This window comes from Xanthobacter dioxanivorans (genome assembly GCF_016807805.1).
Lineage (GTDB): Bacteria > Pseudomonadota > Alphaproteobacteria > Rhizobiales > Xanthobacteraceae > Xanthobacter > Xanthobacter dioxanivorans.
This window is the reverse complement of the sequence record NZ_CP063362.1, coordinates 5,164,452-5,274,778: the sequence shown is the minus strand read 5'-3', so window position 1 is coordinate 5,274,778 and position 110,327 is coordinate 5,164,452. Positions and strand designations below refer to the sequence as shown.

115 protein-coding genes and 2 pseudogenes (2 of these 117 cut by a window edge) are annotated in these 110,327 nt (G+C 66.7%); 87 read left to right on the top strand and 30 right to left on the bottom strand.

Translation table 11 applies throughout. The features are described 5' to 3' along the window. The 11 genes from EZH22_RS24575 to EZH22_RS24530 form a co-directional block, all read left to right on the top strand. On the top strand, positions 1 to 227 hold the 3' portion of the coding sequence (locus EZH22_RS24575; protein ID WP_203192996.1) for a DUF2312 domain-containing protein. It extends 58 nt beyond the left edge of the window; only the last 227 of its 285 coding nucleotides appear in the window; its start codon lies off the left edge, out of view; it ends in the stop codon at positions 225 to 227. A gap of 11 nt (positions 228 to 238) precedes the next feature. Further along, on the top strand, positions 239 to 622 hold the full coding sequence (locus tag EZH22_RS24570) for a RusA family crossover junction endodeoxyribonuclease (protein WP_203192995.1): 384 nt from the start codon (positions 239 to 241) through the stop codon (positions 620 to 622). Between the two features lie 34 nt (positions 623 to 656). Beyond that, the gene (locus EZH22_RS24565; RefSeq protein WP_203192994.1) at positions 657 to 1,190 is read left to right on the top strand and encodes a GcrA family cell cycle regulator; all 534 of its coding nucleotides are present in this window, start codon (positions 657 to 659) and stop codon (positions 1,188 to 1,190) included. Further along, positions 1,187 to 1,549 (top strand): helix-turn-helix domain-containing protein, encoded by a 363-nt coding sequence (locus tag EZH22_RS24560; protein ID WP_203192993.1) that lies wholly within the window; start codon positions 1,187 to 1,189, stop codon positions 1,547 to 1,549. The genes EZH22_RS24565 and EZH22_RS24560 overlap by 4 nt, the downstream gene beginning before the upstream one ends. Further along, positions 1,527 to 1,718 carry a hypothetical protein gene (locus tag EZH22_RS24555; protein WP_210352041.1) on the top strand — a complete coding sequence of 64 codons (192 nt, stop codon included), beginning with the start codon at positions 1,527 to 1,529 and terminating at the stop codon, positions 1,716 to 1,718. The genes EZH22_RS24560 and EZH22_RS24555 overlap by 23 nt, the downstream gene beginning before the upstream one ends. Beyond that, on the top strand, positions 1,715 to 2,017 hold the full coding sequence (locus EZH22_RS24550) for a hypothetical protein (RefSeq protein WP_203192991.1): 303 nt from the start codon (positions 1,715 to 1,717) through the stop codon (positions 2,015 to 2,017). The genes EZH22_RS24555 and EZH22_RS24550 overlap by 4 nt, the downstream gene beginning before the upstream one ends. Then, positions 1,954 to 2,538 carry a hypothetical protein gene (locus tag EZH22_RS32995; protein WP_408647645.1) on the top strand — a complete coding sequence of 195 codons (585 nt, stop codon included), beginning with the start codon at positions 1,954 to 1,956 and terminating at the stop codon, positions 2,536 to 2,538. Before EZH22_RS24550 ends, EZH22_RS32995 begins: the two co-directional genes overlap by 64 nt. A 2-nt stretch (positions 2,539 to 2,540) precedes the next feature. After that, a complete protein-coding gene (locus EZH22_RS24545) occupies positions 2,541 to 3,371 on the top strand; it encodes a YdaU family protein (RefSeq protein ID WP_203192990.1) in 831 nt (276 codons plus the stop codon). Beyond that, entirely contained in the window at positions 3,368 to 3,943 is a 576-nt protein-coding gene (locus EZH22_RS24540; protein WP_203192989.1) for a hypothetical protein, read from the top strand. The genes EZH22_RS24545 and EZH22_RS24540 overlap by 4 nt, the downstream gene beginning before the upstream one ends. 29 nt (positions 3,944 to 3,972) lie before the next feature. Beyond that, positions 3,973 to 4,293, top strand: a complete 321-nt coding sequence (locus EZH22_RS24535) for a hypothetical protein (RefSeq protein ID WP_203192988.1) — start codon at positions 3,973 to 3,975, stop codon at positions 4,291 to 4,293. 63 nt (positions 4,294 to 4,356) lie between these two features. Next, positions 4,357 to 4,938 (top strand): hypothetical protein, encoded by a 582-nt coding sequence (locus EZH22_RS24530; RefSeq protein ID WP_203192987.1) that lies wholly within the window; start codon positions 4,357 to 4,359, stop codon positions 4,936 to 4,938. A 344-nt stretch (positions 4,939 to 5,282) separates the two neighbouring features. Here EZH22_RS24530 and EZH22_RS24525 read toward each other — a convergent pair whose 3' ends face one another. Beyond that, the gene (locus EZH22_RS24525) at positions 5,283 to 5,516 is read right to left on the bottom strand and encodes a helix-turn-helix domain-containing protein (RefSeq protein WP_203192986.1); all 234 of its coding nucleotides are present in this window, start codon (positions 5,514 to 5,516) and stop codon (positions 5,283 to 5,285) included. 385 nt (positions 5,517 to 5,901) lie between these two features. On the opposite strand from EZH22_RS24525, the gene EZH22_RS24520 reads away from it, so the two are divergent. The 32 genes from EZH22_RS24520 to EZH22_RS24365 all read left to right on the top strand — a co-directional run bounded on the left by EZH22_RS24520 (position 5,902) and on the right by EZH22_RS24365 (position 36,202). Then, complete coding sequence (locus EZH22_RS24520) at positions 5,902 to 6,168, top strand: hypothetical protein (protein WP_203192985.1); 267 nt, start codon at positions 5,902 to 5,904, stop codon at positions 6,166 to 6,168. Next, the gene (locus EZH22_RS24515) at positions 6,158 to 6,772 is read left to right on the top strand and encodes a hypothetical protein (protein WP_203192984.1); all 615 of its coding nucleotides are present in this window, start codon (positions 6,158 to 6,160) and stop codon (positions 6,770 to 6,772) included. Before EZH22_RS24520 ends, EZH22_RS24515 begins: the two co-directional genes overlap by 11 nt. Beyond that, a complete protein-coding gene (locus EZH22_RS24510; protein ID WP_203192983.1) occupies positions 6,769 to 8,271 on the top strand; it encodes a hypothetical protein in 1,503 nt (500 codons plus the stop codon). Before EZH22_RS24515 ends, EZH22_RS24510 begins: the two co-directional genes overlap by 4 nt. An 82-nt stretch (positions 8,272 to 8,353) precedes the next feature. After that, positions 8,354 to 8,782 carry a hypothetical protein gene (locus EZH22_RS24505; protein ID WP_203192982.1) on the top strand — a complete coding sequence of 143 codons (429 nt, stop codon included), beginning with the start codon at positions 8,354 to 8,356 and terminating at the stop codon, positions 8,780 to 8,782. Then, the gene (locus EZH22_RS24500) at positions 8,775 to 11,021 is read left to right on the top strand and encodes a portal protein (RefSeq protein ID WP_203192981.1); all 2,247 of its coding nucleotides are present in this window, start codon (positions 8,775 to 8,777) and stop codon (positions 11,019 to 11,021) included. Before EZH22_RS24505 ends, EZH22_RS24500 begins: the two co-directional genes overlap by 8 nt. Before the next feature lie 2 nt (positions 11,022 to 11,023). Further along, positions 11,024 to 11,926 (top strand): hypothetical protein, encoded by a 903-nt coding sequence (locus EZH22_RS24495; RefSeq protein ID WP_203192980.1) that lies wholly within the window; start codon positions 11,024 to 11,026, stop codon positions 11,924 to 11,926. A gap of 3 nt (positions 11,927 to 11,929) precedes the next feature. Continuing rightward, the gene (locus EZH22_RS24490; protein WP_203192979.1) at positions 11,930 to 12,148 is read left to right on the top strand and encodes a carbon storage regulator; all 219 of its coding nucleotides are present in this window, start codon (positions 11,930 to 11,932) and stop codon (positions 12,146 to 12,148) included. Between the two features lie 76 nt (positions 12,149 to 12,224). Then, positions 12,225 to 13,328: a N4-gp56 family major capsid protein gene (locus EZH22_RS24485; RefSeq protein WP_203192978.1), complete on the top strand. Its 1,104-nt coding sequence runs from the start codon at positions 12,225 to 12,227 to the stop codon at positions 13,326 to 13,328. Positions 13,329 to 13,342: 14 nt separating this feature from the next. Further along, positions 13,343 to 13,801, top strand: a complete 459-nt coding sequence (locus tag EZH22_RS24480) for a hypothetical protein (protein WP_203192977.1) — start codon at positions 13,343 to 13,345, stop codon at positions 13,799 to 13,801. A gap of 64 nt (positions 13,802 to 13,865) precedes the next feature. Beyond that, the gene (locus EZH22_RS24475) at positions 13,866 to 14,240 is read left to right on the top strand and encodes a hypothetical protein (protein ID WP_203192976.1); all 375 of its coding nucleotides are present in this window, start codon (positions 13,866 to 13,868) and stop codon (positions 14,238 to 14,240) included. 1 nt (position 14,241) lies between these two features. After that, on the top strand, positions 14,242 to 14,940 hold the full coding sequence (locus EZH22_RS24470) for a phage adaptor protein (protein WP_203192975.1): 699 nt from the start codon (positions 14,242 to 14,244) through the stop codon (positions 14,938 to 14,940). Between the two features lie 26 nt (positions 14,941 to 14,966). Beyond that, positions 14,967 to 15,554: a hypothetical protein gene (locus EZH22_RS24465; protein WP_203192974.1), complete on the top strand. Its 588-nt coding sequence runs from the start codon at positions 14,967 to 14,969 to the stop codon at positions 15,552 to 15,554. Then, positions 15,554 to 17,929 (top strand): hypothetical protein, encoded by a 2,376-nt coding sequence (locus tag EZH22_RS24460; RefSeq protein WP_203192973.1) that lies wholly within the window; start codon positions 15,554 to 15,556, stop codon positions 17,927 to 17,929. The genes EZH22_RS24465 and EZH22_RS24460 overlap by 1 nt, the downstream gene beginning before the upstream one ends. Positions 17,930 to 17,983: 54 nt before the next feature. After that, complete coding sequence (locus EZH22_RS24455) at positions 17,984 to 18,235, top strand: hypothetical protein (protein ID WP_203192972.1); 252 nt, start codon at positions 17,984 to 17,986, stop codon at positions 18,233 to 18,235. Next, positions 18,232 to 18,510 carry a phage fiber-tail adaptor protein gene (locus EZH22_RS24450; RefSeq protein ID WP_203192971.1) on the top strand — a complete coding sequence of 93 codons (279 nt, stop codon included), beginning with the start codon at positions 18,232 to 18,234 and terminating at the stop codon, positions 18,508 to 18,510. The genes EZH22_RS24455 and EZH22_RS24450 overlap by 4 nt, the downstream gene beginning before the upstream one ends. Position 18,511: 1 nt before the next feature. Continuing rightward, positions 18,512 to 19,510: a phage tail protein gene (locus tag EZH22_RS24445; protein ID WP_203192970.1), complete on the top strand. Its 999-nt coding sequence runs from the start codon at positions 18,512 to 18,514 to the stop codon at positions 19,508 to 19,510. Further along, a complete protein-coding gene (locus tag EZH22_RS24440) occupies positions 19,510 to 21,267 on the top strand; it encodes a hypothetical protein (protein WP_203192969.1) in 1,758 nt (585 codons plus the stop codon). The genes EZH22_RS24445 and EZH22_RS24440 overlap by 1 nt, the downstream gene beginning before the upstream one ends. Positions 21,268 to 21,547: 280 nt before the next feature. Continuing rightward, positions 21,548 to 22,462, top strand: a complete 915-nt coding sequence (locus EZH22_RS24435) for a hypothetical protein (RefSeq protein ID WP_203192968.1) — start codon at positions 21,548 to 21,550, stop codon at positions 22,460 to 22,462. Then, a complete protein-coding gene (locus EZH22_RS24430) occupies positions 22,462 to 23,025 on the top strand; it encodes a hypothetical protein (RefSeq protein WP_203192967.1) in 564 nt (187 codons plus the stop codon). Before EZH22_RS24435 ends, EZH22_RS24430 begins: the two co-directional genes overlap by 1 nt. Continuing rightward, complete coding sequence (locus tag EZH22_RS24425; protein ID WP_203192966.1) at positions 23,022 to 23,723, top strand: hypothetical protein; 702 nt, start codon at positions 23,022 to 23,024, stop codon at positions 23,721 to 23,723. The genes EZH22_RS24430 and EZH22_RS24425 overlap by 4 nt, the downstream gene beginning before the upstream one ends. Further along, positions 23,720 to 24,133: a GNAT family N-acetyltransferase gene (locus EZH22_RS24420; RefSeq protein WP_203192965.1), complete on the top strand. Its 414-nt coding sequence runs from the start codon at positions 23,720 to 23,722 to the stop codon at positions 24,131 to 24,133. The genes EZH22_RS24425 and EZH22_RS24420 overlap by 4 nt, the downstream gene beginning before the upstream one ends. Before the next feature lie 3 nt (positions 24,134 to 24,136). Beyond that, positions 24,137 to 25,273 carry a tail fiber domain-containing protein gene (locus tag EZH22_RS24415; RefSeq protein ID WP_203192964.1) on the top strand — a complete coding sequence of 379 codons (1,137 nt, stop codon included), beginning with the start codon at positions 24,137 to 24,139 and terminating at the stop codon, positions 25,271 to 25,273. A gap of 118 nt (positions 25,274 to 25,391) precedes the next feature. After that, the gene (locus tag EZH22_RS24410; protein ID WP_203192963.1) at positions 25,392 to 26,720 is read left to right on the top strand and encodes a hypothetical protein; all 1,329 of its coding nucleotides are present in this window, start codon (positions 25,392 to 25,394) and stop codon (positions 26,718 to 26,720) included. A gap of 86 nt (positions 26,721 to 26,806) precedes the next feature. Next, positions 26,807 to 30,655 (top strand): hypothetical protein, encoded by a 3,849-nt coding sequence (locus EZH22_RS24405; protein ID WP_203192962.1) that lies wholly within the window; start codon positions 26,807 to 26,809, stop codon positions 30,653 to 30,655. 340 nt (positions 30,656 to 30,995) lie between these two features. After that, complete coding sequence (locus tag EZH22_RS24400; protein ID WP_203192961.1) at positions 30,996 to 31,286, top strand: hypothetical protein; 291 nt, start codon at positions 30,996 to 30,998, stop codon at positions 31,284 to 31,286. Further along, positions 31,283 to 33,691, top strand: coding sequence for a sialate O-acetylesterase (locus EZH22_RS24395; RefSeq protein WP_203192960.1), 2,409 nt, complete (start codon positions 31,283 to 31,285; stop codon positions 33,689 to 33,691). The genes EZH22_RS24400 and EZH22_RS24395 overlap by 4 nt, the downstream gene beginning before the upstream one ends. Before the next feature lie 109 nt (positions 33,692 to 33,800). Beyond that, a complete protein-coding gene (locus tag EZH22_RS24390) occupies positions 33,801 to 34,721 on the top strand; it encodes a glycoside hydrolase family 108 protein (RefSeq protein ID WP_203192959.1) in 921 nt (306 codons plus the stop codon). Beyond that, positions 34,718 to 35,020: a hypothetical protein gene (locus EZH22_RS24385; protein ID WP_203192958.1), complete on the top strand. Its 303-nt coding sequence runs from the start codon at positions 34,718 to 34,720 to the stop codon at positions 35,018 to 35,020. The genes EZH22_RS24390 and EZH22_RS24385 overlap by 4 nt, the downstream gene beginning before the upstream one ends. 3 nt (positions 35,021 to 35,023) lie before the next feature. Next, positions 35,024 to 35,434: a hypothetical protein gene (locus EZH22_RS24380; protein WP_203192957.1), complete on the top strand. Its 411-nt coding sequence runs from the start codon at positions 35,024 to 35,026 to the stop codon at positions 35,432 to 35,434. Between the two features lie 34 nt (positions 35,435 to 35,468). Continuing rightward, positions 35,469 to 35,642, top strand: coding sequence for a hypothetical protein (locus tag EZH22_RS24375; protein WP_203192956.1), 174 nt, complete (start codon positions 35,469 to 35,471; stop codon positions 35,640 to 35,642). 3 nt (positions 35,643 to 35,645) lie between these two features. After that, on the top strand, positions 35,646 to 35,972 hold the full coding sequence (locus tag EZH22_RS24370) for a hypothetical protein (protein ID WP_203192955.1): 327 nt from the start codon (positions 35,646 to 35,648) through the stop codon (positions 35,970 to 35,972). Beyond that, positions 35,969 to 36,202 carry a hypothetical protein gene (locus tag EZH22_RS24365; protein ID WP_203192954.1) on the top strand — a complete coding sequence of 78 codons (234 nt, stop codon included), beginning with the start codon at positions 35,969 to 35,971 and terminating at the stop codon, positions 36,200 to 36,202. The genes EZH22_RS24370 and EZH22_RS24365 overlap by 4 nt, the downstream gene beginning before the upstream one ends. Before the next feature lie 655 nt (positions 36,203 to 36,857). On the opposite strand, the gene EZH22_RS24360 is transcribed toward EZH22_RS24365, so the two are convergent. The 3 genes from EZH22_RS24360 to EZH22_RS24350 all read right to left on the bottom strand — a co-directional run bounded on the left by EZH22_RS24360 (position 36,858) and on the right by EZH22_RS24350 (position 38,034). Then, positions 36,858 to 37,199, bottom strand: a complete 342-nt coding sequence (locus EZH22_RS24360) for a hypothetical protein (RefSeq protein WP_203192953.1) — start codon at positions 37,197 to 37,199, stop codon at positions 36,858 to 36,860. A gap of 314 nt (positions 37,200 to 37,513) precedes the next feature. Beyond that, positions 37,514 to 37,732 (bottom strand): hypothetical protein, encoded by a 219-nt coding sequence (locus EZH22_RS24355; RefSeq protein WP_203192952.1) that lies wholly within the window; start codon positions 37,730 to 37,732, stop codon positions 37,514 to 37,516. Continuing rightward, complete coding sequence (locus EZH22_RS24350) at positions 37,729 to 38,034, bottom strand: hypothetical protein (protein WP_203192951.1); 306 nt, start codon at positions 38,032 to 38,034, stop codon at positions 37,729 to 37,731. The genes EZH22_RS24355 and EZH22_RS24350 overlap by 4 nt, the downstream gene beginning before the upstream one ends. Before the next feature lie 225 nt (positions 38,035 to 38,259). On the opposite strand from EZH22_RS24350, the pseudogene EZH22_RS32990 reads away from it, so the two are divergent. Both EZH22_RS32990 and EZH22_RS32985 read left to right on the top strand, forming a co-directional pair. Next, a pseudogene (locus tag EZH22_RS32990) lies at positions 38,260 to 38,559 on the top strand (Arm DNA-binding domain-containing protein); the annotation flags it as partial. After that, complete coding sequence (locus EZH22_RS32985) at positions 38,469 to 39,194, top strand: tyrosine-type recombinase/integrase (RefSeq protein WP_408647746.1); 726 nt, start codon at positions 38,469 to 38,471, stop codon at positions 39,192 to 39,194. The pseudogene EZH22_RS32990 and the gene EZH22_RS32985, both read left to right, overlap by 91 nt. Before the next feature lie 217 nt (positions 39,195 to 39,411). On the opposite strand, the gene EZH22_RS24340 is transcribed toward EZH22_RS32985, so the two are convergent. The 3 genes from EZH22_RS24340 to EZH22_RS24330 are packed head-to-tail and all read right to left on the bottom strand — an operon-like array spanning position 39,412 to position 42,175. Then, a complete protein-coding gene (locus EZH22_RS24340) occupies positions 39,412 to 40,062 on the bottom strand; it encodes a response regulator (protein WP_203192950.1) in 651 nt (216 codons plus the stop codon). Further along, positions 40,059 to 41,513 (bottom strand): ATP-binding protein, encoded by a 1,455-nt coding sequence (locus tag EZH22_RS24335; RefSeq protein ID WP_203192949.1) that lies wholly within the window; start codon positions 41,511 to 41,513, stop codon positions 40,059 to 40,061. Before EZH22_RS24335 ends, EZH22_RS24340 begins: the two co-directional genes overlap by 4 nt. Continuing rightward, positions 41,510 to 42,175 (bottom strand): hypothetical protein, encoded by a 666-nt coding sequence (locus EZH22_RS24330; RefSeq protein ID WP_203192948.1) that lies wholly within the window; start codon positions 42,173 to 42,175, stop codon positions 41,510 to 41,512. The genes EZH22_RS24335 and EZH22_RS24330 overlap by 4 nt, the downstream gene beginning before the upstream one ends. Before the next feature lie 538 nt (positions 42,176 to 42,713). Here EZH22_RS24330 and EZH22_RS24325 point away from each other — a divergent pair. The 13 genes from EZH22_RS24325 to EZH22_RS24265 all read left to right on the top strand — a co-directional run bounded on the left by EZH22_RS24325 (position 42,714) and on the right by EZH22_RS24265 (position 53,813). Next, positions 42,714 to 44,600, top strand: a complete 1,887-nt coding sequence (locus tag EZH22_RS24325) for a methanol/ethanol family PQQ-dependent dehydrogenase (RefSeq protein ID WP_203192947.1) — start codon at positions 42,714 to 42,716, stop codon at positions 44,598 to 44,600. Positions 44,601 to 44,732: 132 nt separating this feature from the next. Further along, positions 44,733 to 45,611 carry a methanol oxidation system protein MoxJ gene (moxJ, locus tag EZH22_RS24320; RefSeq protein ID WP_203192946.1) on the top strand — a complete coding sequence of 293 codons (879 nt, stop codon included), beginning with the start codon at positions 44,733 to 44,735 and terminating at the stop codon, positions 45,609 to 45,611. A gap of 75 nt (positions 45,612 to 45,686) precedes the next feature. After that, entirely contained in the window at positions 45,687 to 46,262 is a 576-nt protein-coding gene (gene moxG / locus EZH22_RS24315) for a cytochrome c(L), periplasmic (protein ID WP_203196745.1), read from the top strand. Between the two features lie 17 nt (positions 46,263 to 46,279). Continuing rightward, the gene (locus tag EZH22_RS24310; RefSeq protein WP_203192945.1) at positions 46,280 to 46,597 is read left to right on the top strand and encodes a methanol dehydrogenase [cytochrome c] subunit; all 318 of its coding nucleotides are present in this window, start codon (positions 46,280 to 46,282) and stop codon (positions 46,595 to 46,597) included. A gap of 190 nt (positions 46,598 to 46,787) precedes the next feature. Next, a complete protein-coding gene (locus tag EZH22_RS24305) occupies positions 46,788 to 47,819 on the top strand; it encodes an AAA family ATPase (RefSeq protein ID WP_203196743.1) in 1,032 nt (343 codons plus the stop codon). Then, positions 47,816 to 48,727, top strand: a complete 912-nt coding sequence (locus EZH22_RS24300; RefSeq protein WP_231711129.1) for a DUF58 domain-containing protein — start codon at positions 47,816 to 47,818, stop codon at positions 48,725 to 48,727. The genes EZH22_RS24305 and EZH22_RS24300 overlap by 4 nt, the downstream gene beginning before the upstream one ends. After that, positions 48,696 to 49,682: a nonribosomal peptide synthetase MxaA gene (locus EZH22_RS24295; protein WP_210352030.1), complete on the top strand. Its 987-nt coding sequence runs from the start codon at positions 48,696 to 48,698 to the stop codon at positions 49,680 to 49,682. The genes EZH22_RS24300 and EZH22_RS24295 overlap by 32 nt, the downstream gene beginning before the upstream one ends. Beyond that, complete coding sequence (locus EZH22_RS24290) at positions 49,679 to 50,734, top strand: vWA domain-containing protein (protein WP_203192943.1); 1,056 nt, start codon at positions 49,679 to 49,681, stop codon at positions 50,732 to 50,734. Before EZH22_RS24295 ends, EZH22_RS24290 begins: the two co-directional genes overlap by 4 nt. Then, positions 50,731 to 51,021, top strand: coding sequence for a hypothetical protein (locus EZH22_RS24285; protein WP_203192942.1), 291 nt, complete (start codon positions 50,731 to 50,733; stop codon positions 51,019 to 51,021). The genes EZH22_RS24290 and EZH22_RS24285 overlap by 4 nt, the downstream gene beginning before the upstream one ends. Continuing rightward, entirely contained in the window at positions 50,997 to 51,311 is a 315-nt protein-coding gene (locus tag EZH22_RS24280) for a hypothetical protein (RefSeq protein WP_203192941.1), read from the top strand. The genes EZH22_RS24285 and EZH22_RS24280 overlap by 25 nt, the downstream gene beginning before the upstream one ends. Continuing rightward, the gene (locus tag EZH22_RS24275; RefSeq protein ID WP_203196739.1) at positions 51,311 to 52,297 is read left to right on the top strand and encodes a vWA domain-containing protein; all 987 of its coding nucleotides are present in this window, start codon (positions 51,311 to 51,313) and stop codon (positions 52,295 to 52,297) included. The genes EZH22_RS24280 and EZH22_RS24275 overlap by 1 nt, the downstream gene beginning before the upstream one ends. Beyond that, positions 52,297 to 52,854, top strand: a complete 558-nt coding sequence (locus tag EZH22_RS24270; protein ID WP_203192940.1) for an SRPBCC family protein — start codon at positions 52,297 to 52,299, stop codon at positions 52,852 to 52,854. The genes EZH22_RS24275 and EZH22_RS24270 overlap by 1 nt, the downstream gene beginning before the upstream one ends. Beyond that, positions 52,851 to 53,813: a YVTN family beta-propeller repeat protein gene (locus EZH22_RS24265; protein ID WP_203192939.1), complete on the top strand. Its 963-nt coding sequence runs from the start codon at positions 52,851 to 52,853 to the stop codon at positions 53,811 to 53,813. The genes EZH22_RS24270 and EZH22_RS24265 overlap by 4 nt, the downstream gene beginning before the upstream one ends. A 626-nt stretch (positions 53,814 to 54,439) precedes the next feature. On the opposite strand, the gene EZH22_RS24260 is transcribed toward EZH22_RS24265, so the two are convergent. After that, on the bottom strand, positions 54,440 to 55,150 hold the full coding sequence (locus EZH22_RS24260; RefSeq protein WP_203192938.1) for a L,D-transpeptidase: 711 nt from the start codon (positions 55,148 to 55,150) through the stop codon (positions 54,440 to 54,442). Between the two features lie 555 nt (positions 55,151 to 55,705). On the opposite strand from EZH22_RS24260, the gene EZH22_RS24255 reads away from it, so the two are divergent. After that, complete coding sequence (locus EZH22_RS24255; RefSeq protein WP_203192937.1) at positions 55,706 to 56,752, top strand: AbrB family transcriptional regulator; 1,047 nt, start codon at positions 55,706 to 55,708, stop codon at positions 56,750 to 56,752. Positions 56,753 to 56,775: 23 nt separating this feature from the next. Here EZH22_RS24255 and EZH22_RS24250 read toward each other — a convergent pair whose 3' ends face one another. The 8 genes from EZH22_RS24250 to EZH22_RS24215 form a co-directional block, all read right to left on the bottom strand. Beyond that, positions 56,776 to 57,585: an ABC transporter ATP-binding protein gene (locus EZH22_RS24250; protein ID WP_203192936.1), complete on the bottom strand. Its 810-nt coding sequence runs from the start codon at positions 57,583 to 57,585 to the stop codon at positions 56,776 to 56,778. A gap of 8 nt (positions 57,586 to 57,593) precedes the next feature. Beyond that, complete coding sequence (locus EZH22_RS24245) at positions 57,594 to 58,484, bottom strand: ABC transporter permease (RefSeq protein ID WP_203192935.1); 891 nt, start codon at positions 58,482 to 58,484, stop codon at positions 57,594 to 57,596. A gap of 103 nt (positions 58,485 to 58,587) precedes the next feature. Then, a complete protein-coding gene (locus EZH22_RS24240; protein WP_203192934.1) occupies positions 58,588 to 59,604 on the bottom strand; it encodes an ABC transporter substrate-binding protein in 1,017 nt (338 codons plus the stop codon). A 317-nt stretch (positions 59,605 to 59,921) separates the two neighbouring features. Then, positions 59,922 to 61,622 carry a rhodanese-like domain-containing protein gene (locus EZH22_RS24235; RefSeq protein ID WP_203192933.1) on the bottom strand — a complete coding sequence of 567 codons (1,701 nt, stop codon included), beginning with the start codon at positions 61,620 to 61,622 and terminating at the stop codon, positions 59,922 to 59,924. An 11-nt stretch (positions 61,623 to 61,633) separates the two neighbouring features. Further along, entirely contained in the window at positions 61,634 to 61,789 is a 156-nt protein-coding gene (locus EZH22_RS24230) for a hypothetical protein (RefSeq protein WP_203192932.1), read from the bottom strand. Next, the gene (locus EZH22_RS24225) at positions 61,783 to 63,351 is read right to left on the bottom strand and encodes a hydantoinase B/oxoprolinase family protein (protein WP_203192931.1); all 1,569 of its coding nucleotides are present in this window, start codon (positions 63,349 to 63,351) and stop codon (positions 61,783 to 61,785) included. Before EZH22_RS24225 ends, EZH22_RS24230 begins: the two co-directional genes overlap by 7 nt. 2 nt (positions 63,352 to 63,353) lie before the next feature. Then, entirely contained in the window at positions 63,354 to 65,435 is a 2,082-nt protein-coding gene (locus EZH22_RS24220) for a hydantoinase/oxoprolinase family protein (RefSeq protein WP_203192930.1), read from the bottom strand. A gap of 43 nt (positions 65,436 to 65,478) precedes the next feature. Next, positions 65,479 to 66,912 carry an aldehyde dehydrogenase gene (locus EZH22_RS24215; RefSeq protein ID WP_203196738.1) on the bottom strand — a complete coding sequence of 478 codons (1,434 nt, stop codon included), beginning with the start codon at positions 66,910 to 66,912 and terminating at the stop codon, positions 65,479 to 65,481. 222 nt (positions 66,913 to 67,134) lie between these two features. Between EZH22_RS24215 and EZH22_RS24210 the strand changes: the two genes are divergently transcribed. Together EZH22_RS24210 and EZH22_RS24205 are read left to right on the top strand one after the other, a co-directional pair. Next, complete coding sequence (locus EZH22_RS24210) at positions 67,135 to 68,127, top strand: LysR family transcriptional regulator (protein WP_203192929.1); 993 nt, start codon at positions 67,135 to 67,137, stop codon at positions 68,125 to 68,127. A gap of 276 nt (positions 68,128 to 68,403) precedes the next feature. Beyond that, positions 68,404 to 69,735 (top strand): aspartate aminotransferase family protein, encoded by a 1,332-nt coding sequence (locus tag EZH22_RS24205; RefSeq protein WP_203192928.1) that lies wholly within the window; start codon positions 68,404 to 68,406, stop codon positions 69,733 to 69,735. A 130-nt stretch (positions 69,736 to 69,865) separates the two neighbouring features. On the opposite strand, the gene EZH22_RS24200 is transcribed toward EZH22_RS24205, so the two are convergent. Together EZH22_RS24200 and EZH22_RS24195 are read right to left on the bottom strand one after the other, a co-directional pair. Next, positions 69,866 to 70,744 carry an aldo/keto reductase family protein gene (locus EZH22_RS24200; RefSeq protein ID WP_203192927.1) on the bottom strand — a complete coding sequence of 293 codons (879 nt, stop codon included), beginning with the start codon at positions 70,742 to 70,744 and terminating at the stop codon, positions 69,866 to 69,868. Between the two features lie 117 nt (positions 70,745 to 70,861). Next, positions 70,862 to 72,007, bottom strand: coding sequence for an FIST signal transduction protein (locus EZH22_RS24195; RefSeq protein WP_203192926.1), 1,146 nt, complete (start codon positions 72,005 to 72,007; stop codon positions 70,862 to 70,864). Positions 72,008 to 72,251: 244 nt separating this feature from the next. On the opposite strand from EZH22_RS24195, the gene EZH22_RS24190 reads away from it, so the two are divergent. The 4 genes from EZH22_RS24190 (at position 72,252) to EZH22_RS24175 (ending at position 77,266) form a co-directional block, all read left to right on the top strand. Then, complete coding sequence (locus tag EZH22_RS24190; RefSeq protein ID WP_203196841.1) at positions 72,252 to 72,455, top strand: hypothetical protein; 204 nt, start codon at positions 72,252 to 72,254, stop codon at positions 72,453 to 72,455. A 174-nt stretch (positions 72,456 to 72,629) separates the two neighbouring features. Next, on the top strand, positions 72,630 to 73,244 hold the full coding sequence (locus EZH22_RS24185; RefSeq protein WP_231711128.1) for a cupin domain-containing protein: 615 nt from the start codon (positions 72,630 to 72,632) through the stop codon (positions 73,242 to 73,244). 382 nt (positions 73,245 to 73,626) lie between these two features. Then, positions 73,627 to 74,403 (top strand): helix-turn-helix transcriptional regulator, encoded by a 777-nt coding sequence (locus tag EZH22_RS24180; protein ID WP_203192925.1) that lies wholly within the window; start codon positions 73,627 to 73,629, stop codon positions 74,401 to 74,403. 805 nt (positions 74,404 to 75,208) lie between these two features. Next, on the top strand, positions 75,209 to 77,266 hold the full coding sequence (locus EZH22_RS24175) for a hypothetical protein (protein ID WP_203192924.1): 2,058 nt from the start codon (positions 75,209 to 75,211) through the stop codon (positions 77,264 to 77,266). Positions 77,267 to 77,582: 316 nt separating this feature from the next. Here EZH22_RS24175 and EZH22_RS24170 read toward each other — a convergent pair whose 3' ends face one another. The 4 genes from EZH22_RS24170 to gspD all read right to left on the bottom strand — a co-directional run bounded on the left by EZH22_RS24170 (position 77,583) and on the right by gspD (position 81,089). Then, the gene (locus EZH22_RS24170; RefSeq protein ID WP_203192923.1) at positions 77,583 to 78,173 is read right to left on the bottom strand and encodes a tetratricopeptide repeat protein; all 591 of its coding nucleotides are present in this window, start codon (positions 78,171 to 78,173) and stop codon (positions 77,583 to 77,585) included. 72 nt (positions 78,174 to 78,245) lie between these two features. Further along, positions 78,246 to 78,554: a prepilin peptidase gene (locus EZH22_RS24165; protein ID WP_203192922.1), complete on the bottom strand. Its 309-nt coding sequence runs from the start codon at positions 78,552 to 78,554 to the stop codon at positions 78,246 to 78,248. Then, a complete protein-coding gene (locus EZH22_RS24160) occupies positions 78,473 to 78,859 on the bottom strand; it encodes a hypothetical protein (RefSeq protein ID WP_203192921.1) in 387 nt (128 codons plus the stop codon). The genes EZH22_RS24165 and EZH22_RS24160 overlap by 82 nt, the downstream gene beginning before the upstream one ends. Positions 78,860 to 78,866: 7 nt before the next feature. Beyond that, positions 78,867 to 81,089 (bottom strand): type II secretion system secretin GspD, encoded by a 2,223-nt coding sequence (gspD, locus tag EZH22_RS24155; protein ID WP_231711127.1) that lies wholly within the window; start codon positions 81,087 to 81,089, stop codon positions 78,867 to 78,869. Positions 81,090 to 81,601: 512 nt separating this feature from the next. Here gspD and EZH22_RS24150 point away from each other — a divergent pair. From EZH22_RS24150 to EZH22_RS24105, 10 genes are all read left to right on the top strand, one after another. Beyond that, positions 81,602 to 83,314, top strand: coding sequence for a GspE/PulE family protein (locus tag EZH22_RS24150; protein WP_203192919.1), 1,713 nt, complete (start codon positions 81,602 to 81,604; stop codon positions 83,312 to 83,314). A 5-nt stretch (positions 83,315 to 83,319) separates the two neighbouring features. Continuing rightward, on the top strand, positions 83,320 to 84,531 hold the full coding sequence (locus EZH22_RS24145) for a type II secretion system F family protein (RefSeq protein WP_203192918.1): 1,212 nt from the start codon (positions 83,320 to 83,322) through the stop codon (positions 84,529 to 84,531). Positions 84,532 to 84,711: 180 nt separating this feature from the next. Beyond that, positions 84,712 to 85,170 (top strand): type II secretion system major pseudopilin GspG, encoded by a 459-nt coding sequence (gspG, locus tag EZH22_RS24140; RefSeq protein ID WP_203192917.1) that lies wholly within the window; start codon positions 84,712 to 84,714, stop codon positions 85,168 to 85,170. A gap of 14 nt (positions 85,171 to 85,184) precedes the next feature. Further along, positions 85,185 to 85,661, top strand: coding sequence for a GspH/FimT family pseudopilin (locus EZH22_RS24135; RefSeq protein ID WP_203192916.1), 477 nt, complete (start codon positions 85,185 to 85,187; stop codon positions 85,659 to 85,661). Continuing rightward, positions 85,639 to 86,079 (top strand): prepilin-type N-terminal cleavage/methylation domain-containing protein, encoded by a 441-nt coding sequence (locus EZH22_RS24130; RefSeq protein WP_203192915.1) that lies wholly within the window; start codon positions 85,639 to 85,641, stop codon positions 86,077 to 86,079. The genes EZH22_RS24135 and EZH22_RS24130 overlap by 23 nt, the downstream gene beginning before the upstream one ends. Then, a complete protein-coding gene (locus EZH22_RS24125; RefSeq protein WP_203192914.1) occupies positions 86,076 to 86,810 on the top strand; it encodes a prepilin-type N-terminal cleavage/methylation domain-containing protein in 735 nt (244 codons plus the stop codon). The genes EZH22_RS24130 and EZH22_RS24125 overlap by 4 nt, the downstream gene beginning before the upstream one ends. After that, a complete protein-coding gene (locus tag EZH22_RS24120; protein WP_203192913.1) occupies positions 86,807 to 87,697 on the top strand; it encodes a type II secretion system minor pseudopilin in 891 nt (296 codons plus the stop codon). Before EZH22_RS24125 ends, EZH22_RS24120 begins: the two co-directional genes overlap by 4 nt. Further along, positions 87,694 to 88,743 carry a PilN domain-containing protein gene (locus EZH22_RS24115; protein ID WP_203192912.1) on the top strand — a complete coding sequence of 350 codons (1,050 nt, stop codon included), beginning with the start codon at positions 87,694 to 87,696 and terminating at the stop codon, positions 88,741 to 88,743. The genes EZH22_RS24120 and EZH22_RS24115 overlap by 4 nt, the downstream gene beginning before the upstream one ends. After that, positions 88,740 to 89,342, top strand: coding sequence for a type II secretion system protein GspM (gene gspM / locus EZH22_RS24110; RefSeq protein ID WP_203192911.1), 603 nt, complete (start codon positions 88,740 to 88,742; stop codon positions 89,340 to 89,342). Before EZH22_RS24115 ends, gspM begins: the two co-directional genes overlap by 4 nt. Next, positions 89,339 to 89,899 (top strand): general secretion pathway protein GspN, encoded by a 561-nt coding sequence (locus EZH22_RS24105; protein ID WP_203192910.1) that lies wholly within the window; start codon positions 89,339 to 89,341, stop codon positions 89,897 to 89,899. Before gspM ends, EZH22_RS24105 begins: the two co-directional genes overlap by 4 nt. 216 nt (positions 89,900 to 90,115) lie before the next feature. Here the strand turns inward: EZH22_RS24105 and EZH22_RS24100 are convergent, their stop codons facing one another. After that, positions 90,116 to 90,325 (bottom strand): cold-shock protein, encoded by a 210-nt coding sequence (locus EZH22_RS24100; protein WP_203192909.1) that lies wholly within the window; start codon positions 90,323 to 90,325, stop codon positions 90,116 to 90,118. A gap of 582 nt (positions 90,326 to 90,907) precedes the next feature. Here EZH22_RS24100 and EZH22_RS24095 point away from each other — a divergent pair. Then, entirely contained in the window at positions 90,908 to 91,279 is a 372-nt protein-coding gene (locus EZH22_RS24095) for a YbhB/YbcL family Raf kinase inhibitor-like protein (protein ID WP_203192908.1), read from the top strand. A gap of 62 nt (positions 91,280 to 91,341) precedes the next feature. Here the strand turns inward: EZH22_RS24095 and rpsU are convergent, their stop codons facing one another. The 3 genes from rpsU to EZH22_RS24080 form a co-directional block, all read right to left on the bottom strand. Beyond that, positions 91,342 to 91,593 carry a 30S ribosomal protein S21 gene (gene rpsU / locus EZH22_RS24090; protein ID WP_203196736.1) on the bottom strand — a complete coding sequence of 84 codons (252 nt, stop codon included), beginning with the start codon at positions 91,591 to 91,593 and terminating at the stop codon, positions 91,342 to 91,344. 181 nt (positions 91,594 to 91,774) lie between these two features. Beyond that, positions 91,775 to 93,109 (bottom strand): O-linked N-acetylglucosamine transferase, SPINDLY family protein, encoded by a 1,335-nt coding sequence (locus tag EZH22_RS24085; protein WP_203196735.1) that lies wholly within the window; start codon positions 93,107 to 93,109, stop codon positions 91,775 to 91,777. A gap of 190 nt (positions 93,110 to 93,299) precedes the next feature. Continuing rightward, positions 93,300 to 94,055: an N-formylglutamate amidohydrolase gene (locus EZH22_RS24080; RefSeq protein WP_203196734.1), complete on the bottom strand. Its 756-nt coding sequence runs from the start codon at positions 94,053 to 94,055 to the stop codon at positions 93,300 to 93,302. Positions 94,056 to 94,231: 176 nt separating this feature from the next. Here EZH22_RS24080 and EZH22_RS24075 point away from each other — a divergent pair, with 176 nt between their 5' ends. Continuing rightward, complete coding sequence (locus EZH22_RS24075) at positions 94,232 to 95,038, top strand: transglutaminase-like domain-containing protein (RefSeq protein ID WP_203192907.1); 807 nt, start codon at positions 94,232 to 94,234, stop codon at positions 95,036 to 95,038. Positions 95,039 to 95,189: 151 nt separating this feature from the next. On the opposite strand, the gene EZH22_RS24070 is transcribed toward EZH22_RS24075, so the two are convergent. Then, complete coding sequence (locus EZH22_RS24070) at positions 95,190 to 96,296, bottom strand: DUF2778 domain-containing protein (protein WP_231711125.1); 1,107 nt, start codon at positions 96,294 to 96,296, stop codon at positions 95,190 to 95,192. Positions 96,297 to 96,840: 544 nt separating this feature from the next. After that, the gene (locus EZH22_RS24065; RefSeq protein ID WP_203192906.1) at positions 96,841 to 98,340 is read right to left on the bottom strand and encodes a CoA-acylating methylmalonate-semialdehyde dehydrogenase; all 1,500 of its coding nucleotides are present in this window, start codon (positions 98,338 to 98,340) and stop codon (positions 96,841 to 96,843) included. Positions 98,341 to 98,448: 108 nt separating this feature from the next. On the opposite strand from EZH22_RS24065, the gene EZH22_RS24060 reads away from it, so the two are divergent. Continuing rightward, complete coding sequence (locus EZH22_RS24060; RefSeq protein ID WP_203192905.1) at positions 98,449 to 99,330, top strand: LysR family transcriptional regulator; 882 nt, start codon at positions 98,449 to 98,451, stop codon at positions 99,328 to 99,330. Positions 99,331 to 99,370: 40 nt separating this feature from the next. On the opposite strand, the gene EZH22_RS24055 is transcribed toward EZH22_RS24060, so the two are convergent. Then, a complete protein-coding gene (locus EZH22_RS24055) occupies positions 99,371 to 100,015 on the bottom strand; it encodes a TetR/AcrR family transcriptional regulator (protein ID WP_203192904.1) in 645 nt (214 codons plus the stop codon). A gap of 353 nt (positions 100,016 to 100,368) precedes the next feature. Between EZH22_RS24055 and EZH22_RS24050 the strand changes: the two genes are divergently transcribed. The 9 genes and pseudogenes from EZH22_RS24050 to EZH22_RS24010 all read left to right on the top strand — a co-directional run bounded on the left by EZH22_RS24050 (position 100,369) and on the right by EZH22_RS24010 (position 109,495). Next, positions 100,369 to 101,226 (top strand): FAD binding domain-containing protein, encoded by an 858-nt coding sequence (locus EZH22_RS24050; RefSeq protein ID WP_203192903.1) that lies wholly within the window; start codon positions 100,369 to 100,371, stop codon positions 101,224 to 101,226. Then, positions 101,227 to 101,724 (top strand): (2Fe-2S)-binding protein, encoded by a 498-nt coding sequence (locus tag EZH22_RS24045; protein ID WP_408647644.1) that lies wholly within the window; start codon positions 101,227 to 101,229, stop codon positions 101,722 to 101,724. Further along, a complete protein-coding gene (locus tag EZH22_RS24040) occupies positions 101,721 to 104,120 on the top strand; it encodes a xanthine dehydrogenase family protein molybdopterin-binding subunit (RefSeq protein WP_203192902.1) in 2,400 nt (799 codons plus the stop codon). The genes EZH22_RS24045 and EZH22_RS24040 overlap by 4 nt, the downstream gene beginning before the upstream one ends. Positions 104,121 to 104,162: 42 nt before the next feature. Beyond that, entirely contained in the window at positions 104,163 to 105,407 is a 1,245-nt protein-coding gene (locus EZH22_RS24035; protein WP_203192901.1) for an ABC transporter substrate-binding protein, read from the top strand. Positions 105,408 to 105,577: 170 nt separating this feature from the next. Further along, positions 105,578 to 106,453: a branched-chain amino acid ABC transporter permease gene (locus EZH22_RS24030; RefSeq protein ID WP_203192900.1), complete on the top strand. Its 876-nt coding sequence runs from the start codon at positions 105,578 to 105,580 to the stop codon at positions 106,451 to 106,453. A 46-nt stretch (positions 106,454 to 106,499) separates the two neighbouring features. Next, on the top strand, positions 106,500 to 107,510 hold the full coding sequence (locus EZH22_RS24025) for a branched-chain amino acid ABC transporter permease (protein WP_203192899.1): 1,011 nt from the start codon (positions 106,500 to 106,502) through the stop codon (positions 107,508 to 107,510). Then, a pseudogene (locus tag EZH22_RS24020) lies at positions 107,507 to 108,258 on the top strand (ABC transporter ATP-binding protein). The gene EZH22_RS24025 and the pseudogene EZH22_RS24020 overlap by 4 nt, the downstream one beginning before the upstream one ends. Then, a complete protein-coding gene (locus tag EZH22_RS24015; RefSeq protein WP_203192898.1) occupies positions 108,251 to 108,952 on the top strand; it encodes an ABC transporter ATP-binding protein in 702 nt (233 codons plus the stop codon). The pseudogene EZH22_RS24020 and the gene EZH22_RS24015 overlap by 8 nt, the downstream one beginning before the upstream one ends. 66 nt (positions 108,953 to 109,018) lie before the next feature. Next, a complete protein-coding gene (locus EZH22_RS24010; protein WP_203192897.1) occupies positions 109,019 to 109,495 on the top strand; it encodes a CoxG family protein in 477 nt (158 codons plus the stop codon). A gap of 335 nt (positions 109,496 to 109,830) precedes the next feature. On the opposite strand, the gene EZH22_RS24005 is transcribed toward EZH22_RS24010, so the two are convergent. Continuing rightward, positions 109,831 to 110,327, bottom strand: partial view of an acyl-CoA synthetase gene (locus EZH22_RS24005; RefSeq protein ID WP_203192896.1) — the final stretch only. It continues 1,111 nt past the right edge of the window; the window shows 497 of its 1,608 coding nt (coding positions 1,112-1,608); the start codon falls outside the window, past its right edge; it ends in the stop codon at positions 109,831 to 109,833.

Below are 110,327 nucleotides of genomic sequence, written 5' to 3'. Positions count from 1 at the left end.
ACCGCATCCTCCGGCTCAAGGAAGAGCAGGACGCGATCGGCGACGACGTCAAGGACGTGTACGCCGAGGCAAAGTCGCAGGGCCTCGACAAGACCGCACTGGGCAAGGTGGTCGCGAAGATCCGCGCCAACCAGAAAAACCCCGACAAGTACGCCGAGACGGAAGCCTTGGTGGAACTCTACATGAATGCGGTTGAGGCGGAAGCCCTCACGCATGCGCGTGCGTGAGGAGTGTCCCGATGATCGTCCTTCACCTTCCCATCCCGCCCTCGGTCAATGAGCTGTACCGCATCCGTGACGGCGCCCCTCGCAAGTCGGACCGGGTGAAGACCTGGACCCGCGCCGCGCATGGGCATTTCCTTGAGCAGGGAGGCCACAGGGCGGGCAAGATCGTCGGCCGCTTCCACCTGACCGTCATCCTCGACGAAAAGCGCCGTGGCACGTCCGACGCGGACAACAGGCTGAAGGTTCTTCTGGACTACCTGCAGAAGGGCGCGCGGGTCATCTCGAATGATCGGTTCGCGGACAGCATCACGGTTCGTTGGGGCCATGCGCCTGTCGGCTGCACGGTGATGATTGAACCGGTGTTTGCGGAAGCGCAGGCCCCGCGCGCCGCAGAGTGACCCTCACCACCGTAACGATCACACCGAGGACCGCATGATGGCCGCCACTATCGCAGCCCCCCAGTGGCCGGAAGAAGAGAAGGCCTTCGCGCTCGATCTGGACGCTCATGGCTTCTCGGCATCGAAGATAGCCGAAGAGCTGAACCGCGAGTTCGGCACAATGCGCACCCGCAATTCCGTCATTGGAATCATTCACAGGTCCGGTGTTCGGGAGAAGCGCGGGAAGAGAACTAAGGTGCGCTCGACGGCTGGGCCGCCGAGGACGGAAACATCCAAGCGGCACCGCAAGGAGCGCATGGAAAACATCGCCCTTGATCAGGAATGCCTTGCTGCCGAAGTGCCCGAAACCCATCCGCCTTCGCCTGAAGGTGGCGTGTCTATTATGGATCTTGAGCGTTGGCACTGCCGCCGGGTGGTGCACGAGAGGCCTGCGATGTTCTGCGGGAAGCCTGCGGCCTTCAACACCTCATGGTGCACCGAGTGCGCGCCGCAGATCTTCACCAAGGACGGCTTCGAGCGGCTCTTAGCCAATAAGAAGGCGCCCATCCACCTGAGGGCTGCGGCATGACAAATGCGCACGACTGGATTCGAGTGGCAACGCCAATCCGTGGTCAAAGGCCAGACCTTATTCAGATCATCATTTTGCGCGTATGCGCGCATTTCATGGTGTCCAGGTTGGATGTGATCTCGCCGCGCTGCGCAGCTCATGTGGTGCGGGCAAGACATGTCGCCATGTACCTGTCCAAAGAGCTTACCTCAAAAACCATGGCTGGCATCGGACTGCGGTTTGATCACCGCGATCATACGACCGTTCTCCACGCGGTGCGCAAGATCTCCGCCCAGATCCAGACCGATCCTGTCCTCGCCGCTGAAGTCGAAGCCATCCGCCGGCAGATCGAAGGGGGTGACCATGCCCCGTCCGAGTGAGGTGGAGAAAGCTGCGCGCGACATGGAAGCGGCATGGAAGGTTGTTGAGAACGGCGAGCGCCTTCCACCGGCCAAGCGAGCGCTTCTCCGCGAGGGTGTGAAGAAGGGCATCTCGTTTCTGAAGGAATGGGCGGAGACCGCACGCCAGCGGCAGGGGGCGGCAAAATGAGCGCAGACATCATCAGCTTGCACGAGCACCGCGCGTCGCGTGACGACGCAAGGGGGATCCTCATAGCAGAGGCCCGTCGTCGGTATGCCGAGGCGAAGCAGGCGGCCGAGGCGAGCCTAGACATGCGGGATGGCATCCATGCCGCCCGATGCTTCGTCGCGCTAGCTGACGCGCTCCATGCGGCCGAGCGTGACGTGACAGACATCGATGCGCTGTTCCCCGCCATGGTCTCAGCATGGGAGATGGCGGCGGAAGCGTTGGCGAGGTGCCGGACGAGGGGGCGGGAGAGCGAAAAGTGAATAAGAATACGGTCACTACAATGATGGTTGTCAGGGCAATCGAGCGCGCAGCTAAGGGCGCCGCAGAAATACTAGAAGAAACTATCGCCCCGAGCCTAATGAGCGCAAAGGATAATGTCGAGAGCCCAATTGAAATTCTACTGCTGTGCGCCTTAGAGGCCGTATCTATCGTCCGCTGGAGGTCGGCAGGTATGACTTGGCGGAATTTTGACATGCTCAAGTCGTGTGCGATTGATCGCGATGAAATCTTTATCATACCGCAGTTCCCAATCGTAATCGATAGGATGAACTGCCGAGTTGACCTAATGATCGCTCAGGGGCCGGAAGCGCGCCCGATGGTGGCCGTAGAGTGTGATGGGCACGATTATCATGAGAGAACGAAAGAGCAAGCGCGCAGAGACCGGGCGCGAGATCGGGCTATCCAAATGATGGGCATTGCATCACTGCGATTTACGGGGTCTGAAATAAATGAGGACCCTTGTGGGTGCGCCCTTCAAGTCCTCGACTATTTGGACCGATAATTATGTCTGGGCGGCCTTGGTATAAACGCTATGGCGCTGACTTCGTGCACGGCTGCCTTGGGCTGACTCTTGAAGAGAAGGGCGCCTATAGCCTGTGCCTGGACTTGATCTATGACCGCGGCGGTCCGATCCCCGATGATGCACGCTGGCTCGCCGGGGTATGCGGTGTGTCGGTACGGAAGTGGTCCGCACTTCGTGGCCGACTGATCGATGCGGGTAAGCTTGTAGAGACTGGCGGACGCCTGTCCAATACGCGCGCCGAAAAAGAGATCGAAACTGCCGCGAAAACATCTCAAAAACTCGCAGAAAGCGGCGCGAAAGGTGGCTTTAATCGTGCTGTAAATGCAGCCTCATCAATAAATAACAATGATTTAGATGAAGCCAGCCTTAAGCATACGCGCATAAACCAGAAGCCAGATGCCAGAGAAGATATATCCGATACTGACGTATCGGTGTCGCCGCCTGCTTCGCTGGAAATTTCTGAAGCGTTCCAATTTTACAATGTTGTGGCGGATAAAGTTGGGTGGCCGAAGGCAGATAGGCTGACGGCCACCCGAAAATCAGGGTTGAAGGCCCGGTTGGCAGATTGCGGTGGAAGCGCCGGCTGGCGCGCCGCCCTGGAGCGGGCTGGGGCATCGTCGTTCCTGTCGGGAGATAACGATCGAGGGTGGAAGCCCAATATCGATTTTTTTCTCCAAGCCAAGAGCTTCACCAAGCTCTTGGAGGGTGCATACGACCGCACAGTGCAGCCCCGCGCCTCGCCGTCATGGGCTCCCGTGGACACCAAGGCGGCCCTTGAACGAGCGATGGCTAAGGCAGGCATTCAGACATGAGCGCAGAAGCTGCATTCGTCAATTTTATCAGGCCGATGATGGTCGCGTTCAAGGACCCTCCGTCTGGTGATCCAGAAGCGTTTTTCCAGGCTTTGAGCGAGGATCTGGCCAGCTTCAGCCAGTACCAGCTTGAGGCCGGGGCGCGGCATATCCGACGCGAGCGCACTACGCGGACATTCCCGACCGTGGCGGAGTGCATCGCGGCGTGCGCCCGGTGGCCGGCAGTGGAGCCGGTTCGCACGGAAGTCCCTGCGGCGGTGGGATCGGCAGATGTCGACGATGTCGCTTCGTGGCACCGGAAGCGGCAGGCGTTCGCGATGATGCGGCAGAGCTATGACCTGTCGCGCCAGGCGTCGAAAGAGGGCTGGCTGGGGCAGCTTTTCGACTACGCGATGGAGCGCGGGATGCTCCCGCCGCCCGAAGCTTCCGGGCGCCTGTGCGCGCAAGCCGAAGGCGTGAGGTCGCAGCTTGCCGCGGTCCAAGGCGGGTTAGGCCTGAGCCTGATCGAGGCCTACCGCACCCGGTACAAGTCGATACAAGACGGTGTTTTCAGCGATGAACGGGCCGCCTGACCACTCCAGAGACGACAAGGGGCTGAGACATGAGCGAGACCGAAGAGGTGTTGGCGGTTTTTGAGGAGATGCGCGACCACATATGCGAAGTCGGGGGCCATGGATGGGGGATTATGTCCGGCGTGGCGGCTCGGCTTCGGGCATCAGAAGCGCGCGCCGCCGATCTCCGCAAGGATCTTCAAGCCGCGCAAACCGAGAAGGCCGGCCTTGAGGCATCCCGCATCCGCTGGAAAGCCGAAGCAGAGGCGGCAAAGGCCGAGGCCGAACGCTGGAAGGCAGCGGCGATGGGCAAGATCACGCCCGAATGGCGGGCGATCCACGAGGCAGGCGCCAAGCCCATCGAAGGCTAACAGGCCGGCAGATCGATTACGGGCGTCACTAGCGGCAATTCTGGACATAGGGGCTACATCGTCATGTCGAAGAACCGTAAGCGCCGTGGGCGGCCCTCCAACGCTAAAGTGCAGCGCTACGCCTGCGGCAAGATCCGGCCGGAATCACGGACCATGCGAGGAGAAACTGAGATGGCGATCCGGTCCACGGTTCTAGCCGCGCGTCAGCGGCTGTATGCGGTCCCCATGGCCGACGCCGGGTCCGCTGAAGCCGGCTACGAATTGGGGCGCCTCTGGCTGTCCGGAAAGATCAGTGCGCGTCAACTGGAGGCCGGGAAAGAGTATCACTGCCTCGTGGCCGACTACCAGAGGGCCATCGATATGCCATCGCCCTATCCGCAGGGCATGGACCTCGGCGCGGCCAGGGGCCTATCCCTTAAGGGCGAGCCAGACGAATCCCGCATCAAGCGGACGGTGAATCAGTACATGCGCTCCCTGACCGCAATGGCGGATGCCGGCAAGCCTGCAACTGTCGCCGTCCGGGAGGTGTGCGTCTACGATCGAGGCGTGTTTGATGTGGAAAACTTGGCGCATGGGCTCGATATTCTCGCAGATTTCTTCGGCATCCCGCTTGAGGCTGTTGACGGGCTGCGGCGACACAGGTAATTTCCGAAATTGAAGCTGAGCGAACTGCGCCGGCAGAAATGCCCATCATCTCAGCACACACGACCTCAACGCCGCCCGGGGCATGAGAGCCGGGACAATTTCGCGGGTTGGAGCGGCGACGCTCGCCGGCAAGAGCCGGTAGGCCGGGGCATACCTGGCGCCCGTGAACTAGATGCGGACCGACCGACAGGCCTCCGGGCACGAAGGCGGCGAGCATGGCGCTAAAGGCAAGCATCTGGCCCGCGCCGGCTGAGAGGCTGGCATCTCCCTTTGCGGGGGTGGTCTCGGCGACCTAAGGCCCTTCCAAGGCTCCAAGGCGGGTTCGATCCCCGCTCTCCGCTCCATCACGAGGGTGATTGGCCCTTGGGCTCTTCGATCCGCCATGGCCCGAACTTGTGATAGATCGCGGCGCAGGCAAGCGCAATGTGCCGGGGGATCTCCACCGGGCGCCCATCTTCCCGGCGAGACCCGCGCTCATAGTTTTCGATCGTGGCCTTGGAAACGCCAAGGGCTTCAGCGGCCTGCGCCTGTGTCAGCCCCACGACCTTGCGCCACGTCTTGAAGACCTCGTTGTCCATGGTATCCTCCGTTCAGGAGGTGAGACGCTTCCTGTTCCGGTGGGGACCGGGATTTCTCCCGATCCCCTTTTCGTCAGTTGATCTTCAGTGTCAGGCGCCAACCGAACAACCTGAAGGTCAACCTCAACCGGACTTTCACGCGTCTCACCTCCTTTCGCTTCACCGGGTCACCGCGACCCGGTAAGAATGTTGTATCGTACTCAGTACGAATACACAAGCTGAAAACTCGATCTTTAAGCCAGTTTTGTACGAATTTGCCCGCCCGGCGTCCGCTGCGGCGGGCTTTCTCGTTGAGGCCCGCTCCATGCTCCTTCTCCTGATCGGCTTCATCGCGATCTGGTTCGGCTTCGGCTGGGCTACGGGCTATGCGCGCAGGGATTGAACGATGGCTGAGATCCACGTCATGCCCGGCGTCGAGCGCCGCGACCTTATCGGCCCGGAAATTCCCGCGCGCCAGACGCTAGAAGAAGCGATCACCGCTGGGCTGCATGATGTGATCATTGTCGGCAAATGGCCGGACGGATCACAGTATGTCGCAGTGAGCATGGCCGACGCGGACCGGGCCGCCGGAATTATGCTCCGCGCTGCGAATTGGCTCACATCGGTCAGGATCGACAATGACGCGGTGATCGATACGGAAGATGGGGCGTGAAGTGACCGGGAAGCCGAAGCCAAAGACGGATTGGGAGCGCATCGAAGCAGAATACCGCACCGGCAAGCTCTCCGTCTCGGAAATCGGCCGTCAGTACAGCGTGAGCCATACCGCGATTAACAAGCGGGCGAAAAGGGAAGGGTGGGTTCGCGACCTTTCCGAGAAGGTCCAGAAGCTGGTTTCAGCCCGTCTGGTTTCAGAAGGGGTTTCAGCCGCCACGGTTTCTGAAACCGTAGAGAAGGCGGCCGAGCGCGATATCCAGATTGTTCGCCAGCATCGGGCGGATATCCGCGACCAGCGCGTCCTTGTCGGCGACCTCGTGGCCGAGCTGCGGGAATCGACCTCGTTTCGAGAAGAGATCGAAGCGGAGATTGAGGAGGAGACGGCAGACGACCGAAGCCCCCGGCGGCGTGAACAGATGCTTCGGGCCGTGGCGCTGGCGTCTCGGGTCGGCGTGGCGAAGGACCTGGCTGCGGCGACGAAGACGCTGGTGGAGTTGGAGCGGCAGGCGTTCAACATCGGCAGGGGTGAGTCGTCCGAGACGACACTGACGGACCTTCTCCGGCAAATCTCCGGCACAGCATTCCGCCCGACCGAAGAATGACCGACGCCGAGCTGGTGGAGGCGCTGAAGTCCCCGGACTGGCGCCTGCGCAACCTGTACTGGATCACGGACAAGGGCGGGACGAAGGTCAAGTTCACCCCATGGGCGGAGCAGGAGAAGTTCCTCGCCAACCTGTGGTTCCGCAACATCATCCTGAAGGCGCGGCAGCGAGGGTTCTCGACGCTGATCCAGCTAATGATGCTGGACACGTGCCTGTTCAACGAAAACATCAACGCTGCCGTGATCGCGCAGGATCAGGAAGCGGCGACGGTGATCTTTCGCAAGATCAAGTTCGCCTATGACAACCTGCCCACGGCCGTGCGCGAGATGCTTCCCCTGGCGCGGGACAGCGCATCGGAGCTGATGCTGGGCAACAACTCGTCGCTGCGCGTGGCGACCTCGGTTCGATCCGCGACGCTTCAGTTTCTCCACGTCTCCGAGTTCGGAAAGATCTGCGCCAAGTACCCAGAGAAGGCGAGGGAGGTGCTCACCGGTTCGCTCCCGGCCGTGGACCAGAGTGGGATCGTCTGCATCGAAAGCACGGCTGAGGGGCGCGAGGGCTCATTCTACGACATGGTGACGGCATCGCGCACCTTGGCCGATGCGCGGAAGGCTCTGTCGAAGCTGGACTATAGGTTCCATTTCGCCCCGTGGTGGGATGCGAAGGAATACGAGATCGACCCGGAAGGTGTGGGGCTCACGCTGAAGGACACGCTCTATTTCGAGCGGATGGAAGGCCGGGCGCTCGCCGAGATCGGGCCGCGCAAGCGCGCATGGTACGTGAAGACGCGGGACACGCTCTTTGCGGGCGATGCGCAGATGATGCGCCAGGAGTTCCCTTCGGATGCGGACGAGCCTTTCGAGGCGTCCACAGAGGGCGTTTACCTTGCCGAGCAATTGGCGGCGGCCCGGCGTGAAGGACGGATCACACGGGTTCCCTACGATCCTCGGGCGCCGGTCAACACGTTTTGGGATTTGGGCGGCGGGCGTGACGAAATGGTGGTCTGGTTCCACCAGAGGATCGGCCTACGGGACCAGTGGATCAACTACCTTGAGGCGGCCGGCGAGCCCTTCGTTTGGTTCGTTAATAAGATGCAGGCCATGGGCTACGTCTGGGGCAAGCACTTCCTGCCGCATGATGGGAATACACGACATCCGGGCGCGGAGGCGCTGAAGACACCAGCCGACATGCTTGAGGGCCTTGGTCTTCGGGATATCGAAATCGTTCCGCGCATTTCGGACGTGGTAATCGGAGTGCAGCAGCTCCGGGACGCCTTCCCGTCCTACTGGTTTGACGAAGAGAACTGCGCCGAAGGGCTCAAGCATTTGGGCCTCTACCGCAAGGAATGGAATGAGCGTCTTGGCGTGTGGTCCGATCGGCCGCGCCACGACGCCCACAGCCATCCGGCGGACGCGATACGCCAGCATGCACAGGGCTATCGGGCGCCATCGTCTCGGAACCCGCAGAAGCGCCGCGCCTCGAACTGGCGCACAGCCTGACAACTTCTGATTGGTGATTTTCCGGGGGTTTAACCCGGCCTAACGCGACCACGCACGCTGTGGTTGCGAAAGAGGGCATTTGATGAACGATCACGTCCTCGACCTCACGCGCACCGCCTGGAAGCAGGCGCACGGCGATCTGGAGGCCATCGGCACATGGCTCCTGCATCGGGACGGCCCGCTGCCGTGCCTTGTGCTGAAGCCGCGCAATGCCCAGCGGCATGACCAGTTCATCCCGTGCGTGGTGCTCCAGAAAAACGCATGGGTGTGGTCGGAGGCGATCGGCGACGGAGCCGAGGCGGCGCGGACGGCCTGCGAATTCGCCGGGGCGCTCGGCCTCGACACGCACAATTCGACCAACATCATCCGGGTAGCCTCGATCATCCGCGACCACATCGGCGACCTCCTGTCTATCCCGCCCATGCCGATGGAGCGTGAGGTGGTGGGCGAAGCGACGGTGACGGACGAGCGCGGGCGCGTGACTGAGGGGGAGATCATGGCCCGTGTTTGAGGTTTCCGCCAAGCGCACCGAAAGCCCGGTCCCCAAGATCGAACCGGCCAAGGCCGCGCCGAAGCCGAACGATCTGGACAGCGAGGAGCTTTCCCGCCTGCATGGCGCGCTGCTGGACTATTATGCCCGCGAGCTGGATCGGCAGAACGAGAACCGCCTTGAGCAGGCTGTGGATGAGGACTTCTACGATTCCATCCAGTGGCGGGCCGAAGACGCAAAGGTGCTGAAGGAGAGGGGGCAGGCCCCTATCGTCTACAACGTGATAGCGTCCACGGTCGATTGGGTGCTCGGCACGGAAAAGCGCGGCCGCTCGGACTTCAAGGTGCTGCCGCGCCGGAAGGAAGACGGCAAGCCGGCAGAGAAGAAGACCGCCCTTCTCAAATACCTGTCGGATGTAAACCGCACCCCGTTCCACCGGTCCCGGTCGTTCGAGGATTCCGTCAAGGTCGGCATTGGCTGGCTTGAGGATGGTATTCAGGACGCCGATGATGAGGAACCCATCTCGTCGCGCTATGAGAGCTGGCGCAACATGCTGTGGGACACCGCGGCGACCGAACTCGACCTGTCGGACGCACGTTACCTGTTCCGGTCCAAGTGGGTTGATTTGGATATTTCTGAAGCGCTGTTTCCGAAGCGCTACGAGGTTCTGCGCCGGTCCCTGTCGGACAGCGATTCCACCTATTTCATCGGCCAATATGGCGACGAGGCCATGGACTCGGCGGAGTATGCCAACGAGACGAGCGGAGGCCTTCGTCCGGCCTCCTATGCCCAGAACCATCGCCAGCGGGTGCGCATCATCGAAGGCTGGGTACGCCGGCCGGTGATGGCCTCGCGGCTGAAGGGCGGCCAGTTCTCCGGCGACCTGTTCGACCCGTCCTCTCCGGGTCACGTTGAGCAGGTGAATTCAGGGCAGGCCCAGCTCGTGGAAAAGGTCACGATGCTGATGCACGTGGCGCTGTTCACCAGCGCCGGCCTGCTTTGGTTTTCCCCGACGCCGTACCGGCACAACCGCTTTCCTTTCACCCCGATCTGGGCCTATCGCCGCGGCCGGGACGGGATGCCCTACGGCATGATCCGCCGGCTCCGCGACATCCAGGAGGACATCAACAAGCGCGCCTCCAAGGCCCTCGCCATCCTGTCCTCGAACAAGGTCATCATGGACGAAGGCGCCGTTGATGACCTGGATGAGTTCGAGGAAGAGGTAGCCAAGCCTAACGCGATCATCGTCAAGAAGGCCGACAAGGAACTGAAGATCGACGTGGACCGCGACCTGTCGCAGTGGCACCTCGAACTGATGTCCCGCTCCATCCAGATGATCCAGCAGCAGAGCGGGGTCACGGACGAACTTCTCGGCCGCACCACGAATGCGCAATCCGGGATCGCGGTGCAGCGCCGGCAGGAACAGGGGTCGCTCACGACCACCAAGCTCTTCGACAACCTCCGCCTCGCGTCTCAGGTGCAGGGCGAGAAGCAGCTTTCCCTTGTTGAGCAGTTCATGAGCGAGGAAAAGCAGTTCCGCATTACCAATATGCGTGGCGGCCCGGAATTTGTCACCGTGAACGACGGCCTGCCGGAGAACGACATTGTTCGCACCAAGGCGGACTATGTGATTTCGGATGCGGACTGGCGCGCTACCATGCGGCAGGCGGCGGCGGACCAGCTTATGGAGATGCTGACCAAGCTCCCGCCGGAAGTCGCCATGACCATGCTCGATCTTGTTGTCGAGAACATGGACTTGCCGAACCGCGACGAAATCGTGAAGCGCATCCGTTCCATTACGGGCCAGCGCGATCCCGACGCAGACGAGCCGACGCAGGAAGAGATGGTGCAGGCGGAACAGGCGCAGAAAGCGCAAGCCGTGCAGGAACAGGCGCTTCAGCTTCAGCTTCGGGGACAGGCCGCGCAGATCGCCAAGACGGAAGCCGACACGGCCAAGATCGGGGCGCAGATCGCGGACTTGCAGTCGAAACTGGCCGGCACGAACGTCGCAACGCAGAGGGCGGCCATCGACACCGCGCAGACGGCGGCCGTCGCTCCCATGCTTGCGCCCGTGGCTGATCAGATCCTGAACGAAGCCGGGTTCGTCTCGGCTCCGGAACAGCAGCAGCGGGCACTTGAGCAATCCGCGATGCAGGAAGCCATGGCGCGCCAGCAGGTAGCGCAGCAGGAGCAACAGGCGGCCCAACAGCCGCAGGAACCCCCGGCGCAGATGGCGCCTCAACCTCAGCCAGGAGCCTAAGAATGGCCGGCAAGTACACCAACGACGAACTGGAATTGCTGACCGAGGAAGAGCGCGCCGGCCTCATTGAGGAACAGGGCGCGCCGGAAGAGGTCAAGACCGAGGCAGAGGCCGGCAAGGAGACGGCTGTTGAGGCCGCTACCGAACCATCCCCGGAAGCCGCCCCTGCGGAGCCGGAGAAGGTGGAAGAGGCGCCCGCCGCCGAAGCCGCCCCTGACGAGCCGAAGACCGAAGCCCAGCCCAAGACAGCCGTCCCGAATTGGACCGTCCCGGCCGATACCGACGCGAAGCTCCAGGCTCTGGACGCCAAGGAAACGGAAGTCGAGACGAAATTCCAGGCCGGCGAGGTCACGAACGCGGAATACCGCGAACAGGTCCGCGCCATCGACAAGGAGCGTCGCGCCATCGAAGGTGCGAAGCTGAAGGCCGAAATCGCCGCCGAGACCAAGGCGGCGGTGTGGGCACAGCAGACCGTATCCGGCTTCCTTGACGCCCATCCAATCTATGGGCAGAACGAAACCCTGTTTGGGGCGCTGGATATCGAGGTGCGCAAGCTCCAGGCGAGCGCGTCGGACCCGTTCTCCCCGTCCATCCTCACCAAGGCGCACGCGAAGGTGCAGGCGGCATTCTCTGCCATCGGCGGCCCCAAGGATGCTCCGGCTGCGGAAAAGCCCAAGGCCGACGCGAAGCCCGCGCCCAAGGTGACCGAAAAGCAGATCGAGGTGAAGCCTCGCGACCCGGTGCCGCCCTCGCTCGCCAAGGTGCCCGCTGCTGAGGTGGAATCCACGGACGGCGGCAAGTTCGCCTATCTGGATCGGCTCCAGGCCAGCGACTATGAGGCATTCGAGGTCGCTCTGTCCAAGCTTTCGCCGGCTGATCACAACGCCTATCTGGCGAGCGCCTGACGCATGCTCACGCTCAACGTCCGCATCGGGGAGACGGTTCGCATCGGCGACGCCGCCACCGTGACCGTTGAGCAAAAGTCGGGACAAAGCGTCCGATTGATCTTCGATGCGGACAAGAGCGTCCCGATCACAATCGTTGACCCCACGAAGAAAGCAGTATCGTGGGGCCTCACAGGAGTTCGTCAAGAACAACAGACCGAAAGCGCCTTGAAAAGCACTTAAAGCTGAAGTATATTACGCCCACGAGACGCGCAAGATGTGCCGATCGTGATCCCTAACACGGTCACGGAGACACATCATGCAGACCGTTATCCCCTTCGGCGATCCGAAGGCAGTCAAGCGTTGGTCCGGCTCTCTCTTCCTCGACGTGGTGAAGAAGAGCTATTTCGACCGAAAGTTCGTGTCCACTTCCGACAACGCCGTGATACAGCGCCTGACGGATCTGGACTCTTCGTCTGGCGACACGATCAACTTCGATCTGTCCGTCCAGCTCCGCAACAAGCCGACCTACGGTGACAACCGTGTGGACGGCAAGGCGGAGAATCTGAAGTTCTTCTCCGACGAGGTGAAGATCGACCAGATGCGCCACCAGGTGTCCGCCGGTGGCCGTATGTCCCGCAAGCGCACCGAGCACGACCTTCGCATGGTCGCCAAGGACCGCCTGTCGGACTATTGGTCGAAGTTCATCGATGAGATGCACTTCATCTACCTCTCCGGCGCTCGCGGCATCAACGCGGACTTCACCGAGGAGACCACCTGGGCCGGTCACGCCTCCAACTCGATCCAGGCGCCGGACACGGGCCACATCATCTACGGCGGCGACGCCACGGCGAAGAACAACGTCGATTCCTCGGACGTGATGTCCGTGACCGTCGTGGAGAAGTCCGAGACCAAGGCGCGAATGATGCGCTCCACCGACCCCACCACCGTGAACATGCTTCCGGTGACCGTGGAGGGCGAGGCTCGCTACGTGCTGCTGATGTCTCCCTTCCAGGAGCATTCGCTGCGCACCTCCACCACCTCGGGCCAGTGGCTCGATATCCAGAAGGCCGCCGCCGCGGCCGAGGGGAAGAACAACCCCATCTTCAAGGGCGGCCTCGGCATGATCAAGAACGTGATCCTACACTCGCACGAGAGTGTGATCCGTTTCTCCGACTACGGCTCCGGCACCAACCTGCCCGCGGCCCGCGCGCTCTTCCTCGGCCGTCAGGCCGGAGTGGTCGCGTATGGCTCTCCGGCCTCCGGTGGCATGCGCTTCACCTGGGTGGAGGAAGACGCGGATGCCGGCAACGAGCACCTCGTCACCGCCGGCTGCATCGTCGGCGTGAAGAAGACCCGCTTCAACAGCAAGGACTTCGGCGTCATGGCCGTGGACACCTACGCTGTCGATCCCAACGCCTGATAGGGGAGACTCCCATGGCCGTTTTCAACTCCAAGTACGCCACGCGCGAGTATCCCGTCCCCTATCCGGACGGCTCCGCTGAAGTGATCGCGGTGCGGTTCGCCTACACGGTGCCCGCAACTATCGCGCTGAACGACATCATCGAGATTGCCGTGCTTCCGGCCTATTGCCGGGTCGTGGACATGATCCTCGATGCCGACGATCTGGATACCGGCGGCTCTCCGGCCATCGTTCTCGACGTGGGCATCATGTCGGGCGCAGTGGGCGACGGCGGGACGCGCACCATCGGGGCGGAGTTCTTCTCCGGAGCCACCACGGCACAGGCGGGCGGCGTTGTCCGCCCGACCCTGAAGACCGCCTTCCGCGTCGCTCCCACCAGCGATCACCGCTCCATCGGGGTGAAGATCGCGACTGCTGCGGCGACTGCCGCGGCCGGTGAAATTGGCCTCACCGTCCTCTACGCCACGGCCTGAGGCTGACGGCAGAGCAACCCCAAGGGGCGGTCTTCGGGCCGCCCTTTTTCTATGGAGACGGCCAATGCTCATTGAATGCATCGCCAAGGTGAGCGGGACGGTCGAGACCGCCATCTCCAACGACGTGTACGTGTTCCGCCTCGATGCCCATGGGCGCCTTGTGTGCGACGTGGACCGGGAAGAGCACCAAGCGGCGTTCCTCTCCCTGACCGGCGTTTATCGCGCGGCGGAAGCGGTGAGTGCGTCTGCCCCGGAGGCCGCTGCTGTAGAGCTGGAAGCCTCGACTGCCCCGGAAGAGCCCGGCCCCCCGGCTGAAGCGCCCGCCGACACCCTCGCCGGCAAGACGTGGGACGAACTCGCGGCCCTCTACGAAGCTAAGTTCGACCGCAAGCCCCATTCCAAGACCAGCCTCGCGACGCTGATTGAGCGGCTGACCTGACATGCTCGCCTCCGACATCCTGTCCCGCGCCGCGACCGTCCTTCAGGACGAAGAGCATGTGCGCTGGCCACTCCCCGAACTGGTGGACTGGTTGAACGACGGGATGAAGGCGATTGTCCTTGCCCAGCCCTCGGCGCATGCCGTGAGCTATGCCCTTTCCTTGGCTGAGGGGACGCTACAGGCGCTTTCCAATGCCAGCCACCTCCGGCTGCTGCGGATCACCCGCAATCTGGCCTCTACGGGCTCCCCGCGCGTTGGGGGTCGGGTTGTTCGCGTGGTGCAGCGGGACTTGCTCGATATGCAGTCCCCCAACTGGCACGACCCGAGCAACACGCCTTACAAGAAAGAGGTTCGGCAGTACGTCTTTGATGAACAGAACCCGCGCGAATTCTACGTGTGGCCGGGCAATGACGGAACCGGCATCGTCGAAGCCGTTCTATCCACGCTGCCGGCCGCGATTTCCGCCACGGGTGACGTGGACGCCATCGGCTCCTATGCGACCGCGATCGATCTTCCCGAGCCGTGGGGCGTCGTGCTCCTCGATTTCATCCTGTACCGCGCCTACTCGAAGGACGCGCTTGAAGGCGGGGCTGGCCGGGCCGGGCTGCACTATCAGCAGTTTGCCGGGGCTGTGGGGATCAAGGTCCAGGGCGATTCCGACGCCAGCCCGAACGCTCGCCAGAGGGTCACGCGCACATGAAGGACATTGATGCCCTCCTTCCGAGGGTGCTGCGCTATGCCCCGGCCTGTCCGGAAGTGCTGGCGCTCTCCCATCTGCGGGACGCTGGAAAGACGTTCTGCCAGCGCACCAAGCTCTGGCGCATGGCGGACGCCTTCACTATTCCCGACACGGGCGAAGACATCCTGTGCGCGCCGCAGGGCTCGTACATCCTTGAAATCGTCGCGGCCCGGCTGGACGGGAACAAGCTGGAGCCGGTGACGGCCTCCTATCTTGACGCTCATCAATTCGGCTGGCGCGACGACACCGAATCCTCCGGCGCGCGATGGATCACGCAGACCGAGCCGGACAGCGTGCGCGTTGTTCCCGCGCAAGGTGGCGCCCTGAAGTTCGATCTGGTGCTGGCGCCCTCCGATGACGCAGACCAGTTCCCTGATTTCATGGTGGACCAGTATGCGCAGGCCATCGCGAACGGGGCAATCGGTGAAATCCTGAGCACCCCGTCTGATTTCGCCAATCCGCAGCTCGGCGGCGCCTTCGTGCAGCGGTTCGACGCTGATCTGGATCGGCTTTCTGTTTCGGCCCGCAAGGGGCAGCAGAACGCGCCTCTGCGCACGCGAGCGAGCTTCTTCTGATGGCCGTCGAGAACATCAAGAACGCCGTCGCGCGGACGCTCTCCTATGTGATCGGACACGATTCATCCGGTAAGGGTGGGCGCATGACGCTCGCCAATCTCAAGGCGGCGATGGGGATCACGGCGGCGGATGTAGGGGCCGCCCCGGCAACGCGCACGATTGCGACCGGGACAGGACTTTCAGGGGGCGGCGACCTTTCCAGTGACCGGACCTTGGCCCTGGCGAATACGGCGGTTACGACGGGAGCCTACGGCAGCAGCGCCGCCATCCCGACTTTCACGGTCGATGCACAAGGACGCCTGACTGCGGCCGGCACGAAGCCTGTCATCACGCTTGAGATCACTCGCGCGCAGATCGCGACGACGACGATCCCGCTCAATTGCTTCGCCGTGTCCGGGCACACCACCGTTGGCGACCTCGGCGCTGGCGCGGTCTACGTGCGCGGAACCAGCTCGGGGCCGATGGCCGTGCAGGACGCGGCGGGGACGTGGTGGGAGCTGTTCACGAAACACGGCATCCGCGCCGGTTGGTGCGGCGTGAAGGCTGACGGCACCACAGACGACACCGCCGCCTTTCGGCTCGCGTGGGACATCGCGTGCGCTTCCGGCAATCCACTCTTGCAGCTGGAAGCCGGCACAATGCGGATCGCGACTGCGACGCAGACGTTTAGCGTAGTGTCAGGGATGCAAGTGGTAGGTTTAGGGACCGGTTCTTCTATCGTTAAATGGATAGAGGGTGATCTACCAATACTTTTCGGCCGCTCTTATGATATTCCTGGGCGCGTGTCTAATGTTATATTCAGGGATTTTTCGGTAATAGGATCGCACGGTGACGATGGTGACTATACCACATCGTCAACGTATCCGTTTTTGTCAGTAAGGGTAGACGGTGTTCTATACGATAATATTCGTGTAGAGAAATCCCGCGTTATGGGCATAGTATCAAGGTTGTCAACAAATACTGTGGCAAGAGGATGCGTAGTCAGGTATTGCGCAAGAGATGGGATAAATTTTGCAGACTGTGATGATTACGATATCTCTCACAATTTGGTAGAGTTCGTTGATGACGACGCCATTGCGGCCCACAATGACACGAGCAATCGCATCGACCGGCGGGGCGTGATCGCTGGCAACCGGGTGCGCTTTTCGCAGGGCATCAAGGCGCTCGGGATGGTCTCCGGTGTCGTGGCTGACAATGTGGCGGAGTTCTGCATGGGACAGGGCATCCGCGTGACCACTGAAACCAGCGGGGCAGAAGGCAGGAACGCGGCAAACGGTCTTCAGATCGGCCCGAACCTCATCAAAAACTGTATCGACCGCACGATTGTGGACGGGCTCAATTCCGGAGCGCCCTACATCAGCCTCTCGGGCGTTTCGGCACAGGCCGGTGGTCTATCGGCTATTCCCGGGGAGAATGTGACCGGAACCGCATCCGTTATCAGCCCATACCCTTATTTTCAGGGGAATGACGGCGGGGTCACTACCGACCCGGTGCCTGGAAGCTACGCCATTCAGGTGGCGGGCAACGTCTGCGTGCGGGACATCCCGAGTGGCGGGCTCTTGTCGGATCTTGGCTACGGCACGTTTTACACTCGTAACGGTCCTGTCGACCCGACGTTGACGGAAGCCTCACTGCGCCAGCCAGGTGTCTCTATCGACGGAAAGGTGAGGGCATTTTCTGCGCTCGGGAACGTGTTCAACGGAATTGGCTATTCGTTCTTCTTCGGAGAAACGGCGCAGGTTAAGGGCGATATTAAGAACAATACGACTTTCGACGTTTACGGCGGCCTCGTGTTCTCTGGATCTAATACGCTTCACCAGAACATCATCTCTCAGGGGAACACCTGGGACATGGACAGTCTTGTCAGCCACTCCGGGCGCGGTGCAAACGGGGCGTGGACCTCGGCCGGCGCCGGGATCACGGCCATCCTCATGCAGGGTGCCTATGGGGTGAAATCGCGCGGTGACACTTTCCGCAATTGCTCCCGCATTTCGGATGAGGCGCTGGCGGCGGCGGCCGGCACCAGCACGAAGCTGTTCGTCGAGCACGCGTTATTGGAGTGCCAGCCCGTCGCAACGAGTTTCTCGACCTCGAACAAGGGCATAGGCGAATGCCCACGTGCCGGCCCGGCGTTCTGGTATTCGATCGTGGACAGCGACCCCGGCTCTGCCGCCTACGGCAACACGCTGAACAACTGCGGGCGCCAAGCCGCATCGATCCCGACCAGCGGCACCTACATCTACGGCATGTTCGTCCAGAACACGGGGTTCTTGCTTTCCGGCGGCAAGGTGACGCTCGGCTGGGCGCGCCTGACAAATGGCAGCGGCCACGTCAGCGGGACCGATTGGGCGACCGTCACTCCGGACGCGAGCTGAGAGATGAACAGCCCGACCCCCCTCTACTGCACCACGAGCTGAGGACCGGGCCTGATGAAAACTGCCCTTATCGGATCCGAGGCGGATGCTGGGGATGTTGCCGTGTGGTCGTGGACCGATGAGCGCGGCGGCGTGGCCCTGATTGAGTGGGATGTAGACGGCACGTTCGAGCCCGCCCCGAAGACGCGGATGATCGCCAAGCCTATTCAATCTCGTGGCGTTGAAAAGCTAAAGGCTTTGCGCGCCGTGCGCGTCCCGCCGGGGCAGAGAGAAGTCGTCGTCCCGAAAGAGGGCAGGAAGCCATGAGCGGAACAATCCTCTTCAAGACGCCAGACGAGCGGCTTGATTTCGACGTGGACTTTACGCGCTGGCTCCCGTCTGGGGATGCCTTGGCCTCATCTGTGAACACGATTTCGGGCGGGACCGCGACCATCGACACGGCAGAGGTGTCCAACACGATCGTGAAGCTGTGGATCGAGGGCGGCGACGCTGACGAGACGAATGACGTGAAGGTGGTTGCGACCACCGCCGAGGGGCGCGTCTGCGAAGCCTGCTTCCGCCTCCGGATCAAGGAGTGCTGACATGGCCCTGAAGCTTACGAACAACGCCACAGGGCTGCTTGCGGCGAACATCAATTCGTCGGTCACGTCCATTTCTCTTGCCGGGAGCGCCGGGAGCAAGTTCCCCACCCTCGGCGCCTCCGACTGGTCCCCTGTCGTCGTAGTGGACGGCTCCGGCAATCTCGAAATCATGCGCTGCACCGCGCGTTCTGGAGATGTTCTCACGGTCACGCGGGGGCAGGAGGGCACCACGGCCCGTTCGTTCTCTTCCGGGGCGCGGGTGGATGTGCGGCTGACCTCGGCGGCTCTGGCGGAATTCGCACTGGCCTCCGACATGACGACGGCGCTCAATCTGAAGGCCGATCTCGCCAGTCCTGAATTCACCGGCACCCCGCGCGCCCCGAAGGCGGCGGATGGTGACGATAGCGACCAGATCGCGACCACGGAATGGGTGCAGGACTTCGTTCCGATCCCGATCGGGACGGTTCTTGAGTTCCACGGGGCGACGCTTCCGGCGCGGTTCCTGTGGGCAAACGGTTCCGCCGTGTCTCGCGTCACCTACGCCCTCCTTTTTGCCGCCATGGGCTCCCCCAGCGCATCGGGCGATGGCTCTACCACATTCAACACTCCGGACCGACGCGGGCGGGTGGGCGTCGGTAAGGATAACATGGGCGGGGTCACTGCGGCCGGCCGGGTTACGACGGCAGGAAGCGGCATCGACGGCGCGACCCTTGGGGCCTCTGGCGGCGCGCAGAACGTCACCATGACCGCGGCGCAGATGCCAGCCCATGACCACAACGTCGCCGCGACGCAGGCGGCGCATAAGCACACGGTCCCGATCAGCCGCACCATCTCAGTCCAGACCGGGGGCTCCGCCCTCGCGACTGGAGCGGGTCCGATCGACACTAGCGAAGAAACTCCAGCCATCACGGTCACGGAAGACAGCATTGGCGGCGGGCAGGCGCATAACAACATGCCGCCGTCGATCGTCTGCAACTTCATCGTCTACGTGGGGGTGTGATGTCGGCGCTCAAGATCACCGCGTTTTCAGGTGAACAGCCCCGCATCATTCCACGGCTTCTGCCGGATACTGCGGCGCAATCCGCCTTCAACACGCGCTTGGACGATGGTGGCCTTTCGCCCTATTATGAGCCGTCATCGGTTTTGTCGCTCTCCTCGCCCCCTGTCGCCTCATACCTGACCATTTACAAGTTCGGCGATACGTGGCTCGGGTTTGAAGATCACGTCCACCTCGCGGAAGGCCCGGTTGCGCAGAACCGCCTCTATTACACAGGCGACGGCGTGCCCAAGATGCGCGTAGGTTCCACGGTCTATCCCTTGGCTCTTGCCGCGCCCTCCGGCGCACTCACGGGCACCCCCAGCGGGTCCGGGACGGGCAACGTTTACACCCGGATCTATGTCTATACCTGGGTGACGGGCTTCGGTGAGGAATCGGAGCCCAGCCCAGCCTCTGCGGAGGTGGATTGGCAGGCGGGGCAGACCGTGACCCTGACCGGGTTCGCGTCAACCCCCTCGGGCCGGAACATCACGCACCAGCGGATCTATCGCAGCCAAACGGGGAGCGCCGGGACCGACCTCTACTTCATTGCGGAACGCTCGGCCTCCACATCCTCCTATGTGGACAGCATCGCGGTTGATGCTTTCGAGGAGGTGCTGCCATCGCGCTACTGGACGCCTCCGGTGGATACCCTGTCCGGCCTAACTGCAATGCCCAACGGCATGATGGCGGCGTTCTCCGGGAAAGACCTGTATTTCAGCGAGCCGTGGCGGCCCCATGCGTGGCCGGAAACCTACGTCCTGACCACGGACACTGAGATTGTGGCTCTTGGTGCCATTGGCACATCTCTTGCGGTTCTGACTAAAGGGCACCCCTATTTCGTCACCGGCACCACGCCGGAGAGCATGACCATGGAGAAGATCGAGGCGAACTATCCGTGCATCAACGCACGGGGCGTGATCGACCTAGGCTATTCCATCGTCTTTCCCTCCCACGAGGGGCTCGTCTCGGTGAAATCGAGTGGGGCCATCGGGCTCATTTCGGGCAACCTGTTCAGCCCTGACGAATGGCGCAAGCTCAACCCGGGGACCATGTGCGCCGGACAGCTCGCAGGGCGATGGATCGCCTCCTACAACTCGGTGGACGACAACAGCCAGGCCATCACCGGGTCCATTCTGGTGGACACGTCGGGGGCTGCATCCTTCCTCATCCGCTCGGATGTCTATGCCTCCGCATGGTACTACGACGTTGAAGAGGGGGCGCTGTATTTTGTTGAGCCGGAAGCGGAAACCATCTTCCGGTTTGACCCTCCGGGTGGCGTTCGGGCCAAGCAGTATTGGCGCTCGAAACAGTTCATCCTTGGGGCGCCGCAGAACTTCGCAGCTATCCTCGTGGATGCGTCTGGTGGGCTCTCTGCGGAAGAAGCAACGGCCCTTGACGCGGAAATCGCGGCCATCGCAGCGGCGAATGAGGTATTGATCGCGGCCGGCTCCATCTCTGGAGATTTGGCGTCCGACATGGTGGGGGTTGTCCCGTTGGCCGGGGACATTCTCACCCCTATTCCGAGCGCCGGGGCGAGCACGATTGCCGTTGGCGTCTATGCTGATGGGGTGAAGGTCGCGACCATCTCGGAGGCGAATAAGGTGAAGCGCCTTCCTGCGGGGTTCAAGGCGCGCCAGTGGGAAATCGACGCCTTCGGGGACGTGGATATTTCCCAGATCGCCATGGCGACGACGGTTGACGAGCTGAAGGCGCTGTGAGGTCGATATGGCTGATCCTGCGACCACGCCCGGCGGCGTTCCTCTTGTCCCTGTGAGCCGGATCGGCGGCGAGGTCGTGTACGTCCGCTCCGATAAGGTGGACTCCGCGCCCGTGCTCGCGACCTTCAATGAAAGGGGAGCGCGCCAACCGCGGGATGTGAAGGTAGGCGATATTTCGGGGGCTCCTGAGGGGTCAGGCTTTTGGGAAACTGGCCTCGGGAACTATCTTCGTAACTCATATGATGCGTTCTCCAGAGGGGCAAAATCGGCGCGAGAGACCTTGGACGCATTCACTCCGGGTCCGGGCGCCGTGGCTTCCATGCTTCCGGGCGCCGGCATCGTCCAGGGCAACGAGGATTTCCAGCGGGGGCGGGCGGCGCTCGGGGAAGGGCGGTATGGACAGGCGGCGGCGGACTACGGCATCGGCATGGTCAACGCCGGGACGGACATGGTCCCGATGTTCGCGGCCCTGCCTCCATTGGTGGTGAAAAGCGCGAACATGCCGCCCATCGTGCGCTCCAGTGAACGGGGGATGGTCCGAAGCGAGGCTCCTTGGAAAAAGGGCGAGGACTTCCGCCTGACGGGGGTCAGCACCAACAAGGTTCCGCCGGACGAAAACCCCTACAACGCGCAAAGCATGGACCCGGTGATCGGGGTCCCGGTGCAGGCGCACCACAATGTGGACGACGTGCTGGCGGGCCTTGCTGAGGTATATGACAGCGGCCGCGGCCTGCCGCCGAATGTCGAGAACGGGGATTACGGCTCCTTCGCGAAGTGGCTGGACGACCCGGCCGTGCGCGCCCTGGTGGAAAAGCGCATCGGCGAGGCGCGAGGCGCGGACCTGATTCCGCAGGACGCCGACAGCGACCTGTGGGTCGCGCTCCATGCGCAGCGCAATCCGCGCTCTGGTTGGGCAAGGTGGCTGGGGCCGGACGCGCCGCCGGAACGTCGCGCTGAAATCGAACAGCGAGCGCGGGAGATGGATGCAGCCGAGCGGGCGCGGAGCGAAGAGCTGGGCAAACGAGGCGCGGCTTTCGATGCTTACATGGCGGCTGGCAACATGCCGCCGTCTCCGCATGGTGCTGCGGCATGGAAGGCGGCCAATCCAGGGCGCGCGCCGACCTATTTCCAGTATGACGACGCGACCGGCAATTGGTCGGTCAGCGATACGCCATATCCGAAGGGCAATCGGTGATGGCGAACAACAACGTCCTTCAGGAGCAGCTTGAAATCCTCGCCGGCACGCGCCGGCAGGGCAACCAGGGCAAAGCCGCCGTCCGATATGAGGACTTCAACAAGCAGATCGGCACGAAGACCAACCAGACCGATTTCGAGACCTATCAGGCGACGGTCACGCAGTCCCTTGCCGATCAGACGACGGCCCTCACGGATGCGGAGGCCGCGCTACAGGCCGATATCGATGCGCTGACCGATGCGAAGTCCAACATCATCCGGACCATCAACACCTACACCGGAACCTCACAGACGCTTGCCCTTGGTGACGCGGGCAATGTAGTGCACATGACCAACGCCAGCGCGAAGACGCTCACGGTGCCCCCCAATGTGGACGTGGCATTCGACGTGGGGACGCAGGTTGACGTTCGGTGCTCCGGTGGCGGGAAGCTCACCTTCGCTCCGGGCTCCGGGGTGACGATCGAGAGCTACAACAGCAAGTATGGTCTGGAATCGCTCCGGTTCGCGACGCTGCTCAAGGTGGCGACGAATACGTGGGCTCTGGACGGGGCCTTGGTGACGTGAGCCGGTTCGGCTTCTGGCACGGGGGCGGCAACCGCCCGCAGATCGAGTTCATCGGTTACCTGCTCCAGAACAATTCGGGGGGCAGCTATTCGTCAAAGACGTGGACAGGCGCGAGCTTTGGCGACCCGGCGAGTGACCGGGAAATCATCTTCGCCATCAGCCATAACTCTCCGGGGAGCCAGACCATCACGTCGGTGACGATTGGCGGGGTCGCGGCAACCCTTGGTTCTGCGGCGGGCGGGGCGGCCATCGGAAAGTCAATCGGCTCCGCATGGGCTCATGTCCCGACCGGGGCAACGGGAGACGTGACGATCACGTTCAGCGGAAACATTTCCACGGTTCTGATCGGCGTATTCCGCGTAACCGGACGCCCCGTCATTGGTGCGAGCCACGTTGATTTTGACTCTACTTATGCCGGAAGTGGGGCTTCTTCTGCTACAATAACCGACATTGATCTTCCTGACGCAGGCTTTGGTGTGGGGTGCCTCGCGATCTATCAGGACTCGGCTTCGGCGCCATCTTTGTCAGGGGCTCCATTCATTGATGACGCGGTGGTGAATGTGCAATCGAGCGGGGCCGATATCTACCACGCCATCACGCATTGCCCCGTTCAGGAGGGGGCGGCGCCAGATGAAACCCTGACGTGGTCATGGGGCTCTAACGAAGCGATGGTGGCCGGCGTGTGGGTGTTCGCGTGACCGTTTATTCTGACCCGGAGCGCTATCTGGCGTGGGCGGCGGGCCGGATCGGGATTGCAGCGTTCCGCTCGGATGCGCGGGCGATCGGGCTTGAACGGAATGGGGTTCTAGTCGCGGTCGCGGCCTATGACACGTTCTCCCCCGGCTCGTGCGCGATGCACATTGCCTCCGATGGTTCGGGGCGCTGGCTCACCCAGGATTTCCTGTTCCGCATGTTCGCCTATCCCTTCCTTCAGTGCGGGTTCCGCCGGGTGACGGGGTTGATCTCGGCGAGCAACGCGGCCTCATTGAGGTTCGCGCGGCATATCGGGTTTCAGGACGAAGGGGTGCTTCGGGAAGAAGCGCTGGACGGGGATGTGATCGTGCTCGGGATGCTCCGGCGCGAATGCAAATGGATATCGGAGGGCTGAGGCATGGGCAAGGACAGCGGCGATGCGCCGATGCCGGATCCGAACATCAAGAAGGCTGCGAATGCGCAGGCGGCGACGGGCAATGCGTGGCTGAACTTCGCCAACGACGCCTATGCGACGGCACAGGACCGGCAGACGGGCATCGATGCTACAGCCGGCGCTGTTTCGGGCGCGGCGCTTGGGGCACAGGATACGGCCCTCACCAATGCGGCGACGGATCGGGCGCGGTACGAAAACACGTTCGTCCCGCTGCAAGACCAGATCATCAACGACGCGAAGAACTACGACACGCCGGAAGCACAGGCAGCGGCAGCGGCGGCGGCCGGGGCGGACACGCAGAGCGCCATTGCAGGCCAGCGGGCGGCCACGGAGCGGCAACAGGCGTCCATGGGCGTCAATCCCAACTCGGGGCGCTTCCAGGGGACGCAGCGGGCCTCTGATCTCAATTCCGCCCTCGCCGTGGCCGGAGCGAAGAACGACGCGCGAGAGACGACGCGGAACACGGGGCAGGCACTTCGGATGAACGCCGTAGGGCTTGGGGCGGCACTTCCGGGGCAGGCCATGGCTGGAACTCAGCTCGGGCTCGGGGCCGGGCAGGCCGCGACGGGCGCGCTCACGCAGGCGAACCAACAGTTCCTTACGTCCACGGCGATCCCGATGCAGGGGTATTCCGGAGCGATGCAGGGCTATGCTGGTCAGGCGGCGACGCTGGGCAACCTCTACAACGCGCAACTCAGCGCCTATAATGCGCAAAACTCTGCCAATGCGGCGAATACAGCCGGCCTGTACAGCGCCCTCGGCACAGGGCTGGGTGCGGCGGCGTCGTTTTTCTCCTCGGAAGAAGTGAAGACCGACAAAGAGGAGATTCCGGAAGGCGCGGCCCTTGCTGCGGTGGACAGCCTCCCCGTGGAGCGCTGGCGCTATATGCCGGGCATCGAAGATGGTGGCGAGCATGTCGGCCCATATGCAGAGGATATGCAGCGCGTGACCGGCCTTGGCGATGGAAAATCCATCAAGGTTCAGGATGCCCTCGGCCTTACCATGAGGGCGGTTCAGGATGTGAGCCGCAAGGTTGACCGGATCGCACAACAGGTCGGCCTTGGTGCGTATCCCGGGAATCGTGAAGTGGAGGCCGCGTGATGGCGAACTATGGGCTCGGCCTTGGGGCTTTCACGCAGGGGTTCGCGGGGGGCTCGGCCTCGGTCAGAGGTGGCAGGATACTCAGCGACGCAACGACCAGCAAAAAGCTATCGAAGGCGTGAACACGGAAGTCAAGTCCGCCTTTGATGCGGATGTGGCGGCCGGCAAGACCACGCCGGACAAGTATACCGACTACTGGACGCAGAACGCCCTTCCTAAGCTGACGCAGACCTATATCCAGAACGGAAATGTGGAACAGGCCGCGGCGCTCCAGAAGTGGGGCGAAAGCGACGCCGCGCGCCGTGGCACCGCCGCGTTCGGCCGGGTTCTCACGGCTGGCTCTTTCGAGGATGCTGGAAAGGCGTTCACCGAGCTTGCGACCACGAAGGGCTATCTTCCCGCCGGCTATGTTCTTGCTGGGTCGGAAGCCGTGCCCGGTGCAAATGGGCAACAGGGCTACAAGTTCACATGGCGCGCCCCGGACGGCAAGAGCTATTCCCAGCAGTTCGGCAGCATCGACGAATTGAAGACCGCTGCGGCTGGGGCGCTCAACCCGGAAGCCATGGCGAAGATGCACCTTGAGCGAGCCAATTGGGCGGCGGAAGATCAGCGTCGGCTTGGCCTCTATCGAAGCCAGAAGGAAATCGACGCACAGCCCGGCCTACAGCCGGCGTCTCCGGGCTTTCGCAAGACAGCCACGGGAGAAGAGCCGATCCCCGGTGGGCCGGCCTCCCCTGGCTACCGGGGATCGGTGGCGCAGGCTGAGACGGAGGCGAAGAAGGGTCCGCAACTCAACCCCTATGCCAATGGTTCCTACACCGAAGGGCAGGGCAAGGCCGCGACTTTCGCCGACCGCATGGCGCAGTCCCACGACATCATCAACCAAAACGAGAACATCAACAGCGGGTGGGCCGGCGCGGCCGGGGCGGCTGTATCTAGCGCCCTAGGCGGGCGCGCCCCAGCAGTGGCGAACGCCGTGTCATCTGAGGCCCGCCAGAAGGTGGAGCAGGCGCAGCGGAACTTCATCAACTCGGTGCTCCGCCGCGAATCTGGCGCCGTCATCAGCGATAGCGAGTTCGCGAACGCCAGACAGCAATATTTCCCGCAGCCGGGCGATACCCCGGAGGTGATCGCGCAGAAGCGCCAGAACCGGGAGTCCTCAATCCAAGGGCTCTTCCGCGAGGCTGGCCCTTCCTACAAGCCGCCCAAGGGCTGGGAAGACCCGACCAAGGCTCCGCAGCCGACTGCCGCGGGGCAGGGTGCCCAGCCGGGGGCGGCGACGCCTACGAGTTCCGCGCCTACGCCTACACAGGGTGCACCGAAGGCCGCGCAGGCCGCACCCAATGATGCGCTGGCGCAGGCCAAGGCGGCGATTGCCCGTGGCGCGCCCCGCGATGCGGTGATGAAGCGCTTGCAGCAAATGGGCGTGGATACGGCGGGGATCTGACGCATGGGCCTGTTCGATGACCTGATCCCATCGGGGGGCATTGTCCCCCGCGCTACCACCTATTCCCCCAGCGCGGCGGGGACCAGATGGAAGGCGGCTATGAGGCGTCGCGCCCCGGCCCGGATGGTCAGGCCATGGTGCGCACCCTTGAGGATTTCCGGACTGGTGCCAGCCCCTACGTGACCGTGGCCGGGAACCCGTCCCTCTACGGGCGCCAATACACCATGCCTGAGGTCTCCTATCAGGTCGGAGGCCAGCGCTACACGCTGAAGGATGTTCCCGTCGTGGTGCATGACACCGGGGGCGCATTCAAGACAGCCCCTGAAGGCCGGTTCGACGTTCCGGTGGGGCGCGACCTTGGCGCGCGGGACACCAACCAGGGCCTTTCTGGGGTTCAGTTCATCCCGCGAGACAGCGCCCCCATGGCTTTTACCGGAGAGCCGGCGCGCCCGGCCGGGGTGCAGGCTATCGAGGGTGCCATTCGTCCGGTGCCCGGTGCCGATCCGATCCCGCCGCGTCCACAGGCAACCCCGAAAGAGGCCCCGATGCCCGCGACTGGCCTGTTCGATGATTTGATCCCGGCGCAGCAGCCCGCGCCTGACCAGACGCTTTCGGCCGCTGGCGGCGCCATGTTCGACGATCTGATCCCGAAGCCCACCTCTACTCAGCAGGAAGCGGCTCCAAAGGGCGGTCTGTTCAACAACGCTACGGCGGGCGTGAACAGCGCCATCGCGACCACGTTGGGCGCCCCGGTGGACGCTGCGTCTTGGCTGGTGAATAAGGGCCTATCCGGCGTCGAGGCCGTGACCGGGGCTGAACTGCCCCGCGTCCACGACCCCATCGGCGGCAGTGGCTCCATCACGCGTGCCATGACGGCCGTGGGCGTGAACGATCCCGCACAGGTGCAGGCCAATACGACCGGCGAGAAGGTGGCGCGCGCGGCCGGTGAAGGCGCCGGGTACATGATCGCCCCGGAGGCCATGCTGGGGGCACTGAACAAAGCCGGCGTCGTGGGCGATACCGCAATGAGGGTGCTCGGCTCGATCTTCGGGGAATCGAAGACCGCCGCCAATATCGCGTCGAATGCCGGCGTTGGTGCCGCGGCCGGCGCGGGCGGGTATGTCGGTGGTGATATCGCCACTGAGGCAGGCGGGGAGAAGTATCGCCCTCTTGGTGAACTCGCGGGAAATCTCGTCGGCGGTGTCGCCGGAGCCGGTATGGCTGCGGCACCTCGTGGCGTTCAGCAGGCGGTGAAGGCGGCGGACAACTACGCTCTTGTCACGCCGGGCGCTCAGGAGCGTGCGGCCGGTGCCCAGCTTCGCGAGCGTGCAACAGATCCGAATGCGGCTATCCAGGCAATCGACAATGCGCCCCGCGAGCTGGTGCCCGGCTCCCAGCCGACGACGTTCCAGTTGACGGGAGACATGGGCCTTGGCGGCCTTGAACGCGGTGTTGCCCGGTCCAATCCTGAGGCATTCCAGCAGCGCGCGGCCGAACAGAATGCGGCTCGGCTGGATGCGCTCGGCACTGTGCAGCCTGCCGGGCACCCTGAAGCGGTCTCGCAGGCGCTTCGCGATCACCTCGGGATGATCGACGCGGAATCGGCCCGCGCTATCGGCGATGCGACCGGCGTTGCTGTAGAGCGCACCAAGGCCCTTGGCGGGGATATGCCGGCTGATGCCTATGGGGCCGCCCTGAGGGGCATTGAAGCCCCCAAGGTGGCAGCGGCACAGGCCGAGGCGGAAGGCGCTGTGAAGGCCCTTGGCGGCGATCGGATGCCAGAAGCCTACGGAGCTGATCTGCGGCAGAAGGCGCTTGGTGCGCGCGCAGTTGCGAAGGAGAGGGAGAACCAGCTTTGGGGCGCCGTCGATCCTGACGGCTCTCTGGCGCTTCCCGTTGTGGGCACCCGCTCCGGCGCTCGGGATATCCTGTCTTCCATGTCCAAGCTGGCCCAGCCCATGGCTGGGGAAGAGGCCGCTATCTTCGCGGATGCCGCGCGCCTCCCGGAGGTCATCCCCTTCAAAGACCTAACGGCGTTCCGCAGCCGGGTTTCTGATGCCATGGCGGATGAGCGTGGCGCGCGTGGAAAGACCGTTGTATATGGAAGGTTGACGCAGCTTCGCGGCGCCATCGAGCGTGACATTGAGAACGCGGTGGCGAACAAGGCTGCGGTGGAACAGCAGGCGGTGCAGGCAGGCCAGATGTCCGAGGCGGACACAGTTGCTGCCCGGCTTGCCCAAAGGGCTGATGAACTGCGTGTCGGACAAGCTGAAGCCGGGCGAAGCGATGCAATTGGCGATGGCGCGGCTGGAGCCGGGCCTCAGGCCACTTTTTCTTCAGCAGCAGGAGGCGCGAGCCAAGCGCGAGGGGGATCTGGAGATCCTGCGGGAGGTCCGGGCGTACAAGGCTCTAGCCTCTTCCCCGACAACCTCCAGCCCAACTTCGACGCCGGAGCCGCCGAGAGACTGAAGGCCGCGTCGGCCGCCACGAAGGAGCGCGCCCGCACCTTCGATGAAGGCCCGGTGGGTGATATCCTGCGCGGGCCTGCGGCGGACAACTTCAAGGTCGCTGATGTTTCGGTCCCCGGCCGCATCATCCGCCCCGGCGTGGAAGGGTTCCGCTCTGTTCAGGCATTCCGGCAGGCGGTTGGTAATGATGCGGCAGCGATGCTGCTCCTTCGCGATGCGGCCATGGCCGATCTGAAGGACAACGCAGTCAAGAATGGCGTCCTCGATCCCAAGCTCTATGAGCGCTGGCGGGACAAGAATTTTGACGCCCTGCGTGCCTTCCCGGACTTCCACAAGAGCGTGGGGACCGCAGAGAAGGCGGCCAAGATGCTTGCCGATGCCCGTCTGATCCCCGAGGGTATTCTTGACGGAGACGTGGGCGGGCGCATCTTCCGCTCAGGGCCGGGCGGGTTTGAGAGCGTCAACAAGTTCGTTGGGGCCATCGGTGACGCGCGGGCGAAGCCTCTTCTGGAGGACTATGCCGTTTCTGACCTGAAGCGCGCGGCCATGCGGGATGACGGAACGTTGGACCCGAAGAAAGTTGCGCTCTGGCGCTCGCGGCATGAGGATGCCCTGCGTGCCCTACCGGAGGTAGACGCGAAGCTCGCCGATCCCGTCGCCGCATCCGAGGCCGTCGCCAGTCTCGCACAGGCCCGGAAAGAGACGCTGGACGGCTATCAGGCCGGCGTAGTCGGGCGGCTCCTCAATGTGGACAACCCCCAGGATGTGACACGCATCGTCGGCGGCATCTTTGAAAAGCAGGACGCCGTTCAGCAGATGCGGAAGTTGGCCAACGAGACGGCCGGCAACAAGGACGCCCGTGAAGGGCTCCGCAAGGCCATCGCGGATCACATCCAGACCAAGTTCATCTCCAACACCGAGGCGGCCACCAGCGAACAGAAGCTGATCCGCTCGGACCAGTTTCAGACCTTCGTGCGCAAGAATGCCGAGGCCCTGCGGGCGGTGTTTAAGCCGCAGGAGGTGAACCTGCTAGAGCGCATGGCGGACGACCTGAGCCGGGCCAACCGGTCGATTGTCTCGGTGAAGATCCCTGGCGGGTCCGATACGGCGCAGAACCTTGCCGAGATGGTAAAGCAGAAGCGCTCGCTCCTGTCCCACCTTCTCACGCCTCAGGCCCTCGGCGGGGCCGGCGCGCTCGGGGCCATGACCGGCTTCTCGACGGGGGGGCTTAGCCTCCTCGGCGCGGCCGGTGTACAGGCCCTTCGCAATGCCGGCATCGTCAAGGTGGATACGCTGATCCGGGACGCGATGCTTAACCCGGACCTTGCGCGCTCTCTGCTGAAGCCGGTGGCCGAAAGGGCCGGCCCGAGTATCAGCCTGCGACAGGCTCTGGCGCGGGTGGCGGTCCTGTCTGGCACCGACGCCATGAGCAAAGCTGATGCTACCGACCGTAGCGGCTCGCGATAAAGGCCGTAGCGGCGGCGGTATTCGAAGACTGAACACCAGCGCGGATTTCGTCTTGCTTCATGAGGCAGGCGGAGAATGGCTCTGTGCCGGGGGCGATTCCATAGCTTCGGCACTTCCCTTCGTCCTTGGCGCGGATGTCTCCGGCAGACATCAGGGCCTCTCCTTCGCCCGGTGTGCTTGAGGCGCACCCGCTCGCGACAAGCGCCAAAGCCAAAGCCACCAAGTACCTCACAGAAACCTCCCTCAACGGTTGAAAGCACACGCTAGCACCCGTTGGCCCGCCTTTCCAAGCCGCCCCTCACCGGGCGGCTTTTTCTATTCCCCCAAGAGGAGACGCCACATGCAAGGCACCTTCACAGGAACAGGCCGCAGTGCCTCATTCACCCCCCGGCAGGGCGCGGCGTTCAACGTTTCGCTCTGGGGGACTTTTGTCGCGACTGTCCAGATGGAACGCAGCTTTGACAACGGCGTGACGTGGCTTCCGCTCACGGCGGCGGGAACGCAGCTTTACGTCTGGACCGGCCCCGCCTCCGAAATCGCAGCCGAGGTGATGCCGGGCGTCCTCTACAGCCTGAACTGCACCGCGTTCACTTCCGGGACCGTCAACTACCTCATGGGTCAGGCGCAATGACCGACGCTGCACTTGCTATCGCCGAACAGGCGCTCGGGCTGAGCGCGCGCGCGACTCAGCGTCTAGACAACGGCGGGGCGATATATGCCAGTACCTGGGATTTTCGCCTTGCCATTTTCATGGTAGCCGGCCAGTCCAATGCCGTTGGACGCGCCCCGTCGAGCACCATTACAGGGAGCGTCTCCACAGGATACGACTTGGTGCGGTCGGAACTACCGGACAGCCGCATCCTCACCTATAGCTCATCCAACGTTCTGGATGTAGGCTTGTGGAACGCAGACGGCGCTGGAAAGTATGTGGAGAAGATTACCATTGCGGCTGAGCCCCTTTACCATGTGGATGGTGGGCACGGCATGGGACATGCGTGGTCTGCGGCCAGAGATATTTTGAATAGCCGTCTCGTTCCGGCGCATAAGGTCCTGCTTGTACCATGCGGCATTGGCGGAACGTCCATGTCGGCCGTCCAACCTTTTCCATCCCTGTCGTGGGGCGCGGGAACCGATCCCGATGCGCCGCTCAATCCGGGCAGCGACCTCTACGAGTCCGCGATCCGCCAGATGTACAAGGCCGCAGCCGCCGCAGAGGCGCTCGGCTACGACTGGTATTTCGCCGGTATTATCTGGCATCAGGGGGAGGGGAACCAATCCTCCACGGCGAGCGCTTTCCAGCTCATGCAGGACACGATCTTTAACGGCTTCCGTGAGCGCCTCGGCGTGTCAGATCTACCGATCATTGCGGGGTCTTTCATCTATGAGATCGTCGACCCGCCGCTATTCAACAATGCGATCAATCGTCAAGTATGTATCGACGTTGCCCGTCGCCTGCCGCGCACCAGCTTTTTCTACGGCCCCGGCCCCGGCTATCAGATGGATACCGGGACTAACTTCGCTCACTTCAACGCGGATGGGCAGCGTATATTGGCAAGAGGTGCGGTGGACGCTTATGCGATCGCCATCAACAATGTCGTGGGCACCCGGCCGTCTGACCCAACTGTTGTGCAAGCTGCGCAGATCGGGACGGAGCTGCATATCTGGTGGACGCGCCCTTTGTGCCGCGTCACGGATTACGACATTCAGTATGCCGTCGGCGGGGGCGCTTGGGCCGACCTATCCAAGCCAGCCGGGCCTCTCGTGACGGCGAACGTTGATTGCGGGCAAAGGGACCTCCCTGCCGCGCAGATCACGGACATCGTGGAGGATAGCAGCTATCAGGTGCGAGTAAGGTCGCGGAACGAAAACGGCATATCGGGGTGGTCTGAAACGTCAGCGGTGACAGTGTCTCTGCCGGCGCAGGTCACTGGATTGACGGTGGGGGCTATCACGCAGTCCACCATTGCGATCACTGCGGCCCCGGCGGCACGGGCCACATCGTACATCGCAGAGTATTCTCTTGATGATGCGGCGTGGACTGTCGCGGCGTCCGGCTTGGCATCCCCAAGCTATACCTATGTTGGGCTCAACCCGCTCACCACGTACTATCTGCGGATGGCCGCGAGCAATGCGGCAGGGAACGGGCTTGCATCGTCCCCATCGACTACGGCAACAACAGTCATTGACATCCTTGATGATGCCCTGTCGAGTGGTGCAAAGGCGGCGGTGTTCAACTATATATCAGTATCTCGCCGTGTTAAGGAAAGTTATACCGGAAACCTCATCAGGGTCCGCCGCTCGTCCGATAACACGCAACAGGATATTCCACAGACGGCGTCGAAGATCCTTGACGAGGCGGCATTGCTCGCTTTCTGCGGGGCTGGTGACGGCTATATCGTGACGACATACAGCCAGTCTGGCGGGGCGGACTTGGCCCAGGCTAACACCGCCAATCAGCCGAGGATCGTTTCGGGCGGCGTCATCAACAAGGTCAATGGCCGACCCGCCGCAGATCAGACGATGGACGGCCTGCGTGTTCTGGAAAACACCACGCCGGGCTTGTATGCGGCCGGCAAGGCATCGGTTTTCGCGGTGCTGCGGGCAACCGGCGGCGGGGCGATCTCCATGGAGTGCGGCTCTGCCGGCTCCAACCCGCGGTACGCTCCGCTTGCAGTCGGGTCGAGCGGTAACACCCTGTCTCGGACGATCACCAATGATGCCGGAACGGCGATCGAAACAAGCAACACCTCTCCACAGGTGGCGGTCAATGCCGGCTATCACACGGTCGGGGTGATCGACAGCGGGTCGTCTCTGGTGATGAGGCAGGATGGCTCCACCACGGAGACCAAAGCCTACACGCGCTCTGGAGTATTCACGATCGCTCGAAAGTGTATTTTCGGGCAGCACAACGGCGCGACGTTCGCCGGCATCCAAGGGCATTGGTCCGAGATAGTCGAGTTCACCGACACTCTTTCTGATGCCGATCGCAACGCAATCGAGGCCAACATGGCGGCGTGGTATTCGACCGACAATTGATGGCCTCACTGAACTTAGGCATTTACTCCCCCCACCACCTGACGCTCTCACCGTCCCTGCACCAGCCGGGGCGCGCCGACGTGCGTCTCTCCAACATCACAGGTGATCCATGGTCGCTCAGAATTTCGAGCCGGCGCTGGCGTGCGTCAACGTCCACGAGGGCGGCAAGGACGACGACAAGAGGGACCCCGGTGGCCGGACGGCCTACGGCGTCACGCAGGCCCGCTACAACCAGTATCTTCGCGACAAGGGGCGCCCCCGCGCCGATGTGTGGGGTATTACGGTGCCCGAGCGGGTGGAAATCTGGCGCACCTACTATTGGGACGTGATGCACTGCGACGATCTGCCGGCGGGGCTCGATTACGTGGTGTTCGACGGCGGGGTGAACTCTGGCCCGGCGCAGTCGGTGAAGTGGCTTCAGCGCGCCATCAACGACGTGCGGGCGAAAACCGGTGACAGCCCTATCCTCGTGGATGGGCAGATGGGCACCAACACCGTCGTGGCAGCTAATGCGCTGGACGACACGGACGCGGTGATCGCCGCGATGCAAGATCGCCGCCTCGCGATGCTGAAGGCCCTCCGGACGTGGTCGGTCTACAGCAAGGGCTGGGGGCGGCGCGTCGCCGACGTGCGCAAGCTCGGGCAGGCCGTCGCACGCGGGTCCGTGCCGCTCAAGCCGCCTCCCGGATGGACCACGGCCCCCGGAAAGGCCCTGCCGACCGACGCCAAGCCGCTCCCCAGCCCGGACAAGGGGACGCTGGCCGCTGGCGTGGGTGGAGCGTCTTCGGCCGTCTCTACGGCGACCACGGCGATCCAGCCGGCACAGGGCATCTCCACCACGCTCGACGTGGTGCTCAATGTGCTGATCGTGCTCGGCGTCGCGCTCACCCTCGCGGGTGCGGGCTATGCATGGTGGGCCAATCGCAGGGCGAAGCAGCTCAGGGCAGATCTTGACCTTGCGCCGTCTCCCACCCCGGACAATGGAAATGAGCCGGTTCATCCCGTTGCGGCGCCGGGAGAGGCAGCATGACCCGCTCCATCGTTGCCGCAGTGGCCTTGTCGGTGCTGCCGGCCCTCGCCCACGACGCACCCTCCGGCTTCACCTACCTGCCCTCATGCTGCAGTTCCACCGATTGCCGGCCAGCCGATACCGGAGAGGTGGTGGAGAAGGATGGCGGCTGGCTCGTGGTGCCGTCCCACACCTGGCTCCCGGCGAACGACCTTCGCCTGCATGAGGCCCCGGATGGCCGATTCCACGTCTGCAACAAGGTGGCCGGGGATCGGTTGAGCGAGCCGTGGTGCGTCTACCTGCCGAGCTTCGGGAGCTGACCCATGCACATGATCTGGAGCATCGGTCAGCACGTCATGTCGTATGTGCCGTGGTGGGTCTACGCCATCTTCGCCGCGGGCGTCTACATGGCAATCCTGCGCTTCGCCGTGCCCATCCTCGGGGAGAAGGTCGGGGGCATCGCCGCCAACGTCTACGCCATCGCGGCCATCCTCTTCATCGCCGGCGACTATTGGGGCGACCAGCGGGAAGCGTGGCTCAAGGAGCGCGCGGAAGTCATCGTCACCCAAGCCGACATCAACCTCAATGCGCGCGCCGACGTTGATTGGTCGGAACGCCTCGCCCGCATGGCAGTGGAAGCCAAAGCCGACAAGGAGAAGCTCGATGCGCTGGAAAAGGGTAGCCCTGACGGCTGCGGCCCTGTCCCTGACGATGTTCTGCGCGGGCTGCGATGAGGGGCTGAAGGCCCTGGCCCGGAATGTCCCCGGCATGCCGAAGACGTGCACCGTGCCGAACTCCCCGCCGGATCTGGCCAGCGGCGTGAGCTGGAAGCGCGCCGCCTTCGCCTATGCCGCCGCCTTCAAGGTGGCGAACCGCGAGAAGGTCGAATGCGGCCAGTTCGCCGACAAGGTGCTGAACGATATCCGCACGGGGAGGCGGTGAGCCATGGCAACGGGGGAAGTCGATTCCGGAATGGTGGTCATCTCGCGCGAGGAGCTTCGTGAGGTCATGCGCGAGGAGCGGGAGGCCTATGCCACCGAGACCAGCAAAGCCGTGCAGCGCGCCTTCATGGAGGTGGGGCTTTACGCCGACGACTCGGACGAGCGAAAGCGCATCCGGGCCGACTTCCACCACTTGCGGCGCTGGCGCGAGCTGACCGACGTGCTCGCGCGCCAGATCGGGATTACGATCATCGGGGTGATCATCGTGGCCACCATGGGCGTGATGTGGGTGGGTGCCCAGATCAGCCTCATGAAGCCGCCCCATCCATGACCCGCCTCTCGATCGATTGGGACGATGAAGGCGCCTATGCGGTCATCAGCCGGCCGGGGCAGGAAGCAGAGCGGGTCCCGCTCACGCATCGCGATGCCGTCCGGCTCATGAGCGAGGCGGCCGAGGTGGTGCTGGTGGAGGAGGGGAGGCGGGCCGCAAAGTATAATCCGAGCCGGAGGGATTATACCGAAGGCGAAGCGCCGCACTTCATCGGGGTGCTGGGGGAGTGATTTCCTCCCACGGCGTCGGCTTCGGCCCATCACCCCTAAGGCTCGCTTCGCCCTGCCACGTCCATCTGGCGCCAGCCTCTTCGGCCGACAGGCTCGTGCCGCAGCGCTTGCAGCGGAACCGCATCGCCCGTAGTTGACGCGCAGGCAGGAACCGGATCGGGAACTCCGTGGTGCCGCCGCAGCGCGTCACCCGAACCCGCACGTAGCCGGCCGCATGGGCAATGGATGGTGTCGCGTCGAGAGGGTCCATGGGGGCGAGCATATAGGGGAACGGATCGTGAACAAGTGGGTTATGCCTTTTGCTTCCGTGGCGGCCTCCCCGGGCGCCAAAGCAGCGGCCTTCCATAGTAGAGGTTTGACAGCATTTGATGGAGGAGCCGGGGCCGGCGAGTATGGTAGAATCGCGCCTTCTTCCCATTCACATAATGCTGGTGCCATCCGACGCAGATGCCGAAGGCCGTGCGCTTTGACCAGAGGCGAACCCGATGCCAGCGGTTCAACCGGGTGATGGTTGCCCATCGCGAACAATATTCTCTCTCGAAAGAGTAGGTCCGGCCGTTGACCGCGCAGACGCCGCTGAGCGGGTGGTCATAGTAATTGCTCACGAAAATGACGCGTATCTTGTCCGCTGGAACCCTGATCGATGAGGCGACCATCACCCCTCTCCCTCAGGCTCAGCAAGAGCGCGGCGGCCGGCGCTTTGATCCGAGGTGCTGTTCAAATGGACCTTCGGAGGTGGTCGAAAACGGAACGCGCTCTTCTCTTCGATGGTTTGCTTCTGTTCGGGCGTGGCGTATATGGTGACAAGGGTCATTGACCGGTGAAACTTCGGGTTGAAGCACCATATTTCGCCGATCTGCACCCCTTCGGATATCACCGTGTAGAAGAATTCGCCGAGGCTTGCTTTGGTGTGCGCCGGGCATCCGCCCTTCTGGGTTTCATCGGTGACCCACCACGTGGCGCCCTTGGCCTTTAGAACGGGGTTTTCGACGGCCATCACGTCCTCCTCAGTCCTGCTCAGGGGGTGACACATTGAGGGTACGGAGGCGGTCCCGTGCTGCGCCCCTGACGGCGGCATTGTGGCCGTGTGCCCCGTCTGCAATCTCGTGCAGGCGCTGCACCTCATCCTCCATTCGAGCCTCGGCCCTCTCCCCCCGCACATAGGCAAGGGCGGCCTGCCAGCCCATCCAGCGGGCATTCACCATGACCGCGATGTATTCTCCGGAGTCGTCGCGATTAAACTTTGCATGTGGCAAGAGGCCCCGAATGTGGGCCTCGAAAGCCTCTCTATCCCTATCCATCTCGCTCTCCTCAGTCCTTGGCCGCGTCGGTAATCTCTTTCACTCTGTCACGGTCAAGCCATACCACAATCCCAAGCTTCTCCGTACCATTTAGGTCAACTCTCTCAAGCGTAGCGAAGGTGATTTTTGTCTTCTTCGGCGTCATGCTAAGGTCAGTTGTGCATTGGTCCAGGAATTGGACGCCGACGATATCGTCTCCGTAAATGGATATCAGTTCGGATAGTTTCATTGCTCGCATCCGCTCTTGGTGCGGCGCCGGATCTCATCCTCGATCGCGCGGCACCGCGCCTCGGTCCGCTCGACTTCGTATTCGTTGATGACCTCGGCATCGCCTAGGCGCCCTTGACGGTCGCTCTGCCGCTCGCCTTCTTTCTCAAGCTCTTCGAGGGTCATACTCGCGAGCTTGCCGGGCGGGTAAAGAGGCTGATCATCGTAGTAGTCGTCATCAATCCAGTCATCGGCTGGGCAGCGGTCGCATTCATCGACCGGCACCTTCTTCCCCGCGCAATTGCAGTACGTCTGCCTCTGCATGGTCCTCTCCTCACGCTTCCAGCTTCTTGCTGGCGGCCAAAATCGGTGCGGGGGCAAAGCAAAATTGCCCAATAGCAACAATGAGGCCAAACGTCTCCGCACCTGATTCTATGTTATTGCTGGTATTCGCAAATCACCATTCCGCCCCTGGGCACCATTTCACGCTCCAATAGCGTCCGAAGCGATCCTCAGATCCTGAAAAATCAATAACTTATCTCGTCTTGCATGTCCGGCATGGTGCGGGAAGGTGCGATTGCATCCGGCGAATCTGGGGGTAGCTTTGGGGGTATCGGCTCCATACCCCCAGCGGCGATACCCCCACCGATGGCACTTACCGACCTTGCCATTCGCAATCTCAAGCTCGCAGAGAAGCCGTTCAAGGCGTCGGACAGCGGTGGGCTGCACCTCCTCGTCAATCCGAACGGCTCGCGCCTCTGGCGGCTGAAGTACCGCTACGAGGGCAAGGAGAAGCTCCTCGCCTTGGGCGCCTACCCGATCGTCACCCTCGCCAAGGCGCGCGAGAAGCGGGACGACGCCAAGGCGCAACTGGCGGACGGCATCGATCCCGCCAGGTCCCGGCGCGAATCGCGCATCGCGGCGGTGGCGACCTCCGGCAACACGTTCCGCCTTGTCGCCGAGGAATATCTCGACAAGCTGCGGCGCGAAGGCCGAGCGCCCGCCACTCGGCGAAGGTCGAATGGCTGCTGTCCTTCGCCTATGGCGATCTCGGCGAGCGCCCGATTTCGGAGATTGCCGCGGCCGAGGTGCTCGCCGTACTCCGAAAGGTGGAGCAGCGCGGCAGACGGGAGAGCGCCCGGCGGCTGCGATCCACGGTGGGCTCGGTCTTCCGCTATGCCATCGCCACCGCCCGCGCCGAAAACGATCCGACCTTCGCCTTGAAGGGAGCGCTCACCAATACAGCGGCGAAGCACCGGGCCGCCATCACCGACCCGAAGGCGCTCGGCGCGCTCCTCCGTGCGATTGAGGGGTTCGACGGTCAGCCCACCACCCGCGCAGCGATCCAGCTGATGCCGATCCTCTTTCCCCGGTCCGGCGAACTGCACATGGCGGAGCGGGACGAGTTCGATCTGGAGAAAGCCGAGTGGACGATACCGGCATCATGTGTGAGTCGGAGGGCACCGATGCTTGATCGTGGGTAACACCGTAGGATCGCTGCGAGGGGACCGTGGTGAAGCCAGACCGGCAGCTCTGAGAGGCTCCCCCAAGAACAGCGGAAGGGGCTTGTTCGGGCCTCCGGCAGCCCGCTTGAGCCCGTAGAATTCCGATGGAGTCGTTCAACGTGCCGCGCAATCGGAGATCACGAAGTCGGCGCAGGCGTCGCCGCCGGCCGGATGCGGCCACCGCCGTCCGGTTCCGTCAGCTCTGCCGCCCGCCTGGAGAGCCGGCTAGATATTGGATCGCGCGGTGGATCAGTTCGGCGAGGTTGGTTGCCCCGAGCTTGCCCTTGAGCTGCGAGCAGGTGTTAGCCACCGTCTTGTAGCTCACCCCCAGGTCATCAGCGATCTGCCCATAGGCCCTGCCTTCCGCCAGCAAGGCGAGGACCTGCAACTCCCGCGGGGTGAGGTTCGCCATGAATCCGGCCCGGCCGCGGGTGGCGAGCAGCGCCACTTCCAGCGCCAGGTCGTGGCTGATGTAGGGCTGACCGCGGCGGACCTTGTCGAACGCCTCCAGAAGGTCGGCGGCGGAGGTGTCCTTCAGCAGATAGCCCGTCGCGCCCGCCTCCAGCGCCCGGCTGGCGATCACCGGATCGGCATGCATGCTGAACACCAGGATGGGCATCCGCGCCGCCTGCGCCCGCAGCCGCCGCACCAGGGCGAGCCCGGCGAGGCCGCTGCCGTTCAAAGCGAGGTCCACGATCACCATGTCTGGCCGCTGGCGTCGGAACAGCCGATAGCCGGCCAGGGCGCTGCTCGCCTCCAGGAGCTCGCAGATCCCCGCATCCTCCAGAAGGTAGCGGCATCCCTGGAGGATGATGGGATGATCGTCGATGAGCAGAACCCGGGTCATGGCCGTGAATGCTCCACGATGACGGGTGGCCGGTCCCCGGTGATGGGGATCTCCACCACGAGGCAGGCCCCGCCCGCCTGCGATGCCGTGAGCCTGCAACTGCCGCCCAGGGCACGAACGCGCTCGCGCATGCCGGTAAGGCCGAGCCCCTCGGCCAGGTCGGCCGGCGGGCCGGAGCCATCGTCCGTCACCACGAGGCGAAGGCGCGGCGGCGCCTGCACTTCCGTGAGGGCCACGTGCACCGTGCGCGCGTCGCCGTGCCTGAGGGCATTGGTGACGGCCTCCTGGACGCAGCGATAGAGCGTAGCATCATGGGCGGGTCCGTAATGGTCGGCGAGGGCGCCGGGTTCGAACACGAACTGGCGCTCGCCGTCATGCTGCCGGAAGTCTACGAGGAGGTTGGACAGGACATCCGCCATCGCCACGTGATCGAGGGCAGCGGGACGGATCTTGCGCAGCAGGCGCCGGTTGGCGAGCTGCATCCGCTCCACGATGCCGACGAGGGCGGCGGTGCGCGCCGCGATGCGTCCGGCGACCTCCTGAGGCGCAGCGGCGGCGAGCCTCTGCAGGGAATCGGCGCTCGCCTTCAGGCCGAACATCAGCGGCCCGAGTTCATCGTGCAACTCGCGGGCGACCTGCCGCCGCTCGTCCTCCTGCAGGCTCACCAGGCGGGCATTGAGGCGCGCATTGTCCTCCCGCGCCGCATCCAAAGCTTCGGCGAGGGCATTGAAGCGCTCCGCCACCTCCGCCAGCTCGCGGCTGCGCGGCGGGGGCACCCGGCAGGCGAAGCGGTTGTGCTCCAGCTCGCCGAGCGCCGCGCGGAAGCGGCCGAGATCGGCGCGCACCCGCCCGAGGGCGAGATAGAGCGCCAGCAGGATCGCCACGTTGACCGCGACGGCGACGCCCGCGAAGTCGCTGACGTCCTCCCAGACCTCCGCGACCTCGTCGTCGGGCACCCCCGACACCCGCACGCGGCCGACGACCGCGCCGTTCGCCGTCACATCGATCTTCCGGGAGACTTCGCCGACACCCACGAGGCGGGCGAACCATTCCGGCGCGCCCTCGCCTTGCGCGCCGCCATCGGCGGGCAGGGCGAGCGGGTGCCCCGCGGCATCCTCGACCTGGATGCGCACATGGCGCAGATGGCGCAGGTGCACCGGCCACTGGTCCATGGTGAGCCGGGAGGCTCCGTCCGCCATCCGCTCGGCGGTTTCGCGGACCATCTTCTCCGCCATCTCCACCGACGCGGTCATCTCCCGCTCCGCCGCCTCCCGGGCGTTGATCACCACGACGCTGCCGGCGACCACGGCCGCCACGGCATTGATGGCGAGGACGGTGCCGAGCACCTGGGTGCGGAGCGACATGCAGCCGCTGAGGCCGGCGGCCCTTCCGTCCGGCGCGGGTCGGGTCGCGGCACGCAGACGCGGCAGGATCGTATCGCGCAGGCTCATGGCGTTCCCCGCAAGCCGCCGCCGTCATGCCCGCCCGACGACGCGAGCGCGCGCAGCGCCGCGGCCCGGTCGAAGCCGGTGTTCCGGAGATTGAAATAGTGCTGGCACAGGTCCGCGTATCCCGCCGGCCTGCCGCGCTGGCCGAGGGGGATGAAGCCCTGCAGGATCTCCTGCGGCGCCTCGACGATGGAAATGTCGGCCAGCATCCGCTGTAGCTGCACGGTGCGATTCGCCAGCATGCGCGGCGTCTCGTGGAAAACCGAGTCCGCCTCCTTCAGCAGCTGCTGCAACCGCGCCTCCACGGCGGGCCGATCTGGCCCGTCCGGCCCGGTGGCGCGGGCGGCCAGCCACGTCTGCGGCGGCGTGGAATCCCCAAGCTCGAGCCATTCGCGGGTGGTTGGCGGGAGGGACTGGGGCGTCGGGGGCGCGGAGCGCGCGGCGCTTTCGAGCGCAGGCGGCGGGGTATGGGTGGCGGCCGGCCGGCCGGCCGGCTCCTCGCTTTCGCCGCAGCCGGCCAGCACCAGCGACGAGCCGACAAGCATCGCCGCATGCATGGCGACGCTGCGAAATGAATGCCGCAGCGCACGCGACGCCCACGCATCCTGCCGACACCTTCGGCCGGCCTCTGATGTTTTCCTTATTATTTCCCGCATAAGCACCATCTACACCGGACACTCCTAAATATACGTCACGATTTCTGTGGCGCCAGCATCAAGCCCGTTCCAGCCCGGACCACCGGCGGGCGTCCCAACTTCCATGAAAAATGCCTTATACAACAGTGAATTAGGAAGTCGCTCCAGTGCGGATTGCCAAAACTTCCCGCCTTCAATTGCACAATCACCGCGAGACAAAAACCTCGCGGCGATCTCAACTCATGACACAAAGAACTGAAGACTAAGAAAACAATAAGAAAAACACCGCAGGTCGCAATCGGAGGACGACCGTCATAGCCAAGCTCACGACAAGCCGTTGCCGACATGTCGAACGGCGGAAGGCCTCGACGGGTGCGCACCGCATCTGACCTGGACCTCCGCCCGTCGGCAGTGGTCGCACGCCGACCCGCCTGACGCGGATCGGTACGGCTGGCACCGGGATCTTACAACACGGCGGAAGCCTGCCGGGGCGCATGAGCGTGCCCCGGCGGACGCAGCCGACTGACGCCGATCTACCCCGAGTGAGGAAAGCCCAAGGAAGCGCCAAATGACACGATTGTTCTCTTCCGCGTCCCTGTGTGCGGTGACGCTCGCCCTGGCGGCGGGCTCCGCCGCACTCCCGAGCATCGCCCACGCCAACGACAAGCTCGTCGATCTCGCCAAAAACGACGAGAACTGGCCGATGACGGGCAAGAACTACGACGCGAACAACTACAGCCCGCAGAAGCAGATCGACAAGCAGAACGTAAAGCAGCTGCGGCCCGCGTGGTCCTTTTCCACGGGCGTGCTCAGCGGCCACGAAGGCACGCCGCTGGTGGTCAACGGCGTGATGTACGTGCACGCGCCGTTCCCCAACACCACCTTCGCCCTCGGCCTCGACGATCCGGGTCACATCCTCTGGCAGCACAAGCCCAAGCAGAACCCCACGGCCCGCGCGGTGGCCTGCTGCGACGTGGTGAACCGGGGCCTCGCCTACTGGCCGGGCGACGCCAAGACACCGCCGCTCATTCTCAAGACCCAGCTCGACGGCCACATCGTGGCGCTGAAGGCCGACAGCGGCGAGGAATTCTGGAAGCTGGAGAATTCCGACATCAAGGTGGGCTCCACCCTCACCATCGCGCCCTACGTGGTGAAGGACACGGTGCTGGTGGGCTCTTCCGGCGCGGAGCTCGGCGTGCGCGGCTACGTCACCGCCTATGACGTGCGCACCGGCGCCCAGAAGTGGCGCGCCTACGCCACCGGTCCCGACGAGCAGGTGATGCTCGCCAACGACTTCAACAAGGCCAACCCGCATTACGGCCAGAAGGGCCTCGGCACCGGCACCTGGGAAGGCGACGCGTGGAAGATCGGCGGCGGCACCAACTGGGGTTGGTACGCCTTCGATCCCTCCACCAACATGGTCTATTACGGCTCCGGCAACCCGGCGCCGTGGAACGAGACCATGCGTCCCGGCGACAACAAGTGGACCATGACCATCTGGGGCCGGGACATCGACACCGGCGAGGCCAAGTTCGGCTACCAGAAGACCCCCCACGACGAATGGGACTATGCCGGCGTCAACGTGATGATGCTGTCCGAGCAGAAGGACCAGACGGGCAAGATGCGCAAGCTCCTGACCCATCCGGACCGCAACGGCATCGTCTACACCCTGGACCGCACTGACGGCACCCTGGTCTCCGCCGACAAGATCGACGACACGGTCAACTGGGTGAAGCAGGTGGACATCAAGACCGGCCTGCCGCAGCGCGATCCGGAATACGCCACCCGCATGGACCACAAGGGTCGCGACATCTGCCCCTCGGCCATGGGCTACCACAATCAGGGGCACGACAGCTACGACCCCCAGCGGCAGTCCTTCTTCATGGGCATCAACCATATCTGCATGGATTGGGAGCCCTTCATGCTGCCCTACCGGGCGGGGCAGTTCTTCGTCGGCGCCACGCTGTGGATGTATCCCGGCCCCAAGGGCGACCGCCAGAAGTATGAGGGCCTCGGCCAGGTGAAGGCCTATGACGCCATCAACCACAAGTACAAGTGGGAAGTGATGGAGCGCTTCGCGGCCTGGGGCGGCACCCTCGCCACCGCCGGCGGCGTGATGTTCTACGGAACGCTGGACGGCTTCATCAAGGCCCGTGACAGCGACACCGGGGAGCTGCTGTGGAAGTTCAAGCTGCCCTCCGGCGTCATCGGCCATCCCATGACCTACACGCACAAGGGCGTGCAGTACGTCGCCATCTATTACGGCGTCGGCGGCTGGCCGGGCGTGGGCCTGGTGTTTGACCTCAACGATCCCACCGCCGGCCTCGGCTCCGTGGGCGCGTTCAAGCAGCTCCAGCACTACACCCAGATGGGCGGCGGCGTGATGGTGTTCTCCCTCGGCGGGAAGGGCCCCTACGACGATCCGAACGTGGGCGAATACGGCTCGGGCGGCTGATCTTTCACACGCATCGGGCGGCGGACCTCCGACCGCCGCCCCTTGCCGGCCGCCGCTCCTGCTGTGCGGCGGCCGGCATCTCACCGTATCGACCGGCGCCTCTGTCCGGAACACCCCTTCGGGAGCGAAACCATGAGCTCTTTCGCCTTTTCCGCCCGCGGCCTGCTTCTCGCCGGATTGCTGCTCTCCGTTGGTGCCGCGCCCGCCTGGACGCAGACGCAGAAGCCGGCGACCGCCGCGGCACAGGGCGATCCCACGACCCTGCGCGTATGTGCCTCCGAGGTGGAGGCACCGTTCTCGCAGAAGGACGGCAAGGGGTTCGAGAACCGCCTCGCGGAGGCGCTGGCCGCGGCCATGGGCCGCAAGGCGGTGTTCGTGTGGAGCAGCAAGCCCGCCATCTACCAGGTCCGCGACCAGCTCGACGCGAAGCTCTGCGACGTGGTGATGGGCGTGGATACCGGCGATGCCCGCATGCTCACCTCCAGGCCCTATTACCGCACATCCTATGTGCTGGTGACGAAGGCCGACCGCAACATCACCGCCATCGACTGGCAGGACCCGCAGGTCGCTGCCCTCGGCCGCTTCGCCATCCGCTTCTATTCGCCCGGCGAGACCATGCTGAAGCGGCTCGGCAAGTATGAGGACAATGCGGCCTATCTCTACGGCCTCGTGAATTTCAGGTCGCCGCGCAACCAGTATGTGCAGATCCCCGGCGAGCGCATCGTCAGCGAGGTGACGAGCGGGGAAGCCGACATCGCCTTCGCCTTCGCCCCGGAAGTCGCGCGCTACGTGAAGGCCTCGCAGGTGCCTCTGCGCATGAGTCTCGCCGGCACCGCCATCACCAAGTTCGACGGCACCGACATCCCGCTGCACTACGACCAGTCCGTGGGGGTGCGCCTCGACGACAAGGCGCTGCTGGGCGAGATCGAGACGGCCCTGGTGCGGGCACGCCCGCAGATCGAGGAGATCCTTTCGCAGGAGGGCATCCCGCTCCTCAAGCCCAACACCTGAGCCGCGGCAGCGCCGCGCGGATTTTCTTCAAACATTGCGGTAGGTCCAATGCAGAAGTGTTTCTACTTGCGTGCCATGAAGGGCCTTGTTGCCATCGCGCTCGTCTCCGCCTTCACGCTGGCCGCGCATGCGACGCTGTCCTTCACCAACACCATCACCGGCCAGCCCCTCGATCTGTCCGAGGCGATGGAGGAAGGCCGCGACACCGAGGCGGTGAAGAAATTCCTCTCCGCCGGCGTCAATCCCTACTTGGAAAACAAGACCTGCCTGCCCAAGGCCAAGGATCTGTTCCTCTCCATGTGCTCCGGCTGCCACGGCCATTACGGCGAAGGCAAGATCGGGCCGGGCCTCAACGACGCCTACTGGACCTACCCGAAGAACATGACCGACCAAGGCCTGTTCGAGACCATCTTCGGCGGCGCGCAGGGGCAGATGGGGCCCATGTACGGCGCGCTGAACCTCGACGAGATGCTGCTGGTGATGGCCTGGGTGCGCCACATCTACAAGGACGACCCCAACGAGGCCGTCTGGCTCAGCCCAGCCCAGCGCGCCGCCTTCAAGCCCTTCGACGACAAAGAGGATCACACGCCGCCTCTCGACCAGGCGCCGGTGTGCAAGGTGTCGGCCACAAGTGCGGCCGGCCTCAGATGAGAACGGGAGGAAACCACATGACCCGACTTGACCGCATCCGCCGCCACACAGCTCTGTTTGCTGCCGCGGCCCTTTCCGCCGGCCTCCTCGCCGCCTCCGGCGCCCTCGCCTATGACGGCACCAATTGCCGGGCGCCGGGCAATTGCTGGGAGCCGAAGCCGGGCTATCCCGACAAGGTGGCGGGGTCCAAGTACGACCCCAAGCACAACCCCGCCGAGCTGAACAAGCAATCCGCGTCCATCGCCGACATGGAGGCGCGAAACAAGAAGCGTGTCGAGTATTTCCAGAAGACCGGCCAGTTCGTCTATGACGTGAGCAAGATTCCGTCGAACTGACGAGGGCCGCCCCCGATCCCACCAGCTGGGCATAGCCACTTCGCTCTGCCGGCAATCCTCCGATGGATGGTGGGCCAACTGGCGCGGCCTGCCGGGACTGCGGCGGGGTTCGCCCTGCCGTCCGGCTGGCTGCGCCTTCTTCGCCGCATCGGCGCTCAGGAAGGTCGCAGATCCCATGGTCGCAGATTCCATGCACGCCATCGCCGGATCGGACGAAAGGATCGCGGACTGGCACGCGCGCGCGCTCGCATTCGAGCGGGAGGTCGCGAAGGTGGTGCTCGGCCAGGAGCGGGTCATCCGCATGCTCAGCATCGCGGTGTTCGCCCGCGGCCATGTGCTGCTCGAGGGCGACGTGGGAGTGGGCAAGACCACCCTGCTGCGCGCCATGGCCCGCGCCATCGGCGGTGCCTATGAGCGGGTGGAAGGCACGGTCGACCTGATGCCGTCGGATCTCGTCTACGATGCCCGCATCGGCGACGACGGCCGCCCGCGGGTGGACCCCGGCCCGCTGCTGCGGCGGGGCACCGGCCTTTCCATCTTCTTCTTCAACGAGATCAACCGGGCGCGCCCGCAGGTGCATTCGCTGCTGCTGCGCCTGATGGCGGAGGGCACCGTCAGCGCCTTCGGCCAGGACCATGTCTTTCCGTATCTCCAGGTGTTCGCCGACCGCAACCGGGTCGAGCGCGAGGAGACGTTCGAGCTGCCGGCAGCCGCCCGCGACCGCTTCTTCATGGAGGTGCAGGTGGCCGCGCCCACGGGGATGCAGGCACGGACCGCTCTCATCTTCGATCCGCGCTTCCACCACATGGACCGTCTCCTGTCCGAGGTCCGCGAGGGCGTGCTCGACCACACCCGCCTCGGCGCCGTGGCCGGCGCGATCCAGGAGGCCGTCCACGCCAGCCCCGCGATTGCCGCCTACACGGTGGCCCTGTGGGATGCGGTGCGAAATCCGCATGCCGCCGGCATCGCCCTCTCCGGCGTGCGGATGGACCGGCTGGTGCAGGGCGGCGCGAGCCCGCGCGGCATGTCCTATCTGGTGCGGGCGGCACGGGTGCGGGCCTGGCTGGAGGGGCGCACCATGATCGTGCCGGAGGACCTGCGCGCCGTTTTCCCGGAAGTGATGGCGCACCGCATCTTCTTCGATCCCGTCTACGAGATGCGGCGCGAGGAGATCGCCGCCGCCCTGTGCCGGGCGGCGTTCGAGACGGTGCCGGCCCCATGATCGGGGATGAAGGCCCCGGACAGAACAAGGACGGTCGCGGATTGTCCGATGCGGAGCCCGACGCGGCCGTCCTGCCTTACAGGCTGCGCTGGCGTCCGCGCGGCGAAAAGCCCGGCGCCCATCCTGCCCGCGCCGAGGGCGGTGAGGGCAGCTTCCGCGGCCTCCTGCCGCTAATGGCCCGCCCCGACCCGCGCCGCATCGACCTGCGTGCCACGCTGCGCGACCCGTTCGATGCCGTCCATGTCCGTTCGTTCGCGCCACGGCGGGCGATCACGGTGGCCGCGCTGGTGGACCTGTCCGGCTCCATGGGCTTCGATGAAGCGTTGCCCGGCCATGGGCCGCCGGAGGTGGCGCGCTTCGCCGCCACGCTCGCCGCCTCGGCGGCGGCCGGCGGTGACGCCTTCACCCTGCTGGCGGCGGACGATGCGCCGCGGGAGGACATCCGGATCGCGCCCACCCATCGCCGCGGCATCGCGCAGGAGGTGCTTTCCCGGCTCGCGCACGCCCCGGCCTCGCGGCGGAGCGCCCGCGGCCTGCTGGCGGCGGCCGAGGACCTGCCCCGGCGGCGGTGCCTGGTCTTCCTCGTCTCGGATTTCCTGATCCCCGCCGCCGACCTCGCCGACCTGCTCGACGCCCTGTGGCGGCACGACGTGGTGCCGGTGGTGGTCCGCGACAGCCGCACCGAAGGCCATGTGCCCGCCTACGGGCTCATGGAGGCGCAGGATGCGGAGACGGGTGCGCGGCGCCTCGTCGTCATGCGGCCGTCGCTCAGGGCCAGATGGCGGGCGCAGGCCCATGCCCGCCTGGAGGCCCTCGACGCCGCGTTCACCGCCCGCGGGCGCCATGCCTTCCACCTCGTCGACAGGTTCGACCCTGATGCGCTGCATGATTTCCTGGCGCGCCGCTAGCGCGGCGGCACGCGCCTGCGCCGCGCTTCTCCTCCTGCTCCTTCCAGGGGCGGCCGCGCGTGCGGCCACGGTGGAACTCTTCGCCCCGCGGCCCTTCGGTTATTTCATCGGTGACGTGATCACTCACGAAGCGGTCCTCGCCCTCGACCCCGGCTACCAACTGGCCGAAAGCGGGCTGCCCCGCCCGCGGCCGGTGACCTATTGGCTCGATCTCGTCTCGGCCCGGCTCACCGCGCTGCCGGAGCGGGCTGGTGGGCGGCGCTATCGCCTCACGCTCATTTACCAGACCTTCTATGCGCCGCTCGAGCCCCGCGCGCTCGAGATCCCCGCCGTCCCCCTGGTCGCCGCGGACCGCGACAAGCGCCTGGCGCTGAGCGTGCCGGCGTGGACCTTCGTGTCGTCGCCCCTGCGCGAGATCGTCTCCAGCCGGACGGCCAATCCCATGGCGCTGCAACCGGATATCGCCCCGGCGCCGTACCCGTTGCGCGATGATCTGCGCGCGGCGGGAGGCGCGGCGGGCCTCGCCGTCGCCAGCCTGCTGGCACTCGCCATGCTGCGGGGCTGGGGCCCCTTCGCCTCGCGCCGGATGCCCTTCTGCGACGCCGCCCGGCGCCTGCGCGGGAGCCTCGCCGATGCGCCGACCCCAGAGGCCTATGCGGCCGGGCTGGTGCTGCTGCATCGGGCGTTCGATGCCGCGGCGGGCCGAAGGCTGCTGGCGGAGGATGTCACCACCTTTCTTGCCGGCGCGCCGCGCTTCGCGCCCGAAGCCGACGCCATCGTCCGTTTCTTCGCCGCCTCGCGCATGGTGTTTTTCGGCATGGATCCCGAACAGGCGCGGGCCGTGCTGCCGGCGGATGCGCTGCTCGCCTTGTCCCGCCGGCTCGCGGCGGCCGAACGGGACGGGGGACGGCGCACGCACGCCGGGCCGGATTTTGCGCCGGAGGGCGTGTCATGAACCCCGGCGTCGATCATCCGCTGCTGCTTTGGCTTCTGCTGCTCGCCCTCCTGCCACTGTTCGCTACCCCCTTTCGCGGACAGCGCTTGCCCGCCATCACAGCGGTGCCGCGCGACGGCGTCTCGACGGCCGTGGCCGTGGGGCTGCGCACCGCCGGATCGGTGGCCATCGCGGCCCTTGTCCTCGGCCTCGGCGGCCTGCATCTGCGGGAGGAAACGATGACGCGCCAGGGCAACGGCGCCCACCTGATGCTGCTGCTCGACCGTTCCGCCAGCATGGACAACACCTTCGCCGACCGGCAGCCGGGACAGGGCGAGGAATCGAAATCGGCCGCGGCGAAGCGGCTGCTGACCGACTTCCTCGCCCGTCGCCCGCGCGACCGCATCGGCGTCGCCGCCTTCTCCACCTCGCCCATGCCGGTATTGCCGCTCACCGACCATCACGCGGCGGTGGCGGCGGCGGTGGCGGCCATCGACCGGCCGGGCCTCGCGCTCACCGACGTGGGCCGAGGCCTCGCCCTCGCCCTGTCGTCGTTCGGAGAAGACGGCGACGGCGCGGCGCGAGCGGTGCTGCTGGTTTCGGACGGGGCCGCGCTCGTCGATCCGCGGGTGCAGGCGGCGCTGCGCGACGGGGTGAAGCGCAATCCGGTGCGGCTCTACTGGCTGTTTCTGCGCACCGCCGGCGCCCGCGGCATCTTCGAGGCGCCGCGCACTCCGGGGGAGGACACCCCGCAGGCCATGCCAGAGCGCCACCTGCATCTTTTCTTCGGCAGCCTCGGCGTCTCCTATCGCGCCTTCGAGGCCGGCAGCCCCCAGGCGGTCGCCGACGCCATCGCCGAGATCGACCGGCAGGAGGCCTCGCCCATCGCCTATCTGGAGCGCATCCCGCGCCGCGATCTCCGCCGGCTCTGCTTCGCCGTGGCGGCCCTCGCCACGCTGCTGCTGCTCGCGGCGAAACTGGCTGAACGCGGGATCGGGGCGAGGCAGGGCCGCGACGCTCAAGCCGGCGGCGCGGACGCCGGCGCTCCGGACAGCAGCAGGAGGGCCGCATGAGGATGCCCTTCTCCGGCTGGAGCCGGCGGCGCCTCGCCAACGTCCTGCTGGCGGCCACCCTGCTTATCGGTCTTTGCGGCCTCGCGGTCTTTGGCGCGCGCGCGGGCCTGCACCTGATGGAGAACCGCGCCATCGCCGCGCTCGCCGCCGGGCGTGACCTGCCGGTGGCCGAGGGCGCGTCCCCCGGGTCCTGCTGGCGCGCGCTCATTTCCTCATCATCCGTGACCGGCTGGATGAAGCGCAGCCACTCGTCGATCGCATCGTGCGGGATGGCGAGGCACCCCTGACCGTAGCCGCGCTCTACGATATGGCGAATGCCCGCCTTCAGCTCGCCATCTCCCATCTGGAGCGCACCGAGATCGATCCGGCCATTCCCCAGGTCCGCCTCGCCAAGGCCGCGTACCGGGCAGCGCTCGTGCGGGCGCCCGGTCTCTGGGATGCCAAATACAATCTCGACGTGGCCATGCGGCTGGTGCGCGATTTTCCGCAGATCGAGCAGGAGCCGCAGGCCGATGCACAGGAGACCCCCAAGCGCCTGTGGACGGACCTGCCCGGCCTGCCGAAGGGGCTGCCGTGATGCCTGTCCCCCGGCGCCGCCTTCCGGATCCGCGCACGCTCGGCCTTGCCGCCGCCTTCGTGCTCGCCGTCGCGGCGCTCCTGGCGCCCCGCCTCCCCACGCGCGGCACCGCCTGGCATCTCCTCGCCATCGTGGACGTCACCGGGTCCATGAACGTGCGCGACTACAGCCGCGACGGCCGCCCCGTCTCGCGCCTCGACACGGTGAAGCGGACGTTGCGCGACATGGCCTCGCGCCTGCCCTGCGGCTCACGCCTGGGGCTCGGCATCTTCACCGAGCGGCGCAGCTTCCTGCTGTTCGAGCCGGTGGAGGTGTGCGCCGATTTCGCGCCGCTCGACGGCGCCATCGCCGCCCTCGACTGGCGCATGGCCTGGGAGGGGGACAGCTACGTGGCATCCGGCCTCTATTCGGCCATCGCCCTCGCAGCGCCCCTCGGAGCGGAGCTCCTGTTCTTCACCGACGGGCAGGAGGCGCCGCCTCTGCCCGCATCCGGGGCGCCGCGCTTCGACGGCGAGGCCGGCGCCGTGCGCGGGCTCCTCGTCGGGGTCGGCGGGACGACGCCGGCGCCGATCCCGAAATTCGACCGCGACGGGCGCGAGACCGGCTTCTACGCCATGACCGACGTGCCGCAGGAGAACCGCCATGGCCTGCCGCCCGCAGGGTCCGAGGTGCGGGAGGGCTGGCATCCCCGCAACGCCCCCTGGGGGGCGAACGAGCCTTCCGGCGAAGAGCATCTCAGCGCCGTGCGCACGAGCCACCTGGAGGCGCTCGCCGCCGCCACCGGCCTCACCTACGTCCCGCTCGCAGATGCGGCGGCGCTTGCGGCGGGCGTCGAATCCGCAGCGCGGCCGCATCCCGTGCCGGGAGTGATGGACAGCGCGCCCGTGCCGGCAGGCCTGGCCTTGCTGGTGCTCTGCGGCCTGTTCACGTCGCAGGCGCTGGCGGCGCGCCGCTTTCGTTCCACCGAGAAGAGGACAGCCCCTTGATGACCTCGCACCTGCCGACCCGCCGCGTCGCCGCCGCCCTTCTCGCCGGCCTTGTGTTCGGCCTTCTTGCTGCGACGCCCGGCGTGGCCCATGGGCCGACGCCGCAGAAGGCCGAGGCGCGCACCCAGATCGCGGCGCCGGCGGATGCGGTGTGGAAGGTGGCCGGCGCCTTCGGCGGCATCGGCAGCTGGCATCCCATGGTGAAGTCGGTTGTGGCCACCGGCGGCGACGCGGCGGGCGCCGAGCGCGTGCTGACGCTGGAGAAAGGCGAGCTCACCGACGGCCTCGACGACTACGACGCGGCCGGCCGCAGCCTGTCCTACCGCCTGTCGAAGGAGAACGTGGAGGCCCTTCCGGTGAGCTTCTACACCGCCACCCTCACCGTGAGCGATGCCGGCGCCGGGCGCAGCGAGGTGGTCTGGACCGCGCGCTTCTATCGTGGGGATACCAGCAACTTCCCCCCGGACGAGTTGAACGACGAAGCCGCCATCGCTGCCATGACCGGCTTCTTCGAAACCGGCCTCAAAGGCCTCAAGGCCAAAGTGGAGGGCAAATGAATGAGCCGCTGGCCGTCCTGCTGGCGCCGCTCCTGTCGGCCGCGCTCCTGCTGGCCGGCCCGGCGGCGACGCCGCTCCATGCCGAGAGCCTGTTCGTCGTCTGCCAGAGCGGCGCGGAAATCAGCGTCATCGACCTTTCGGCCGGGGCAGTGGCGGAGCGCATCCCCGTGCCGAAGGCGCCGGCGGGCATCGCCGTGTCGCCGGACGGCGGGACCGCCTACGTCACCCATCCCGATGCCGGCCTCCTCACCCGGATCGACACGACGACTCGGCAGGTCGTCGACACCACCTTTATCGGCGGCCAGCCGTTCGCGGTGGTGGCCGATCCCGATGGCGACGCGCTCTATGTGAGCGACTGGGCGGGCGATGCGGTCCACCGGCTCGATGGGCGCACGCTGGCACGCACCGGCACGATCGGGGTCGGCCGCGCGCCGGCCGGCCTCGCCCTCGATGCGCACCGCCGCCGGCTGTACAGCGCGGACCGGGAGAGCGACGCCGTCAGCGTCATCGATATTGCACGCTTCTCGCGCATCGCCTCGGTGCCGGTCGGCCGCGCGCCCTATGCCTTCGACGCGGGCAATGATCCGGGCTTCCTCGCTGTCGCCAACGTGCGCAGCGGCGATATCGCCCTCATAGACAAAGCGGACCACGCGGTCTCGCGCCTGCCGGCGGGACGGATGCCCTATGGCCTGGCCGTGGTGCCCGGGACGGGGCGCATCCTGGTGGCGAACCAGCAATCTGGCACCGTGAGCCTGCTGGACCCGAAGACGCGCCGCGAGACGGGCTCCGTCCGTCTCGGCGGCTCTCCCGAGAGCGTCGTCGTCAGCTCCGACGGACAGCTGGCCTATGTGAGCGAATGGTTCGACGACGCGGTGGCGGTGATCGATCTCGACGGGCTGGCAGTGCGCGCCCGGATCCGCGTCGGGCAGGGGCCGCGAACCATGGCCACGGTGCCGTGATCCCGCAACCGCGCGGCCGGCACCGCTCTGCCGAAACGCCTGTCGTCGATGCCTTTATTGGTCAGCCGGCGCTCCCAGATCCTCAACCGGGTGTGGGAGGCGGCTTGAGCCGCGGACAACTCTGCACAGCAAAATCGATTGTTGGCGTTCGGCTGATTGCCACCCAAACGGCCATATCCCGATCGGGGCAGGGGGTGCCCCTATTTCCGCTTCCTGAGCCTCCTACGGCGGCCAGATAAAGGCCTGGAGGCGCTCTAACGGATAGGTTGCCCTGGTAACGGAGTTGTCGACATTCCCCACAATCATCGTGACCGCCGCGGGCTCAACGGACGCTACAATGCCGACGAGGCCTGTGTTTGCCTCGGGTATCCCTTCCTTGCCAACGAAGCCGAGCGCGCCCACCTTTGGCCCCGCCAACTTCGAGCCATATTTGAGAAAGCTGGCGCACAGCGCCGCGTCAGCTGGCGGCTTGATCCCAGATTCAGTGAGGGCCCACCCTATAAAGGCGCACCCCCAAGCGACGTCGTCACGGACTGTATCGCCGACGCCCACCGCCTTAAGGTACTCGATGATGCGCGGATTGGACCCTGGCCCTTCAACTTCGACAGCTCCGGAACTGGCCGTTGCTATGCCGGCAGGACGACCACCTTGGTTTTGACCGGCGTTCGTGCGTACAGGTCTATCATGTCCTGGCTGAGGAGGCCGACACAGCCGCTTGTGACACCGGAGCCGATCGACTCGGGATCGCTGGTGGCGTAGATCGTGTAGAGCGTGTACGCCCCGTTCTGATAGAGATGAAGCGTGCGGGCGCCGAGCGGATTGTCGAGGCCGCCCGGCATGCCGCGGGCGTATTTAGCTACCTCGGGCTGGCGCTGGATCATCTCCTTGGGCGGTGTCCAGGTCGCCCATTCGCTTTTGCGCCCGACATAGGCGTCACCGCTCCACAGGAACCCGGCGCGGCCGACATTGGCCCCATAGCGGGTGGCGGAGCCGTCATCCTCGACACGGTAGACGTAGTAATTGCCGGGATCGACGATAATCGTGCCCGGCGCTTCCCTGGTCTCGTAGCGAACCGTCCGGCGAAAATATTTCGGGTTGACCTTGCTGACATCCACCGCCGGGATCGCGAATTTCTCTTCGGGCACCGGCCCGTACACCTTCGCCGCCTCGGCAAGGCTCATGCCATCGGATGACGCACAACCGGCCAGTCCCAGCCCGCCGAGACCGATGGCGGAGCCGACCAGAAACGACCGGCGGTTGAGAGACCCCGGCCGAAGCCCAGGCAAAGCCGCCTCGTCACATTCGCCAGCCGCGGCCTTCCCACCGTGCATGATCATGATTTGGCAGCTTCCCAATTCCATTGCCTGACGAGAAAACACGCCGGCAGACACCCGCTGAACGTCTTGCGGAGCGGAGATTGCCGTCACGCGGCTCGACTGGCAAGCTCGGGCCTTCGCTGCGCGGAGGCTTTCTATCACCAAAATCGGTAACGTCCACGCGGTCGCGCCGTCTCGTTTCGCACTGGCGGCGATCCATGTCCTGCCCGACGGCTTCCGCCGGCACCACGGCCCGTTCGCCAGTGCCGGCCGTGCCACCGACGTCGACAGGATCCGCGCCCTTCTCGCACAGGAAGCGGATGGCACGCGGCGCTCGGCGCCACCTTCCTGGGAGAAGGGGAGGGGGCCTGCCCGACCTGCACCGCCAGTGGACTTGCCCATCGATGCGCAACCAATCGGCGCGCGGCCAAATGCTGCCGCAGGTGGCTGCCTCTAGCTGATATTCGCAATCGGTTCGCCGGCCTGAGCCGCCCAGCCTTTAGGCTGATCGCACTTCAATCCGCCTCGCCACCCGCCATGCAGTGTGCTCGATAAGGCCAAGGTCCCCGATCATCCATGCCCTTGATTGCCTCCTCCGTTTTCATCCGAACGACGCTCCTCCTGGCCACCTGCCTTGCCGGGGGCCTGGTCTTTTCCTGGCTCCATGTCCCGCTTCCGTTCCTGCTCGGCGCGCTGTTCGTATCCGCCACCTGCGGCCTGTCCGGATTCACCGTGAAGCTCGCCGACGAGTTCCGCCAAGGCGGGCAGATCGCCGCCGGCTTCTCGGTGGGCCTGTTCTTCACGCCGCCGGTGGCATTGCGTCTCGTCGAGCTCGGATGGTTGATGGCGCTGACAGGCTTCGCCTCCATCCTCGTCTCGTTGTTTCTCGCCCGGGCACTGGCGCTGTTCGGCCGCTGCGATCGGCGCACCGCCTTCTTCGCCGCCATGCCCGGAGGGCTCGCCGAAATGGCGGTGCTGGCGCACACCTTCGGAGCCAGCACCACGCTTGTCTCCCTCGCGCAGAGCCTGCGGGTGGTGCTGATCGTGCTCATCATCCCGCCGGCCATGGCGCTCGTCATGGGCGGCACGCGTCTCAAGGTGGCCGAGGTTCAGCAGTTGGAATCGCACCTGCTCGTACTCGGCCTCGTGCTGTGCGTGCCGGTGGCGCTGTTGCTGCGGCGCGCGAAGATCTTCAATCCGTTCCTGCTGGCCGGGCTTGCCATCGGCATGGGCATGGCGCTCGTCATCGCCCGTGCCACCCATGCCCCTGTGCTCGTCACCAGCGCCGCCCAGCTTGCCATCGGCGCGGCGCTCGGCTGCCGGTTCCAGCGCGAGCAGATCAGCCACGTGCTGACCTCGCCCTTCCTGCCCGCGGCGGCGGCCACGACGCTGGCGCTGATGGCGGTAAACGTGGCGTTCGCGGCGCTGGCGCTCCACTTCGTCGCGTTTCCCACCGGCGTGCTCGCCATGGCGCCCGGCGGCATCGCCGAGATGTCGCTCACCGCCGAGGCACTCGGCCTTGCCCCGCCCATCGTCGCCGCCTGGCAACTGGTACGCATCCTCAGCGTGGTGCTGCTGACGGGGCCGCTCTTCAGACTTTACGAGAAGATCTCGGACCGCTGAGGCCGGAGCCCCGCTCCCGGCCCTCAGGCCGCGGCCGACGCCTCGGCCCGCGCACGCGCGACCTCCTCGCGGATGAGGCCCATGACCTGGCGCCGCAGCTCGGAGAATTCCGGCGTCGTGAGCATGTCCACATGGCGCGGACGGCCGAGCGGGATCTCGATGCGGGCCTTCATGGTGCCGGGGCGGGCGGTCATCACATAGACCACGTCGGAGAGGAAGATCGCCTCCTCGATATCGTGGGTGATGAACATCACCGTGCGCTTGTCGCGGCTCCATATGTCGAGCAGCAATTCCTGCATCTCCAGCCGCGTCTGGGCGTCGAGCGCGCCGAACGGCTCGTCCATCAGCAGGACCTTCGGTTCCATCAACAGCGCGCGGGCGATGCCGACACGCTGCTTCATGCCGCCGGACAGCTGCTCGGGGTGGTGATGGTGAAACGCGCCAAGGCCCACCGCATCGAGGAGCCGGCGCGCCTTGTCCTCGTAGCGCGCCTTGGGCATGGAACGGTTCTTCGGGCTGAAGACCATGTTCTCCCACACGCTGAGCCAGGGAAAGAGAGCCGCTTCCTGGAACACCATGGCCCGTTCGGGATCGGGCTTCTCGATGGAATGGCCGAAGGCGCTCATGGTGCCGCTGGAGGCCTTCTCGAAGCCCGCGAGCATGGAGAGCAAGGTGGACTTGCCGCAACCGCTGGCGCCCAGAACGGCGGCGAATTCGCCCCGCTGGAGCGTGAGATCGACGTCTCTGAGCGCCACGACCTCGCGCGCGCCGCCGAACGTCTTGCACACGTTGCGGACCTCAATGGCGATACCGGGTTCGATCGCAGCGGACATGGCGGGCCTCACGATTGGTGTGTGTGCTTCCAGGCCAGAACCTGGTGTTCGATCAGGACGATGACGCGGTCGGAGAGGGAACCGAGCAGGCCCACGGTGATCATGTCGGCCACCACGATCTCCATGCGCGAGACGTAATAGGCGTCCCACAGCACGTAGCCGACGCCGCCGCGGATGGAGATCATCTCGGCGACGATCAGGATGGTCCAGGCAATGCCCATAGCGAGGCGCATGCCGGTGAAGATGTTGGGCAGCGCGTTCGGAAGGATCACCTTCACGAGGAGGCGCCACTCGCTGATCCCCATCATGCGGGCCGCCCGCACCAGATTCTTGTTGATGTCGCGCGCGCCGTGGATGGTGTTGAGCACCACGGGAAAGAAGGCGCCAAGCGCGATCAGGAAGATGGCGTTTCCATCGCCGATGCCAAACCAGGCGATGGCGAACGGGATCCAAGCGGTTATGGGAATGGGCCGGATCAGCTGGATGGTGGGGTCCAGGAGGCGCGAGACGGACTGGCTCCAGCCAATCAGGATGCCCAGCACCACACCCGCCGTCACACCCAGCGCGAACCCCCGCGCGACACGCCAGCCGGAATAGAGCACGGCATTGAGCCAGGTGCCGCTATAGGCATCGAAGGCGGTGGCGCCGGGCCGACCGAAGATCCAGTAATACCAGTCCACCAGGACCGCCGGAAGCTTGGGGACAACGCCCCCCGGCAGCATGCCGAGGGCGCCGAGCACCAGCCAGACCCCGACGACGGCGGCCGGGACCACGAGAGTCTGGAGCGATTGCTGAAGGCGCACCCGGCGTCGCTTGTCCGACCGTCCGGAATTCCTGTGCCCGGCATCCGTGCGCGTGCTTTCGGGCATCTGGTCGGCTTTCACAATCGCCGGCTCCATGATCCGTTCCAATCCCGCACTGCTCATGCCTGCCTCTGACGTTGTTTGCCACCGACCCCGCCGTCATGCGGGGCGGCCAGATGGTCCGGCCGCCCCGCGCCGGTCAGTCGCCGCTCACCTTCTTGGCGAGCGAGGTGTCGAAGGCGCCGGGGATCATCGCGCTCACGTCCTTGTTGACGATACCCTGCTGCGCCATGAGCTTGGCCATCGCCTCCAGGCTCGCCGGCGTCGCCTGCGCGCCATAGACGGTGAGCTCGGCGACCGCTTTCGCCACTTCGGGCTTCACGCCCGTGAACTTCTCGATGGCATCCGCCTTGGTCGCCTCGCTCTTGGCGATGCGCGCCTCAGCGGCCTTGTAGGCCCACAGGAAGCGCTCGATCAGGTCCCGCTTCTCCTTCAGCACGTCCTTGTGGGTGGTCCAGATGCCCTGCTCGCCACCCACCGGCTGCGACATGCCGAACTCCAGCGCCTTCGGCCAATAGGCGTAGCCCTCGACGATGGGCATGGCGTTGAAGGGCGACCACAGGATGGCGACATCGATATCGCCACGCTTCAGCGCGATGTTGAAGTTCTGTCCCCCGCCCTGGATGCCGGAGACCTGGAGATCGCCGTAGGCAATCTTCTCCTCGACCAGCTTCGCCACCCACTGGGTCCAGACATTTCCGCCCACCGCGGCGGCAATCTTCTTGCCCTTGAGGTCGGCCCAGGTGTCGATCTTCACGCCCTCGCGCACGACGGGATAGATCTTTTCGCCGGCGACGCCCATGAGCGCGATGAGGTCCGTGTTGCCGCCGGCGAGCGACTGCACCAGCAGTGTCCCGCCGGTCATGCCGATGTCGGCCTGCTTGGTGGCGATGGCGGTACGGGTATCCGCGTAGCGCTGGAACTCCACCCCCTTCATCTCGATGTTCATCTCCTTCAGGATCTCCGGCACGTACAGCAACGGCGCGGCGAAGGAGAACTTGCCGAAGGCGACGGTGATGGTCGCCGGCTCCTTGAGCGGCGCGGGGCGCGGCTCAAGGGCGAGGGCTGCTCCGGGCAGGACGGCTCCGGGCACGGCGAGGGCGGCGGCGAACAGGAGCGCGCGCATGCCAATGGTTCTGCGGTCGATTTCGGTCATCGGCTGATCCTCTGGCTCTTTTGCTCGCCGATCAACGCGGAATGAGCCCGCATGCCGGCTATTGGGGTTGAGCCTAGTTCAGGGCGCGGCATGTGAACGCTGCCGAATTTTGCTATCAGTTATGCACTGCGGCGTGCGCGATGCCGAGGGCGATGGCTTGAGGCGCAAGGGTTCCCCGGCGGGCGTGGCGCGTGCCGACCGACGCCCCGCCTGCGCGCATGGGACGTGGCGCGGGCGACACCCCGCCGGCCAGCGAGCCCGCGGACCTGATTGTTCAATTGACGGAGCGATCACCGCCGCCGGCGGATCGTGGCGCCCTATGGCGCGAAATAGCGGAACGGCGCCTCGCCGCTGCGGCGGAGCTGGTCCATGAGCCCCACCTCCCAGGCGAGGTATTTTCGCAACTGGTGCTCCAGGGCTGCGGGGTCCGTCGGGGACGCCGCGCCGCCAAGCGCAAGCGTCCGGCCCGCGCCGGCTTCCACCGGAAGGCCGGCGCCGATCCAGGCCGGCGTGCCGCCCGCGAGCACATTGACCGGTGCGGTGGCGGACACCGCCGCGAGGGATCGGGCGGCGGCGCGGGCCTCGGCCTCGGACGAGCCGGTGAAGACCACCGCGTCGATATTTGCCACCGCGCGCCAGATCGTCCGCGACGGGGCGCCGCCGACGCCGTAGGCGCCCGGAACGTGCCCACGCGCGAATGCAGCGGGATCGGACACGTCGAGCACCACGCTGGCGAGGCTCGATCGCATCAGGCTCGCCAAGGAGGCCGGCGCGAGGGCGGCGATCTCGGCGCTCGTGGCCGTCCCCGGCGTCGCGCTGACCAACGAACTGCCGGGCAATGCATCCATCGCCCCTTCGAGGCCGCCTTGCACCACCGCCACGTCCGTCCAGCCCATCTGGATAAGCCAGGACGCGCTCATGGTGGCGCGCACCCCGTCATCGTCGATCAGGGCCACCCGCGCGCCCATCACTCCCAGATGGCGGTCGGTCGCCTGCACCAGCTGGCCACCCGGCACATTGCGCACGCCGGACAGGTGGCCAGCGCGGTATTCGGCCGGAGAGCGCACATCGATCAGGTAGAGCGTGCGGATCTCGGCCTCGGCGCGCCAGCGCTGCAAATCGCGCGCGGAGAGGGTGCGCACGCCGAAGCGGCGGGCAACCTCCGCAACGCGCTTGCGCGCGGCATCGAGCGCCCTGGCGCCCAGCTCCGGCGGACCATTCCGGGCGCCATGGGCAAGGGAGAGGCCGGCGAGCTGCCAGCCGGACGTGCCGTCCTTCAGCGCCGCGACGCGGTTCGGAATGCCGGCATTGATGAGCGCCTGAGCGCCGATGATGGAGCGCGTGCGCCCGGCACAGTTCACCACCACAAGGGTATTGGGGTCGGGCGCAAGGTCATGGACGCGCCGGACCAGATCCTCGCCCGGCACGTTCACGGCGGTGGGGATGCTCATGTCGTGATATTCGTCGAAGGTGCGGGCGTCGAGCACGGTCACGTTGGCGCCCGCTTCGATGAGGTGGGCCAGCTCCTCGGCGAGGATGTGGGGCGTGCGGTAGGTGCGTTCCACGAACTCGCCGAAGGCCTTGCTGGGCACATGGCTACCCGAGAACGCCTCGCCACCGGCCGCGCGCCAGCCGGCCAGGCCGCCTTCAAGCGTCAGCACATTGGTGTAGCCGAGCCGCGTCAGCAGGCGTGCCGCCTCCAGCGCCTCCGGGGCGCCCTGTTCTTCGGTGCCACTGTCCATCGTCACCACCAGCACGCGCCGGCGCGGCGCCAGGGTGCCGATCTCGGCGGCGAGCCGGCCGAGCGGCACGTTGCGGGCGTGGAGCAGATGGCGCTCCAGAAAGGCGCCTTCCTCGCGCACATCGATGAGCGCGAGCTCCGCGCCAGACCGCAGGATGGCCCGCAGATCCGCAGGCGTCACGGTACAGGACGGGATGTGCGCCTCCGACGGGCGGGGCGGCGCGGACTTGGCCGCACTATCGGCGGCGGCCTTGGTGGAAGGATCGGGCGCGCTCACAACGGATCTGCTCAGTCCTCTTCCGCCTCGAACGCGACGCCGGGATAGTCCCGCTCGATGCCCGCGGGCGTCATGTAGCCGTCCTTCAGATCCTCGCGGATCTTCTCAAGGTCACGCGCTGCCGGATCGCCGTAGCCGCCGGCGCCGGAGAGGCGGAAGCTCACCACGTCCCCCTCTTCAGCCAGCGCGATTCCTTCGACTGGAGCGGGATCTCCTCGCCGTCGCGGATGAGGGTGGTGGTGGCGAGGCCGCCGGACTTGCCGCCGTGGATGCCATAGGGCCCGCGCGCGTGGCGGTCACCGAGCAGCGTCACGAGCGCGCGCGAATTGACGATCTCGATGTCCTTGCGCATGGCGCAGCCGCCACGATAGGTGCCGGGGCCGGGCGAGTCCGCGATGAAGCCCAGATGGCGGAACAACACCGGGCTGTTCGCCTCCAGGATCTCGATCGGAATGTTCGAGCAGTTCATCACCGGCGACATGGCCTCGCAGCCGTCCTTGTAGGACAGCGCGCCGAGTCCGCCGAAGATGAGGTCGTACTGGAGGAACTGGCGGCCCGTGCGGTCGTCGATGCCGGAGATGTTCGGGTTCGACCAATGGGCATGGGCACCCATGGTCTTGTGCGGCAGCACCTTGGCGAGCGCCCCGTTGGTGGCCTCGAAGATGCGGATCTGCACCGCCGCGCGTCCGCCGCTCGGGGCCGGGTAGACGGGATTGAAGAACGAGCCCTCCCGCGCCATCACCGTGATGGGCCGCGAGGCGCCATCGTTCTGCGGCAGCAGCGCATCCATCAGCACCTTGGCGGCAAACGTGGCGTAGGCGCGGGTGTAGTTGATGTAGGAATTGATGCCCGCCTGCACCTGGTCGCCGGAGCCGGAGAAATCGATCTCCATGCCGTCGCCCTTGATGCGGATTTCCACATGCACGCGGATGGGCGGCGACCCGGGCCCGGAATCGTCCAGCCAGTCCTCGAAATCGTAGGTGCCGTCCGGCAAGGCGCCGATGATCTCGCGCATGCGCGCCTCGGACTTGGCGAGGATCTCCTCCACCGCTGCCTCGACCACATCGGTGCCGTAGCCCTCGTGGACCTCCAGCAGGCGCTGGGCGCCCACATAATTGGCGTTGCGCTGGGCCTTGAGGTCACCCATGAGCTTTTCGGGCACGCGCACGTTGCCGCAGATGAGGCGCAATATGTCGGCGTCGAACTCGCCCTGGCGGATCACCTTCACGGGGAGGATGCGCAGCCCCTCCTGCACGGCGGAGGTGACGCCCGCCACCTCCTGCGAACCCGGCGCGTATCCGCCGACATCCACGTGATGGGCGATGGCGACGCAATAGCCGATGATCTCCTGGCCCCTGAAGATCGGCGTGACCAGGAAGATATCCGGGAAATGCCCCGAACCGATGAAGCTGTCATTGGACAGCATGGCGTCGCCGGGCTTCAGGGTCTCGGGCGGGAACAGCTTCAGCATGGTCTTCACCACCGAGGGCATGGCACCGGTATGCCCCGGCGTGAAATTGCCCTGGGCGATCAGGCGCGCCTTGGCGTCGAACAGCCCGGTGGAGAAGTCGTCGCCCTCGCGCACCGCGTCCGAGAAGGCGGTGCGGCGGAGGGTCGAGCCCATCTCCTCGGTGATGGCGAGAAGGCGGTTCCAGAAGACGGAGAGGGTGACGGCATCCACCTTCTTCGCGTTGGCCGCCGGTGCGGGTCGATCCACGGTCTGGTGCATGTTCAGCTCCGCTGATCGATGGTGACGACGAGGTGGCCCGAGGGCGAGAGGGCGACGGTGTCTCCCGGCAACACGATGGTGGTGGATTCTCCTTCCTCCACCACCGCGGGCCCGGCGAAGACCTCGCCCGGGACCATGGCGTAGCGGTCGATCACCTGCGCCTCCAAGAAGCCGCCGGCCTCCGGAAAATAGACCGGCCTGGCCCCCTTCAACGCAAGCCCCGCCGCGGGGGGCGCGTGGCTCGCGGGCGCCGCTTCACCTGCCCGGCTCGGGCTGATGGCGGTCACAAGCCAGTCGACGCCCTCGATCTCCGCATCGTCATCCACGTAGCCGTAGATCTGCCGGTACGATTCCTGAAATGCCATGCGCGCCGCCGTCACGTAGGCGGAGGGGTCCGCGACGGTTTCCGGCAGGTCCACCTTGATCTCGAAGCCCTGGCCCACATGGCGCATGTAGGCTTGGCGCAACCAGCGCACATTGCCTTTCTCGCTGAGGCGGGCGAGCTCTGCGCGAGCATCGCGTTCAAGATCGGCGAGGATGGCGCCGATCTGCGGCACTGTGGCGGGCGAGAGGTGCAGGATGCGGGTGAGCGAGGCGTCCACGCGGTGGTCGGCGTTCATCAGGCCGATGGCCGAGCCGACGCCGGCGCCGATGGGCACGATGACGCGGGGGATGCGCATGGAGCGCGCGAGCCGCGCGGCGTGCAGCGGCCCCGCCCCGCCGAATGCCACCAGCACATGGAGCCGCGGATCCCGGCCACGCTCGACCGAGATGACCCGCATGGCGGTTTCCATGTTGGAATTCGCCACCGCGTGGATGCCCCAGGCCGCCTCTTCCACCGAGAGGCCGAGCGGCGTGGCGATCTCGCGGGCAATACCCGCGCGTGCGCCCTGCAGATCCAGCGTCATGGCACCGGCATTGAAGTGCGCGGCGTCGAGATAGCCGAGCACGAGGTTCGCATCGGTGACGGTCGGCGCCGTGCCGCCACGCATGTAGCAGATGGGGCCCGGATAGGCCCCGGCGCTCTTCGGCCCCACGCGGATGAGCCCCGCCTCGGTGGAGGCGATGCTGCCCCCGCCCGCGCCGATCTCCAGGAGCTCGATGGCCTGGATGTTGAGTGGCAGGCCGCTGAACTTGCGGAAATGCCGCGCGTCCACCTCGAAGCCGGGGGCAATGACGGGCTCGCCGTCATCAACCGCGCCCAGCTTGGCCGTGGTGCCCCCCATGTCGAAGGTGAGCACCTGCCGCACACCCTCGTCCTGGCCGACGCGTGCCGCCATGAGGACACCGGCCGCGGGGCCGGATTCGACGATGCGCACCGGGAATTCGGAGGCGAGCTCCGGCGTCACCAGGCCGCCGTTCGACTGCATGATGTGCAGGTCGGTGGGCAGTCCCCGCGCGGAGAGCGCCGTCCGCAGGTCGCCGATATAATCGGCGACGATGGGCTTCACGTAGGCATTGGCGACAGTCGTGCTGGTGCGCTCATATTCCCGGATCTTCGCCGAGACGTCGGAAGACAGGCTCACCGACAGGTGCGGCGCGAGCTCCTGGATGCGCGCGCGCACCGCGCGCTCGTGCGCGGGGTTGGCATAAGCGTGCAGCAAGGCCACCGCCACGGTCTCGATGCCGGAAGCGAGGAAGCCCTCCACGCAGCGATCGACGGTCGCGAGGTCGAGGGGGGCGAGCACCTCGCCCGCGTAGGAGATGCGCTCGGACACCTCGGCGATATGGCGCCGGCGGGTGAGCGGTTCCGGCTTGTCCAGATAGAGGTCGTAGGTGTTGTAGCGCTTCTGGCGGCCGATCAGCAGGACGTCCCTGAAGCCTTCGGTGGTGATGAGGCCGGTGAGGCTGCCCTTGCGCTCCAGGATCGCGTTGGTGGCGATGGTGGTGGCGTGCAGCAGGCCGGCCACGTCGCCGGCGCCGAGGCCGAGACGTTCCAGCACCATGTCCAGGCCCGTGGCGACCCCTTCGGCGGGGCGGCCCGTGCTGGTGGGCACTTTCAGGAAGGTCATCTTCCGCGTGGCGTCATCCTCCACCACGATGTCGGTGAAGGTGCCGCCGATGTCGAAGCCGATCGTAATCATGAACGCTGATCCCGAAGCAGGAGTGCGGCAGGCCAGGCTGGCCTCATGCGAGCGACACCCAGACCGACTTCGACTGCATGAATTCCTTGATGGCAAGCGCGCCGCTTTCGCGGCCGATGCCCGATTGCTTGTAGCCGCCCACCGGCACCTGGGGCGCGTTGCGGCGATAGGTGTTGATCCACACCGTGCCCGCCTCCAGCTTCGCCGCCACCCGATGGGCGCGGGCCACATCGCGCGTCCAGAGCGCCGCAGCGAGGCCGAAGGGGATGTCGTTGGCGATGGCGATCGCCTCCTCCTCGGTCTCGAACGGGATGACGGACAGCACCGGCCCGAACACCTCCTCCTGGGCGATGCGCATGGTGTTGGCCACGTTCGCGAACACCGTCGGCTCGATGAACAGGCCTTCGCCCAGCCCCTCTCCCCGCGCCTGCCGGCCGCCCGTGACCAGTTCGGCGCCTTCGCCCTTGGCGATGGCGATATATTCGAGGATCTTCTCGAACTGGCGCCGCGTCGCAACCGGCCCGATCTCGGTGGCCTCCTCGCTCGGATCGCCGAGGCGGCGGGCCTTGGCGAGGGTGACGATGCGCGTGGTGAGCGCTTCGGCGATATCCTTATGGGCGAGCAGCCGCGAGCCGGCGATGCAGGTCTGGCCGGCGGAGCCGAACACGCCCGCCGCCGCGCCTTCCGCCGCCCGGTCCAGATCGGCGTCGGCGAAGACGATGTTGGGAGATTTGCCACCCAGCTCCAGCGTCACCGTCTTCAGGTCCGCCGCGGCCGCAAGATAGGCCTTGCGGCCGGAGTCCGTGCCGCCCGTGAGCGAGACCTTGGCGACCTTCGGATGGGTCGAGAGCGCCGGCCCGACTTCGGCGCCGAAGCCGGTGACGACATTCACCACTCCCGCCGGGAAGCCCGCCTCGGCGACCAGATCCATGAATTCCAGGGTCGAGGTGGAGGTGAATTCGGAGGGCTTCACCACCACCGTATTGCCGGCGGCGAGCGCCGGGCCGAGCTTCAGCGAAAGCAGGCGCAGCGGCGAGTTCCACGGCGTGATCGCAACAATCACGCCGAGGGGCTCCAGGCGCGTGTAGACGAGGAACTGGTTGTCATCCACCGGGATGGCCGAGCCCTCGATCTTGTCGGCGAGGCCGCCATAATAGCGATAGACCGCCGCGACGCCTTTCACTTGCGCACGCACCTCGGCGATGGACTTGCCGTTGTCGCGGATCTCCGCGCGGGCGAGGCGCTCCACGTCCCGATCTACCAGATCGGCGAGCTTGAGCAGGAGGTTGCCGCGATCGGCGGCGGTCATGCCCGGCCAGGCTCCGCAGCGAAATGCGGCGTGCGCCGCCTCGACCGCCGCATCCACGTCCTCGGCGGTGCCGCGCGCGACACGGGCCCACGCGGCCCCGGTGAAGGGATTTTCCGTGTCGAACCAGGCGCCGCTTGCCGCCGCCCGCCGGCTCCCGGCGATCAGCATGGGATATTCGGGAAGGTCGGCGACAGAGGCGGCCGTGGGGCGCGGGTCGTTGAGCGATGCGTTTCTCATGGGCCGAAAGCTAATCGCCTTCCTGCGGCCGCCTGACTGCCGTTTGGAGATAACAGCTATACCGGCTGCCTTGCGGAGTGCCGATCGTCACGCACGGCACGCAAATTGCTTTGAAATATGGTTGGGGTGAGCGACGCGAAGGAACGAAGTCGTATGGAAATTCGCCAGTTGCGCTATTTCATGACTGTCGCCGAGCTAAAGAGCTTCTCCCGCGCCTCGTCGACGGCGCACATCGCCCAGCCGGCGCTCAGCCGCCAGATCCGCAAGCTGGAGGAAGAGCTGGGCGTGCCGCTCTTCGATCGCGACGGCCGGGGCGTGACGCTGAACCCTGCAGGCCAGGAGTTCTACAGCCGCATCAGCACCCTGATGCAGGACCTGCATCAGGTGAAGGCGGACGTTCAGGCGAGCCGCAAGGTGCCGCTTGGCGAGGTCACGCTGGCCGTTCCGCAACAGCTCGGCTCGCGCTTCATCGCGAACGTCGTGACCAAATTCAGGGCACAGTATTCGCGCGCCAAGCTCAAGGTGGTGGATGGCTGGAGCTCGCAGATCTGCGAATGGCTAGAATTTGGTCGTGTCGATGTTGGCATCGTGTGCGATCCCAAGGATCGTGGTGAGTTACGTTCGCAGCAGGTTTTTCTCGAGGAGCTGTACCTGGTCGGGGCCGTAGGTGATCCCCTAGTATCGCAGAAGGATTGTCCGTTCGACAATATTGCCGGCCTGCCGCTCATCATGCCCGACCGGCCAAGCCGGCTGCGCGACCGCGTGGAGGCGGAGGCGCTGAAGCGGGACATGAACATCACGGTCGACGTGGAGCTGGATTCGATTGGCGCCATCAAGGAGCTTGTGCGCTGCGGCCACGGTTATTCCATCATGTCGTTCACCGCGGTGAGCCAGGAGATCGAGCGCGGCGAGCTCGCCGCCGCCCGCATCGTGCAGCCCTTCATCAGCCGGCCTGTGGTGATCGCCATCTCGCCCAAGGCGAGCGTTTCGCTGCTCTCCAAGAAACTCATTGAACTGCTCAACAGCGAGCTTGAGGCGCATATGCGCGACAGCTGCTGGATGGGGCCGGGCGCCGACCGCGGCCCCCTTCCTGCGGTGACCCCCGCAGCGCCACGGCGCATCGCCGCGGCCCAGAATCGGGCATGAACGCCCTGCGTGCGGCGGGGCATAGCTGATAGCGCAATTCGCAATTTGTCCTCCCGGAGCGCTCGTCTAGGCTCCATCCACACGGCGGCGCTCCCAGCGAGGCCGGTGGTGGATGTCCGAAAACGGGCCTGTGGACCCCCGTGGCCACGGCTGGCCTGCGGCAGGACGCGCCTTGCGTCCCTGAACTGGTCTGGGGGACCGGCCCCACTTTCTTTCGTGGCATCGACGCAGTTCCCCCTGCGGCCGCGCGCAAGCGGCCGTCAAACTGAGGGCGTCATGAGCGTGCTCCAGAACGACAAGGGCCAGGGCATCGACGACTTGAAGAACTATCTCGTCGTCAACCAGAACATCATGCCCGCCATCGAGCGCGGCTCGGGCGCCGAGGTGGTGGCGGAAGACGGCAGGAGCTATATCGACCTCGAAGCGGGCCCTGGCGTCTCCTCGGTGGGCCATTCCCATCCCGCCATCGTCGCCGCCATCCGCGATCAGCTCGAGCGCATCGTGCATATTCCCGGTCGCTACCACTCGCGCCGGACCCTCGAGCTGGCCAGGGACATCTGCGATTATGCCGGCAACGGCCTGAAGCGCGTGTTCTTCGCCAACAGCGGAGCGGAATCGACGGACGGCGCCGTCAAGATCGCCCTCAAGCACGCCGTGAACCGGGGCCGGAAGGGCTTCGGCATCATCGCCTTGCAGCACGGCTTCCACGGGCGCACCTCGCTGCCGCTCGCGCTCACCGGCATCGCCAAGCAGAAGCGCGGCATGGGGCCCTATGGCACCTTCCCGGGTGTCACCCACGTGCCGGCGCCCTATTGCTATCGCTGCCCGCTGAAGCTCAATCCATCCAGCTGCGGCCTCAAATGCGCCGAGGAAGTGGAGACGGCGCTGCACACCTCCGTGGTCGGCGAAGCGGCGATGATGATCGCCGAGCCGGTGCTGGGCGTGGGCGGGGCCATCGTGCCGCCGGCCGGATACTGGCCGAAGGTCGAGGAGATCCTCAAGCGCTACGACGTGACCCTCATCCATGACGAGGTGTTCACCGGCTTCGGGCGCACCGGCAAGCCCTTCGCTTTCCATCATTTCGGCACCAAGCCGGCGATTGTCACCTTCGCCAAGGCCATTGGCGGCGGCGTGCCCCTGGGTGGCTTCATCGCCACCGAGGAGCTGGGCACCGCCTTCGAGCCGGCGGACCATTTCACGACCTATGGTGCCAAGAACATGCTCGGCATGGCCTCCGGCTCGGCGGTGATGGAGGTGCTGCGGAAAGAAAATCTCGCCGAGCGGGCGAAGGAGGCCGGCACGCAGTTCATGGAAGGCCTGCGGGCACTCCAGAGCAAATTCCCCATCCTCGGCGATGTGCGCGGCCTCGGACTCATGATCGGCATGGAGATCGTCTCCGACGACAAGCGCACGCCTGCGCCGAAGCTCGCCAAGGCGCTGGAGGGCGAGGCGCTGAAGAATGGCGTTCTCATCTCGACCACCGGCGTCTACGGCAACACGCTCCGCGTCACCCCGCCGCTGGTCATCAGCGCCGAGCAGGTGGACCAGGCGCTCGATCGCATCGGCCGCGCGCTGGCAACGGTGAGCCAGAGCCCGGCGGCGGCATGATGGCGCCGCGTTGTGACGATAAGTGCTGTCCGTAATTCCAAAATGTGAATGCTGAATCCGGAGGTGGAATTTAGAAATACTGTTTTCACGACCTTTGCGGTCAAATTCAACTGCAGGAGGCGGCAGGCGATCACCCGAGCCACGCGTCGATCATGTCGCATTCCTCCGGGCTGAGGCGAAAATCGAAGATGGCGAGGTCCTGCGCCATGTGCTCCGGTGAGGAGGTGCCGGTCAGGCACACGATGTCCCGTTGGGTCAGGAAGCGGAAGAAGACCTGGGCGGGGGTTCGCTGATGGCTTTCGGCCATCTCGACCAGGGCGGGCCGGGATAGCACGTCGGCGTTGGCGGTCAGGGTCCAGAAGCTCTGATAGAGCATGCCGTTTTCCCGGCAGAAGGCGCGTATTTCCCGATCGTGGCCGGTCTTGGCGTAGAACCGGTTCTGGAGCAGCGCGGGCTTGATGCGGGCACGCTTGTAGATGGTTTCCAGGCGGCTGCGCTCATAGCAGTTGCTGAGGCCCAGCTGCCGCACGCCGCCCTGCTCGACGAGCTCCTCCATGGCCCGCCACACCTCATGGGTGTCGGCGTCTTGCGGATAGGGGGAGTGGAGGACGAGGCCATCCAGATACTCAGTGCGCAGGTTGACGAGCGACGCCGCGAAGGACTGGCGCACCTGCTCGGCGAGGCTGGCCCCGGGATCGTAGGGGAGATGGTCCGGGTCCTGTCCCTTCAACGGGGTGAATTTGGTCTGGAGGTAGATATCCGCGCGGCGCAACTCGCCGCCAAGCGCCGCAGCCAGCCCCGCGCCGACACCCGGCTCATGGTAATGCTTGGGCTGGCAGGCGGTGTCGATGCCCCGGAAGCCCGAGCGCAAGGCGAGTTCCACCAGCCCGGCGGTGCGCTCCTTCTTCCAGGCGGTGCCGTAGAGGATGCGGGGCATCCTGACCCCGAAGGCGGAGAGGATGCCTTGCGGGTCGCCATCGCCATGGCGTGCGGCCGGATCTGCCGACATGCTCAGGAATCCCCTTGCGCCGACCCGGTCGGGCGAATGCGAAGCTCCGTCCCGAGCGTGGCGCCGGTCATCCGTCCGGCAAAAGGTGAGGCCTGGTGCATCGCGCCTTTGTCCCTCTCAGGCGGCTTCGGTGAAGACCGTCAGCACGCCGGTGTAGCCGTACAGATGGTGGCGGGCGATTTCGCCACCGGCGAAGAAGCCCACCAGCGGCACCGGGCCGAGGCCGGCGCTCACCATCTGGAATTCGGCGTTGGCCTTGCCGAAATGAGGGCCGCCCCGCCCGGAGCAGCTGATGTACAGCGCGCCGCGGATGCCGCCCGCCGCCTCTGCCTGGATCCGCACCTCCGAGACGATGCGCAGCAGATCGGACCTTGCCGCCTCAGCGTTGCGCGTGCAGAAGGCGAGCTGCATGCCGGCCTTGATCTGCTCCGCCACCACGAGAACCCCGGCCGTGCGCCCGACGCCCAGCAGGTGGCGCACCTCAGTATTGGCGCCGAACCGGCCGGGCTTGGCGGACACGTCCTCGCCCGGAGTGCTCAGGCCAGCGAGGGTCTGGGCCAGCGCATGGCGCAGCTCCGGATCGGGGATCTCCTCGCCGAGGCCGAGGTCCTCCAGCACGCAATCCAGCGCCCGATGATCGTCCAGCGACACCAGATAATTGCCCTCGGCGCGGGTGATGGTGCGCTGGGGGCCGATGGGCTGGCACCCCTGGGTGACGCGCGAGAGAACGGGCACTTCCGGGCCGAACGCCACACCGGAAACGCCGCCCAGCAGGACCTCGTCGGCAAAGAGCAGAGGCTGGTTCCGCGCAGAGGACAGCCCGCCGAACAGATAGCCGGTCGTGGTCTTCTCGCTCAGCGCCTTGAGCTGATCGGGCAGGTCCGGGCTGGCTCCGTCGGCGTGGACCAGGGCGGTGAAGGCCTCGAAGCCGCCGGCGTCCAGCGGGCTGGGGCTGGAGAATAGCCTGAACGAGCCTTCCGGCAGGTCGGCGAGCATCAGCACCATGCCCGGCGCGTCGAAATATTCCGTCGCCTCCGCCGCCACCCCGACCCCCACGGTGCCGACCCAATGCACCTCGGGCATGCGCTCCCTGAGCGCGTCCATGATGTTTCCCGCGGCAGCGGTGTAATGGTCGGTGAGGTAGCACCAGCCCAGGCTGGGCTTGGACGCCTCCTGCAACTGGTGGCGGACCTGCGCCCAGCAGGAGCCAAGGGCGATCTGCCAGTTGGCGTCACCGGCATGGGCTTGGATGAATTTGCTCATGTGAGGAGATCTGCATGAAAGGTCGGAGTGCGAACACGAACGGGTACAGTTCCCGCCACGAGGGCAGGCGAGGGCCGGACCGGGCCTGATCCGAAAAAACGGCGTTCGCCAGGCCCGCAGCCTCGGTCATCCATGGATCGGCCGCCCCTGTCGCAGAACAACAGCGATGAATTCGCCGATGCTTCGATGCAATCGCCATGCCGCCGGTTCCAGGTTATTGGGTCGTTGGGACAGCGAGGATCACATGAGCGCCGAGCCGAACGATCAGAAGCCATCGGTCCCCTGGCACCCGGAAGAAATGAAGGCGACCTGGGACGTGAGGGTCGGCAAGAGCATCACGATTCAGGCGAGCGCGCGTTGGACGCCTGCCGGCGTCGTCGCGGCCGGAATTGCCGCGTCCGCCGTGCTGCTCGCCATAAGCGTGCTGGTTCGGGCGCGGCGGTCCTGACCCCGCGCGCCGACATGCGCCAGCCGCAGCCGCGATGGGGAGCGCGTCCCGATCGAGGGGCGCGTTTCGACACCGTCCGCCCCGGATGGCGCCGGCGCTGGCTAAGCGGCGGCGCCAATTGGCATAATCTGCGCAGTGTGGTTGTCTGCGGAAGAACGTCTCCGGGAGGCCGCCGTGTCCGACCACAGCCGACGCGATGTCATCGCCGGTGCCGCAATGGCCGGCGCTACGCTGGTCGCTCCGGGCACCATGGCGCAGGGGGAGCCCATGCATCAGGAGCTGACCTACGAGGACGTGCGCAAGCTTCTCGACCTTGAGCCGAACGCCACCTGCGGCTATGTGCGGCTGACCTTCGTGAGCAAGGAGCGGATCGCGCCCGGCGGCTTGCCGGCGCCGTTCGCCGATGGACGGCCCATGGGTTCGGCGCTGTTCTTCATGCTGACCCCGGATGAGCCGGTGAAGCTGCACCGCATCAGGAACGACCAGTTCTACCACTATTACCTCGGCGACCCCATCGAGGTGCTCCTGATGCTGGCCGACGGCTCGACGCAGCAGCACATGGTCGGTCCGGATCTGCGGGCCGGGCACATGGTGCAGCTGTTCATTCCGGGCGGCACCTTCCACACCGCGCGCGTCACCGGTCCGCGGCGTTGGTTCCTCGGCGGCTCGACCGAGTGGCCGGGCGTCGAGCCGCAGGATGTGGAACTGGGCAAGGCCGACGAACTCGCGGCAAGGTACCCGTCCGTCGCCGAGCAGATTCGCACCTGGCCGCTGCCGGCGAAGGGATAGGGGCTGTCTTCGGGATTTGGCGTTCAGGCACCTTCGTACCGCCGTCTAGTTTTTAGATGTATTGAAAATCACCGGAAGAATTGTGTATTTCCGGCACGTGCCGGCGATCTTCGCGCACGCCGCGCCTGTTCTTTTGGGGAGCGGGCGGTCCACTCGTCCCAATTGAGCGCGCGCTTCATCCGTCCGCTTCATGGCGACGGACACCCGTCAGCCGGGAGAAGACCAAGGGCAAGGCCTGCGGAGATGGGGGCCGCTGGCATGCGCCGGAGCAGTTCACGCCCCGCCTGCGCGGTGCCCCGATGCTGCTGTGGCTTAGCTGATTACATGGCGCGCGCGGCGCGCTACATAAGAGTTCCTGTGGCACTCCAATGCGCGATTTATCATGTACCTGGATACCCAAGAGCACGTTCATCGCCTTTGGGACGAGGTGTCGGACTTCGAAGCCAGCCAATCGACGCAGGCGGCCGCGCACCTGATGTCCAGCCTGGCCGACATGGTGCACGCGTGGAATGCGACGTGGGCGGGTGCCATCCGCGTGGATGCGGGGATCCCGAACGACCTGCTGCAGGGATGGCGCGTCGCTGCCGTGCAGGCCCTGCGGCCGGTCGAGCCGCTTCCGGACGAGGGGCATTTCAAGGAGACCCTGCGCCTCTGGGACCGGCGGGAGATCGACCCCTCCTTCCTTCTGCCGCTGCGGGGCGTGGGGACCTTCAGGACCTATTCCCTGCGACGGGAGCTGCCGCCCGAATGGTTCGAAACACCGTTCTTCCACCGCCACTATGGCTCGGTCGGCACCCAGGATGCGGTGTTCGTGGCCTTCCCGCTCACCCGGGACTGCGAATCCCATTTCGGCTTCTACTCCCGGCGGACCTTCGCCGAGGCGGAGATCGCCCGCCTCGCCTATGCGCTGCGGGGCATCAAGTGGTTCCATCGCCACCTGATGCTGAGCAGCGGCCTGCTGATGGCCTCCTCGCCGCTGACGCCTACCGAGCACAAGGTGCTGCAATTCCTGTTGACCAAAGCGTCGGAAAAGGAAGTCGCCCGCGAGATGGGCATGGCGACTTCCACGGCGCATCAGCATGTTACCAACATCTTCCGCAAGTTCGGCGTCCGGAGCCGGGCTGAATTGATGAGCCTGTGGCTGAAGCCGGCGGCCTGACGGCTTAAGGCCACCTCTATTTAGAGGATAGGAGGGCTGTTCCTGCTTCCCTATCGTTCACATGCTTCGGATTCTGCTATCGGCAGAACCTCCGGAGTTGGGGATGGGGGATGGAAATGGCGGATGGGGGCGTGGCGCCGCACAAAAACGGCATCAGCCGGAAAGCCGGCGCGACCCGCGGTAGAAGCAAAACATAGCTTCAGTGCCGCCTGAGAGGGATCTCGGCGCGTAAAACCCCTCCTGTCGCTGTCGGATACATTGTAGTTCCATAGTCACAATAACGAATTACATCGTTTGTCTTCCGCGCGATCTGCTTCGGTAATTTTCACAATCAAAAACCCGGATGTCGGCAGCACCCGTCAGAAGGTGCGCCTTGCCTCCGGAGGAGGCCTTGGGAGTGAGGGCTGCGAAATGAACAGGGTGCTGCTGGGTGGCGAGGCACCTTCCCCGTCTCCCGCTTCGCGCGGGTCCGAGCCGGCATCGTCTTGGAACGCCGGTAGTTGGAACGCCGGTGGCTGGGCCGCGGCCGGGAAGCCCCGAACGGAGCGTGCCTGCCGCCCGGGAGCCGTGCGCTGCTTCGTGCGGGTGCTTGCGGGCGCCCTTCGGCCGTGCCGTCGCGCTCAGCGCGCGCCTTCACCAACCCGAAATCCCAGGCGGCAGGCCGACGGCGGCCCGCCCGCACGCGTGATCGAGCGTCCCCTCCGTCGCCCGGGCGACGCGGGAGCGATTTGGAACCAGGAATGAAGAGGGAGCAAATTCGATGAAAGCCGGTACAAGTCATCAACCGGGGAGAACGCTGCGCGCCTTGTCCCTGAGTGCGCTGGCGGTGGCCTCCCTGAGCACGTTTGCCTCGGTCGCCAACGCGGCCGAAGACAAGCCGGGCATCGCTCCGCCGAACTGCACCGCGCCGAACGACAAGGAGTGCTACAAGGAAATTCGCATCGTCAACAATACGAATGCGACGGTCTACGCCATCATTCAGGGCTCGATCCAGCTGACCGAGGCGATGAACAATTGCATCGGCGACGTCTGGCTGCAGCGCGCGCTGGCGAACCCGACGAAGTGTTTCCCGGTCAAGAGCGACTATTACATCTACGTCAACCCCAAGACCGGCATCAAGAAGGGCGAGACCGCCTCGGTGATGCTGCCGTGGTGGACCAAGCTCGACCAGGTCAAGGACAAGGCCGCCGACGAGTATGTGGACTGGTGGCGTGGCGCGCGCATCTACCTCTTCGACGACCAGACCGCGCTCAATGACAGCTACACCATCAATTCGGGCAACAAGGGCAAGCAGGTATTCCCGGTGGCGGGCAACGGCCCTTCGCCGAAGTGCGCGCCGGCCTCCGGCACGAACAAGTGCGTCCCGGCCGAGCTGGGCGTCTACCGCATCCAGCCCACCATCATCGGTAGCGCCATCCGCACGCAGACGCCATTCCAGCTGAACGAGTGGACGTTCGCCAACGTGCTGTCGGTGAGCAACGGCGGTACGCTGATCGACCTCAATGTCGGCTACAACGTCTCCAACGTCGACCAGCTCTATCTTCCCGTCGCGCTCGCGCCCATCCGCCCGACCAACGACGTCGGCTTCATGGGCTCGGTCATGGGGGTGGACGAGTTCCGCAAGCGCCTCGTCGCCTTCACCGGCGCCAACGCGGACCAGACGAACGCCACCAAGTGGCCCATCTACAACAATCCGATCAATGCGCAGACGAAGAAGCGACGCTATCCGAACGCCGGCATCCGCGTGCCCTCGACGCTCACCGCGTTCAACTACTACATGGAGCCGGCGTTCGTCGACGGCGACACCAAGCTGCCCGAGATCATTCCCCTGTCCAAGCCGTTCGACCGCACCAAGTTGCCAACGGACTTCCGGGCCATCGAGGTGAACTGGCAGAACTGCACCACCGCGCCCTACACCAATTGCCAACCCGGCATGAAGGACTGGTATCTGCCCATCAAGAAGGCGATGGACGACAGCTACAAGATCTACCTCGCCAAGTGCTTCAAGGCGACGAGCTCGCCGAAGTTCATGCGTCCCGACCCACCCAGCATGCTGCCCGAGCTCGAGACCTACATGCGCTTCCTGCATGGCTGGGTGCCGTTCCGCGTGGACAATGTGGGGGCCGGCGGCGCCTGCACCACGGCCATGGTGCCGGACCTGCCGCTGACCGAGCAGCCGCCGGACAAGAACGGCATGGCTCCGGTCAACTACATGACCATCCAGTATGACTTCGACAAGTTCGGGACCAAGGGTATCCAGCGCTTCAACCCCTATTCCCAGCTGATCCATGGGAAGGTGGCCGACGGCTACCTCGACATGTCGGCCTATGCCTTCTCCATCGACGACCACGAGAGCTTCCAGAGCTTCGCGGGCAGTGGTCTGATCCTCGCCGTCGGCGGTCCGACCGGCCTGCCCCTCAACAAGCGCGTGCCGCAGAAGCTGCCGCCCTACTACGACTGGTACACGGCCGCCGTCACCCCCGGCTACCTGAAGGGCGACACCGGCTGGGCGGCCTACGGCATCTGCAGCGAGACCGCCGACAAGGAGTTCCCGACCGAGGACGGCGGCGTCATGGGCATCGACCCGCGCACCGCCGTCGCGCCGTGCCCCATCACCTTCAAGGACAAGACGGGCAAGCTCTACAAGTTCAAGATCCTGAAGTTCAGCACGGCCGGCACCATGCCGTTCCAGATCTGGCCGCAGTTCACGTCCACCCCGGCCAATCAGTTCGATCCCACCGTGGTCTCCTGCACGAACCCCGGCGACGACTGGTGCAAGTACATCGTCGAGCGGGCGCAGCTGAAGGATCCGCTGAAGCAGAACAAGCCCACCTTCACCCTCAGCACGCGCAAGCCGAACTGAGGCGCCATCTCACCCGGCCGGGCCGCTCGACGGTCCGGCCGGCTCGAACCGTCGAGGCCGTGGTCCTCGGGGCAAAGAGCGCGCGAAAAGGGCGGGAAGGCCGAGCCTCCCGCCCTTTTCCTTTGCCGGTGGCCCTTTCGAGGGAAGACGACTTCGAGCGGAGCGGATGTCGGCTCGCGTGAAGAAGGCGCGTTGGACAAGCCCGGCCATGACGGCGGCTCAAGAGAAGAACCGCGCGCCCTGAATGTCGATCGGGCCCAGTGCGGTTCCTCCCATCCCGTGAAACGGGAAGACGCGTCCCGGCGGAGCCGTCGTGTCAGTCGGCCGACGGGGTGGGATTGAGGAGGCGGGGAAGGAACGGCAGGGGCGTCGGCACGGGCTCCATGGAGATCGCCCGCGGCGGTGCCGGGCTCCATTCGAGGGCGAGCTGCTGGGCGACGGCGCGCTGGGCGGGGCTCATCTTGGTGGCCACCGCGTCGCGCAGGCGGGTGTAGACGTCGCGCTCCTGCCTGGAGGCGCGGGCGGCGGCGAGGATGAGCCATTTCTGCGACAGCACCACATCCTTCTGGACGCCATGGCCCTTGTCGTAGAGCAGGCCAAGGAGGTACTGGGCCGTGGCCTCGCCCTGATCGGCGGCGCAGCTGTACCAGGCGGCGGCGGCCACGAAGTTCTGCGGCACGCCGCGCCCCTTTTCATACATGAAGCCGAGCAGGCCCTGGGCCCGCGCGTCCCCGGCGAAGGCGAGGGGGGTCAGGCGCGCCGCGGCGGCCTGGAAGTCGCCGCGCGCGTAGAGGGCGTAGGCATTGGCGGTGGGGCCGGCCTCGGCGGCCGGCGCGATGGCGAGCGCCACGGCGATGGCGAGCGCCCCACAGGTCCCCTGAAGGCCATGCCGGCCGATGCGCGTCATCTCTTCCTCCCGTTCCTTCTCTCAAAAGGGGAGGGCGCGTGCCGTCCCCTCACCCCCGCCCGCGGGCCGGCCTCACCAGGGCAGGAGAAGCGAGCGGTCCAACATCCAGCCGATCCAGATGGCCGGCGCAAAGAACAGCCCGAATGGCAGGCGGTCGTAGCCTCTCAGCATGGCGCGGCGCGAGCCTCGCCGCATCACCTGCGCGAGCCCGTAGGCGAGGAGGCCGGCGAGGGCGGCGATCTCGATCGCCACCGGGATCGCCGCCACTTCCAGCCAGACGCCTGCCACGGCGGCGAGCTTCACGTCGCCGAGGCCCAGCCCGTCACGCCCGCGCCACGCGCGGTATCCGAGCCGGAGGGCGAGGAACAGAAGCGCCAGCACCACCCCCGCGCGAGCGCCGTCAGCACCCCGTCGAGCGGGTCCAGCGCCACCGCTGCGGCATGAACGAGGCCGAGCGCCAGCCCGGCGGCGTTCAAGGTGTCCGGGATGAGATACCAGCGCGCGTCGATGACCGCGATGGCGGCGAGGACGGGCACCAGGGCCGCCGCGGCGAGGCCGGCGATGGCGCTCGGTTCCGCCGCAAGGCTGGCCGCCATGGCGCCGGCGCAGACCACGGCGAGGACCGCGCGCCCGGCGATGGCCGAGCGTGATCCGCCGGCCCGGCGTGTGGAATGGACGGCGCACATGACGCCCTCACCTGTTGATCAGGGGCGGCTGCGGCCCGCCCGGCAGGACGCCGATGGTGCCGCGCAGCTTGGCGCGCAGCTCCTCCGCCACCGTGTGGGCGTCGGTGTTGTCGCGGATGATCTGCGGGCGGATGAAGATGATGAGTTCGGTGCGCCGGACGGTGCCGTTGGTGTGGGCGAAGGCGTCGCCGACGCCGGGGATCTGGTCGAGGATGGGCACGCCCTGGCGGATGCCGTCGCGGCGCTCGCTGATGAGGCCCGCCAATAGCACCGTCTGGCCGCTCTGCACCGCGATGGTGCTCTTTACCTTGCGCTGCGACACGGTGGGGGTGAGGTTCGAACTGGTCGAGCCGGAGCTGCCGCTGCCGGTCGCCTGGGTCTGCGCCACGTTGGAAATCTCCTGCTCGATGTCGAGGCGCACCTGGCCGTTCACGTTCACCCGCGGCATCACGTGCAGGATGATGCCGGTGTTCTTGTACTCGATGGTGTTGACCACCGTGTTGGACGAGGTCAGCACGGTGGCGCTGCCGGTGGAGACCGGGACCTCGTCGCCCACCTGAAGCGTTGCCCGCTGGTTGTCCACCACCACGAGGGAGGGATTGGACAGCACCTTCACGTCGGTGACCGTGTGCAGGGCATCGAGGATCGCCTGGGGCTGGTTCTCGCGGCCGATGAGCAGGTTGAAGCCGGGCAGCACGCGGTTGATGGCCTGGTCGGTGACGGCGCTGGACAAGGTGTTGAGCACCGAGCCGTTGTTGCGCCCGAGGCCGAGGTTCTTGCTGGTGAGATAGAATTGCACGCCGTAGGCCAGGGTGTCGTTCAGCGTCACCTCGGCCACGGTGGCCTCGATGGCCACCTGGAGCTGCGGCTGATCGAGCTGCATCAGCGTGCGCTCGATGATGCGGTAGTTCTCCTGGCTGGCGAAGATCAGCAGCGAGTTGTTCACGGAATCGGCGGTGATCCTCACGCCGGGGAGCAGGGCCGCATTGTTGCCGCCGGCCCCCCCCGTCATGGCCGTGGCGGTGTCCGCACCGGCACCGGTCCCCGCGGCGGTCGCCGGGGGAGTGACACCGAGGCGCTGCGTCACGCTCAGGCCGCCACTGCCTCCGCCACCACCGTCGCTCCCGCCGCTGGACGAGGTGGACATGCCGCCGCCGGGGGCGATCTGGCTCGCCGCCTGGTCCAGCCCGGACGAGGCGCTGCCGACGAAGAGGTCGTTGAGCACCTTCGCCGTCTGCTTCGCCTCGCCATAGCGCAGGCGGTAGACCCGCACCCCGACCGTGGTGTCGGAGCGGTCGAGGCGGGTGATCCAGGTGGCCGCGGTCTTGAGCAGCTCGGGCTTGCGCGCCACCACCATGATGGAGTTGAGGCGGTTCACCGCCTGGAACTTCACCAGATTGTGGCTCATGCCGCTCTCGCCGGTGTCCATCAGCTTCTCGAGTTCGGAAATGAGCGGCTCGGGCGTGCTGTTGCGGATCGGATAGATGCCCACCGACTGGCCGCGCATCCAGTCGGCGTCGAAGGACAGGGCGGTGTTGACCGCGGATTGCCGCTCGGCCGCGGTGCCCTGGATGAGCAGCAGGTTGCGGCCGGGATCGGCGCGCACCGTGCCGGCCTGGGTGGCGAATCCGTCCAAAAGGGGCACGAGCGCGGACACGGAAACGTAGCGCAGCGGCACCACGGACAGGCCGTATCCCGCCTCCGGGCGCCCGGTGCCCACGTCCACGCCGCCGGCCCCCGCGGCTTCGTTGAGGGGCACGAGGCGGTAGCCCGCGGCATCGCGGAGCAAGGCTATGTTGTTGGATCGGAGCGCCGTCTCCAGTACGTAGAGCAGATCGGCGCGCGGCACTGCGCGGGCGGAGGCGAGGCTGATCGTGCCCTGCACCTTGGGATCGATGAGGTAGCCCAGGCCGAGAATGTCGCCGAGCACCACCTTGGCGACGGTGGCGACCGGGGCATTGTCGAAGGCGAGGTCGTAGCCGTCACTGCTGCCGCTGGCGCCGCCTGTGCCACCACCGCCGGGAGCGGCCCCTTCGGCGACGGCGGGGGCACTGCCGGTGGCGTAATATTCTACCGCGCGGCGATCGTCGGGGATATCCTGTTGGGCGGGCACGGGCTTGGTCTGGCGCGGCGACAGGTCCAGCGAACGCACCTGCTCGAAGACCCCGGGCGACCGCGTGTCCTCCGGCAGGAATGAGCACCCGGTGAGGCTGGCCCCAACGAGCAGCACGCACAGATAGCCCCCGAAGCTCCCGGCGCGCGCGATTCCGTGTCGCCGATCTCTCCGCAATCTCCCCCCGATCCCCTTTGATTATCTCAGTTTTGTTCGAGCTAAAGCGAAGCCGCATGCGCCGACAAAATCGAGCATCCGATCTCGAATTTTACCGCCGCGAACGTCACTTCCGCGGAGCGAGCGCGCGCAGCTCCGGTCCACGCAAGAGGCCCCGCCGACAGTAGGTGCAGCGGGCAGGGGTCTCCTATCCTCTATTTAGCTTAGTGCGTGGGGTCCTGAGGAGATGCAAAATCGCCGCGCGGCGGGGTCATGAAGGGCAGCCGGTCCTAGGTGGGGAGCGGCCTGTCGGCAGCGGCAGATCGGTGAGGCGACGACGAGCCCGACGACGACGTGTCCGAGGGGTGTCGACGCCATCTTGCGGACGTCCCTGCGAACGGATCTGCGCTTTCGTTCCCAATGAGCCGTACAGGCGAGCGTGTGGGCGTGGTCGCGCCCGGGGGATGCGAGGGATGGCTGTCGAGGCGACCGGCGACTTCATGAGCTATCTGGCGCATGGCAGCCTCATCCATGTCAGCGAGCCGCGTACCGGGGAGCCGCAGGCCGGCGATCTCGATGCCGGCGTGGGCCCGGCGCACCAGGATCGGCAGCTTCGGAAGATCTGGGAATCCTCGGACCTCACCGCCGGCGACTTTGCCGATGCGGTTGCGGCCTTCTATTGCCTGCCGCGCGTTGGCCTTGCGGAGCTGATGGCGGCGGCGCCGCTGGTCTCCGCCTTCTCGCCGCGCTTCCTGCGCGAGGTGGCGGCCCTGCCCCACCGGGCGGCCGGGGGAGCGGCGTGCCTCGCCGTGGGCGATCCCACCGACGCATCGGTGGTGCAGGCCGCCGAGATCGTGCTCGGGGAGAAGGTGGCGCTGGCTGTGGCCTCGTTCGAGGACATCGCCACGGTTCTCGCCGAGCGGCTGGGGGCGGACGAGGCGCAGGCGGCGGCGGCCGCGGGGCCCGGCGATGCGCGCGCCGCCGACGACATCGACAGCCTGCGCGACCTCGCCAGCGGCGCCCCGGTGGTGCGCGCGGTGAACGACCTGCTGGAAAAGGCGGTGGAGCTGCGCGCCAGCGACATCCATGTGGGCCCCTTCCGCGGCTCCATGGAGGTGCGCATGCGCATCGACGGCCTGCTGCGCCCGGTGGCGGCCCCGGCCGACGTGCTGCCGCAGGCGGTGATCTCCCGCATCAAGATCCTCGCCGGCCTCGACATCGCCGAGCGCCGCCTGCCCCAGGACGGCGCGGCGCGGCTGGGGCTGGGGCGCGGCGAGATCGACGTGCGCGTCGCCATCATGCCGACCCAGCACGGGGAGGCCGCCGTCATCCGCCTGCTGCCGCGCGACCGGGGCCTGCTGACCGTGGACCGGCTGGGCCTGTCGCCCGGCGACGCCGAGACCCTCGCCCGCCTGCTCGCCCTGCCGCACGGCATGATCGTCGTCACCGGCCCCACCGGCTCGGGCAAGACCACGACGCTGGCCACCCTTCTGTCGATCCTCAACGATCCCTCGCGCAAGATCCTCACCATCGAGGACCCGGTGGAGTACGAGATCCGCGGCATCTACCAGTCGCAGGTGCGCCCGGCCATCGGCCTGACCTTCGCCACCGCGCTGCGCGCCTTCCTGCGGCACGATCCGGACGTGATCATGGTGGGCGAGGTGCGCGATCCGGAGACGGCGCACATCGCCGTGCACGCCGCCCTGACCGGCCACCTGGTGCTCACCACCCTCCACACCGACACCGCCGCCGCGTCGGTGCCGCGCCTGCTCGACCTCGGGGTGGAGGGCTTCCTGCTGAAGTCGACGCTAAGGGCGGTGATCGCCCAGCGGCTGGTGCGCCAGCTCTGCGACCGCTGCAAGCGGCCGCACACGCTCCGGGCCCGCGACATCGAAGACGACCCGCGCTATGCCGCGCTGGGGCTTGAGGCGGGGGAGACCGTCCATGAGCCGGCGGGCTGCGAGCGCTGCGGCGGCTCCGGCTATCGCGGCCGCGTGGGGGTGTTCGAGATCCTCACCCTGTCGGACACGCTCCGCGAGATGATCGACCGCCATGCCGGCGCCAGCGTGCTCGACCGGGCCGCCATCGCGGGAGGCATGACCACCATGCTCGATGACGGCATCGCCAAGTGCCGGGCGGGCATCACCTCGGCCGCCGAGGTGCTGCGCGTCACCACGGTGCGCTGAGAGCCATGGCCGACTTCACCTACAGGGCCTTGACCCAGGCCGGCCAGCTCGTCACCGGGCGGATCGCCGGCACCACCGAGGCGGAGGTGCGCCAGCGCATCGAGTTTCTCGGCCTCGTGCCGGTGGAGACGGCACCGGCACGGGAGGCGGCATCGGCCGGCCGCTTCGGCTTGTCCTTCGGCGCCCCGCGCGCGGCCGACGTGACCTTGTTCACCCGCGACCTCGCCTTGCTGCTCAAGGCGGGGGCGCGGCTGGACGAGGCCCTCGAGCTCCTGTGCGGCGACGCCGACCTCGGCCGCATGCGCGCCGTGGCGGCGGGCATCCGGGCCGAGGTGCTCTCCGGCGCCGGCTTCGCCGAGGCGGTCGCCGCCCAGCCGAAGCTGTTTCCCCCGGTCTATGTGGCCCTGGTGCGGGTGGGAGAAGCGTCCGGCACGCTGGACCGGGTGCTCGAACTGCTCGCGCAGGAGCGCGCCCGGGCCGAGGAGCTGCGCCGCAAGCTGCTCGAGGCGCTGCAATATCCCGCCTTCGTCCTGGTCGCGGCCGGCGGCGTGCTGGTGTTCTTCCTGCTGTTCGTGATGCCGCAATTCTCCAGCGTGCTGCGCGACATGGGGGCCAAGCTCGATCCGGCGGTGGAGGTGCTGCTCGACCTGTCGGACATCCTGCAGGCCCATGCGGGCGCGGTCGCGGCCGGCATGGCGCTGCTGCCGCTCGCGGGATGGGCGGTGCTGCGCCGGCCGGCGACGCGGGCCGGCCTCCTCGGGGCGCTGGCCCGCCTGCCGCTGGTGCGCACGGTGCTCCAGTTCCGCCGCTCGGCGGTGTTCTGCCGCAACCTCTCGATCCTGCTCGGCAACGGCGTGACGCTGACGACGGCGCTGCGCATCATCGTCGAGGTGATGGCGGCGGGCGACGACGCCTCCGCCTGGGCGACGGCCTCCGACAAGGTGCGCCACGGCGGGCGGCTGTCGGACGCCTTCGCGCAGGGCGATGCCCTGCCGCCCATGGCGATCCGCATGCTGCGCCTCGGCGAGGAGACCGGGCAGCTCGCGCTGCTCTCCGGCCGCATCGCCGATTTCTACGAGGAAAAGCTCCAGCGCGCCCTCGGCAAGGTGGTGGCGGTCATCGGCCCGGCCGCCATCGTCACCATCTCCGTCGTGGTGGGCGGGCTCATCGTCTCGGTCATGACCGCCCTGCTGTCGGTCAGCCAAAGCATCGGATGAACGAACGTGAAGACCTCGTTTTCCGGCGGTCGCATCCGCTCCGGCACGTCACCGCCGCCATGCCCGGGCGTGTCCCGGCCATCCAGGCGGGGCGGCCGGGACGGGTTTACGCACGGTGTCCCATGTGGTTCGGCGTGGATACCCGGCACCAGGCCGGGCATGACGAAAGTGATTGCGGCAATGCCATTCCTGAGTTTCCCAACGGGGTCCAAGCGCCGCCGCCGGCGCAGCACGGCCGGCTACACCCTGGTGGAGCTGCTGGTGGTCATCACCATCATCGGCCTCATCGTCGCCCTCGTCGGGCCGCGGGTGCTCGGCTATCTCGGCGATTCCAAGGTGAAGACGGCGAAGATCCAGATCCAGGGCTTCGCCAGCGCCCTCGACCTGTTCTACCTCGACGCCGGCCGCTACCCGACCTCGTCGGAGGGCCTCAACGCCCTGGTCCAGCGCCCGCCCGGCGTCGCCGCCTGGAACGGGCCGTACCTGAAGGGCGGCACCCTGCCCCTTGATCCGTGGGGCAAGGCCTATGTCTATCGCGCTCCCGGCCAGGGCGCGCCCTACGACATCGTCTCGCGCGGCTCGGACGGGCAGGAGGGCGGCACCGGCACCGCCGCCGACATCACGAGCGCTGTGCGGTGAGACGCCGGCGCGGCATGGCCCCCATTGGCATGGCCCCCACGCCGGGGGAAGCCGGGTTCAGCCTCCTGGAGGTGGTGTGCGCGCTCGCCATCGTGGCGGCCATCGCGGCCATCGCCCTGCCGCGCCTGCCGCTGGGCACCTCGCGGCCGAGGCTCGAGGCCTTCGCGGTGGAGACGGCGGCGCTGCTGAAAGCCGACCGCACCGCCGCCATCCGCCGCGGCGCCCCGGTCGCCACCGAGGTCGACGCCCCGTCCGGGCGCATCCGCTCGGGATCGAGCGGGCGCACGGTCCGCATTCCCGCCGACGTGCGCATGCAGGCGGTGCTGCCGCAATACTGCAATGGCAGGGCGGTGCGCGGGGCCATCGGCTTCCTGCCGTCCGGCCTGTCGTGCGGCGGCGTCCTCACCCTGGCGCGGAACGGCGCGGCCTACGAGGTGCGGGTGAACTGGCTCACCGGAGGGGTCGAGATTGTCCCGCGTCGCAGCTCCTGAGCGTTGCCCCGACGGGTCGGCGCGCGCGCCGCGCACCGGCGCCGGGGGCCGGGCCGGCTTCACCCTCATCGAGGTGCTGGTGGCGCTGGCGGTCGCGGCGGCCTGCCTCGGCGCCATCGCCCAGGTGTCCGGCACCAGCGCGCGGGGCTCGCGGGCCCTCGACGCCCATGTGGGCCTGCTGCAGACCGCGCGCGCCGTCGAGACCGGCATCCCCGCCCGTGGCGACCTCGCGGTTGGCCGCACCGACGGGGAGGTGGCCGGCCATCGCTGGCGCATGGACGTGCGCCCGCTGGACGTAGGCGACCTGCCGGCCGGCGCCCGCTGGGTGCCGCAGACCGTGTTGATCCGGGTGCGCGCGCCCTCCGGGGCCCTGGTCACCATCGAGACCGTCCGGCTTGTTCCGCGAGGCGCCCAATGAACGGGGCGCGCGTCTTCCATCGCAGATTTGGAGCGCGGCGCCATGCCGCCGGGTTCAGCCTGGTCGAGTTGCTGGTGGCCCTGGTGCTGGCCGGGCTGGTGCTGACGGCGCTGGCCATGGCGACCAGGCAGTGGCTGCCCAACTGGCATCGTGGGATCGACCGGGTGGAGACCAGCGAGGCCATCGCCCTCGCCCTCGATCGCGTCGCCGCCGACCTTTCGGCGGTGGAGTTCGTTCCGGCCACCCGCGAGCGCCCGCGCCCGCTGTTCGACGGGCTCGCATCCTCGATCGTCTTCGTGCGTTCGGCGTTCGGGCCGAACGCACGGCCGGGGCTGGAGATCGTGAGGCTCGCCGAGACCGACGGCAGCGGTGGCGCGGCGCTCACGCGAAGCGCCGCGCCCTACGTGCCGCGTGATGCCGACTCGCCGCCAGCACAGTTCGCAGCGCCGGTGGTGCTGCTTCGCCCACCCTACCGCGTCTCCTTCTCCTATGCCGGGCGCGACGGCCTCTGGTCCGACCAGTGGCGGGAGCTGGACGAGCTTCCCAGGGCGGTCCGGCTCGTGGTCCGCGACGGCGCGACCGGGCGGGCCCTCGACGTTTCCACCAGCATCGCGCTTCGCGCCGAGCTTCCGGCGTCGTGCGTCAGCAATCCGCAGCAGCCCGGCTGCGGCGGGTCGGAGCCGCCCGAGGCGACCGGCGGGGGCGACGCCGCACAGGGGAAGACGCAATGACCGCGCCGCGCCACGCGCCCGCCGCCGCCTCCGTGGCGTCGCAGGGCTTCATCCTCGTCGCCGTCCTCTGGATCCTCGGCGCCCTCGCGGCCTTCGTCTCCATCTACGCGCTGTATATCGGCAACACGGCCGCCGCCGCGGCGGCGCGGGACGAGGCGGTGACCACCCGCAGCCTGGCCACCGCCGCCGTCGAGCTCGCGGCGTTCCGCCTCGTCTCGGTTCCGAAGGCGGAGCGGGCCAGCCGCGGCGAGATCCGCTTCCGGATGGGGAAGGCCCGGATCTTCGCCGTGTTCCAGGACGAAACGGCGCGGATCGACCTCAATACGGCGCCGCCGGAGCTGCTCGCCGGCCTGTTCACCGTGCTCGGGGCGCAGCCCTCCGAGGCCACGCGGTACGCGCAGCGCATCGTCGGCTGGCGCGGGCCCCCCGCCGACCTCTCCGACCAGGGGCAGGAAGCGGCGCTGTATCGGGACGCCGGGATGGGCTACATGCCGCGTGCCGGGCCGTTCGTGCACGCCGAGGAGCTCTGGCGCGTCGCGGACCTGCCGCCCGCGCTGGTGGAGGCGGCGCTGCCATACGTCACGGTCTTCAGCGGACGCCCGATGGTCAATCTCCACGACGCCGACCCGCTCGTGCGCGCGGCCGCCGCCGCCGCCCCGGAGCCGGCGGTCGCCCCCGGCGAAGAGGCGCCCGCGCCGGCGGACGCGGTCAAGCCCTCCGACGCGGTGCGGGTGAGTGTGCGCATCGACTTCGATGGCCGGCGCAGCCGCTTCCTGGAGGCGGTGATTCTGGTGCGTGCGTTCGCCGATGCCCCGTATCGGCTCCTGTCGTGGCGCGAGGACGCGGCGCCTTCCGCCGCGCTGGCGCGGACGGGAGGCAGGCCGTGACGTTGGCCCGGCTCATCGACGCCTTCTCCCATTGGCTGGACCTGGTCGCCGGCTTCGTCGCGGGGCTCTTCGAGCACACGCGGCGGGCCGGCACGATCCGCATCACGGAAGAGGAGGGCGGCCGGTTCTCGCTCGGGCCGGCGGCCGGCGGCGGGGCGAGCTTTGCCCTCGCTGGCCCGCAGGTGCCGCCGCACATCGCGGCGCTGCTGAAGGGGCAAGCGGTGGAGCTGGCGCTCGATCCCTCCCGCTTCCTGGTCCGGCCGCTGGACCTGCCGAAGGGCGCCGCCGACTTCCTCGAAGGCATCGTGCGCTCGCAGATCGACCGGCTCACGCCGTGGAGCTCCGGTGCGGCCGTTTACGGCTGGACGCCACCGGTGGAAGCCGCGGATGAGCGCATCCGCCTGTGGGTCGCCGCCGCCCCGCGCGAGCGCATCGCCCCGTGCATCGACCCGCTGAAGGCCGCGGGCGTGCGCTCGATCACTGTGGTGACCCGGGTGGGCGCCGCGCCGGGTGCCGACCCGGTGCGGGTGCTCGACGATGTGAGCGGGGAAATGGGGGGAACGGCCCGCATCCGCTCATATCTCCTCGCCATCCTGGGGGCGGCTGTGGTGCTGGCGACCCTCGCCCTGGGCATGTCGGCGCTCATCGGCGGCGGCCTCGACGAGGCGCGCGACGAGCTGAGCCAGCGCATCGCCGTGGCCCGCCGGGCCCTGGTGGCCGGGCGGGACGGGCAGGGGGCAGACAGTCCGGCCCTGCGCGCGCTCGAACGGCGCAAGCATGAGCAGCCGTCCACCGTGCTGGTGCTCGAGGCCCTGTCGCAGGTGCTCCCCGACGACACCTACGTCACCGAGCTTCAGGTCGAGGGCGACAAGGTGCAGATCACCGGCATTTCCCGCGCGGCGGCGGACCTGATCCGCCTCATGGAGCAGTCGCAGAAGTTCGCGCAGGCGACGTTCATCGCTCCGACCACGCCGCTGACCGACGCCCGCGGCGAGCGTTTCCAGATCGAGGCGCGGATCACCCTGCCGCCGGAGGTCCGCAAATGAGCGGGCTTTCCCCCACCACCCGGCGCTTCACCGCCCGCCGGCCCCCGGCCCGCGCGTTGCGGCCGCTGCTGGCGGCGCTGGGATATGTGGCGGCCGTGGCCATCCTCCTCTGGCTCGCCTTCGGCACCATCGCCGACCTGATGGAGCGCCGTGCCGCCGTCGCGGACGCCACGGCGCTGCTCGACCGCCTGCAGGGGCGGGGACCCATGCCGTCCTCGACGCCCGGCGCGGCGCCGGGCCCGCAGAGAGGGTCGGCGTTCCTCGACGGCCCTTCTTTGACCATCGCCGGCGCCGACCTGCTGCAGCGGCTCTCCAGCGCCGTGTCGGCCCATGGCGGCCGCCTCACCTCGTCGCGCGTCGAGGTGCAGGGCACGCCCTACGGCGCGGGCTTCGTTGCCGTGAGCGCGACCCTCGACATGGCCCAGCCGGATCTGCAGAAGCTGCTCTATGATCTGGAGGCGGGCATGCCGTTTTTGTTCGTCGGGCAGCTCGTCGTGCAGGCGAGCGGGACTTCGCCGGAGGGCCGCACCGAGGCGCCCGCGGACGAGAGGATGCGGGTCACCCTCACGGTCTACGGCCAGTGGCAGGGAGCACGATGACCATGCTCGCGCGGCTCCTGCCTGGCATCCTCTCGCCGATGCTGATCGGCGTCGCGGCTTGCGGCCCCGCCGCCGCCCTCGATCTGGACACGCCGCCGGCGCCGATGGATCGCGTCGAATTCGCGGCGCCCCGGGACACCGCCACGAGCGACACGGCGGCGCCGCGCGGCAATCCGCTGTGGTCCATCTCGCTGGCCTCCCTCAGCGCGACGCGCGAGAGACCGGTCTTCTCCCCGTCGCGCCGTCCGGCCGCACTGGCGGAGGCGCCTGTCCCGGCAGTTGCGGAACCCGCGTCGGCGGAACCGGGCGAGCCGGCGCGCGCGCAATTGCGGCTCACGCTGGTGGGAACCGTGGTCGGCAGCAGCGAGGGCTACGGCATCTTCCTCGATCCGGCGACCAGCGCGGTGGTGCGGCTGAAGGCGGGCGAGGCGCACGAAGGGTGGGTCCTGCGATCGGTGGGGGTCCGCCAGGCCCGGCTGCAGAACGGCAGCGCCACGGCCGTTCTGTCTCTCCCCGATCACAATCCCGATGCGGCCGCCACCCCCGTCGGCAAGTGATCCGTTCCGCCGTTGTGAGCGGGAGTCCGCAAGGGCCGTTCCACTCAAGGGACGCTCCCCTGACACGTCTGCGGCGGGGACAGGTGCTGGACGAGGCAGGTGACAAAAATGCGAAAAGCTCCGCAGTCCCATCGGGACGCGGAGCTTTTGCTGTGATCTTCAAAGTGCCGTTACCTCATTGCCGGTACATCCGTGGTCAATGAGGATGGAATTTGATCACGCGGCGCGAAGATTTCCGGCCGAATTCTTTCCGGACTTGTTGTCACGGATGATTTCGAACTCGACCTTCTGCCCTTCGTTGAGGGTCTGCATTCCGGCGCGTTCCACGGCGGAGATGTGCACGAACACATCCGTGCCGCCGTCGTCAGGCTGAATGAAGCCGAAACCCTTGGTGCCGTTGAACCACTTCACTGTTCCGATGTTCATGACGATTTCCTTTCAATCGTACGATAGATTTCGCACGCACAGCGAGAGCTATGCGAGCAACGAGTCGATTTTGAAGGGAAGTACCGTCAGGTGCGCGGGGCGCAGTAGAAAGTTCAACTGCCAAGATCGATGTTTTGACTTCTAGCGGGCAATTGTGTTTCGCACAAGGCCTATGGCGAGGGCTTCGCAAAAAGGCGCCCGGCGAAAAGGTGCCGGTGCGAAAACGAGCCGACTTTGCAGTCTATACGGGGCGCAGCTGCGACTCCCGCGCCACGCGCTCGAACGCCTCGGTCTCGCTCTTGACCCGGTAGCTGGTCTCGCCGGAGTCCGCCGGCATCTGGCGGATCACGCGAAAACGCCCGGGGGAGCCCGGAAGCCCCCGACGAACTCAACCTTGGAGTCGATTTTGAATTTAGCTTGCATGTTTTCCAGTTAGCACACAACGCCGGAGATAGCTTCCAAAAAGAACTGCCGCGGGCAAATTCATGTCCGGAGGGTAGATTTTTGACGTTCACGTCGAAGTCGGACCCCCAAACATGCTATGCTACCCATGGCTTCGCTTCCGAAGCCCGAGGCTCACATATGAAAACATTTGTCGCGGTGCTGTGCATTTTCGGCTGCAGCATCGCCAGCGCGTGGGCTACGCCTCGCGACATGACCGTGGATTTTTCCTGGATCGGCTCGACCCTGTGCGCGCCCAGGCCGATCAGCCCGGAATTCAGGGTGGGGGACGTGCCGGCCGGAACGCACAGTCTGAGATTTGCGCTGATTGCTCCCACCGGTCGTGAACTCGGCGGGTCGGATGTGGTGCTCCCCGCCAACGGGACCGTGCCCAAGGGCACCGTCCAGTTTCGTCCGCCTTGCGTCGGGGGCATGTACACTTGGACCGTCGACGCCATCGATGTCGATGGAAAGACGCTCGCCTCTGCGCGGCTCACGCGGCCGTTCTACTGAGACTGCGGCCTGCGGCGGCGTGGCGGGCCGGACATCGATCCGGCCCGGAAACCATCCGCGCTTCAGCGCGGGGCAGCCACCGGCCGCTTGGGCGCACGCTTGGGAGCGGCGATCAGGCCTTCGCGCTGGGCCTTCTTGCGCGCCGCCTTGCGGGTGCGCCGAACCGCCTCGGCCGCCTCGCGGACCCGTCGCTCGGAGGGCTTCTCATAGGCCTTGCGCTGCTTCATCTCGCGGAAAATGCCTTCCCGCTGCATCCGCTTCTTCAGGACTTTCAGGGCCTGCTCGATGTTGTTGTCTCTGACGAGTACCTGCAAAACGGCTCCAATCTGAGGGTTGCCGAGAAACCCCGGTCGCAGCGCGGCCGTTTGCTCGGGACGTACGGCGCAAGGCCGGATGCGACCCATCCTAGCACATGTGCCGGCACTTGCCGCAATGCGCCTTCCGCATCGAAGCCAAATCCGCCGGTTCAAAGAGGTGTGGTTCGAGGTCGAGCCATCAGCCGCGTGCGCCGATGGCCGCAGGAGGCAGGCGCGCCCGGTGTCGCGCCGACATGGCGCTGTAGAGTCCCTCGAGATCCGCGGTATAGGCCGCCACATCGAACAACGGCGCCGTCATCCGGTTCCTCGCCAGTCGCATCCTGATCGCGGCGAGGCGCGGTTCGTCGCACGCCAGCGCGCGCGCGAGCTCCATATAGGCCTCCGGGCTTTCGGTCACGAGGTCCGCCAGCCCGATGGCCCGCAGGATGCTGCCGGCGACACGGGAGGGGAAGGTGTCGCCGGGGCAGGTCACCAGCGGCACGCCGGCCCACAGGGCGTCGCTGGCGGTGGTGTGGGCGTTGAAGGGCGAAGTGTCGAGCACCAGGTCGGCGAGTTGGAGCCGGCGCAGGTGCTCGGCCTGGGAGACGTTGGGGCTGAACACCAGGCGGCGGGCGTCGATGCCGCGCCGGATCGCCTCGCTGCGCAGGTTGCCGGCGGCGTAGGCGTCGTCGAGCAGCCACAGCACGCTGTCCGGTACGGCGGACAGGAGCCGGCACCAGATGTCGAACATCTCCGGCGCGATCTTGTAGGGCTGGTTGAAGCAGCAGAAGACGAAGCCCGCCTCCGGCAACCCGGCTTCTGCCCGCGAGGGCGGCACCCCCACCGGCGTGCCCCGGCCATGGGGGTGGTAGGTGTGGGGCATGTAGGCGAAGGATTCCGCATAGCTCTCGGCGCTGGCCGGCGGCGTCAGGAAGGGGTCGGTGATGACATAGTCGCAGACCCCCGCGCCCATGGTGCCGGGATAGCCGAGGTAGTTCACCACCACCGGCGCCGGCCGCAGCAGCGCGATGCCGGTGCGGGCCCGCGCGGTGAAGCCCTTCAGGTCGATGAGGATGTCCACTTCATCGTCAAAGATGAGCTGCGCCGCCGCCCCGTCCGCCATCTCGGTGATGTCCACGAAACGGTCGCAGGCGGCCATCAGCCGGCGTCGCATGGGCAATCCGTCGTCGGCGCCGAAGGAGTAGGCGTGGACCTCGAACGCGCCACGGTCATGCGCCTCCAGCACCTCGATCAGAAGATGCGCGGTAGCGTGCTCCTGAAAGTCGTTGGAGAGGTAGCCGAGCCGGATCTTTCGCCGCTCCGACGGCGGGAAGGTGAAGGCGAGGGTCCCCCGCTCCACCAGCGCCGCCGCGCGTCTCTCGCGGGTCCACAGCTCCGAGCAGGCCCTCTGGTCGCGGGCGCTGATGCCGGGAACCGACAGAAGGTGAAAGGGCGAGAGCTGGTGGCCCTGCCCCCCGGCGAGGATGGCGGCGAGATCGATGTCGTCGGCCGCAAGGTCCGACCACTCGCACATGCTGCGCCTGCGTCCGAAAGTGCCCACGTTCGCTCCCGCCCGGCGCCGTTCATCCGGGCGGATCCGCCCAGACCTCTGTCGCGCCGGGCCGCCGCAAGATGCGGTGCCTCGAAGGCCAGATGCCGGAGCAAAGCAAGAAGCACGCCGCGGCAACGGGAAGTCCCCCGCCGCCACGCGTTCGCAGGCGAAATTATTCCGCTGCCCGCCGGTCGCGGCAGGAGTCGAGGGCGGACGAAAGCACGCGGGCCATCCGCGCTCCCCATTCCGCCTGCCCGGTGGGCGTGGCGATCAGGTCCTGGCGGATCTCGATGCCCACATGCAGCAGCCCGCGCCGCTCGCCGTGCACGGGGATTGTATAGTCTGTCGCGTCGCCGACACTGTACGGCTCGTTGTCGCCAACGACGAGGCCGGGTTCCGCACGCAGCGCCGCCAGAACCGCGCCGGCCAGCCGCGCGTCGCGGTTGTAGAGCACGCCGACGTGCCAGGGCCGGGCGACGCCGAGATAGGCGGGCGTGAAGCTGTGCATGGCGATCAGCACGGCCGGGCGCCCGGCTTTGTCCCGCCGATCGAGCTCGGCGGCGATGCGCGCGTGGTAGGGTTGGAAGATCTCGTCCACGCGCGCCGCCGTCGCGGCCGGGGAGAGGTCGAGATTGCCGGGGACCGGTGTCGCCTCGCTCAATTCCGGGACGGAGGACGGCGTTCCCGGCATCCGGTTGCAGTCGATGATGAGGCGCGAATAATTCTGCTGTATGAGGGAAGCATCGAGTCGTTCCGCCAGCGCGCGGCACACGCCCGCTATGCCGATATCCCAGGCGATGTGGCGCGCTTGATCCGCCTCGGAAACGCCGAGCCGGTCCACTGACCGCGGAAAGGCGTTGCCCGCGTGGTCTGCGACGATGAGGAACGCGGACGCGCCTTCCGCATTGAACATGGTGACCGGCGGCATCTCGTCTTCCGCCAGCAAGGGGTCTGTCCGGTCCAACGGTCGGTTTAACTGTCGGTCCAAATGAGGTCCTCACACCGCGTCCGGCGATGCCGGTGAAGCACGCCGTCTTTTCGAGTTGCAGCGAGCCATAGCAGACATCCGCGCGTCCTGCTCGCGCAAACCCTACGAGGTACCCTATGAAGATTCGCGCGGGCTACGAGATTTCCCACGTCTGCCCCCAGCCGACGCCGATGATCCTGACCCTCAGCGTGCACCCCACGCGGATGAACGATCTGGTGAGCGTCGACCGGGTGATGTTCGACCCGCCGATCCAGGCCAACACCTATCACGACAGCTTCGGCAACTTCTGCCACGTCATTTCCGCCCCCGCCGGCCGCCTGACGATCCACAGTGACTTCGTCATCAACGACAGCGGTCGCCCGGATGAGGTGGCGCCCGGCGCCGTCCAGCACGCATTGGGCGATCTGCCGGTGGACGTGCTCCTGTTCCTGCTCGGCAGCCGCTATTGCGAGACCGACCGGCTCACCAACGTGGCCTGGACCCTGTTCGGCCAGGTGCCGAAGGGCTGGCCCCTGGTGCAGGCCATCTGCGACTTCGTCCATGGCCACATCGCTTTCAACTATGCCCATGCGAGCCCGCTGAAGACCGCCTTTGACGCCTATACGCAGAAGTCCGGCGTGTGCCGGGACTTCGCCCATCTCGCCATCACCCTGTGCCGCTGCATGAACATTCCGGCACGCTACTGCACGGGCTACCTCGGCGATATCGGCGTTCCGCCGGATCCCGCGCCGATGGACTTCAGCGCCTGGTTCGAGGTCTTCCTCGGCGGACGCTGGTACACGTTCGACGCCCGGCACAACAAGCCGCGCATCGGCCGGGTGCTGATGGCGCGCGGGCGCGATGCGACCGACGTGGCCATCGTCACGTCGTTCGGGCCGTCCACGCTCACGAGCTTCAAGGTGGTCACGCTCGAGGTGCCATGATGGCACTCGGAGCGCCAGCCGCGGCCCGGCGCTCCGCCGGAGCCGAAAGGCGGGGAGCATGCCGGGCGCGTGCCCTTTTCCGGAGTCGGGATAAGGAGGGGCCGGCTGGGCCGGTTCAGCCGCCGGGTCCGGCTCAAGGCCGGGCCGCGGCTCAGCGCGGCTTCAGGAAGGACAGCAGGAAGTTCTGTTCCTTGGGCGCGTTCTCAAGCTGCGCCACCACGACCATCTTCTTGATCTCGCCGCGCTTGAACGCGACCAGGAACTTCTCGTAGTCCTTGAACGACACGCAGCCGTTGGAGTCTCCGCGCGGTCCCAGCAGGTAGGTATGGGCGAGGATGCCCGTGCGCCCGTACATCTTGCCCGGACCGATGGGATTGAGGCGGATGGCCTCCACCCCGTGGAAGAGCGATTCACGCATGGTAAGCGAATAGGTGTTCGGAGGGGTCGGGCCAACCATGCGGCGGGAGACGTGGGCCGGATCGTCGAACATCTCGCCATAGCCCGAATGGGCTTCCAGCCGGTCGCCGTTGGGCATGTAGACGGTCTTGCCCTTGATGTCGTAAAGCGCGAAGCCGCTGCCGGGGGTGGGCAGGACCGCGTCTTCCGACGGGGGTGCGTCCGGAGCCGTGGCGGGAGGCGCCGCCGAAGGTGTGTCGGACAGCGGGGTCGACGCATCCGGGATCGGCGCGTAAGCGAGGCGCTGCTCGCGCGACAACGGATTGCGCTGGGGCAGCGGGACGCCCCCGTCCAGCTCCTGCAAGGCCTTCAGGCCGTCCGAGGCGTTCTGGCCACGGCCTGCGAAGAGGGGATTGGCAGTGGGTAGGGGCACGCTGCGCGCGACCTTCACCGGCGCGCCGGCGCTGGCCTGGCCGGGGTCCAGCTCGAGGCCGCTGGAGAGCGGCGCGCCGTTGAGGGCGTGGCTGGTGAGATAGATGCGGCCGATGTCGATCTCGAGCGCGCCGGACGATTCGAGCAGGGATGACTCGGTCACGCTGGCGCCCGCCGCGGCGAGCAGTCGGAGGGAACGGCCCGCATCATGGGCCTGGGAGGTGGCAAAGCCGGAGGAGCTGGCAAAGCCGAAGGAACCCTTCGCGGCCCACACGGCGCCCACGGCCATCAGAAGACCCACCGTGACCCCGGCTCCGATGCCGAGGAGGGTGCTGCGGTGAGAAGCGCGCGAACGACCCTCCGGACCTAGCGATCCATAGGGGGCGTCGTCGTACTCCTCCTCGTCGGTAATCCGGTTCGAGTGCGTCATGGTCCCCGCTATTCGATCCGCCGGTCGCATCCGGCCTCGTTCACGCATTGCAGGGCTCCCGGTCCATTGCGCACAGTCGTCTTCGGATGCGGATGGAACCGCGCCTGAACCGCTGACGTTGTGGTCGCTGAGCCCGTGCGTCCAACTCGGACGCCGCACGAGCCCGCCAGCCCTGCAAACCTGCCGAAACCTGGTAACTATTCCCTTTACGCCCGGCGCCTTGAGTCTGCCACCGGATGCGCGTGCACCGCACACGCAAGGCGAGGGCGAACCCCAATCGACCGGCCCGGAGCCAGTCCCTGCAGCCGGATTCCTCTCCGACCTCGGGTCCCTCTAGGCCAGATCACAACGGCGAGAACATGGCCGTCACGACTTCGCGAGGCTATCAGCCACGATCGGAGTTGGCGAGATCCTCCCCTGACGCACGGTAAAGAAATCCGGACTGTCGCAGTGGGGACACACTGCGACCCCGGGCCGGGGCATCTCGCGTGTCATCGCAGCGCGAAAATGCCGCGGGCCGTTGCCCTGCTTCGGGAAAAGCCGATCAGCGCAGCACGGGCATGACGAATTCCGCCCCTGTCCGCCCCCCCTGGGGCCAACGCGCGGTGGTGGTCTTCAACCGCGTGTAGAAGCCCACGCCCTCCAGGCCGTAGACGTTGCGGTCACCGAAGATCGACCGCTTCCAGCCGCCGAAGGAGTGGTAGGCGATGGGAACCGGAATCGGCACGTTGATGCCCACCATGCCCGCGAGCACGCCATAGTCGAAGGCGCGGGCGGCGGCGCCGTCATTGGTGAAGATGGCGGCGCCGTTGCCGTATTCGTGGTCGTTCACCAGCTTCAGCGCCTCGTCGAAGGTATCCGAACGCACCACAGAGAGAACCGGGCCGAAGATCTCTTCCTTGTAGATGCGCATGTCGGGGGTCACGCGGTCGAACAGGCAGCCGCCGATGAAGTAACCGCCCTCGTGGCCCTGCAGCTTCAGGCCGCGGCCGTCCACCACCAGCTCGGCCCCCTCGGCAACGCCTGTCGACACGTAGTCCGTGACCTTGGCGAGGTGCTCGCGGGTGACCAGGGGGCCCATCTCGCTGTCCCGGTCGTTGCCCGGCCCCACGCGCAGCGCCTGCACCCGCGGCACCAGCTTCTCCATGAGCGCGTCGCCGACGCCGCCCACCGCCACCGCCACCGAGACCGCCATGCAGCGCTCGCCGGCCGAGCCGTAGCCGGCGCCCATCAGGGCATCGACGGTCTTGTCGAGGTCGGCGTCGGGCATGACGACGAGGTGATTCTTCGCCCCGCACAGGGCCTGGGCGCGCTTCCCGTGGGCGGCGGCGGTCTTGTAGATGTACTCGCCCACCGCCGTCGATCCGACGAAGCTCACCGCCGCCACCTTGGGATGGGTCAAGAGCGCGTCCACCGCCGGCTTGCCGCCCTGCACCACGTTGAACACGCCGGCGGGCAGGCCCGCCTCGGCGAGGAGGTCGGCGAGGAGCAGGGAGGCCGAGGGATCCTTCTCGGACGGCTTGAGCACGAAGGTGTTGCCGGTGGCCAGCGCCACCGGGATCATCCACAAGGGCACCATGGCCGGGAAGTTGAACGGGGTGATGCCCACGCACACTCCCACCGGGTGGCGCATGGAGAAGGTGTCGATACCGCGGCCCACCTGGTCGGAAAACTCGCCCTTCAGAACGTGAGGGATGCCGCAGGCGAACTCCACCACCTCGATGCCGCGCACGATCTCGCCCTTGGCGTCCTCGGTGGTCTTGCCGTGCTCGCGGGTGATCAGGGCGGCGAGGGCGTCCAGATTGCGCTCCAGCAGGTCCTTGAACTTGAACATCACCCGCGCCCGCGCCGGCGCCGGGGTGGCGGCCCATGCGGGAAGCGCGGCGGCGGCGGCGGCGACGGCCGCATCCACCCGCGCCGCGTCGGCCATCAGCACCCGGCCGATCTCCTCGCCGGTCGCCGGGTTGAAGCTCGGGGCGGTGGTTTCCGCGCCGGCGGCCGCATCCATGTGCTGGCCGGCGATATAGTGCCCGATGGTCTGCATTCGCGTCTCTCCCTGGATCGTGGAACGCAGGGAAGCTCTGGAAGGTGCGCGCATCAACCGGTAAGATGGCGCATTCATTCCGCGATTTTTGGCGTACGAAGGCGTACGATGAACTGGGACCATGTGCGCATCTTCCTCGCCGTGGCGCGTGACGGGCAGATGCTCTCCGCCGCCCGCAGCCTCGGCCTCGACCATGCGACGGTGACGCGCCGGCTCAATGCGCTGGAGGAGGCGCTCGGGGCCAAGCTCTTCACCCGCCGCCCGACCGGCTGCGCCCCCACCGTGGAGGGCGAGCGGCTCCTGCCCATCGCCGAGCGCATGGAAAGCGAGATGCTGCGCGCCCAGGACCTACTGAAGGAGGCGGCGCGGCTGGAAGGCACCGTGCGCATCGGCGCGCCGGATGCGTTCGGCACCTATTTCCTCGCCTCGCGCCTGCCGCGCCTTGCCGAGCGCCACGCCAGGCTGGTGCTCCAGCTGGTGCCCCTGCCGCGCACCTTCTCCCTGTCGAAGCGCGAGGCGGACATCGCCGTGGTGCTGGACCAGCCGCAGGAAGGGCGCCTGATCGGCCGCAAGCTCACCGACTATTCCCTCGGGGTCTATGCGGCGCGCTCCTATCTGGAGCGGACCGGGCCGGTGCGCAGCCCCGCCGACCTCCGCGACCGCACCGTGGTGACCTATGTGGAGGATCTCGCCTATTCGTCCGGCCTCGACTATGCGGGCGTGGTGGCCGAGCAGGCCGGCCGCCGCTTCGAATGCGCCAGCGCGGTGGGCCAGTTCGAGGCGGTGAAGGCCGGGGCCGGCATCGGCGTGCTGCATGATTATGCCGCCGCCGCGCACGACGATCTGGTGCGCATCCTGCCGCAGATCCGGTTCGAGCGGAATTACTGGCTGGTGGTCCATGCGGACCTGCACGGCCTGAAGCGGGTGGCCGAGACCGAGCGCTTCATCGTCGACGAGGTAAAGGCGGCGCGGAGCCGCTTTCTCGTCTGAGGCCCCGCCCCGGTCCTTGACCGGCGCGGGCTTATCCCGTTCAGGCGCCGCGCGGGCTCGCCTTGGCGGCCTCCGCCAGGATGTCCTTCAGCACCGGCCCCACGCCGCCGCGGAAGGATCGCACGGCGTCGCGCACGATGGGCTCGAGGTTCTCGGGGATCGTCGTGCCGTAAACGTAGCGGCGGATGGCGAGGTAGAAGATGCGCCCGTGCAGGCCCCAGAACAGCTCCGTCTCGCGTTCGCTCACCGCAATCTCGTCGGGTGAGGGAAGGCCGAGCTCGGCCCGGAGCTCGGCGCAGGCGGGCAGGATGATCTGCGCGCGCACGATGGTGAGGTAGCGGCTGGGCAGGTCGAAGGACTTGAGGCCGGAGAAGGCGAAGATCCGGACCCAGCAATAGTCGAAGATGCGCTCCACGTATTCGAGGTAGAACTGAACCAGCCGCGCCTCCAGCGGGCGCGAGCGGTCGGCCACGAGATCTGCCCATTCCGTCTTCCAGCGGCTGAGATAGACATGCTCGTAGACCCGCTCGATGAGCGCTTCCTTGCTGGGGATGTAGCGGTAGATGGCGGAATGGGTGATGCCCATGCGCTTCGCCAGCTCTCGGGTCTGCCCCTCGAATCCGTGCTCTGCGAAGAAGCGCACCGCCTCCTCGATGATGGCCTGCTCGCGGTCCGCCGCGCGCATGTGATGCCGCCGCGGTCGTGCGGCCGGATGGGGAACCGTCTCGTCGGACAATGGCGTCGCCGCTCCTGCGGATGCCTGTGCGTCCTGCCTGCGATAGCGCACCCGGAGGCCGCGACCAAGGGGGGCGGATCAAAGGTGGAGCCGGAGAGCGGGGGCGATCGCCGGGAAGACGAAAAGCTGTATGTAACTGCATATATCGAAGAAAGAGTTCTGCGATAACAGCGTCTTTCGGCACTGCGGCAAGGTCTTTGCGAGTCGAACGCATAAATCCCGTTGACACGGCCGCCATGTCTGCATCATGTTGTGACCAATTGGTCACAAAATAAGACCGCGCCGCACCGGGGAGGACTGACGTGAAAGCCCGTGCTTTCGCCTATGCGCGTCCGCGCACGCTCGACGACGCCCATGCCGCCTTCGCGGCGGCGGAAGGGGATGCCAGCTACATTTCCGGCGGGCAGAGCCTGGTGCCGGCGCTCGCCATGCGCCTGCAGGCGCCGCAGGTGCTCGTCGACCTTGCCGGCATCGAGGCCCTGCGCGGGGTTCGGCTCGAAGGCGATTGGCTGCGCATCGGCGCGCTGACGCGCCATGCGGACGCCCTCACCGACCCGCTCATCCGCGCCCACGCGCCGCTTCTGTCGGCGGCCGCGCCGTTCGTGGCGCACCCGGCGATCCGCAATCGCGGCACCCTCGGCGGCAGCGTGGCGCTGGCCGATCCCGCTTCCGAGTTCCCGGCGATGATGCTGGCCATGGGCGCGGAGATGGAGATCTTCGGCCCCGAGGGCCTGCGGCGCGTGCCCGCCGACGACTACTTCCAGGATCTCTACCAGACCGCCATCGTGCCCGGCGAAATCCTTGTGGCGCTGCATGTCCCGGTGGTCGGCCCGCGCCGGTGCTGGGCATTCGATGAACTGGCCCGCCGGCGCGGCGACTACGCCATGGTGGGCGGTGGCATCCTGGCCGAGCGCGACGGCGGCCGCATCGGCGCCCTGCGCATTGCCTTCTTCTCGGTCGGCCCGACGCCCATGCGCGCCCGGGCCGCCGAAGCCGTCCTGACCGGCCGGGTGCCGGACGCCGACGCCATCGCCGACGCGCAGCGCGCCCTCGATGCGGACATCGATCCGCTCGACGACGAGGAGGTGCCGGCGCCCATGCGCCGCCACCTCGCCCGGGTGCTGCTGGGCCGCCTCGTCCGCAAGCTGGAGATCGCGTGAATGAACATGATGGCCTCCGGCCTCGTCCCGCTTAACCTCACGGTCAACGGCGCGCCCGTCGGCCGCATGGTGGCGCCGCGCACCACGCTCGCAGATTTTCTGCGCACCGAGCTGGAGCTCACCGCCACCCATGTGGGTTGCGAGATGGGCGCGTGCGGCGCTTGCCTGGTGCTGCTCGACGGCGCGCCGGTGCATTCCTGCCTCGTCTTCGCGGTGCAGCTGGAGGGGGCGCAGGTGGAGACGGTGGAAGGGCTCGTGGCCCGCGGCGCCATCGCCGGCCTGCAATCGGCCTTCCATGAGCGCAACGCGCTCCAGTGCGGGTTCTGCACGCCGGGCATGCTGGTGAATGCCCATGCGTTGCTGGAACGGGGAGGGGTGCCGGACCGTGCGGAAATCCGCGACGCCCTCTCCGGCAATTACTGCCGCTGCACCGGCTACGAGGCCATCGTGGATGCCATCGAGGCCGCTGCCCGCGCGGCGCAGGGGAGTGGCCGATGAACGCCCCCGCCGCCTTCGATCGCCCCCGCCATACCGCCGATGCGCCCGCGCCCGGCGTGCATGTGGGCCGCCCGCTGCCGCGTCCCAATGCCAAGCGCCTTCTGGCCGGGCGCGGCGCCTATGTGACCGACCTGAAGCTGCCACGCATGCTGCACGCGGCCTTCCTGCGCTCGCCCTTCGCCCATGCCCGCATCACGCGCATCGACGTGGAAGCCGCCCGCGCGGCGCCGGGCGTCGCGCTGGTGGCGACCGGCGAGGACCTCGCCCGGCTGTGCGCGCCGTGGGTGGGCACGCTCGACCATTTCAAGGGCATGAAGTCGCCGCCGCAAATGCCGCTGCCGCTGGATCGCGTCACCTGGTGTGGGCAGGCGGTGGTGGCGATCGTCGCGGAAAGCCGCGCCGCCGCCGAGGACGCCGCCGAGCTGGTGGAGGTGGACTACGAGGAACTGCCCGTCCTCGCTGACCTCGACACCGCGCTGGCGGCGGACGCGCCGCGCATCGCGCCGGATTTCTCCGACAACATCTGTTTCCGATCCGTGGTGGAGACGGGCGACGTGGATGCCGTCTTCGCTTCCGCTGCCCATGTGGTGGACGCCCAGATGACCTTCGGCCGCCATACCGGCGTGACCCTGGAGCCGCGGGCGCTGATCGCCGACTATGACGCCAGCGAGCACAGCCTCACCGTCCATCACGGCACGCAGACGCCGTTCCAGTTCCAGGACCTCTATGCCCGCCACTACGGCATTCCCGAATCCCGTGTGCGGGTCATCGCGCCGGACGTGGGCGGCTCGTTCGGGGTGAAGCTGCACGTCTACAACGAGGACATGGCGGTCATCGGCCTCTCCATGCTCGCCGGGCGGCCGGTGAAGTTCGTGGCCGACCGCCTGGAGGCCTTCGTCTCCGACATCCACGCCCGCGACCATCGGGTGAAGGCCCGCGCGGCGCTGGATGCGGACGGGCGGCTGCTGGCCATCCAGGCCGAGGACGAGACCGGCATCGGCTCATTCTCCACCTATCCGCGCACCAGCGCGGTGGAGGGCAACCAGGTCATCCGCCTCATCGGCGCGCCTTACCGGATGGAGGCCTATCGCGGCGACCTGAAGGTGGTGTTCCAGAACAAGACGCAGACCAGCCAGTACCGCGCCGTGGGCCACCCCATCGCCTGCGCGGTGACCGAGCACCTGATGGACCGGGCGGCGGCGCGCATCGGGCTCGACCCGTTCGCCATCCGCGCGCGGAACCTCATTCCGGACGACGCCTATCCGTGCGAGTCCGCCACCGGCTACAAGTTCGAGAAGCTCTCGCACGAGGGCTGCCTCGCCAAGCTGCGCACCCTCATGGACTATGACCGCCTGCGCGCCGACCAGGCGGCGCTGCGCCCGCGCGGCATCCATCGCGGCATCGGCATCGCGGCCTTTGTGGAGATCACCAATCCCTCGCCCGCCTTCTACGGCATCGGCGGGGCCCGCATCTCGGCGCAGGACGGGGCGGTGGTGAAGATCACCCCCTCCGGCGAGGTGCGTTGCCTCATCTCGGTGACCGAGCAGGGGCAGGGGACGGAGACCATCATCGGCCAGATCGTGGCCGACTATCTCGGGGTCTCCCGCGACATCGTGCGGGTGATCACCGGCGACACGCAGGTCACCCCCCATGGCGGCGCCACCTGGGCCTGCCGCGGCGCCGGCATCGGCGGCGAGACGGCCCTGCAGGCGGCGAAGAAGCTGAAGGCCAACGTGCTCGCCGTCGCCTCGGCCATTCTCCAGGCCCGGCCGGAGGCCCTCGACCTCGTGGACGGGCAGGTGGTGGACAAGGCCGGCGGCGCGGTGCGCATCAGCCTCGCCGAGGTGGCGCGCATCACCTATTTCCGCTCCGACACCCTGCCCCCGGGCACCGATGCCCAGCTCACCGTCGCCCACCACTACGCGCCGCGGGGCTATCCCTTCGCCTTCACCAACGGCGTCCACGGCTGCCACGTGGAGGTGGATGCCGAGACCGGCCTCGTGAAGATCCTCAAGCACTTCGTGGTGGAGGATTGCGGCCGCGTGATCAATCCGCTGCTGGTGGAGGAGCAGGTGCGCGGCGGCGTGGTGCAGGGGCTCGGCGCCGCCTTCTTTGAGGAGTGCCGCTACAGCGACACCGGCCAGCTCGTGAACGGCTCGCTGGCCGACTACCTGGTGCCCATGTCGTGCGAGATGCCGGACATCGTCATCGACCACATGGAGACGCCGACCCGCGACACCGAGCTCGGCGCCAAGGGCTGCGGCGAGGCGGGCACCGCCGCCGCGTCTGCCGCGGCGCTCAACGCGGTCAACGATGCGCTCGCGCCATTCGACGCGCTGCTGACCCAGATCCCCATGACCCCCGCGCGTATTCTGAGGGCGCTCGGGACCTTCTAACGACAACAAATGACAACAAAACACATCATTCGGGAGGACCAGATGACCACACAGCTCGACCGTCCCCGTTCCGGCGTATCCCGCCGCGCCGTGCTCGCCGGAATGGGCGCCGGCGTCGGCCTTCTCGCCGCGCCCGCCATCGTGCGCGCGCAGGCCGAGAGCATCCGCATCGGCTTTCCGGTTCCGCTCACCGGACCCTATGGCGCGGAGGCCAAGGACCAGGTGAAAAGCGCCGAGCTCGCCGTCAAGCTCATGAACGACAAGGGCGGCATCGCCGGCCGCAAGATCGAGCTCCTGGTGCGCGACGACAAGCTCAATGCCGGTGAAGCGGCGACGCGGACCCTCGAGCTGATCGAGAAGGACAAGGTGCACGCGGTGGTCGGCTCCCTGTCGAGCGCCGTCCAGCTCGCCGTGAACGAGGTGACGCGGGCCCGCGGCGTCATCTACGTGTCCATCAGCCAGTCCGACACCATCAACGAGGCGAAGGACTTCTCGAAGTATACGTTCCACGAGGCGCTGAACCCGCACATGACCACCGCCGCGGTGGCGCGGGCGACCTTCAAGAAGGGCGCCAAGATCGCCTTCCTCGTGGCGGATTACGCCTACGGCCACGAAATGCTGCGCGGCTTCAAGCGCGCGGCTGCCGAGATCGGCGCCGAGGTGGTGGGCGAGATCCTCCACCCCATCGGCGCGGCCGACTATTCCACGTTGATGCCGCGGATCCGCTCCATGAAGCCGGACATCCTCGCCATCTGCAATTTCGGCCGCGACCAGGCCAACGCCATCAAGCAGGCCAACGACTTCGGCATGAAGAAGCAGATGCAGATCATCGTGCCGGTGCTGCTCTACAACCAGCGCATCGCGGTGGCGCCGGAAGTCTTCGAGGGTGTCATCGGCGGGGCCAATTATTACTGGGAGCTGGAGAACACGGTGCCGACGGCCAAGGCGTTCAATGCCGCCTACAAGGCCGCCTACGGCACCGTGCCCACGGACTACGGCGCCTATGGCTTCACCGGCGTGTCGGCCCTGCTCCTGGGCATGGAGAAGGCCGGCAGCACCGACACCGACAAGGTGATCGATGCCCTGCAGAGCCTGAAATACGACGTGGCCAAGGGTCCCCAGTGGTTCCGCGCCTGCGACCACCAGTCGGTGCAGTCGGTGCTGGTGCTGAAGTCGCGGGCCAAGTCCGAGATGAAGGGCGACGCGGACGTGTTCGAGATCATCGCCAACGAGGCGCCCTCGGAGCAGATGCTGCGCACCTGCGCGGAGCTCGGCTTCCCGACCTGACGATAGCGGCCACCTTCTCCCATGGCGGGAGAAGGTGGATCGCGGCGGAGCCGCGAGACGGATGAGGAGGGAGCATCGCGGCGACGCCCGGCGCTCCGCCCCCTCACCTCCGGCCCCTCTCCCGCAAGGGGAGCGGGGAGAGCACCTCCGAACGCCCCGAAAGAGCCCCGATGGACCTTGAACTCATCCTCATGCAGCTGTTTTCCGGCCTGGCGCTGGGGGCGATCCTGGTGATGGTCGCCCTCGGCCTCACCATCGTGTTCGGCATGCTGGGCATCGTGAACTTTGCCCACGGCGCGCTGTTCATGGTGGGCGCCTATGCCGGCCTGTGGATCGCGGCGCAGACCGGCAGCTTCTGGTGGGCGCTGCTTGTGGCCCCCATCGCCATCGGCGTGCTGGGCATGCTCATCGAGCGCTTCCTCATCCGCCCGCTCTATGGACGCACGCCCGACGATCCGCTCCTCCTCACCTTCGGCCTCGGCTACGTGCTGGTGGAGAGCGTGCGCATCACCTTCGGCACCGACGGCATCCCCTTCTCCGCGCCGGAGGAATTGCAGGGCGTGGTGGACATGGGGATCGGCTACTTCCCGGTCTACCGGCTGTTCGTGATGGGCGTGGTCGCCGGCGTCCTGGTGCTGCTGTGGCTGGCGCTGGAGAAGACGCGGTACGGCCTCATCATCCGGGCGGGGGCGCGCGATCCCCTGATCATGCGGGTGCTGGGCGTGGACGTGAGCCGGCTCTGGCTGCTGGTGTTCGGCCTCGGCGTCGGGCTCACCGCCCTCGGCGGCGTGCTGGCGGCGCCCATGCGCTCCGTCAGCCCGGAGATGGGCACCCTGGTGCTGGCGGAAGCCTTCGTCGTCACCGTCATCGGTGGCATGGGCTCCCTGCTGGGCGCGGTGGTGGCGGGGCTGCTGGTGGGCGTGGTGGTGAGCATGACGGCGCTGTTCGCCCCGGAAATGGCGACGATCGTCATGTTCGCCCTGATGGCCTTCATCCTTCTGGTGCGCCCGCAGGGCCTGTTTGGCCGGCCGGGGCTAGGTGCTTGAGGAGGTTCGCCGTGACGGAACCAAGCGCGTGAGCGGAGACCATCCAATGACCACTTCCGAACTCGTCGCGGAACGGCTCGCAGAACGCGGCCCGGTTTCCGCCGGCGCGACGCTCGACCGCTGGCGCGTGCCGCTCACGGTGGCGGTGCTGTGCGTGCTGCCCTGGGTGCTGCCCTCGCAGGCGCTGGCGGTGAACGTACTGATCTACGGCCTGTTCACCGTCGGCTTCAACCTGCTGTTCGGCTATACGGGCCTGCTCTCCTTCGGCCATGCCGCCTTCTTCGGCGGCGGGGCCTACCTCACCGGCATGGCGATCCACTATCTCGGGTTCGGCTGGTTCCCGGCGATGGTCACCGGCGTCCTCGGCGCCAGCGTCCTCGCCGCCGCCATCGGCGCCCTCTCCATCCGCACCCGTGGCATCTATTTCTGCATGGTGACGCTGGCCCTCGCCCAGCTCGTCTTCTACCTCGCCCTGCAGGCGTCGAGCGTGACCGGCGGCGAGAACGGCCTGCGCGGCTTCACCGTGACCAGGGCGGTCCTGCCCGGCGGCCTGTCGGTGAACCTGCTCGACCCCATGCAGAAATACTATTTCCTGATGGTCTTCGCGGCGCTCGCCTTGTGGTTCGTCTCGCGGGTGCTGAACTCGCCCTTCGGCGCGGCCATCGAGGCGGTGCGCGAGAACGAGACCCGGGCGCGGGCCTGCGGCTTCGACGTGGAACGCACCAAGCTCCTGTCCTTCGTGCTCTCCGGCGGGGTCTGCGGCCTGGCCGGGGCCATGTCCGCTTTGCACCTCGCCATCGTCCCGCTGGATGCGCTGGGGGTTCAGACATCGAGCGTCGTGGTGATGATGACCATGCTGGGCGGGGCCGGCTCCTTCTTCGGGCCGTTCGCGGGGGCGCTGATGTTCCTGCTCATCGAGGATGTGGCCTCGCTGTGGACCTCCCACTGGCAGCTCATCGTGGGCGTGATCTTCATCCTGTTCGTGCTGTTCCTGCCCAAGGGCATCTGGGGCAGCCTGATCGTCCTCGCGCGGCGCGAGGGGAGGGGCGCGAAATGACCGCCATCATGACGGTGGAGAAGGTGGGGCGCTCCTTCGGCGGCTTCGTCGCGCTGGCGGACATCAGCGCCGCGTTCGAGCGCAACAAGGTGACGGCGGTGATCGGGCCGAACGGCGCCGGCAAGAGCACCTTTTTCAACGTGCTCTCCGGCGTGCTTCCCCCTCCGCGGGCTCCATCACGTTCAAGGGCCAGGAGCTGAAGGGCCTGAAGCAGCACTGCTTCGCCCATCTCGGCATCGCCCGCTCCTACCAGATCACCAACCTCTTCCCCGCGCTGAGCGTGGAAGAGAATGTGCGGGTGGCGGCGCAGGCGCTGAAGGCACGCTACGACATCCTCTCCCACCGCTCGCGCTATCCGGAGCTGGCGGAGAAGGCGGCGGCGGCACTGGCGCAGGTGGGGCTTCTGCACCGCCGGGGCCGCCTGGCGCGCGATCTCGCCCACGGCGAGCAGCGGGCGCTGGAGATCGCCATCGCCCTGGTGGCCGACCCCGAGCTGCTGCTGCTGGATGAACCCACCGCCGGCATGGGGCCGGAGGAAACCAAGGAGATGGTGGCGCTCATCGAGCGCCTCGCGGCGGACCGCACCATTCTCCTCGTCGAACACAAGATGAAGATGATCCTCGGCCTCTCCGACCGCATCCTGGTGCTGCATCACGGCCGGCTCATCGCCGACGGGACGCCGGCCGCGGTGCAGGCGGATCCGGAGGTGCGCCGCGTCTATCTGGGGCAGAACGATGGCTATGCTTGAGGTTCAGAAGCTCAACGCCTGGTATGGGCCGAGCCACGTGGTGCACGACCTCTCCTTCCGCGTCGAGGAGGGCGAGATCGTCGCCCTCGTCGGCCGCAACGGGGCGGGCAAGACCTCCACCCTGCGCGCCATCATGGGCCTGATGCCCCGCGCGGAAGGCGAGGTCCGCTTCAACGGCACGGACCTGCTGCCGCTTGGCGCCCACGCGCGCTTCCGCCTCGGCCTCGGCTACGTGCCGGAGGAGCGGCGCATCGTCCCCGGCCTGACGGTGCGGGAGAATCTCCAGCTCGGCCTCGTCTCGGCCGGCCGCACCGACGAGCGCGCGGCCATCGACGAGATCGCGCGGAGCTTTCCGCGGCTCAAGGAGCGGCTCGACCAGCAGGGCACCACCATGTCCGGCGGCGAGCAGCAGATGCTGGCCATCGCCCGCGCCATCATTTCCAAGCCGAAAATGGTGCTGCTCGACGAGCCGTCCGAGGGCATCATGCCGGTGCTGGTGGAGGAGATGGGCGTCCTGTTCCGTCGGCTGCGCGACCAGGGCACCACGCTGCTGCTGGTGGAGCAGAACGTGGAATGGGCGCTGAACCTCGCGAGCCGTGCCATCATCATCGACCAGGGCGAGCTGGTGCACGAATCGAGCGCCGCCGCGCTGCTCGCCGACAAGGACATCCAGGACCGCTACTGCGCGGTCTGACGCGGCGCGAACGAACACCCCCGAGGATGCCCCCATCCTCAGGTGCGGAACAGGAAGGAACACGCCATGGAACTCACGGGCGAATATCGCATCTCGGCCCCGCGCGAGACGGTGTGGCGGGCGATCCTCGACCCCGACATGCTGCGGCGCTGTATTCCCGGCTGCAAGGAGCTGGAGCGCACCGGCGACAACGCCTACGCCGCCAAGGTGCAGGTGAAGGTGGGGCCGGTCTCCGCCACCTTCTCCGGCTCGGTGGAGCTCACCGACATGGAGGCCCCCGCCGGCTGCCGGATCGTGGGGCAGGGCAATGGCGGCATCGCCGGATTCGCCAAGGGCGAGGCGAAGGTCTCCCTCGCCGAGGACGGCGCCGACACCATCCTCACCTACGTGGCCGACGCGCAGATCGGCGGCAAGCTCGCGTCCCTCGGCGGGCGGCTCGTGCAGGCGACGGCCAAGAAGCTCTCGGACCAGTTCTTCACCGCCTTCGCCGAGGCGCTGAACGCGCCGGCCGAGGCGGGACCGGAGACGTCCGGCACCGCATGAGGGGGCGGGCGAAGGGTGTTTCGATCTGCAACTGCTCCTCCCGCGGAGGGCGCCGCCGCCCCCTCTCCCCTTGCGGGAGAGGGCCGGGGTGAGGGGTGGCAGGCTCTCTCCACGTCAGAACTCTGCGCCAAGCGGCACCCGGCCCCTCACCCGTCTCGCGGCTCCGCCGCGATCCACCCTCTCCCACAAGGGGAGTGGGGAAGGACGGCCGAGCGGTTTTCCCTGGACAGGGCCAGGCGCCGGCTCGCTCCCTCGCCCCTTGTGGGGGTGGGCTGGGGTGAGGGGTCGCACGGTGCCGGGCAGTGCCCGTGCGAGGGGCGAAAGGCTCCTCCCTGCTACCCCCGCGCCCGCAGTTCCCGCCGCAGGATCTTGCCGGTGGCGGTCATGGGCAGGGTGTCGGTGAAGATGACGTGGCGCGGATATTCGTGGGCGGACAGGCGCGTCTTCACGAAATCCTGGATCTCCGCGGCGAGGGCTTCCGAGGGGACGACGCCGGGCTTGGGCACCACCCAGGCCTTCACCGCCTCGGTGCGCAGCGGGTCGGGCACGCCCACCACCGCCACCAGCGCCACGGCGGGATGCTTGAGGATGCAGTTCTCGATCTCCCCGGGCCCGATGCGGTAGCCGGCCGAGGTGATGACGTCGTCGCTGCGGCCCACGTACCAGAGGTATCCCTCCTCGTCCTGCCGGCCCATGTCGCCGGTGAGGAGGAAGTCGCCAGCGTATTTCTGCGCGGTGGCTTGCGGGTTCTTCCAGTATTCCAGCATCATCACCGGATCGCCGCGGCGGATGCCGATATGTCCCTCCTCGCCACGCGGTAGCTCGCGGCCGT

Excerpts from the sequence above, each read along its gene's own strand:
- EZH22_RS24290 (WP_203192943.1), top strand. The coding sequence starts at position 49,679 with ATGAACCCCGGCGTCGATCATCCGCTGCTGCTTTGGCTTCTGCTGCTC.
- EZH22_RS24285 (WP_203192942.1), top strand. The coding sequence starts at position 50,731 with ATGAGGATGCCCTTCTCCGGCTGGAGCCGGCGGCGCCTCGCCAACGTC.
- EZH22_RS24100 (WP_203192909.1), bottom strand. The coding sequence starts at position 90,325 with ATGAACATCGGAACAGTGAAGTGGTTCAACGGCACCAAGGGTTTCGGC.
- EZH22_RS24010 (WP_203192897.1), top strand. The coding sequence starts at position 109,019 with ATGGAACTCACGGGCGAATATCGCATCTCGGCCCCGCGCGAGACGGTG.
- EZH22_RS24460 (WP_203192973.1), top strand. The coding sequence starts at position 15,554 with ATGGCCGTCGAGAACATCAAGAACGCCGTCGCGCGGACGCTCTCCTAT.
- EZH22_RS24030 (WP_203192900.1), top strand. The coding sequence starts at position 105,578 with ATGGACCTTGAACTCATCCTCATGCAGCTGTTTTCCGGCCTGGCGCTG.
- EZH22_RS24160 (WP_203192921.1), bottom strand. The coding sequence starts at position 78,859 with ATGTGCGCCGTCCATTCCACACGCCGGGCCGGCGGATCACGCTCGGCC.
- EZH22_RS24150 (WP_203192919.1), top strand. The coding sequence starts at position 81,602 with ATGGCTGTCGAGGCGACCGGCGACTTCATGAGCTATCTGGCGCATGGC.
- EZH22_RS24205 (WP_203192928.1), top strand. The coding sequence starts at position 68,404 with ATGAGCGTGCTCCAGAACGACAAGGGCCAGGGCATCGACGACTTGAAG.
- EZH22_RS24025 (WP_203192899.1), top strand. The coding sequence starts at position 106,500 with ATGACCACTTCCGAACTCGTCGCGGAACGGCTCGCAGAACGCGGCCCG.
- EZH22_RS24260 (WP_203192938.1), bottom strand. The coding sequence starts at position 55,150 with ATGATCATGCACGGTGGGAAGGCCGCGGCTGGCGAATGTGACGAGGCG.
- EZH22_RS24510 (WP_203192983.1), top strand. The coding sequence starts at position 6,769 with ATGACCGACGCCGAGCTGGTGGAGGCGCTGAAGTCCCCGGACTGGCGC.
- EZH22_RS24170 (WP_203192923.1), bottom strand. The coding sequence starts at position 78,173 with ATGACGCGCATCGGCCGGCATGGCCTTCAGGGGACCTGTGGGGCGCTC.
- EZH22_RS24405 (WP_203192962.1), top strand. The coding sequence starts at position 26,807 with ATGGAAGGCGGCTATGAGGCGTCGCGCCCCGGCCCGGATGGTCAGGCC.
- EZH22_RS24350 (WP_203192951.1), bottom strand. The coding sequence starts at position 38,034 with ATGCAGAGGCAGACGTACTGCAATTGCGCGGGGAAGAAGGTGCCGGTC.
- EZH22_RS24330 (WP_203192948.1), bottom strand. The coding sequence starts at position 42,175 with ATGGTGCTTATGCGGGAAATAATAAGGAAAACATCAGAGGCCGGCCGA.
- EZH22_RS24445 (WP_203192970.1), top strand. The coding sequence starts at position 18,512 with ATGGCCCTGAAGCTTACGAACAACGCCACAGGGCTGCTTGCGGCGAAC.
- EZH22_RS24245 (WP_203192935.1), bottom strand. The coding sequence starts at position 58,484 with ATGGAGCCGGCGATTGTGAAAGCCGACCAGATGCCCGAAAGCACGCGC.
- EZH22_RS24190 (WP_203196841.1), top strand. The coding sequence starts at position 72,252 with ATGAGCGCCGAGCCGAACGATCAGAAGCCATCGGTCCCCTGGCACCCG.
- EZH22_RS24265 (WP_203192939.1), top strand. The coding sequence starts at position 52,851 with ATGAATGAGCCGCTGGCCGTCCTGCTGGCGCCGCTCCTGTCGGCCGCG.
- EZH22_RS24065 (WP_203192906.1), bottom strand. The coding sequence starts at position 98,340 with ATGCAGACCATCGGGCACTATATCGCCGGCCAGCACATGGATGCGGCC.
- EZH22_RS24485 (WP_203192978.1), top strand. The coding sequence starts at position 12,225 with ATGCAGACCGTTATCCCCTTCGGCGATCCGAAGGCAGTCAAGCGTTGG.
- EZH22_RS24380 (WP_203192957.1), top strand. The coding sequence starts at position 35,024 with ATGCACATGATCTGGAGCATCGGTCAGCACGTCATGTCGTATGTGCCG.
- EZH22_RS24390 (WP_203192959.1), top strand. The coding sequence starts at position 33,801 with ATGGTCGCTCAGAATTTCGAGCCGGCGCTGGCGTGCGTCAACGTCCAC.
- EZH22_RS24080 (WP_203196734.1), bottom strand. The coding sequence starts at position 94,055 with ATGCCGCCGGTCACCATGTTCAATGCGGAAGGCGCGTCCGCGTTCCTC.
- EZH22_RS24545 (WP_203192990.1), top strand. The coding sequence starts at position 2,541 with ATGTCTGGGCGGCCTTGGTATAAACGCTATGGCGCTGACTTCGTGCAC.
- EZH22_RS24530 (WP_203192987.1), top strand. The coding sequence starts at position 4,357 with ATGTCGAAGAACCGTAAGCGCCGTGGGCGGCCCTCCAACGCTAAAGTG.
- EZH22_RS24240 (WP_203192934.1), bottom strand. The coding sequence starts at position 59,604 with ATGACCGAAATCGACCGCAGAACCATTGGCATGCGCGCGCTCCTGTTC.
- EZH22_RS24480 (WP_203192977.1), top strand. The coding sequence starts at position 13,343 with ATGGCCGTTTTCAACTCCAAGTACGCCACGCGCGAGTATCCCGTCCCC.
- EZH22_RS24375 (WP_203192956.1), top strand. The coding sequence starts at position 35,469 with ATGCCGAAGACGTGCACCGTGCCGAACTCCCCGCCGGATCTGGCCAGC.
- EZH22_RS24520 (WP_203192985.1), top strand. The coding sequence starts at position 5,902 with ATGGCTGAGATCCACGTCATGCCCGGCGTCGAGCGCCGCGACCTTATC.
- EZH22_RS24495 (WP_203192980.1), top strand. The coding sequence starts at position 11,024 with ATGGCCGGCAAGTACACCAACGACGAACTGGAATTGCTGACCGAGGAA.
- EZH22_RS24355 (WP_203192952.1), bottom strand. The coding sequence starts at position 37,732 with ATGAAACTATCCGAACTGATATCCATTTACGGAGACGATATCGTCGGC.
- EZH22_RS24055 (WP_203192904.1), bottom strand. The coding sequence starts at position 100,015 with ATGCGCGCGGCGGACCGCGAGCAGGCCATCATCGAGGAGGCGGTGCGC.
- EZH22_RS24060 (WP_203192905.1), top strand. The coding sequence starts at position 98,449 with ATGAACTGGGACCATGTGCGCATCTTCCTCGCCGTGGCGCGTGACGGG.
- EZH22_RS24300 (WP_231711129.1), top strand. The coding sequence starts at position 47,816 with ATGATCGGGGATGAAGGCCCCGGACAGAACAAGGACGGTCGCGGATTG.
- EZH22_RS24440 (WP_203192969.1), top strand. The coding sequence starts at position 19,510 with ATGTCGGCGCTCAAGATCACCGCGTTTTCAGGTGAACAGCCCCGCATC.
- EZH22_RS24200 (WP_203192927.1), bottom strand. The coding sequence starts at position 70,744 with ATGTCGGCAGATCCGGCCGCACGCCATGGCGATGGCGACCCGCAAGGC.
- EZH22_RS24490 (WP_203192979.1), top strand. The coding sequence starts at position 11,930 with ATGCTCACGCTCAACGTCCGCATCGGGGAGACGGTTCGCATCGGCGAC.
- EZH22_RS24565 (WP_203192994.1), top strand. The coding sequence starts at position 657 with ATGATGGCCGCCACTATCGCAGCCCCCCAGTGGCCGGAAGAAGAGAAG.
- EZH22_RS24475 (WP_203192976.1), top strand. The coding sequence starts at position 13,866 with ATGCTCATTGAATGCATCGCCAAGGTGAGCGGGACGGTCGAGACCGCC.
- EZH22_RS24370 (WP_203192955.1), top strand. The coding sequence starts at position 35,646 with ATGGCAACGGGGGAAGTCGATTCCGGAATGGTGGTCATCTCGCGCGAG.
- EZH22_RS24525 (WP_203192986.1), bottom strand. The coding sequence starts at position 5,516 with ATGGACAACGAGGTCTTCAAGACGTGGCGCAAGGTCGTGGGGCTGACA.
- EZH22_RS24015 (WP_203192898.1), top strand. The coding sequence starts at position 108,251 with ATGCTTGAGGTTCAGAAGCTCAACGCCTGGTATGGGCCGAGCCACGTG.
- EZH22_RS24070 (WP_231711125.1), bottom strand. The coding sequence starts at position 96,296 with ATGACGCACTCGAACCGGATTACCGACGAGGAGGAGTACGACGACGCC.
- EZH22_RS24335 (WP_203192949.1), bottom strand. The coding sequence starts at position 41,513 with ATGAGCCTGCGCGATACGATCCTGCCGCGTCTGCGTGCCGCGACCCGA.
- EZH22_RS24455 (WP_203192972.1), top strand. The coding sequence starts at position 17,984 with ATGAAAACTGCCCTTATCGGATCCGAGGCGGATGCTGGGGATGTTGCC.
- EZH22_RS32995 (WP_408647645.1), top strand. The coding sequence starts at position 1,954 with ATGGGAGATGGCGGCGGAAGCGTTGGCGAGGTGCCGGACGAGGGGGCG.
- EZH22_RS24400 (WP_203192961.1), top strand. The coding sequence starts at position 30,996 with ATGCAAGGCACCTTCACAGGAACAGGCCGCAGTGCCTCATTCACCCCC.
- EZH22_RS24085 (WP_203196735.1), bottom strand. The coding sequence starts at position 93,109 with ATGTGCGAGTGGTCGGACCTTGCGGCCGACGACATCGATCTCGCCGCC.
- EZH22_RS24505 (WP_203192982.1), top strand. The coding sequence starts at position 8,354 with ATGAACGATCACGTCCTCGACCTCACGCGCACCGCCTGGAAGCAGGCG.
- EZH22_RS24430 (WP_203192967.1), top strand. The coding sequence starts at position 22,462 with ATGGCGAACAACAACGTCCTTCAGGAGCAGCTTGAAATCCTCGCCGGC.
- EZH22_RS24450 (WP_203192971.1), top strand. The coding sequence starts at position 18,232 with ATGAGCGGAACAATCCTCTTCAAGACGCCAGACGAGCGGCTTGATTTC.
- EZH22_RS24560 (WP_203192993.1), top strand. The coding sequence starts at position 1,187 with ATGACAAATGCGCACGACTGGATTCGAGTGGCAACGCCAATCCGTGGT.
- EZH22_RS24415 (WP_203192964.1), top strand. The coding sequence starts at position 24,137 with ATGGGCAAGGACAGCGGCGATGCGCCGATGCCGGATCCGAACATCAAG.
- EZH22_RS24360 (WP_203192953.1), bottom strand. The coding sequence starts at position 37,199 with ATGGCCGTCGAAAACCCCGTTCTAAAGGCCAAGGGCGCCACGTGGTGG.
- EZH22_RS24215 (WP_203196738.1), bottom strand. The coding sequence starts at position 66,912 with ATGCTGATCGCCGGGAGCCGGCGGGCGGCGGCAAGCGGCGCCTGGTTC.
- EZH22_RS24220 (WP_203192930.1), bottom strand. The coding sequence starts at position 65,435 with ATGATTACGATCGGCTTCGACATCGGCGGCACCTTCACCGACATCGTG.
- EZH22_RS24275 (WP_203196739.1), top strand. The coding sequence starts at position 51,311 with ATGCCTGTCCCCCGGCGCCGCCTTCCGGATCCGCGCACGCTCGGCCTT.
- EZH22_RS24340 (WP_203192950.1), bottom strand. The coding sequence starts at position 40,062 with ATGACCCGGGTTCTGCTCATCGACGATCATCCCATCATCCTCCAGGGA.
- EZH22_RS24105 (WP_203192910.1), top strand. The coding sequence starts at position 89,339 with ATGACCATGCTCGCGCGGCTCCTGCCTGGCATCCTCTCGCCGATGCTG.
- EZH22_RS24225 (WP_203192931.1), bottom strand. The coding sequence starts at position 63,351 with ATGCACCAGACCGTGGATCGACCCGCACCGGCGGCCAACGCGAAGAAG.
- EZH22_RS24535 (WP_203192988.1), top strand. The coding sequence starts at position 3,973 with ATGAGCGAGACCGAAGAGGTGTTGGCGGTTTTTGAGGAGATGCGCGAC.
- EZH22_RS24385 (WP_203192958.1), top strand. The coding sequence starts at position 34,718 with ATGACCCGCTCCATCGTTGCCGCAGTGGCCTTGTCGGTGCTGCCGGCC.
- EZH22_RS24325 (WP_203192947.1), top strand. The coding sequence starts at position 42,714 with ATGACACGATTGTTCTCTTCCGCGTCCCTGTGTGCGGTGACGCTCGCC.
- EZH22_RS24365 (WP_203192954.1), top strand. The coding sequence starts at position 35,969 with ATGACCCGCCTCTCGATCGATTGGGACGATGAAGGCGCCTATGCGGTC.
- EZH22_RS24250 (WP_203192936.1), bottom strand. The coding sequence starts at position 57,585 with ATGTCCGCTGCGATCGAACCCGGTATCGCCATTGAGGTCCGCAACGTG.
- EZH22_RS24550 (WP_203192991.1), top strand. The coding sequence starts at position 1,715 with ATGAGCGCAGACATCATCAGCTTGCACGAGCACCGCGCGTCGCGTGAC.
- EZH22_RS24310 (WP_203192945.1), top strand. The coding sequence starts at position 46,280 with ATGACCCGACTTGACCGCATCCGCCGCCACACAGCTCTGTTTGCTGCC.
- EZH22_RS24040 (WP_203192902.1), top strand. The coding sequence starts at position 101,721 with ATGAACGCCCCCGCCGCCTTCGATCGCCCCCGCCATACCGCCGATGCG.
- EZH22_RS24540 (WP_203192989.1), top strand. The coding sequence starts at position 3,368 with ATGAGCGCAGAAGCTGCATTCGTCAATTTTATCAGGCCGATGATGGTC.
- EZH22_RS24135 (WP_203192916.1), top strand. The coding sequence starts at position 85,185 with ATGGCCCCCATTGGCATGGCCCCCACGCCGGGGGAAGCCGGGTTCAGC.
- EZH22_RS24210 (WP_203192929.1), top strand. The coding sequence starts at position 67,135 with ATGGAAATTCGCCAGTTGCGCTATTTCATGACTGTCGCCGAGCTAAAG.
- EZH22_RS24045 (WP_408647644.1), top strand. The coding sequence starts at position 101,227 with ATGAACATGATGGCCTCCGGCCTCGTCCCGCTTAACCTCACGGTCAAC.
- EZH22_RS24305 (WP_203196743.1), top strand. The coding sequence starts at position 46,788 with ATGCACGCCATCGCCGGATCGGACGAAAGGATCGCGGACTGGCACGCG.
- EZH22_RS24470 (WP_203192975.1), top strand. The coding sequence starts at position 14,242 with ATGCTCGCCTCCGACATCCTGTCCCGCGCCGCGACCGTCCTTCAGGAC.
- gspG (WP_203192917.1), top strand. The coding sequence starts at position 84,712 with ATGCCATTCCTGAGTTTCCCAACGGGGTCCAAGCGCCGCCGCCGGCGC.
- EZH22_RS24255 (WP_203192937.1), top strand. The coding sequence starts at position 55,706 with ATGCCCTTGATTGCCTCCTCCGTTTTCATCCGAACGACGCTCCTCCTG.
- moxG (WP_203196745.1), top strand. The coding sequence starts at position 45,687 with ATGAAGGGCCTTGTTGCCATCGCGCTCGTCTCCGCCTTCACGCTGGCC.
- EZH22_RS24125 (WP_203192914.1), top strand. The coding sequence starts at position 86,076 with ATGAACGGGGCGCGCGTCTTCCATCGCAGATTTGGAGCGCGGCGCCAT.
- EZH22_RS24095 (WP_203192908.1), top strand. The coding sequence starts at position 90,908 with ATGAAAACATTTGTCGCGGTGCTGTGCATTTTCGGCTGCAGCATCGCC.
- EZH22_RS24035 (WP_203192901.1), top strand. The coding sequence starts at position 104,163 with ATGACCACACAGCTCGACCGTCCCCGTTCCGGCGTATCCCGCCGCGCC.
- gspM (WP_203192911.1), top strand. The coding sequence starts at position 88,740 with ATGAGCGGGCTTTCCCCCACCACCCGGCGCTTCACCGCCCGCCGGCCC.
- EZH22_RS24195 (WP_203192926.1), bottom strand. The coding sequence starts at position 72,007 with ATGAGCAAATTCATCCAAGCCCATGCCGGTGACGCCAACTGGCAGATC.
- EZH22_RS24515 (WP_203192984.1), top strand. The coding sequence starts at position 6,158 with ATGGGGCGTGAAGTGACCGGGAAGCCGAAGCCAAAGACGGATTGGGAG.
- EZH22_RS24120 (WP_203192913.1), top strand. The coding sequence starts at position 86,807 with ATGACCGCGCCGCGCCACGCGCCCGCCGCCGCCTCCGTGGCGTCGCAG.
- EZH22_RS24145 (WP_203192918.1), top strand. The coding sequence starts at position 83,320 with ATGGCCGACTTCACCTACAGGGCCTTGACCCAGGCCGGCCAGCTCGTC.
- EZH22_RS24075 (WP_203192907.1), top strand. The coding sequence starts at position 94,232 with ATGAAGATTCGCGCGGGCTACGAGATTTCCCACGTCTGCCCCCAGCCG.
- EZH22_RS24180 (WP_203192925.1), top strand. The coding sequence starts at position 73,627 with ATGTACCTGGATACCCAAGAGCACGTTCATCGCCTTTGGGACGAGGTG.
- EZH22_RS24395 (WP_203192960.1), top strand. The coding sequence starts at position 31,283 with ATGACCGACGCTGCACTTGCTATCGCCGAACAGGCGCTCGGGCTGAGC.
- EZH22_RS24570 (WP_203192995.1), top strand. The coding sequence starts at position 239 with ATGATCGTCCTTCACCTTCCCATCCCGCCCTCGGTCAATGAGCTGTAC.
- EZH22_RS24270 (WP_203192940.1), top strand. The coding sequence starts at position 52,297 with ATGACCTCGCACCTGCCGACCCGCCGCGTCGCCGCCGCCCTTCTCGCC.
- moxJ (WP_203192946.1), top strand. The coding sequence starts at position 44,733 with ATGAGCTCTTTCGCCTTTTCCGCCCGCGGCCTGCTTCTCGCCGGATTG.
- EZH22_RS24295 (WP_210352030.1), top strand. The coding sequence starts at position 48,696 with ATGCGCTGCATGATTTCCTGGCGCGCCGCTAGCGCGGCGGCACGCGCC.